The following is a 114,129-nucleotide window of genomic DNA, read 5'->3' as shown; positions in this document are numbered from 1 at the left end:
TTTCACGCCACCACCACCCGGCGTGACAACATGGACGTGCTGCAGCTGGCGCTGACCGATGCCAAGCAGAGCGAGATCCGCAACTATGCGGTGAACCAGAACCTGACCACGGTGCGCAACCGGGTCAACGAGCTTGGCGTGGCCGAGCCGCTGGTGCAGCGCCAGGGTGCCAACCGCATCATCGTCGAGCTGCCTGGCGTTCAGGATACCGCTGAAGCCAAGCGCATTCTCGGCAAGACCGCCAACCTGGAATTCCGACTGGCCGCCGAGCCCAACGCACCACGTGCCACCATCGAAACTTTCGAGTTCCGCAATGGCATGGGTCGCCCGCCGGCGGACGTGGAGCGCAGCATCATTCTCACCGGTGACCAGGTGACCGATGCGCAGTCCAACTTTGACGAGAACGGTCAGCCGCAGGTCAACATCCGCCTGGATGGCCATGGCGGCGAGCTGATGAGTCGTGCCACCCGCAACAACGTCGGGCGCGGCATGGCCGTGCTGTTCATCGAGCAGCGCGAGGTGCCACGCATGGTCAGACAGGAGGTCGACGGGGTGATGCAGGAGGTATCAGTCCCGACCTTCGTTGAAGAGAAGACCATCATCAGCCTGGCCACCATACAGAGCACCCTTGGCAACCAGTTCCGCATCACCGGTCTCGGCTCTCCGGCCGAGGCGTCCGAGCTGGCCCTGCTGCTCCGTGCCGGTGGCCTGGCAGCGCCTATGCACTTTGCGGAAGAGCGTACCATTGGTCCGAGTCTGGGTGCAGAGAACATCGCCAACGGGATCGCTGCGACCCAGGTGGGTTTCGTGTTGGCTCTGTTGTTCCTGATTGTGGTGTACCGTGGTTTCGGTTTTCTTGCCGGCATTGCGCTGAGTTTCAACCTGGTTCTGCTGTTGGCGCTGATGTCGCTGCTCGGCGCTACCCTGACCCTCCCGGGCATCGCTGGTATCGTTCTGACCCTTGGTATGGCTATCGACGCTAACGTACTGATCTTTGCGCGCATCCGCGAAGAGCTCAAGAATGGGGTGTCTGCACAGCGAGCCATTCATGAGGGCTTCGACAAGGCCTTCTCGGCGATTCTGGACAGTAACCTGACCACGTTGCTGGTCGGCGGCATCCTGTTTGCCATGGCTTCCGGCCCGATCAAGGGCTTTGCTGTAACGCTGTCGCTGGGGATCGTAACCTCACTGTTCAGTGCCATTCTGGTTACCCGTGCCCTGATCAACCTGACATTGGGTGGTCGCACCGGGAAGACGCTCAGCAAGATCTGGCTGTGAGGAATAAGAGATGTTGAACAAAACCATAGACTTCATGCGCTGGCGTAAGCCGTTCTACGTCATCGCTGTGGTGTTCTGTCTGGCGTCGATTGCCAGTCTTGCGGTCAAGCAGCTCAACTTCAGTCTCGATTTCACCGGTGGGGCTCAGGTGGAGCTCAGTTACAGTGAGCCGGCTGACCTGGGAGCTATACGTCAGACTCTGCAGGGCGGTGGGTGGGGTGACGCCATTGTCCAGAACTTCGGCTCCACCTCGGACGTTATCATCCGCCTTGCCAGTGAGGATTCGGACGTCGGGAATCAGATCGCCAGGCTGATCCAGGCCGAAAACGCAGAGCAGGAGGTAACCGTCAAGCGTGTCGAGTTCATCGGTCCGCAGGTTGGCGAAGAGCTGCGTGACCAGGGCGGTATCGGCCTGCTGCTGGCGCTGGGCGGGATTCTGCTGTACGTCGCCATGCGTTTCCAGCTCAAGTTCTCCACCGCAGCGGTGGTGGCGTTGCTGCATGATGCCATCTTCACGCTCGGCATCCTGTCGTTCTTCGGCGTGCCTTTTGACCTCACTGTCCTCGCAGCGCTGCTGGCCGGTGTCGGCTATTCATTGAACGACACCATCGTGGTATTCGACCGTGTGCGGGAGAACCTGCGACTGATGCGCAATGCCGACCTGGCTGAGGTCATCAACGTATCGACCACCCAGACCCTCGCGCGGACCCTTGCAACCTCTGTCTCGACCATCCTGGTGCTGATGTCGCTGTTGCTGGTGGGAGGTGAATCGCTGCAGGGCTTTGCGATTACCCTGATTGTCGGCGTGATCATCGGCACCTACTCCTCCATCTATGTCGCCAACGGTCTGCTGATGACCCAGAATCTGACCCGCGAGGATCTGATTCCGAAGCAGTTGGAAGAGGTGGATGACCGTCCCTGAGGCAGGTTGACCTGCTGGAAGAAACCCGGCGGCCGCAAGGCGCCGGGTTTTTTGTTGGCGGTATTGTCTTGGGGTCCGCAAAAAAGACGGCCGACCGCAGTTGATCTGCCGTAATGCCGACTGGCTCACATCGTCCGGCCAGCCGATAGGGAATAATGCGGGGTGCCGTGGTCTGCAGTCACGGCAAGCCCGCTTCCCAGTCTGCAAGGCAAAGGACATTGCACCCGCCAATCAAGCGCACTTCACCCTCGATATCCCCGGCATCCAGCACGACTTCAGGGTACTGGCCTTCCGCGCCCGCGAGGCGATCAGTCAGTGCTACCGCATCGAACTGCAGCTGGTCAGTGATCTGGACCATCAAAGAAGCGGTATCCGAGGAAAAACTGCGACCAGGAGTACGGCGTGACGAAAAAAATAGGTGAGGCACAAAAAGAATTGATGTGGAAACAGGAGCATCTCGCGCCATTGCCTATCCCTACCGGCCAGCCAGCCTCGGACGTGTTAGGCATGATCTGGCGCAAGAGTGATGAATTTCTCGATATTGGTAGTCTCTCGCTATCAGCAGGCTGGGTGACGTTGCATATGATGTCAGTGCTATTTGGAGGGGCGACAGCTTATATGCTGTTTTTGGGGTGGAAGTATGACGTTTATTTTGGTTTTTTTCTTTCGTTGGTAGTTAGCGGCGGTTTGATGGCCTTCCTCTGGCGCGGTTATATCAAAGCCTACCGGCGTCCATTGATGCCGCCCCTTCGATTTCACCGACAGCGCCGCGAAGTACGTATTGTTACCCCAGAAGGTGAAGAGTGGACCGTACCTTGGGAGCGAGTCCACGCCATAGCGCCCAGCGCCACCATGATCGGTCAGTTCGGGGCGGCTAAGATGGGTGGGTTGTTGTTGTGGTTTCCATATGCCCACCAGATCGACGAACCTTTCCATATGAAAAAGGAGGGCTGGGCGATCATGGTGAGCCGGGACCGGGCATTGCTGCCATGCGTCAGTGGGAGTGCATTCGCAGTTTTATGGAAGTGGGACCAGAGGCAGTGCCGGAGCCGATCGACGTGGGTAGCCGGGAATTAAAGGACATCTTCGTTGAAGAATTTCGTAAGGCGCGAGCGCGCCATGGACTTTTATTGACGCTCTTGTGGGATGTGGGTCTCGGACAAATCCTGTTTAATCCCATGGGGTATCACTGGCTGCACAAGAAAAAATTTGCGGTTATTCCTGATCTGACCAGCCCAGAAGCCGTCGCATGGTCACAGCCTTTACCTCCAGAGCAATGGGCTAAACGCTCGCCCGAGCTGGAAGAGGCCATTGCCGAGCGGGAGCGAGACCTGGAAGCTGCCGAAGCCAGGTCGAAGCTGAAAGCTGAGGTGGTCGCGAAGCAGCCTGAGCCCAGGGGATGGACCTGAGCAGCAGGTATCTCGACCACATACACGCAGGCTGTCTCTTCGTACGGCTAACGTGTTTATCGGCGTATTTATGAGACAGGGTTACGCAGAGGGAGACTGGCTCGCCATTATCCCCCGACGCCCTGAGGGGCGTCAGAGCATCAATCAGCGCTTCATCGCCGGTGTCAGGTGCGGCTGGATGGAGGTCAGCACGGCCTTGAAGCACTTGGGGTTGCCGGCGACCACGTGACCTTTTTCCAGATAGTTGTTGTCGCCAGTGAAGTCGCTGATCAGTCCGCCGGCTTCCTGGATGGGGCTTGGGAGGTTCGGATGGACATGATTGGGGCCGTGCTGTCAGCCGACTCGCAGCGGCCTTTGCGGAGTTGAGCGGTGAGCACCTCAAAGGGGCACCTGCACCAGTAACTATCCAGCACTTCCCTCAACCCCTGCTTGCCATGATGGTTGTGCTCAAGGTGTCCGGTGACTTTACCCTGAAATCCACACACGCGGGCTACCGACTTAGCGGCTCCATCGGCGCAGCTGTCTGGGATTGGAGCAGCCAGGCCGGCCAGCGCCTGAGACTTGGGCTGGTCAAGCAGCTCGAGCCTGTAAATGCGTTGAATGCCTACGGTGGCGCGTTGTCGCTGATAGCGTTGCTATTGCACGGAATAAACCTTGTGGCGCTGAGAGAGTGGGATCAATATCGCGAACATGATGCGGTGAGGTGGGCAGAGCATTGGAATGCCATGGCGAGTACCGCTGAGGCATTGGTACAGAATGCGGCTCTTCATAAAGGGTCAGTTGAAGTACATATTCGAGCGTTGAGACTGCCGTTGGTAACTTTATAGGGAGTGACGACGGGCCTGTTTGCAACTCTGGCAGGGTTATTTGATTTAGCAAAACTGGCGTTCGAGCAACGAAAAGAACATGATCTTTGGTCGGCTAGTGAGTGGGCGCGCTTGATGCGAGGCACGGGGCAGGCTGCCTTAGCGGGTACATATGGAGCCGTAGGCGGCTATGCAGCTTATATGCATCTGGCAGGTCGTTGGGACGCGGCTCGCGCCACTTCCTGGTTTGTTCGAGGTGCCAGCTTGGTGGGCTGGGCGATGCTCTTAGTTGAAGGGTTATATCTCGTCTGGCGTCACTTTACTCATCGTAGTGAAATGCAGAGCTTCTTGGAGCAATGCTGCTGGGGAACTAAGCGTCGTTGGGGAGATACAGCTGAAGATCAAGGCAAAGAGTTCCAGGTTCTTGTCAATATGCTATTTACTCCAGGTATCGAGGTGGACACGACCCTGGTCACACGTACACCAGGGAGCACGCGGGTAGGAAAAAGTGGTCTTCTCCTTATGCCTGGTAGGGAGACTAGTGCAATTAGATTTGTTCTGCCGGGAGCAGAGCCGGAAACCACGCGCTTGGGCATCAAGGTTGCTGCCGTTACTTCTAGTGGCGTTGTCCGAGATGTTACTTCTGCATGGGAGGAAAGTGTTAAATCTGAATGGTTACCCATCCAGGAAGGGATGGGGTTGAAGCTAACCGGTAGAGTGGCGGAGTTATCTGAAGGTGAGCACTTGGAAGTGAGGGTGTTGTACTACAGTCCTCTGGCAGCACTCGGGGGAGCTGTCGATGAGGCCACCCCAGTTGTGGGAGGTAAAATGGGCATGCGCTATCTCATCAAGGGCGGTCGCATTACCCGGCACGCCAATCATGAGGGTGCGCTGCCCAGCGATAGTCTCCCAGTTACAAAAGCTATATCTAAGGAGAAGCTAAGGCCGTGGAACAGTGCATGACTCAACAAAAAAATGCTAATGGACTGTTATGGAAACAGGAACAATTGTCACCGCTGCCTATCCCAACCGGCCAACCTCCTTCGGACGTGTTAGGTATGATCTGGCGCAAGAATGAGGTTTATTTGGATATTGGCAGTGTTTCGTTGGCTGGTGGATGGGTTGCCTGTTATCTCGGAACGTTGATCTGGACGGTAGCGTTAGTTCAGGTACTGTTTAACTTGGGATATCTGATGTTCTTCATGTTCTTGTTTAGCGCTGTGACCATGATGGGGTTCCTGTGGTACGGCTATGTCCGGATCTACCTTCGGCCGCTGATGCCGCCCTTGCGCTTCCACCGTCAACGCCGCGAAGTCCGTATCGTCACCCCCGAAAGTGAGGAGTGGACCGTACCCTGGGAACGAGTGCATGCCATCTCTCCCAGCACCACCATGGTTGGTCAGTTCGGTGCGGCCAAAATGGGAGGGTTGCTGTTGTGGTTCCCCTATGCCGATCAGATTGATGAGCCTTTTCATATAAACAAGGAAGGTTGGGCCGTTATGGTCAGCCCGGGGCCGGGCGTTGCCGCCATGCGTCAATGGGAGTGCATCCGCAGCTTTATGGAAGTGGGGCCGGAGGCAGTGCCGGAACCCGCACCGATTCATAATGGCCACCTGAGCATTTGGCAGAGTTTTGTTCACGATATGCGCGAAGGTGTCCGCACCAAAGGCTGGTTGCGTACTGTGGCAGTAGATGGCTTCCTCTCTTTCCTCTTCAATCTGTTCGCGCTCGACTACCTGACCCGAAAAAAATTCGTTGTCATTCCGGATCTCACCAGTTCTGAAGCTATCGCTTGGTCGAAACCCTTACCTCCAGAACAGTGGGCTAAACCCTCACCTGAGCTGGAAGAGGCCATTGCCGAGCGGGAACGAGACCTGGAGGCTGCCGAAGCCAGGTCGAAGCTGAAGACTGGATTGACTGTGAAGCAGCCTGAGACCCAAGGATGGACCTGAAACAGAAGTGCCTCCAGCAGATGCCTGTAGGCCTTCCCTTCGTCTGGGTTTATATCCTCCTCGTCGCATTTAGGAGCGCACTGTACCCCAACTGTGAGTAATGAACGAAGAGCGGCCTGCTACCGAAAGATTCTACTGCAAATCTGTTTGGGACGGTGTCCCACGCGGGCTGGCCGTCAGAAAGACGCCCGGGCTCGCCGTGCGGTCCGACGTCACAATTTGACGCAATGGTTATGGCAGACGCTTACCGATACGGTTAGGGTACAGGGGCATAATAATTGAAAGGTGCGTTTGCCATAACCTGGCGGCGGCCAGACAGCATGGGTAGGAAACCCAGGCCATCATTATCAAACCAATCGGCATACTGCAGCGGAGGCAACCATTAAAACCTTCTTATTTATATTCCCCATTTTCCTGCTCAGCGGTTGTTCCACCATGGGCTCGCTGGCCAGCGCGCTGTCACTGACCGAACGCTTTGGGCGGGAACACTTTACCTTCTCGGGAGGCTTGCCGGAGAACTTTGGGATTGAAGTGATAATTGAATATATCCCCGAGAGACTGGAGAATTGTCATATATACAGTCGCACGAGTGGGAAGAACGAATTAAAATACTGGTACGAAACATTTACCCACGATATCCAGCCTAAGCCCTCCCGCTTCAGCTATGACATCCCGCTGACATATCACATTGGTCGATGTCATATGAAGTTAACGAGTATTACCTATCGCCTAGAGGGACGTTATGGGGAGCGTGACTGGGAGCGAAGCGGCCATCATGGAATTATTGACCTAACCGACACGCGCTCCGAATGGACCCGCCAGTTTGATGCACATGGACAGCTGCGCTTGCGCGGCTATTGTTCTCGGCATTTTCGGCTAAGCGAGGCTCGATCCCGAGTTGGCGAGATCGAGAAAAGCCATTTTTGCTACCAAGCAGATGAGAATTGGGTCAAGGAAACTAAGCCTGCTACGCGCCTCTTCACCGAGCTGATGGTGGGTCTCGATGAGCTGGCAGGCAAGACAGTGTCGCTGGATATTCGGCTGGATCCGGAAGAAAGGCCTTTTTTTAGCAATAGATGGATCCAATTTCCAGAGGGATGGAAGCCATGCTTGCTCACAGAAGATGAGTGGAATAGTTGCCAATCCCCACCGGTGTTTAAGACATTCAAAATGCACGGACGTGAATGCACGGTTTATCCCACTTGTAATTAGTAGTCAACGCCCCGACAGATGCGATTTATATCTGGTCTGTTGGGGTGTTCCAGCCAAGTTGGATTTCAAGAAGTGCCTAAGCACGCCGCTGGGCAGCGATAGGGGCCTACGCAGGAGGAAGTATAGGAGCGGATGTCGATGAGCAGGCTGGGCTGAAAATTTATGAATGGTTTCATGATGAGTGAACCCGCCTCATGGCAGGTGATTATCGCTTGGGGCCTGATATGGATGTTCATACTCTCATTCGTTAATGGATTGTACATATCTTTATATGGAATAAAGTATATGGATAGATATTTCTCATCTTTACGAGATTATCGATACGAATCAGAAAGTCCTTTTGATCAGTTTTCAAGGATGCACAAATATTGCTTCTTGTTCGTTTTTCGTTTTTCCAGGCCGCCGGTAAGCAGGTTGATGAGGGCTTGGTTATATATAACTTTTTATTCTTTGATGTACTACTGGTTGGTGATGCTGGTGTTCGCGGCAGATTACTATTTTGACTTTATAAAAGTGTAAGGTCTGCTCAGCTGGCATAGGGTCAAGCCAGTAGAGCATCACACCTAGGAGGTAGGCCTGCAGGACAGCACCGCCTCGTTGCCGACCTCTTCAATTCGAGGGATTCAATCAGGGGTAGTGCGAAGCAGGAAGTTCATGTAGAGCGTGGGTCGGCTGGGTTGCCATTCCCCCTGACGCCCCGAAGGGCGTCAGAGCGATAAATCAGCGTTTCATCGCCGGTGTCAGGTGCGGCTGGATGGAGGTCAGCACGGCCTTGAAGCACTTGGGGTTGCCGGCGACCACGTGGCCTTTTTCCAGATAGTGGTTGTCGCCAGTGAAGTCGCTGATCAGTCCGCCGGCTTCCTGGATGAGCAGGCTGCCTGCAGCCATGTCCCACTCGGCGAGGCCGAATTCCCAGAAGGCGTCGTAGCGGCCGGCGGCTACATAGGCCAGATCCAGGCTGGCGGCGCCGCAGCGGCGGATGCCGGAGGTCTGGCCGACCAGACTGCGGAACATGCCCAGGTAGTTATCCAGTGAATCAACCTGATCTTCCTTGAACGGGAAGCCGGTGCCCAGCAGCGCGCCGTCCAGGCTCTTGCGAGGGCTGACGCGGATGCGCTTGCCGTTCAGGGCGGCGCCACGGCCGCGGCTGGCGGTGAACTCTTCCTGGCGTACCGGGTCCAGCACCACAGCGTGCTCGATGCGGCCCTTGATGCGGCAGGCAATACTGACCGCAAAGTGCGGTACACCGCGCAGGAAGTTGGTAGTGCCATCCAGCGGGTCGATGATCCAGACGATATCCGCGCCTTCGCCATGACCGGGCTGGAAGCCGGATTCCTCGGCATGGATGCCGTGGTCGGGGTAGGTCTTGCGCAGTTGCTGGATGATCGCCTGTTCTGCAGCCTGGTCGACCTCGCTGACGTAGTCGTTCGCTTCCTTCTCATTGACGGTCAGGATGTCCAGCCTGTCCATGGAGCGGTAGATCAATTCCCCTGCGCTGCGTGCGGCGCGCAGGGCGATGTTCAACATGGGCTGCATACGGGTATCTCTGGTAGGGTACGAAAAGCCGGAAATTATAGCAGAGTTGCCAGTGGACTTGCACAAGTGCATCGTAGTCAGCCATCGGCAGATTTTAGTAAGATAGGCGCCTTTCCCTTACTGCCTGAGCGCAACTCTGGAGTGTCCGTGTACGACAAGATACGCGTGGTCCTGGTGAACACCAGCCATCCCGGTAACATTGGTGGCGCTGCCCGGGCGATGAAGAACATGGGGTTGAGCCAGTTGGTGCTCGTCGATCCCGAGCGCTTCCCCGATCCTGAAGCGGTATCCCGCGCCTCGGGTGCCGACGATGTGCTGGCCGGAGCGCGGGTGGTGGCAACCCTTGAGGAAGCGCTGGCCGATTGTGTGCTGGTACTGGGTACCAGCGCCCGTGACAGGCGCATTCCCTGGCCTGTGGTCGACCCTCGGGAGGCGGCAGACAAGGTGCTCGATCAGCTGGAAGGCCCGAATGCGGGGCCGGTAGCTCTGGTATTCGGTCGCGAGCATTCCGGCCTGACCAGTGAAGAGCTGCAGCGCTGCCGTTACCATGTGCATATCCCTTCGGACCCGGAGTTCAGCTCGCTGAACCTGGCGGCCGCGGTGCAGGTGCTCACTTATGAGGTGCGCATGCAGAGCCTGCGCCGTCAGGGGCAATCAACTACCTTTGCCAGCTCGAGCGTGGCGGCATCGGACGATCAGCAGCCGGTCACCGCCGAGCAGATGGAGCTGTTCTATCAGCATCTGCAGCAGGTGATGATCGAGATCGGCTTCCTCGATCCGGAGCACCCGAAGAAGCTCATGTCCCGTCTGCGCCGCCTGTTCGAGCGCGGCCAGCCCAATCAGGTGGAGATGAACATCCTGCGCGGCATCCTCACCGAAACCCAGAAGGCCATCGGCGTCCAGGCGGCCGGTGCGCGGAGGCAGTAAACATGTTTGAAGGCGTGAGAGAAGATATCGCCAGCGTATTCCATCGTGACCCGGCTGCCCGCAGCAAGTGGGAGGTGCTGCTGTGCTATCCGGGACTGCACGCTATCTGGTTCCACCGTCTCGCACATTGGCTCTGGTTGCGCGACGCCCGCCTGCTGGCGCGCATGCTGTCCAACCTGGGCCGCTGGCTGACCGGTATCGAGATCCACCCCGGAGCAAAGGTGGGGCGGCGTTTCTTCATCGACCACGGCATGGGCGTAGTGATAGGGGAAACCGCCGAGATCGGCGATGACGTGACTCTGTACCAGGGCGTGACCCTGGGCGGCACCAGCTGGAACAAGGGCAAGCGCCATCCGACGCTGGAGGACGGCGTGGTAGTGGGAGCCGGCGCCAAGGTACTGGGGCCTTTCACCGTGGGCAGGAATGCCAAGGTCGGTTCCAATGCGGTGGTAACCAAGGCGGTACCCGAAGGTGCCACCGTGGTGGGCATTCCCGGTCGGATCATTGTTCGCGACGAGAGAGATACCAAGCTTGACGAGGCAGAGTGCAGCAAGCGCCAGGCCATGGCCGAGAAGATGGGTTTTGATGCCTACGGTGAAACCCGCGACATGCCGGACCCGGTCGCCAGGGCCATAAGCCGGATGCTGGACCACATGCACGCGGTGGATAGTCGCATCGAAGGCATGTGCGAGGCGTTGAGCGAACTGGGCAGCGACTACTGTGCCCGCGATCTGCCGAAACTGGACACAGAGGAATTTGAAGCGCTGATAGATGAAGCGGACGCTCGGCCGAATGAAGCCGATGGCAACGCCTCCACCGAGCGCTGAGGTCTGATATGAAATTACCTGTTTATCTGGATTATGCCGCCACCACGCCGGTGGACCCGCGGGTCGCGGAGAAGATGTGCAACTGTCTGACCATGGATGGCATCTTTGCCAACCCGGCCTCCCGCTCGCACCTGTACGGCTGGCAGGCCGAGGAAGCAGTGGAGCAGGCACGCCGGCAGGTAGCGGACCTGGTCAATGCCGATCCGCGGGAGATCGTCTGGACCTCCGGCGCCACCGAGTCCGACAACCTGGCGATCAAGGGCGCTGCCCACGCGTTCGCCGAGCGCGGTCGGCACATCATCACCTCACAGGTCGAGCACAAGGCGGTGATCGATCCCTGTCGCCAGCTCGAGCGGGAAGGCTTCGAGGTGACCTGGCTCAAGCCGGGTGCCGATGGTCGCGTTACCCCTGAACAACTGCAGGCGGCACTGCGCGAGGACACCATTCTGGTGTCGCTGATGCACGTCAATAACGAGATCGGCGTGATCAACGATATTGCGGCGCTGGGCGCGGTGGCGCGTGAGCGCGGCATCCTCTTCCATGTGGACGCCGCCCAGTCCACCGGCAAGCTGCCGATCGATCTCAAGAAGCTGCCGGTCGATCTGATGTCGTTCAGTGCCCACAAGAGCTACGGTCCCAAGGGCGTTGGTGCGCTTTATGTGCGGCGCTCGCCGGATGTGCGTATCGAGGCGCTTATCCACGGCGGCGGCCATGAGCGGGGCATGCGCTCTGGCACGCTGGCGCCCCATCAGCTGGTGGGCATGGGTGAAGCCTTCGCCATCGCGGGTCAGGAAATGGCAGAGGAAACCCGCCGCATCGCCGGGCTGCACGCGCGGTTGCTGGACGGGCTGAAGGGGCTGGAGGGTGTCACCCTGAACGGCTGCGCCGAACATCGCGTGCCGCACAACCTCAACCTCGCGTTCAGCGGAGTGGATGGCGAATTGCTGCTGCTGGGGCTGCGGGACCTGGCGCTGTCCACCGGTTCAGCCTGCACTTCGGCCTCGGTGGAGCCGTCCTATGTGTTGCGCGCCATCGGCCTGCCGGATGAGCTGGCGCACAGTTCCATCCGTCTGTCGCTGGGCCGTTTCACCACCGAGGAGGACGTCGATCATGCCGCTGAAGTGCTTTGCAGAGCCGTTGAGCGGCTGCGCCAGGGCAGGTAATACGGCGTAGCAACTGGCACCTTGCCGCTGTTACGCATTTGCAGTCAACCTGCGTATAATCTGCGGGTTAACAATTCCTGTTATCTGTCCTTATCCATTTCAAACCTCTGGAGAGTTACATGGCCGTAGAACGCACCCTGTCCATCATCAAGCCTGACGCCGTTGCCAAGAATGTCATCGGTCAGATTCTGAGCCGTTTCGAGCAGGCCGGTCTGCGCGTTGTGGCCGCCAAGATGGTTCAACTGTCCCAGGCTGACGCCGAAGGCTTCTACGCCGAGCACAAGGAGCGTCCCTTCTTCAAGGATCTGGTCAGCTTCATGACCTCCGGCCCGGTTGTTGTTCAGGTGCTGGAAGGCGAAGGTGCGGTCCTGAAGAACCGCGAGCTGATGGGTGCAACCAACCCGAAGGAAGCCGACGCCGGTACCATCCGCGCCGATTTTGCCGAGTCCATCGATGCCAATGCTGTACACGGCTCCGACTCCGCCACTTCCGCTGCCCGTGAAATCGGCTACTTCTTCGCCGAAACCGAGCTGTGCCCGCGCACCCGCTGAGCAGCTCCAGACACTGAATGAGTGATGTATCGCAATGACTGACACCGCCAGGGTAAATCTGCTGGGCCTGACACGGGCCGGGCTGGAAGCTTTTTTCGAGGAAATCGGAGAAAAGCGCTTCCGTGCCGGGCAGGTCATGAAGTGGATACATCACTTTGGTGTCGACAATTTCGATGATATGACCAATATCGGCAAGGCCTTGCGCGAGAAGCTCAAGGCCCGCGCCGAGATTCGCGGCCCGGAAGTGGTCAGCGAGGATATTTCCAGGGATGGCACGCGCAAGTGGGTAGTGCGGGTGGCATCCGGCAGCTGTGTCGAGACGGTGTACATCCCGCAGAATGGCCGTGGCACCCTGTGCGTGTCATCCCAGGCCGGCTGTGCACTGGACTGCAGCTTCTGTTCGACCGGCAAGCAGGGTTTCAACAGCGACCTGACCGCCGCCGAGATCATCGGCCAGGTGTGGATCGCCAACAAGTCGTTCGGCACGGTGCCGGCCAAGGTCGATCGGGCCGTCACCAACGTGGTGATGATGGGTATGGGCGAGCCCCTGCTCAACTTCGACAACGTTGTCGACGCCATGACCTTGATGATGGATGACCTGGGTTACGGCATTTCCAAGCGCAAGGTGACGCTGTCCACCTCCGGCGTGGTGCCGATGATCGAGAAGCTTGGCGAGGTTACCGATGTGGCCCTGGCCCTGTCGCTGCACGCGCCCAACGATGAACTGCGCAACCAGCTGGTGCCGCTGAACAGGAAGTACCCGCTGGCGGTACTGCTGCCGGCGTGCAACAGGTATATCGCCGGGTTGGGCGAGAAGCGTTATCTGACCATTGAGTACACCCTGCTGAAGGATGTGAACGACCAGCCGGAACATGCTCAGCAGCTGATTGAGCTGCTGCGTGAGACGCCGTGCAAGATCAACCTCATTCCCTTCAACCCCTTCCCCTATTCGGGATACGAGCGGCCCAGCAACAATGCCATCCGCCGGTTCCAGGATATGCTGCACAACGCCGGTTACAACGTGACCGTGCGCACCACGCGGGGGGATGATATCGATGCAGCCTGCGGACAGCTGGTCGGCCAGGTCATGGACAGGACCCGGCGCAGCGAACGCTATATTGCGGTACGCCAGCTTGCCGACGAGCAGCCCGGTGTAGCGCGGACGACAAATCGCCAATGACATCCAATCGAGGAACGAGAGTGATGAGAAAGCATATTGTCGCAATCGGATTGCTTGGCCTGCTGCTGGGGGGGTGTGTGACCACCACCGATCAGCCCAAGCGTCAGGCCAACCCCAGCGAGGCACGCGATGCCTACATTCAGCTCGGGCTGGGCTATCTGCAGAAGGGCGAGACCGAGCGGGCCAAGTCTCCGCTGCGTGAAGCGCTTAAACTGGATGCCCGTTCAGAGGCGGCGCATGTTGCCCTGGCCCTGGTGTTCCAGCAGGAGGGCGAGGCCAAATCCGCCGAGCAGCACTTTCGCGCCGCGCTGGCCAGCGCCCCGAACAGCGCCCGGATCCTGAACAACTACGGCGCTTTCCTCATGGAGCAGAAGCGGTATGCCGAGGCGCTGGAGTATTTCCGCAAGGCCTCGGAGGATACCTTCTATGCCGAGCGCTCCCGGGTATTCGAGAACCTCGGGCTGGCCTACAGGCAGCTGGACCGTACCGAGGATGCCAAGGCCAGTTTCGAGCGTGCGTTACGGCTGAACAGCCGCCAGCCGCTGGCCCTGCTCGAACTGGCCCGTATCGAATTTGACGAACAGAATTTTGTGCCGGCGTGGAACTACTACCTCGGCTTCACCCAATTATCGGCGCAGAATGCATCCAGCCTCTGGCTCGGCGTGCAACTGGCGCGGCGCTTCAATGACCATAACCGGGCCGCCAGCTACGCCCTGCAGTTGCGGCGGTTGTACCCGGCATCCGATGAAGCGCGGGCCCTGGCCGAATCGGAGTCCTCCTGATGACGGAAGAACTGGAAAACGGCACCCGCTCAGCAGTAGTCAACCCGGGCGAGTTGCTGCGCGCGGAGCGTGAGCGCGTCGGATTCACCACCGACGAGGTGGCCACCCACCTGCACCTGTCGAGAACCACCCTTGGCTATCTTGAGGCCGGCCGCTTCGATCGGCTGCCGGGCGATACCTTCGCCCGCGGCTACGTTCGCTCCTATGCGCGCCTGCTCAAGCTCGACCCCAATACCATGGCCCGGCATTACGACCGCTATGTGGGCGCGGAGGGGCGCGAGACCCGAGTCAGTTCGATCAACCGGATCGAGGGTGTACCGCGCCGCGGTGCGCGCCTGACCATGGTGCTCAGCACCGTGCTGATCGTGGTGGTCATGCTGGGGCTGGGCCTGTGGTGGTGGAACGTCAGCCGCGACCCGGGCCTGCCCCAGGAACGCAGCGACGTCAGCGCCCTGATCGACGATGTGCAGGTGGACTCCATGACCCTGCCGGACGCCTTTACCAGCCCGGCGGAAGAGGCAGATGTCGCAGCCGATGCCGATGCCGAGGCCGAGGTCGATGCCGGTACCGACGCCGACACCGGGGCCGGGTCGATCGATGGTACGCAGGAGCCAGGCGCCGAACAGACGGAAGATCCGGTGTCGCCCGCCGACACGCCGGCAGCATCGCAGGAACCCGTACCCGAGGCGGCCGCGTCGCAGGGTGATCGCGGGCTGGTCATGGCCTTCACCGCCAATTGCTGGGTGCAGGTCAGCGTACCCGGCGGTCGGGTGCTGCACAGCAGGCAGATGAATGCCGGGGACACCCTGACTATTGCCCAGGACGGCCCGCTGGATCTGGTCATCGGCGCAGCCGAAGCCGTATCCAAAATCGAATTCAACGGCCAGCCGGTGGAGCTGACTGCCAACCGCCAGTCCGGCGTGGCACGGCTCCGCGTGGGCCAGTAAGAGGTAACAATGCACCAGCAATCCCCCATCACACGCAGGAAGTCTCGCCAGATTCGCGTCGGTTCGGTGCTGGTTGGCGGCGACGCGCCAATCTCGGTGCAGAGCATGACCAATACCGAAACCTGCGACGTCGCCGCCACCGTAGCCCAGATCCAGAAGCTGGAAGCGGTGGGCGCGGACATTGTCCGGGTCTCGGTGCCGACCATGGAGGCCGCCGAGGCCTTCGGTCAGATCCGTCAGCAGACCAGAATGCCGCTGGTGGCGGATATCCACTTCGACTACAGGGTCGCCCTGCGGGTCGCCGAGCTGGGCGTTGACTGCCTGCGCATCAACCCGGGCAACATCGGCCGCGAAGACCGGGTCAAGGCGGTGGTGGACGCCGCCCGGCACCATGGCATTCCGATCCGCATCGGTGTCAACGCCGGCTCGCTGGAGAAGGACCTGCAGAAGAAATACGGGGAGCCCACGCCCGAGGCACTGGTGGAGTCTGCCATGCGCCACGTGGATTACCTGGACAAGCTGGACTTCCAGGACTACAAGGTCAGCGTCAAGGCATCCGATGTGTTCATGGCCGTGGGCGCCTACCGCCTGCTGGCCCAGCAGATCGAGCAGCCGCTGCATCTGGGCATCACCGAGGCCGGTGGCCTGCGTTCGGGCACGGTGAAATCCGCGGTGGGTCTGGGCATGCTGCTGGCCGAGGGCATCGGCGACACCATCCGCATTTCCCTTGCCGCCGATCCGGTGGAAGAGATCCGCGTCGGCTTCGATATTCTCAAGTCCCTGCGCCTGCGTTCCCGGGGGATCAATTTCATTGCCTGCCCCAGTTGCTCCCGGCAGAACTTCGATGTGGTCAAGACCATGAACGAGCTGGAGCAGCGCCTGGACGACGTACTGGTGCCCATGGATGTTGCGGTCATCGGCTGCGTGGTCAATGGCCCCGGGGAGGCCCGCGAAGCGGATATCGGTCTGGCCGGTGGCACCCCCAACAACCTGGTCTATGTCGACGGCGCACCCAGCGAGAAAGTGACCAATGACAATCTGGTTGACCGCCTGGAGCGCCTCATCCGCGACAAGGTGGCAGCCAGGCAGGCGCTGGACGACAACACCATCGCCCGCGGTTGAGCACCCGATTCTAAGGAATACGCAACTTGAAGAACCTGCAAGCCGTGCGCGGCATGAACGACATCCTGCCCGCCGACAGCGCCCTGTGGCAATACCTCGAAAGTACCGTGGCCAGCCTGCTGGCAGGCTACGGTTACCAGCAGATCCGGCTGCCGATCGTCGAGCCCACCGAGCTGTTCCAGCGCTCGATCGGGGAGGTGACCGATATCGTCGAGAAGGAGATGTATACCTTCGCCGACCGCAATGGCGATTCCCTGACCCTGCGCCCCGAAGGCACTGCCGGCTGCGTGCGGGCGATGCTCGAGCACGGTCTGCTCGGTGGCGGCGTCAGCCAGAAGGTCTGGTACACCGGCCCCATGTTCCGCCATGAGCGGCCGCAGAAAGGGCGTTATCGCCAGTTCCATCAGGTCGGCGTCGAGGCCTTCAATCTGGCGGGGCCGGACATCGATGCGGAGCTGATCATCCTCAGCTGGCGACTGTGGCAGAAGCTGGGCCTTCACGAGGCGGTGACCCTGGAACTGAACAGTCTGGGCTCCAGTGAAGACCGGGCCCGCTATCGCGAAGACCTGGTGACCTATCTGCGCGAGCGCTTCGACAGGCTCGACGAGGACAGTCAGCGCCGGCTCGAGACCAACCCGCTGCGGGTGCTGGACAGCAAGAACCCCGACACCCAGGCGCTGCTGGTCGATGCACCGAAACTGGCCGACTACCTGAATGAAGAGGCCCGGGCGCATTTCGAGGGGCTGCGTGCTCTGCTGGATGCCGCCGGCATTCCCTACGTGATCAACCCCCGTCTGGTCCGCGGCCTGGATTACTATGGCCTGACCGTGTTCGAATGGGTTACCGACCGGCTCGGAGCGCAGGGCACAGTGTGCGCCGGTGGCCGCTACGATGGGCTGGTACAGCAGCTGGGCGGCAAGCCCGCCCCGGCGGTCGGCTTCGCCATGGGCATGGAGCGGTTGTTGCTGCTGATCGAGACCCTGGGCAAGGTGCCCGCCGAACTGTCCCGGCAGGTGGATGTCTATCTGGTCACCCTCGGGGAGGGTACGCAGCAGGCGGCCATCTGCCTGGCTGAACAGTTGCGCGACGCCTTGCCTGAACTGCGCCTGGTAGTGCATTGTGGCGGCGGAAGTTTCAAGAGCCAGTTCAAGAAGGCGGACAAGTCCGGAGCGCTGTATGCGCTGATCCTCGGGGAGGCGGAGGCAGCGGCCGGTCAGGTCGGCCTCAAGCCCTTGCGTGAGGATGGGGAACAGCTGAACATGGCCTGGGCCGATGTGCCGCAGCATTTGCGCAACCTGTCATAACAATCGGAAAAACTGACGCGGTAAAGGAGAGCAGGGTGAGTTACCAGACGGAAGAAGAACAGATTGAACGCATCAGGGATGTCTGGCAACGCCATGGTGTGCCTGTACTGACCGGCGTTGTGCTGGCGCTGGCCGGTGTGCTCGGCTGGAATGCCTGGACCAACCATCAGGAAAACAAGGCCCTCAATGCCTCCGTTGTGTATCAGAACATGCTCGAAAGCGTACTGCAGGACGACACCGAAACGGGTCGCGCGCGGGGAGCGGAACTGGCCGAGCAGCTGCGCAATGAGTATGCCGGCACGGAATACGCTCGGTTTGCCGCACTGATGCAGGCGCGTCTGGCGGTGGAAAGCGGTGATTTCGCCACGGCGGAGAATCTGCTGCGTGAAGTGGCCGAGGAGGCCGACGACCAGGCCCTGAAGGAAATTGCCACCCAGAGGCTGGCACGGGTACTGGCGCAGCTCGACAGGGCCGAGGAAGCGCTCGACCTCTTTTCCGGCTCCGTTTCCGGCGCCTTGCTGGCCGGCCGCGAGGAAGTGCGTGGCGACCTGCTGCTCAGTCTCGGTCGGGTGGCCGACGCCCGCCAGGCCTATCAGGCCGCGCTGCAGGCTACCGAGGACAATCGCGCACGCCCACAACTGCAACTCAAGCTGGATGATCTGGCGGAGGAGGCCTCTTGAAGCGGATCAACCTGACACTGGCAGCGGGGCTGGCTGTACTGATGCTGGCAGGCTGCGGCAGCGCTTCCAAGAAGGAGCTGCCCCCTATGGAGCTGGAGAAATTCACCGCCGAGGTCGAGCTGGAGCGCAGCTGGAAGCGCAACATCGGTGTCGGCCAGGGCGAGCTGTATAACAACCTGCAACCGGCCCTGGACGGTCTGACCCTGTACGCCGCCGATGCCAATGGCCGGGTGGTATCGATGGACCGCGATACCGGCAAGGTCAACTGGCAGGTCAAGCTCAAGGAGCCGCTGTCCGGAGCGGTCGGCGCCGGCGGCGGTCGGGTCATGCTCGGCACGCTGAACGGCGCGGTGATCACCCTGGACGAGAGCGACGGCAGCGAGCTGTGGCGCGTCCAGGTATCCAGCGAGGTGCTGGCCCCGCCGCAGACCAACGGTGACATCGTGGTAGTGCAGACCCAGGACGACAAGCTGGTCGCGCTGGATATCGGCACCGGTGAGCAGCGCTGGATGTACGAGTCCAGCCTGCCGGTGCTCACGGTGCGTGGCCACAGCACGCCGGTAGTCAGCCTGTACCGCGTCTATGCCGGCTTGGCCAGCGGCCGGGTGGTGGCGCTGGATGCGAGCAACGGTATTCCATTGTGGGAACAGCGCGTGGCGCAGCCCCAGGGCCGCTCGGAACTGGAGCGGATGGTCGACATTGACGGTCATCTGCTGCTTGACGATCAAACCCTTTACGCGGCCACCTATCAGGGCAACCTGGTGGCGCTGGACGCAGAGTCCGGCAATATTCGCTGGCAGCGTCCCGCATCCAGCCACGGTGGCCCGGGCGCCGGCTTCGGCAGCGTTTATCTGAGCAAGGCTGACGGTACCGTTGAAGCCTACGACCAGAACCGCGCTACCCCGCTGTGGACCAACGAGCAGCTGCTGCGCCGTCAGCTGACAGCACCGGTGGCGTTCAACAGCTATGTGGCGGTGGCAGATTACGAAGGCTACCTGCATCTGCTGGCGCAGACAGACGGGCGACTGGTCGGCCGGGTCCGCGTCGACAGCAAGGGGGTGCGAGTGCCCCCGATCGCGCGCAGCGGTACCCTGTATGTTTACGGTAACAGCGGCGATCTGGCAGCCTACCAGCTGCGCTGAAGCCGAAACAGGTTATAATTTGTGGCCGTTGTCCGGTTGAGGGCAACGGCCTTTTTGTTTTTGCTTGGCACCAACGGTGCGCGGAGTGTTCATGGTTCCTGTTATTGCCCTGGTGGGCCGGCCCAACGTCGGCAAGTCCACATTGTTCAACCGTCTGACCAAAAGTCGTGACGCCATAGTCGCGGACGTGGCCGGGTTGACCCGTGACCGTCAGTACGGGGAGGCAGTCTGGCAGGGCCGGCCCTACATCGTGGTGGATACCGGCGGCCTGACCGGCGACGAGCATGGCATCGATTCCATCATGGCCGGTCAGTCGCTGCAGGCCATCGAGGAGGCGGACGCCGTGCTGTTTCTGGTGGACGCCCGTGCCGGGCGCACCGCCGGTGACGAGATGATTGCCGAGCATCTGCGCAAGCGCGACAAGCATACCTTCCTGATCGCCAACAAGATCGATGGTGCCGACCAGGACTCCATCATCGGCGAGTTCGCGCCCCTGGGCCTGGGCGAGCCGATCTGCATTGCGGCCGCCCACGGCCGCAACATCAACCCCATGCTCGAAGCGGTGCTGGTGAAAGGGGACATCCAGGCGGCGCCGGAGCTGGACGAGGACGGCAACCCGATCGAGCGCCCGCCGGTGACCCCAATCGGTACCAAGATCGCGGTCATCGGTCGTCCCAACGTCGGCAAGTCGACCCTGGTCAACCGTATGCTCGGGGAGGACCGGGTCGTGGTGTTCGACCAGGCCGGTACCACCCGCGACAGCATCTACATCCCGTACGAGCGTCACGGCAAACCCTACACCCTGATCGACACCGCCGGGGTGCGGCGCCGCGGCAAGGTGTTCGAGGCGATCGAGAAGTTCTCGGTGATCAAGACCCTGCAGGCGATCCAGGATGCCAACGTGGTGATCTTCGTGGTCGATGCCCGCGAGGGCATCGTCGAACAGGACCTGCACCTGCTGGGGTTCGTACTCGACGCCGGTCGTGCGCTGGTGGTGGCGATCAACAAGTGGGACGGCATGGAGCCGGGCGAAAAGGAATACGTGAAGAAGGAGCTGGAGCGTCGGCTGATCTTCACCCAGTTCGCCGATCAGCATTTCATCTCCGCACTGCACGGCAGCGGCGTGGGGCTGCTCTACAAGTCCGTGGATCAGGCCTATGAAAGCGCCATGACCAAGATCCCCACCAAGCGCATGACGGAAATTCTCGAAGCGGCGGTGGAGGAACACCAGCCGCCGCTGGTCAACGGCCGGCGGATCAAGCTGCGCTATGCCCACCTGGGCGGCTCCAACCCGCCGATCATCGTGATTCACGGCAACCAGGTCGACTCGGTGCCGCGCTCCTATACCCGCTACCTGGAGAACGTCTTCCGCAAGGTATTCAAGCTGTCGGGCACGCCGATCCGGGTTGAGTACAAGGGCAGTGACAACCCCTATGCGGAGAACAAGAACAAGCTTTCCGAGCGCCAGGTGAACAAGAAGCGGCGATTGATGAGCCACCACAAGAAGGCCGAAAAGAAGCGCCGGGACAAGAAGCGCTGATCTTCCGCTGCCAAAGAGTGCGCGCCTGCGCTGTGCAAGGCGCGCATCCACGGCTTTACATTCGGTGGCGATGCCCCGGTTTCATGCAGTGTGCATAGAAGGTCGTGGTGGCGGGCCAGTCCGAGAATACGCCAATCACGCCTACCTGCCTGGCCAGCACATCGATGAGCCACCGGCTGTTTCAGCTCCGGAGTGAATTTCGCACCCAGTGCACGGAACAGTTCGATGCTCTCGCGGTGGGTCAGCAGGGTGCCGCGGCTGGCATAGAGATCGGTTCGCCAGTCCGCCGTGCCGCCGACATATTCTTCCGGCGTGGTGGCGTCGGGGACGATATTGGTGGTGGTATGCAGGTCGTTCTAGGCGTGACGGCAGACCAGCTCCTTTCGGATGGGATGGGGACTGCCCAGCCAGTATTCGCATCGTTGATGACCAACAGGTGACGTTTTTCTGAACGCCACCATAACCGACTGCAAGCACCCCTCATACGCTCGGACCATAGCGGTTGCAGGTGCCGGAGCAGGTTGCTAGGTTAACGGCTCGGCGGTGACGCCCGGTCCGATGACTGATCTGTCCGGCCGTTTCAATTTCTGTTTTCCATGGAGTGATCATGTCTCTGCCCAATGTTCTCAAGGGTCGCCTCTCGGTCCCGGTAGTCTGCTCACCGATGTTCATCATTTCCAACCCGGATCTGGTACTTGCTCAGTGCAAGGCCGGGGTAGTGGGCTCGTTCCCGTCACTCAATGCCCGTCCGCTGGAGATGCTTGAGCAGTGGCTGCAGCGTATCACCACAGAGCTGGCCGAATACGATGCCGCCAACCCGGATCGACCCTCGGCCCCCTTTGCTGTGAACCTGATCGTGCACAGGTCCAATGATCGGCTCGAGCAGGATCTGGCGCTGTGCGTGAAGTACAAGGTGCCGATCGTGATCACCTCCCTCGGCGCCCGTGAGGACGTGAACGAGGCCATCCATTCCTACGGCGGTATCGTGTTGCATGACGTCATCAACAACCGCTTTGCCAGAAAGGCCATCGAGAAAGGCGCCGACGGTCTCATTGCTGTGGCCGCCGGTGCGGGTGGTCATGCCGGGACGCTGTCGCCCTTTGCGCTGATCCATGAGATCCGTGAATGGTTCGACGGTCCGTTGCTGCTGTCGGGGGCGATATCCAATGGCAACGCCATACTCGCTGCCCTGGCTGCCGGTGCCGATCTGGCCTACGTCGGGTCTGCCTTCATCGCCACCGAGGAGGCCAATGCCGATCAGGCCTACAAGCAGATGATCGTCGACAGCACCGCGTCGGATATCGTGTATTCCAACCTGTTCACCGGCGTGCACGGCAACTATCTGCGCCAGAGCATTGTCAACAGCGGGCTCGATCCGGACGCACTGCCCGAATCGGACCCGTCGAAGATGAGCTTCGGTTCCGGTGGCAGCAGCAGGGCCAAGGCCTGGCGGGATATCTGGGGCGCCGGGCAGGGCGTGGGCGCGGTGAAGCAGGTGGTGCCGGCGGTGGAGCTGATCAATCGGCTGAAGTCCGAGTACGAGGCGGCGAGGCAGCGGATCGCGGCGCTCTGACATGTGCCGGAGGACGCGGCGGTCATCGCCGCGCCCATCGGAGATGACGCCGCGGCGTCAGTCACGCAGCACATAGGCCAGTGTCTCGACCACCTGCTCGGTAGTGGTGGCCCAGGCCAGCGCGGCGGCATCCACTTCCTTCAGGGGGTGGATGATGTCCTCGTCGTGCAGGGTGATGTAGGGCTTGTCCAGGGCGGCGCAGTAGCCGGCGTCAAAGGCCGCGTTCCACTGCTTGTACTTGTCGCCGAAGCGCACTACGACCAGATCGCTTCGTTCGATCAGCGTTCTGGTGCGGATGGCATTGACCTTGGACGACTTGTGATCCCGCCAGAAACCTTCGCTCTGTGGGCCGAGATGATCCCCCGCGGCGTCGCTGGCATCATGGTCGGTGACCGGGGCGGTAAAGATGATATCCAGGCCCCTGGCCTCGGCTCCGCGCTTGATCTCCTCACGCCATTCGGTATGGATTTCGCCGGACAGGTAGACTTCAAAACTCATAAGACCTCCTTGATTGACCCATCGACCTTATCAAAGCGGCCGGTAAAGGCAACTCGCCGGGAACCAAGGGCGGCGGGCGCACCTCCATAGCTCTGGGGCAGGCAGGGGAGCGGGTGCGCAGATGGGTTTATCCAGATCGCTGTGGATTACAGGTATCAGCCTGCTGGTGCTGAGCCTGGCGCTACCCGTTTCCTGGTATGCCTGGCCGGCCCGCTCGCCGGTGTCGGCAAGTATCGACCGGCAGGCCTGGGAGGCCCTTGGGCAGCTCAGCGACCAGTACGGACGTTCGGCAACCGCCAGCCTGTCCGGCGACAGCTGGGTGCTGGTGTTCTTCGGTTTTACCCATTGTGCCGATATCTGTCCGGCCACCCTCAATCAGGTGGCCCAGGCACTGGAACATATGGGTAGCGAGGCGGAACGACTGCAACCGGTATTTGTCACCCTCGATCCCGAGCGTGACACGCCCGAACATCTGGCCCGTTATCTGGATTTCTTCGATGAGCGTCTGCTCGGCCTGACCGGTACGCCGGAACAGATAGAGCAGGTGGCTGACGCCTGGGGCATCTATTCGCGCAGAGTGCCCACCGGTGACAGCTATATGCTGGATCACAGCACCACCCTGTTTCTGCTCAGCCCTGACGGGGAGCTCAGCCGCCGTCTTGCCGGGCAGGGAACGGGCCAGCGCCTGGCGGAGGATATCGCAGAGGGGCTGTCCGGATGACGACTGCCGGTCTGAGCCAGGGCGATGATGGCCGCCGGTCGGCCACGGTCAACGGCTGGCTGCTGGCCGGCCTGCTGATCCTGGCCGGCCTGTGGCTCGGACCCTTGCCGGCGATGAGCCGTACTGCCTTTTCTGCCCATATGCTGTTGCATCTGGGAGTGGTCGCCCTGGTGGCGCCACTGCTGGCTGTGGGACTGGTGCACTCGGGCCTGACGCTGGGCGGTAATAGGCGCGGCTGGATGATGCTCGCCTTCGCACTGGAGATGGTAGTGGTATGGGGCTGGCACGCCCCTGCCATGCACGAGGCAGCGGCGCGCCATGTCGGTGTGTTTGTCGTTCAGCAGCTGAGCTTCCTGCTGGTGGGACTGTCGGTCTGGCTGGCAGGAATGGCAGCCCGAGAGCGACGCGATCTGTTGGCGGTCATGTTCGGGTTTGCGCTGACGCTGATGCACATGACCATGCTCGGGGTGTTGCTGATGATGGCACCTAAGCTCATCTACCCGGCCGAACTGTGCCTGGGCGCGTTCGGCTTCGAGCAGCTGGAGGATCAGCGTTTCGGCGGTGTGCTGATGGCGGCCTGGGGTGGGCTGGCCTATCTGGCCGGCGGGATCGTACTCGGCGGGCGTCTGTTGCGGCAGCTGGACAGCGATGCCGCTGCCGACCAGCCGGTCAAACCCTAACCCGCTGTCGCACCGGGCCGATAGAGGTGCCGATTCCGGGCGCGCTTCGCGCGCCAATCGCGGCGAGGCGGTCCGGCGCCCCGGCGCCGCTCCACGAAACCCAGCGGTTTCGTGCCACCCGGCATACGCAAACCCACTGTTTCGTGCCACCCGGCATACGCAAACCAACTGTTTCGCGCCACCCGGCGTACGCAAACCAACTGTTTCGCGCCACCCGGCGTTCGCAAACAACCTGCTTCGTGCCATCCGGTGTACGCAAAACCACCTGCTTCGTGCCGCCGTTTGTAGGAGCCCCGACCCCGGGGCGATTGGGCTGCGCAGCAGCCCCGGATGTCGCCTCGATGGGCGAATGCTCCCTCACCGCTCTCCTTTCAAAGGCCCCTCAGGCCGCCCTGGCCTGTTCCTGACGCATGGCCCGGTTCACTGCGCTGAACAACGCGCGGAAGCTGGCGGTAGTGAGGTTTTCGTCGATGCCGATGCCGTGGAGCGAGCGCCCGTTGCCCATGCGGATCTCGATATAGGCCGCCGCCCTGGCATCACTGCCCGCGCCGATGGCATGCTCGCTGTAATCCATGATCTCGATCTCCACCGGCAGTGCCGACACCAGCGCTTCCAGCGGGCCCTTGCCTGTGCCGCGCCAGTGATGGGTCACTCCGGCTTCGGCTACCTCGATATCCACCGCGCTGGTGCCGTCCTCTTCCTGCAGACGATGACGGACCAGGGTATAGGGCGTTTCCGCGTGCAGATACTCCTTTTCCAGCAGCTGATAGATCTGCTGGGCGGTCATCTCCAGTCCGAGGCGGTCGGTTTCGTTCTGCACCACCTGGCTGAACTCGATCTGCATGCGCCGTGGCAGGCTGATGCCGTACTCCTGTTCCAGCAGGAAGGTGATGCCACCCTTGCCGGACTGGCTGTTGACGCGGATCACTGCCTCGTAGCTGCGGCCGATGTCCGCCGGGTCGATCGGCAGATAGGGTACTTCCCAGATGCCATTCGGGTCCTGCCGGGCAAAGCCCTTGCGGATGGCGTCCTGGTGAGAACCGGAGAAGGCGGTGTGAACCAGGTCGCCCACATAGGGGTGGCGCGGGTGTACCGGCAATTCGTTGCACTCCTCCACCACCTTGCGCACCGCATCGATATCGGAGAAGTCCAGCTGCGGATCGACGCCCTGGGTGTACAGGTTCAGGGCCAGGGTAACCAGACAGACGTTGCCGGTACGCTCGCCGTTGCCGAACAGGCAACCCTCGACCCGGTCGGCGCCGGCCATCACCGCCAGCTCCGAGGCGGCCACGCCGGTGCCCCGGTCGTTGTGGGTATGCACGCTGATGATGACGCTGTCACGGCGGTCGATATGCCGCCCGAACCACTCGATCTGGTCGGCATAGTTGTTCGGCGTGGAGCATTCGATGGTCGCCGGCAGGTTGAGGATCAGCCTGTTGTCCGGGGTCGGCTCGAATACCTCGATCACCGCATTGCACACCTCGACGGCGAAATCGGTCTCGGTGGAGCTGAATACCTCGGGGGAATACTCGAACCGCCATTCGGTCTCCGGTGCAGCCTGTGCCAGACGGCGGATGGTCCTGCCGGCGGCAATGGCGATGGCCTTGACCCCGGCCTTGTCCTGATTGAACACGATCTGGCGGAAGGCCGGTGCACAGGCGTTGTAGTAATGCACGATGGCGCGCTTCGCGCCCTTCAGCGATTCGAAGGTGCGCTCGATCAGATCGTCACGGGCCTGGGTCAGCACCTGGATGGTGACATCCTCGGGGATGTGATCACCCTCGATCAGCTCGCGCACGAAGTCGAAGTCGGTCTGCGATGCAGAGGGAAAGCCCACCTCGATCTCCTTCAGGCCCACCGCCACCAGGCACTTGAAGAAACGCATCTTCTTCTGCGCATCCATCGGCTCGATCAGCGACTGGTTGCCATCGCGCAGGTCGGTGGACAGCCAGATGGGTGCGCGGTCAATGACCTTGTCCGGCCAGGTGCGGTCCGGCAGGGCGATGGGGGTGAACGGGCGGTACTTGCTGGATGGGTCGCGGAGCATGGTCATGGTGTCATCCTGTTGCTATCTGAATTCAGGGAGGCCGACGGTGGGTCAGGCCGGAGATCGGGCGGCCAAGCGCGTCAGTGGCGCAGTCGTCGGCTGACCAGGCAGAGGCAGGCATGCTGCCGGAGGGTGATGAGGGTATGTGGCGTTTTCATGCCGTAAATTCTACGGCGAGCGGGTTTTTATGACAATTGCTTGCGTTAAATAGCAATTCTCCAGCGAGAATTGGGTTCGCCGAGATGCATGATTGCTGACGGCCGGTTTTTTTCGCCGCGTTGCAGCAGAAAACGGCGCGCCCGCAGGCGCGCCGCCAGTCTCAGCCGAGGGAGGAAACGCCCCGCTGCTCGTCCGAGGAGCGTGCCTTGCCGATATCGCGCATGTCCTGACCACTGGGAGCCTGATACACCCTCAGACCGAATTCCGGCACGATTGCCAGCAGATGGTCGAACACGTCACCCTGGATGCCCTCGTAAGGGACCCAGGCCACGGTATTGGTGAAGCAGTAGATCTCCAGCGGCAGCCCCTGGGCGGTGGGCTCCAGCAGGCGCACGATGAAGGTCATGTCCTGATGGATGCCGGGATGGGCACGCAGGTAGCGCTCGACATAGGCGCGGAAGGTGCCGATGTTGGTGATGCGCCGGGTATTCAGCGGCTCTTCCCCGGCTTCTTCCAGCTGTTTGTTCCAGTCGGCAATTTCCGCCTCCTTGTCGCGCAGGTAATCGCGCAGCAGGCGGAAGCGGCGCAGGTGATTCTTTTCCTCTTCATCCAGGAAATGCACGCTCTGCTGGTCCAGCACCAGCGCGCGCTTGATGCGTCGACCACCGGACTCCTGCATGCCGCGCCAGTTCTTGAACGGATCGCTGATCAGCCGCTTGGTCGGGATGGTGGTCACCGTCTTGTCCCAGTTCTGCACCTTTACCGTGTGCAAGGAGATATCGATGACGAAGCCATCGGCGCTGAGCGCCGGCATCTCCACCCAGTCGCCGACGCGGACGATGTCGTTGGAATTGATCTGTACGCTGGCCACCAGTGACAGCAGAGTGTCCTGGAAGATCAGCATCAGCACCGCGGCCATGGCCCCCAGACCGGAGAGCAGGATCAGCGGCGAGCGGTCGATCAGCGTGGCGATGATCAGGATGGTGGCGATCGAGTAGATCACGATGTTGATGATCTGGATGTAGCCCTTGATCGGCTTGTTGACGGCCTTCGGCCGCTTCTCGTAGATGGCGTTGACCGCAGTCAGCACATTGGTGATGGCCAGGGCGATGGTCAGGATGATGAAGGCGCCGCAGACGTTGCGCACCACGGTGACCAGCACGTCCGGCAGGCCGGGGATCAGGCCGATGCCGGCGGTCAGGATCAGCGCCGGGACGATGTTGGCCAGTCGCGAGATGAAGCGTGCGTTTTCCAGCGACGGGTCCTGGCCAATAGGGGTGGCCTTGAGCAGGCGGATCAGTCCCCGCACGAGAATGCGCTTGACCACCCAGTTCGCCAGCCAGGCGCCCAGGATCAGCAGTGACAGGCTGATGAGGGTATACAGCTGGGGGTAGTCTTCCAGCCAGTTGATGACATCGTTGTATTGCGCTTCCATGACTTTCCACAGTGGTTGGTGAATGGATGCGCCCCGAGCGAGGCGCGGGACTATCTTAGCAAAACACCTGTGACAAAGCCGTAGCGCCGGCGCGCGACGTGCGAACTAATCCAGCAGCGACAGGGTGTGCGGCTCGTCGGGCTCGACCCGCAGGGTCAGCTCGCCCTCGGCGAGCCGCGCTTGCAGGCGTTCGCCGGGGCGCGCGTCCTGCTGCCGGCGTACAGCCTGGCCCTGCTGGTTCAGCAGGATGCTGTAGCCGCGCCCGAGGGTGGCAAGTGGGCTGATCAGGTGCAGGCCCTGGGCAGTGCTTTCCAGACGCTGACGGCGCTGCTGCAGCTGGTGCTCCATCGCACGCGGAAGACGCTGGCGCAGCAGAGCAAGGCGTTCATGCAACAGCCGCAGCATGCGTTCCGGATGCTGGTGCTGCAGCCGACCCTGGAGGTGGTTCAGCTGCAGCCGGCGCTGCTCCAGGCGCTGCCCCCAGGCCCGTTGCAGTCGCATGTCCAGCTCGTCGAGGCGCTGACTCTGCTGGGCCAGACGCTCGCCCGGGTGGCGCAGGCGTCGCCTCAGTCCTTCAAGGCGAAGGCGGTCCTGACTCAGGCGGGTCTTCATGCATTGCTGCAACTGGCGCTGGAAGCGCTCGAGCTGCCGGAGCATCGCCGGGGTGTCCGGACTGAGCAGCTCCGCCGCCGCCGAAGGGGTGGGTGCGCGCAGGTCGGCGACGAAGTCGCTGATGGACACATCGGTCTCATGACCCACCGCGCTGACGACCGGGGTCCTGCAGGCAGCGACGGCCCGGGCAACGATCTCCTCGTTGAACGGCCACAGGTCCTCCAGCGATCCGCCGCCGCGCGCGAGGATGAGCGCGTCGAAGCCGGCGCGATCGGCTCGCTCCAGCGCCTGGACAATCTGTGGCGCCGCGTTGCGCCCCTGCACTGCGGTGGGACTGATCACCAGCTCGATAAAGGGCGCACGGCGGCCGAACACGCTGATGATGTCGCGTACCGCGGCGCCGCTGGGTGAGGTGATCACGCCGATGCGTACGGGGTGGGAGGGCAGGGGCCGCTTGCGTTCAGCGGCGAACAGGCCTTCATTCTGCAGCCTGAGCTTGAGCGCCTCGAAGGCCTGACGCAGCGCGCCGTCACCGGCCGGCTCCAGCGCGTCGAGGATCATCTGGTAGTCGCCACGCCCTTCATACAGGCTGACCCGGCCACGGGCACGCACCAGCAGGCCATCGCGCAGATCCATGCGTACCCGGGCGGCATTCTGGCGGAACAGCGCGCAGCGTACCTGGGCGCCGCTGTCCTTGAGGGTGAAATACAGGTGGCCTGACGAGGGGCGCGCCAGATTGGACAGCTCCCCTTCGACCCAGACCTGCGGGAAGACTTCCTCCAGCAGCCTGCGCGCCCGCGCGTTCAGCTGGCTGACGGTCAGAACCTCGCGTTCTGTGCCCAAACGTCGGAAGATGTCGTCATCGTTGTTCATGCGCGCATGTTAGCAGTTCAGGACGGCTGATTGTATTTGAGTGCCGGCCGCTCTGTGGGTATAATGGCGCGCTTCCATTTTTCCCGCTCGGGAGCTCCCGCTATGCTGCGTATTCGCCAAGAAGCCCTTACTTTTGATGACATTCTGCTGGTGCCCGGTTATTCCGAAGTGCTGCCCAAGGATGTCAGCCTCAACACGCGTCTTACCCGCGGGATCGAGTTGAGCATGCCGCTGGTGTCGGCAGCCATGGACACGGTTACCGAGGCCCGCCTGGCCATTGCCATGGCGCAGGAAGGGGGCATCGGCATCATCCACAAGAACATGACCATCGAACAGCAGGCCAATGAGGTCCGCAAGGTCAAGAAATTCGAGTCCGGTGTGGTCAAGGACCCGATCACCATCGAGGCGGACGCCAGCGTCGCCCAGCTGTTCGAGCTGACCCACCAGAACAACATCTCCGGCGTGCCGGTGCTGTACAACGGTGACCTGGTCGGCATCGTCACTTCCCGGGACATCCGCTTTGAAACCCGCCTCGATGCCCGCGTCCGCGATGTGATGACGCCTAAGGAGCGTCTGGTTACCGTCAAGGAAGGCTCCTCCACCGATGAAGTGCGCAAGCTGCTGCACAAGCATCGCATCGAGCGCGTGCTGGTGGTGGACGACAACTTCCGCCTCAAGGGCATGATGACGGTCAATGACATCGAAAAGGCCAAGGCCTACCCGCTGGCGAGCAAGGACGAGCATGGCCAGCTGCGCGTCGGCGCGGCAGTCGGCACCGGTGCCGAGACCGAGGAGCGGGTCAACGCACTTGTCCAGGCCGGTGTAGATGTGATCATCGTCGATACCGCCCACGGTCATTCCAAGGGTGTCATCGAACGCGTCCGCTGGGTCAAGCAGACCTATCCCCATATTCAGGTGATCGGTGGCAACATCGCCACCGGCGCCGCCGCGCTGGCGCTGGCAGCTGCAGGTGCCGATGCGGTCAAGGTTGGTATCGGCCCGGGCTCCATCTGCACCACCCGCATCGTTGCCGGAGTCGGTGTTCCGCAGATATCCGCCATTGCCGATGTGGCCGCCGCGCTGAAGGACACTGGCGTCCCGCTGATTGCCGACGGTGGCATCCGCTTCTCCGGTGACCTGGCCAAGGCCATTGCCGCCGGCGCCTCGGTAGTGATGATGGGCTCCATGTTCGCCGGTACCGAAGAGGCGCCCGGCGAGATCGAACTGTTCCAGGGCCGTTCCTACAAGGCCTACCGCGGCATGGGTTCGCTGGGCGCCATGGCCAACGCCGGCGGTGGCTCCGCCGACCGCTATTTCCAGGACCCCACCGCCAGCGCCGAGAAGCTGGTGCCCGAGGGTATTGAAGGTCGCGTACCGTACAAGGGGCCACTGGCAGCCATCATCCATCAGCTGATGGGCGGCCTGCGTTCCGCCATGGGCTACACCGGCTGCGCCAGCATCGAGGAGATGCGCACCAAGCCCGAATTCGTGCGCATTACCGGTGCCGGCATGACCGAATCCCACGTGCATGACGTGCAGATTACCAAGGAAGCGCCGAACTATCGGGTCAGCTGACAGGCAGCAAGTGATGTAACGGTGCCGGAAGCGGCAGGACAGGACAGGTTCTGCCGCTTCCGGCTTTCAGTTTTACAGTTCCGTACGAAGGCTAACCATGGCTCAACATGACATCCACGCCCACCGCATCCTGATCCTGGACTTCGGTTCCCAGTACACCCAGCTGATTGCCCGCCGCATACGCGAGATCGGCGTCTACTGCGAGATCCGCTCCTGGGATCTCGAGGCAGAAGAAATCCGCGCCTTTGCACCGCGCGGCATCATCCTCGCCGGTGGGCCGGAGTCGGTACCGGAGGAGGGCAGCCCGCGCGCGCCGGAGCTGGTGTTCGAACTGGGCGTGCCGGTGCTGGGCATCTGCTACGGCATGCAGACCATGGCCGCCCAGCTCGGCGGTGCCGTACAGGGCTCGGAAGAGCGCGAGTTCGGCTACGCCCGGGTGGATCTGGTCGGCAAGGGTCGCCTGCTGGACGGCATCGAGGACGCGGTGGACGACCACGGCACCCTCAGTCTGGACGTATGGATGAGCCACGGCGACAAGGTCATCGAACTGCCGACCGGCTTCCAGACCCTGGCCAGCACGCCCAGCTGCGCCATTGCCGCCATGGGCGACGATGCCCGCAACTTCTATGGTGTGCAGTTCCACCCGGAAGTGACCCATACCAAGCAGGGCATGCGCATCCTGTCGCGCTTCGTGCTGGAGCTGTGCGGCTGCGAAGCGCTGTGGACCCCGGCCAACATCGTCGAAGACGCCATCGCCAATATCCGCGCCCAGGTGGGCGACGCCAAGGTACTGCTCGGCCTGTCCGGCGGTGTCGACTCCTCGGTGGTGGCGGCCATGCTGCACCGCGCCATCGGCGATCAGCTGACCTGCGTGTTCGTCGACAACGGCCTGCTGCGCCTGCACGAAGGTGATCAGGTCATGGCCATGTTCGCCGAGAACATGGGCGTGAAGGTGATCCGCGCCGACGCCCAGGACAAGTTCCTGTCCCGCCTGGCCGGCGTCACCGACCCTGAAGCCAAACGCAAGATCATCGGCCGCACCTTCATCGAAGTGTTCGATGAGGAAGCCACCAAGCTCAAGGACGTGAAGTTCCTGGCCCAGGGCACCATCTACCCCGATGTGATCGAATCCGCCGCCACCAAGAACGGCAAGGCTCATGTGATCAAGTCCCACCACAACGTGGGCGGCCTGCCGGAAGAAATGGCCTTCGAGCTGGTCGAGCCGCTGCGCGAGCTGTTCAAGGACGAAGTGCGCAAGATCGGTCTGGAGCTGGGTCTGCCCTACGACATGGTCTACCGCCACCCGTTCCCCGGCCCCGGCCTGGGCGTGCGGATTCTTGCCGAAGTGCGCAAGGAATACGCCGACATCCTGCGCCGCGCCGACCATATCTTCATCGAGGAGCTGCGCAAGGCCGATCTGTATCACAAGACCAGCCAGGCCTTTGCGGTGTTCCTGCCGATCAAGTCCGTCGGAGTGGTGGGCGACGCGCGCCGCTACGAATGGGTCATCGCCCTGCGCGCGGTGGAAACCATCGACTTCATGACCGCCCGCTGGGCACACCTGCCCTACGAGTTCCTGGAGAAGGTGTCCAACCGGATCATCAATGAAATCAGCGGCGTGTCGCGGGTCACCTACGACATCTCCAGCAAGCCGCCGGCGACAATCGAGTGGGAGTGAAGCGATGAGCACCAGCGAGAAGATCTATTCCGGCAAGACCAAGGACCTGTACGCCCTGGACAATGGCAATATCCTGCTCGTGTTCAAGGATGACGTGACCGGTGGTGAGGATGGTGTCATCGATCCGGGTGCCAATGCCGTCATTGGTCAGGTCGAAGGCAAGGGTCGCAAGTCCCTGGCCATGACCGAGCATTTCTTCAAATGCCTGCACGACGCGGGCATCCCCACCCATCTGGTGCGCCTCGACCTCGAGCAGGCCAGCATGGAAGTGCGCCGTGCGGAGCCTCTGGGCAAGGACGTCAATGGGGCAGGGGGCATCGAGTTCATCTGCCGGACCCGTCCCTGGGGCAGTTTCCTGCGCCGTTACAAGCAATACATCCGTGATGCCGAGCAGAAACTCGACTACCTCGTCGAGCTCACCCTCAAGGATGACGAGCGTGGTGACCCATTGATCAACGATGACACCGTCGTTGCGCTGGGGCTGCTGTCGCCGGCTCATCTCGGGCAGGCCAAGGAGCTCACCCGTCAGGTGTGCCGCATTGTTGAAGCGGACCTGCGTACCAGGGACCTGGTGCTGATCGACATGAAGATCGAGATCGGCCTGGTTGATGGCCAGGTGGTGGTCATTGACGAGGTATCGGCCGATGCCATGCGCGTGATGGATGCAGAAGGCAATGTGCTGGAGCACGGGGTTTTCTACGAGAAGCTGATGTCCTGATCTGCTGTTGATCCCATGGCCGAGATGGAACTCGGCCTTCCGGCAATCGGGAAGCCGTGAGCCCCACACCCGACACCCTGTATTTTCAACCCGCCTCGCTAACAATCTCCCGCCACGCACTGTATGTTAGGGCGTGAAGTGGCGCTGCCCGCGCCTGCTGAACACCGCTGGGAGTAACTCTTGATGACTGCATTTTCCATTCTCGAACTGGTTCGTGTCACCGAGGCGACTGATGCAGGCGCCGCGCTGAACAATGCCAGGGATCTGGCCATACACGCAGAGCGCCTGGGCTTCAAGCGCATCTGGGTGGCCGAGCACCACAACATGGAAGGCATTGCCAGCGCGGCGACCTCGATCGTGATTGCCCACATCGCTGGAGGCACCAGCACCATCCGCGTGGGTGCAGGGGGCATCATGCTGCCCAACCACGCGCCCTACGTTATTGCCGAGCAGTTCGGCACCCTGGAGCGGCTGTATCCCGGGCGCATTGATCTCGGCCTGGGACGCGCGCCCGGCACCGATCAGATCACCCTGCGTGCCCTGCGCCGCAGCCCCGCCGCAGCAGACAACTTCCCCCAGGATGTGCTGGAGCTGCAGGCATGGCTCGGTCCGGCTTCAGCCGATCAGCGTATCCGCGCGGTGCCTGCCACCGGCACCCAGGTGCCGCTGTGGATTCTCGGCTCAAGCATGTTCGGAGCCAGTCTGGCCGCCGAGTTGGGCTTGCCCTATGCCTTCGCATCGCATTTCGCACCGGACATGCTGCTTCCGGCGCTGCAGCTCTACCGCGAGCGTTTCAAGCCCTCCGAGCAACTGGCCGAGCCCTACGCGGTGGCTGGCATCAACGCGATTGCGGCGGACACTGATGCCGAAGCGCGGCGGCTGTTCACCACCCAGCAGATGTCCTTCGCCGACCTGTTTGCCGGCCGCCGGGGGCTGAGCAAGCCGCCCATCGACGATATCGAGACCTACTGGACAGCCCAGGAGAAGGCCCAGGCGATGCAGATGCTGCATCGCTCGGTCGTTGGCTCGGTGGAGACGGTACGCGCCGGCCTGCAGGCGTTTATTGCCGAGACCGGTGCCGACGAGCTGATGATCGTGTCCGATGTCTATGAGCACCAGGCGCGGGTCCGTTCGCTGGAGCTGATTGCCCAGGCGGTGAAGCAGCAGCACCCTTGATGCCGGGTGTCTGCGCGCCGCCGCAACCCGCATGGCCGAGATGGAACTCGGCCTTCCATGTCCAAACCCTTCGCCTTGGCGGCGCTGGGGACGCAGCAGCCTGCCTCAGCTGCGGTGATACCGCCTGATTCGCCACCCGTCACTGGCTTCCATCGCCGCGGGGAGGTGCTACCCTGAGCCGCTGTAAATATCCGCTGCAAGAGAATCACGATGTCCCGGAGTACGATTCGCCCCAACATGGTATTGACCGTGTTGTGCGGCACGCTGACGTCCCTGGTGGTGATCGCTTTCGGTCGTCTGGCCTACGGCGTCATTCTGCCCGCCATGCGCGCCGATCTCGGCCTGAGTTATCAGCAGGCCGGCATTCTGAGCACCATCACCGCGCTGTGCTATGTCTGCTTCGTGCTGGCCGGCGGGCTGGCGGCGACCCGCTGGGGCGCAAGGGCCTCCGTCCTGTTCGGCATGGTCATCGTGGCGCTGGGCTTCGCCGGGTTGATCGTTGCTGCACAATTCTGGCTGGTTGCCCTGCTGATGGGGCTGCTGGGCTTCGGTACAGCCTTTGCCTTCGCGCCGATGGTGTCGCTGCTGGCAACCTGGTATCCGGACAAGCGCGGTCTGGTGATCGGCTGCATGAGCAGTGGCGTGGGCATCGGTATGCTGATGACCGGGCTGCTGGTGCCCTGGCTGTTCACCGCCTTCGGCGAGCAGGGCTGGCGTGCGAGCTGGGCGCTGTTCGCGCTGGTGGCGTTTCTGGTGACCGGGATGATCGCCCTGTTCGTGCATGACCCGCCGTCGGCAGGCGGGGCTGGTGCACAGCTGCGGTCCGAGGAAAAATGGCGCGTTTACCGCAATCCGCGGGTGCTGATCGTCGCTGCCACCTACGGCATCATCGGCCTGGGCTATATCGTGCAGACGGTGTTCATGGTCAGCTTCATGGTCGAGGCCGGCCATGGCGAGGCGACCGCCGGCCGCTTCGTGGCCATGATGGGCCTGCTGTCGATCGCAGGGGGCCCGCTGTGGGGCTGGCTGTCCGATCATTGGGGACGGGGCAATGCACTCTCGATGTCGATCTTCCTGGTGGTCGTGGCCATGCTGCTGCCGCTTGCCGGGCAGACGCTGATCTGGTTCTTCCTGCACTTTCTGGTGATAGGAGTGGCCATCAACGGGCTGTTTGCGCTGATCCAGACCAGTGCAACGGATCAGGTCGCGCCACGCTACATTCCGGTGGCCTTCAGCTTCGCGACGCTGTTCTTCGCCATCGGCCAGTTTATCGGCCCGGCGATTGCCGGCTGGCTGATCGAAACCAGCGGCAGCTTCCGAAGCGCCTTCGGTTTCACCGTGCTGGTGCTGAGTGTGGGGTTTGTCCTGACCCTGCTGATCCGCCGTTTCCCCGCGGAGTTGGCGGTGGCGGAGCCGCGATCTCCCTCACTGGTGGCTGCTGACAGCGCGCCATGAGTCCGCTGCTGGCAGCGCTGTGGCCGCTGTTCGCGCTGATCCTCGGGGGCTATACCCTCCGCAGGGCGGGCTTTCCCAGCGCTGCCTTCTGGCCCGGCGCAGAGCGGCTCAATTACTTCATCCTGTTTCCGGCGCTGCTGTTCAGCAGTCTGGCTGCGGCGCCGCTCGACAACCCGGCGCTGGGGCGGGTTGCGCTCTGTGTCGGACTGGTGCTCGGGGGCGGATGGCTGACGTTGCTGCTGGCGCGGCGCTTGTTTCGCTGGCCGGCCGCGCGGTTTGGTGTCTTTGTGCAGAGCACCCTGCGGTTCAACACCTATATCGGACTGGCGATGGTGGGGGCGCTGTTCGGCGAGGCCGGTCTGACATTGATGGCACTACTGCTGGCCGTCAGCGTGCCGGCGGTGAATATGCTTTCCGTGCATGCCCTGACCGCAGAAGACGGGATGGCTCGGGGCCGGTTCCTGCTGCCGGTGTTGAAGAACCCGCTGATCATCGCCTGTCTGATGGGCATTCTGGCCAACCTGGCGGGAATGGACATGGCGGGTGGGGTCGACAACCTGCTGAGTCTGCTGGCGGCGTCCAGCCTGCCGCTGGGCCTGCTGTGTGTCGGTGCGGCGCTGCAGCCCCGGGAGCTGTCAGGTCAGACCGGCGCGCTGGTCCTCAGCAGCCTGGGGCGGCTTCTGCTCATGCCGCTGGCCGCCTGGCTGGTTGTGCGGCTACTGGCGATGCCGCCGATGGAGAGTACGATTCTGGTGCTGTTCTTTGCGCTGCCCTGCGCGCCCACCGCCTATGTGCTGGCGCGGGAGCTGCGTGGCGACGCCCAGCTGATGGCCGGCGCCATCACCCTGCAGACGCTGCTGGGCATGCTGACCCTGCCAATCCTGTTATGGCTGCTGGGTTGAAGAGCTGCCTGCAACGGCTTCCAGTTGTGGTGTTGCCCAGTCGATCAGCTGCCCTGCCAGTTGCTGGACGGCCTGGTTGTAGCCCTCCACCACATCCTGGATCCGGGTACTGTCGATCGGCTGGATGATATTGAATCCGTTGCTGACATAGACCCGCCTGCTGTCAGGGCTGACCAGACGGGCATGAAGATCGACGAGAATATGCGGCGGGTTGGCATCCACCACCTGGAACCGGCGCAGCTCGCTGCCCAGGTAGACGTCGGCATGCAGCGAGTTCTCGTCGGTGGTCACGCTACCCAGGCTGCTCTGACGCTGGAACGCCTGCGCAAGATATTCGCGCAGCAGGGTAGGGGTGGGGTCGCTCCAGCGTACGCCCTTGTAGCTCATCAGCTGGTTGTCCGCAGTCTGCACCATCAGCCGCGGCCCGCCATAGGCATAGCCGGCCTGGGGCGTGTCGACCCGCAGGGACAGTGACAGCGGCTGACCGGCATGACTGGCAGCGGTGGGGGCCGGTTGCGGGAACTGATAGACAACCAGGGCCTCGGATTCGGGCAGCAGCGTACAGCCGCTGAGCCCGATGAGGCCGGCCAGCAGGCCGGTGGCCAGGGTCTGTCGAATCATGGTTCGTACTCCTCGAAAGTGTCACGACCGAGCAGGAAGCGGGCCGGGTTGTCTTCCAGACGGCGGGTGATCGAACGCAGGGCGGTCAGGCTGCCGCGCAGTTCCGAGATGGCCGGCTCGAGCTGTCCCAGACCCTGCATGCCACTGGAGAACGCGTCGCTGTTGTCCACCAGCAGCTGCTCCAGGGTTTCGCTGGTGCTGGCGATGGACTCCAGGGTCTGTTCCACGTTGTTCAGGGTGCGCGTGCCCTGCTCATTGACCAGGGCATTCACATTGGTGATCAGTTCGGTCGCCTCGCGGCTGGCGGCGGTCAGTTCGTTGACCAGCGCCTTCACGTCATCGCCCTGGCTCGACAGGCTGCCGGCGGCCACCTCGATCGACTCCAGCGTGCGCGCGATGCGTTCGGCGTTCTCGTCGGACAGCATGTTGCGGGCATTGCTGACCAGCTGATTGATGTTGGTCATCAGGTCCTCGCCGTTGGCCAGCAGGCTGGAAATGGGCGAGGGCGTGGCGGGTATGCGGGCGGCCTGGGTGCCGTCGCCGTCCAGCAGAGGGCTGTTCGGGTCGCCGGGAACCAGCTCGATCACCGTGTTGCCGGTGATGCCGGTGAAAGTCAGGCGGGCCTTGGTGTCCCGGGTGATCGGCGCGGTACCGCTGATGCGGATGCCGGCGAGCACCTGCGACGGATCTTCCGGGTCGAGGCCCAGTTCGGTGATATCGCCGATGGGAATGCCGCGGTACTGCACCGCGCTGCCGCGGGACAGGCCGGTGACAGCCTCGCGGAAAACCACCGTGTAGTAGCGGTAATCCGAACTGGTGTTGGCATTGCTGATCCACACCGCAAACAGCACGGCGCCGGCGCCGGCCAGCAGGGTGAACAAGCCGATGATGACGTGATGGGCACGGGTTTCCATTAGGGGCTCTGCTCCGGCTGAGGTGTATGACTGGCCGCGCTGGCGGCAGCGCGGCCGCGGGGGCCATGGAAGTAATCCTGAATCCAGCTGTTGTCGGTCGCAGCCACACGTTCGAGCGTATCAGCCACCAGCACGCGCTTTTCCGCCAGCACGGCGACCCGGTCGCAGATCGTGTACAGCGTGTCCAGGTCATGGGTGACCAGGAATACGCTGAGGCCGAGGGCGTCGCGCAGGGTGAGAATCAGCTGGTCGAAGGCCGCGGCGCCGATGGGGTCGAGCCCGGCGGTCGGCTCATCGAGAAACAGGATATCCGGATCCAGTGCGAGCGCACGGGCGAGCGCTGCGCGCTTGACCATGCCGCCGGACAGTTCGGAGGGAAACTTGCCGCCCGCATTGGCCGGAAGTCCGGCCAGAGCCAGCTTCATGCAGGCCAGGTGCTCGGCATCATCGCGGCTGAGCCCGGCATGCTCGATCAGCGGCAGCGCAACGTTCTCGGTTACCGTCAGCGAGGAAAACAGTGCGCCGCGCTGGAACAGCACACCGAAGCGGCGTTCCACCTCGGAGCGGCGATGTTCGTCGAGGTTTTCCAGCTCCTGGCCGAAAACCCGCACGCTGCCCTCGTTGGGGCGGCGCAACCCGACGATGGAACGAAGCAGTACCGACTTGCCGGTACCCGAACCGCCCACCACCCCCAGAATCTCACCAGGGTGGATGTCCAGATCCAGATTGTCGTGCACGGTCTGGCTGCCGAAGCGATTGACCAGCCCGCGTATCTCGACCAGTGGTTGCCCGTCAGTCCCGTTCACCATCCCATCTCCATGAAGAACAGCGCCGCCAGGGCATCGAGCAGGATGACCACGAAAATCGACTGCACCACCGCAGAGGTGGTGTGTTCACCGACGGATTCGGCGCTGCCACTGACCTTGAAGCCTTCCATGCAGCCGATGATGGCGATCAGAAAGGCGAACAGCGGCGCCTTGGCCATCCCCAGATAGAAGTGCTGTACCGGCACGTTCTGCTGCAGGATGTTGAGGAACATGGTCGGCGATATATCCAGCGCCAGGGCACAGACCACGGCGCCGCCGAGCAGGCCCGAGAGCATGCCGATGAAGGTGAGTGCCGGCAGGGATATCATCATGGCGACCACCCGCGGGATTACCAGGATCTGCAGTGGGTTGAGGCCGAGGGTGCGGATGGCATCGATTTCCTCGTTGGCCTTCATCGAGCCGATCTGCGCGGTGAAGGCGCTGGCGGTGCGGCCGGCCATGAGGATCGCGGTCAGCAGCACGGCGAATTCGCGCAGAAAGGAAAAGGCAATCAGGTCCACGGTATAGATGGTGGCGCCGAAGTCGGCCAGCACCGTGGCGCCGAGAAAGGCGATCACCGCGCCGACCATGAATGTCAGCAGCGCCACGATCGCCACGGCATTCAGCGCAATCTGCTCGATCTGTGCGACCACCGAGGTAATCCGCCAGGTATGCGGACGGAGCACGACCTGTGCCATGCCCGCCAGGGTCATGCCGATGAAGCCCATCAGTACTGAGACATGCCGGAGCAGGGTCAGAGTGTATCTGCCCACCTGGCCGACCAGCTCGATGAGGGCGTTTTCCCGGGTGCTCGGCGGGTTTTCCCGCTGCAGGCTGTCGGCGATACGGGCCAGCAGTACCCGCCGCTCTTCCGGCATGGCGCTGTCGTCGCCGGCGAGCTGCTGTACAAGGTCGCTGCCGAGCAGCTCGGTGATCAGCTGGCCGCCGGCGGTATCCAGACGGCCGATCTGCTGCAGGTCGGCGTGGTCGTAACGGGTGCCGTTGCGGCGCAGCTGCTGTACCTGCCGGCGCAGATCCGCATAATGTTCCAGCACCCAGTCACCTGTCAGGGACAGGTGGGTCGGGTTGTCCGGGGAGGTGGTGATGAAGCGGTCGTCTACGGCATCCGGCATGTGGTCATCCGTTGATTGCGCCCGCTGGATGGTCAGCCGCGCCTGGCCCCGAACTCTTCGGACAGAGTGCCGGGCTCTTCAACCGGTTTGTCTGCATAATCGCGCGGAGGTTCCAGCGTGTCGAACACGGGCTCGATCCGCTCCCGCGAGCCAGGCTCCGGCTCCTGATCCAGTGCTGCCAGCAGGCGCTGACGGGTCATGTCGTCGGGCGCCAGCTCCACGGCGGCCTGCCCCAGATGTTCCTGGATGTCCTGGTAGTTGCGGTTCAGGCGGCTGACCAGGCTGGCGGTGGTGTTGAAGTGGCTGGCGACTTCCTGCTGATATTCCTCGAAGCGCAGCTGGAGGCTCTCCAGCTGGGCCTGGGTGCTGGCGGAGTTGCCGCCGCTCAACCGGGGCGCCAGTCGCGCTACAATGACGCCTACGATAAAGCCCACGGCCAGGGCAATGACAACTGCAATCCACAGGTTTTCGCTTGTTTCCACCTTGGGTCCCTCGTTGAATCTTGAACGCGGTGCGCTTGCACCGCTCTGGTCTGCTGTTACGGTAGCGGCATTTCACTAACAAGGCTAGGGTCTGTTGGTGTTTCAGACCGGCTCAGGGTATGCGACGCAGACCTGTATATCCCAGTCACGGAGAATCCACATCATGAATCGCAGAACCGAGGAGCAGCTCCTCATCAATGGACCAGCCGGCGAGCTGGAAATTCTCGTCACCCGGGCGGAAAATCCGGCGGCGGTCGCGGTGATCTGTCATCCGCACCCGCTGCATGGCGGCACCATGCACAACAAGGTGGTGTCCACGCTGATGCGGGCGGCCCGCGATCGGGGTGCCAGTACCGTACGCTTCAACTTCCGCGGCGTCGGCAAGAGTGCCGGCGAGCACGCCGGTGGGGTGGGGGAGATTGATGACTGCAGGGCGGTGATCGACTGGGCCAGCACCGAGTTTCCCGGTCTGGCGCTGTGGTTGATGGGGTTCTCCTTCGGCGGCTACGTTGCTGCGGCCGCAGCCGCTGCACAGCCCGACTGGCCCCAGGCGGTGGTGCTGGTGGCTCCCTCGGTGGAACGCCAGCCCTTCGCCGACCTGATGCCACTGCCCGGCCCGGCCACGGTGATGATGGGCGAGGCAGACGAAGTGGTCGCTCCGCAGGCGGTATTCGAACTGCTGGACGGCCAGCCCGGGGTCAATATGGTGCGTTTCCCCGAGACCAGCCACTTCTTCCACGGCAAGCTGGTGGAGCTCAAGGAGGCGACGGAGCAGGTCCTGGGCTGATTGCCAAGAGGGGCGACGGCGGGTAGAGTAGCGACCCCTGTTTTACCCTGGACTCGCCAGTATGACGCCCCTCGAACGCTATCAGGCGGACCTCAAGCGTCCGGATTTCTTCCATGATCCCGCGCAGGAAAACGCCGTCAGGCATCTGCAGCGCCTCTACGACGACATCATCGCCGCCGGGCCGCCGCGCAGGGTGGGATTGCTGGGGCTGTTTGGCGGCAAGCGCAGCACCCCGATCAAGGGGCTCTATTTCTGGGGCGGTGTGGGGCGTGGCAAGACCTATCTGGTCGACACCTTCTTCGATGCGCTGCCGATCAAGCGCAAGATGCGCACCCACTTCCACCGCTTCATGCAGCGGGTGCACCAGGAGCTGCGCGAGCTCAAGGGTGAGAAGAATCCGCTGAAGGTGATTGCCCGCAAGTTCGCCGACGAGGCGCGGGTGATCTGCTTCGACGAGTTCTTCGTCTCCGACATCACCGACGCCATGATCCTCGGTACGCTGATGGAGGAGCTGTTCAATAATGGGGTCATCCTGGTAGCCACCTCGAACATCGTGCCCGACGGACTGTACAAGGACGGGTTGCAGCGCGCACGCTTTCTGCCGGCGATCGCCCTGCTCAACGAGCACACCGAGGTGGTCAATGTCGACAATGGCGTCGATTACCGGCTGCGGGCGCTGGAGCAGGCCGACCTCTACCACTATCCGCTGGGCGCCGAGGCCGAGGCCAGCCTGGAAAAGAGCTTTCGCAGCCTGGTTCTGGAGCCGGAGCACATCAGGCAGAATGCCGAGCTGACCATCGAGAACCGTGCCGTGCGCGCCGTGCGCCTGTACGAGAACGTGGCCTGGTTCGAGTTCCGTGAACTCTGCGACGGGCCGCGTAGCCAGAACGACTACATTGCCCTGGCCAAGATCTTTCAGGCCGTGCTGCTTTCCAACGTCGAGCAGATGACGGTGCACAAGGACGACATGGCCCGGCGCTTCATCAACCTGGTCGACGAGTTCTACGACCGCAACGTCAAGCTGATCATCTCGGCGGAAGTGCCGTTGAAGGATCTGTATGCCGGCGGGCGGCTGGACTTCGAATTCCAGCGTACCCTCAGCCGCCTGCTGGAAATGCAATCCCACGAGTTCCTGGCCCGGCCGCACAAGCCCTGACGCGCCGGCACGACTTTGCGCTCCTCGACGTAGGAGCCCCGACCTCGGGGCGATGGCCCAACCCCCGGGCGCGCTTTGCGCGCCGATCGCGCCGAGGTCGACGCTCCTACGTATAGAGAGGGGCGGCGCGGCAGGTTTCAGGGCTTCTGGGATGGCGCGGTCTGGCCGCTGGCGAGTCATACCAGCCCCAGCGTTGAGCCGCTTCTCCGATTGTAGGAGCCCCGACCCCGGGGCGAGGGGTCGGGGCTCGGTGCTGGCGCTCAGGGCGCCGGATTGGGCTGGCTGCGGTGAATCTCCTCAATGCTTTCCAGAATTTTGTCAGTCAATCCCATGTTGATGCTGCTCAGGTTGCGATTGAGCTGGTCCATGTTGGTCGCGCCGATAATGTTGCTGGTGACGAAGGGCTGGCGGGTGACGAAGGCCAGCGCCATCTGTGCCGGGTCCATGCCATGGTCGCGGGCCAGCTGCACGTAGCGGGCGCAGGCCTTCTGGGCCTGGGGGTTGGTGTAGCGGCTGAAGCGGCTGAACAGTGTCAGTCGTGCCTTGTCCGGACGCAACCCGTTCAGGTACTTGCCGGTCAGCGTGCCGAAGGCCAGCGGTGAATAGGCCAGCAGTCCCACCTGCTCGCGGATGGATATCTCGGCCATGCCCACTTCATAACTGCGGTTCAGCAGATTGTAGGGATTCTGCACGCTGACAATGCGCGGCCAGCCACGCGACTCGGCCAGCTGAAGAAAGCGGCTGGTGCCCCAGGGTGTTTCATTGGAAAGGCCGATATAGCGGATCTTGCCGGATCGAACCAGGTCGTCCAGCACCTCGAGGGTGTCCTCGATGGGAGTCAGCTGTTCGTCTGCTTCATGCTGATAGCCGAGCTGACCGAAGAAGTTGGTCTGCCGGTCCGGCCAGTGCAGCTGGTAGAGATCGATGTAATCGGTCTGCAGGCGGCGCAGACTGGCCTCCAGTGCCGCGGTGATGTGCTCCCTGTTGAAGCGGGTGTCGCCGTCGCGGATATGCAGCATGTTGCGGCTGGGGCCTGCCACCTTGCTCGCCAGGATCCAGTCCTCCCGTCCGCCGCGCTGCGCGAAGTAGTTGCCGATATAGGTTTCGGTGGAGCCATACGTCTCGCCGCGCGGCGGCACGGGGTACATCTCGGCGGTGTCGATGAAGTTGACCCCGGCGTCCCGGGCCCGGTCGATCTGGGCGAAGGCGTCGCTCTGGGAGTTCTGTTCTCCCCAGGTCATGGTGCCGAGGCACAGGGCGCTGACTTTGAGGGGGCTGGTACCCAGCGGGCGGTATAGCATGTCGGACTCCGTATCAGGTTGTCGGTGCACAGTATTGGTCATCATGAAATAAAGGTTGTAATTTTTCACCCCGTTGGCATAATGCCCGCCACTCTCGACAGGAAGCCTAGCCTGTCGTTGTTGTTACAGCCCGGAATGCCACCCAGACCCCACAGCCCCCACTGAGTGTCTGCCCAGGCTCACTGGTTGTAAAAACACATATCATTCTGTAAGATTCGCCCTCTTTGAAATCATAGAGCGGCCTCTGAGGCTAGGATTTAATGAAAACCTTCAGCGCCAAACCGGAAACAGTAAAACGCGACTGGTACGTAGTAGATGCCACAGGTCTGACCCTGGGTCGTCTGGCTACCGAAGTTGCTACCCGCCTGCGTGGCAAGCACAAGCCTGAATACACCCCCCACGTGGACACCGGCGATTACATCGTGATCGTGAATGCCGAGAAGATCCATGTGACCGGCAACAAGGTTCAGGACAAGATGTACTACAGCCACACTGGTTTTCCGGGTGGTCTCAAGTCGATGAACTTCGAGAAACTCAATCAGCGTGCTCCCGAGCGTATCATTGAGCTTGCTGTCAAGGGGATGCTGCCGCGCAACCCTCTGGGTCGTGCGATGTATCGCAAGATGAAAGTGTATGCCGGTGCCAACCACCCGCATGCAGCCCAGCAACCCCAAGAACTCAAGATCTAACAGGAGCTCACTATGTCGGTGACACAAAACTACGGTACTGGCCGTCGTAAAACCGCCACCGCTCGGGTGTTCCTGCGTCCGGGTACTGGCAACATTTCCATCAACAACCGCAGCCTCGATGTGTTCTTCGGTCGCGAAACTGCTCGCATGATCGTGCGTCAGCCGCTGGAACTGACCGAGACCACCGAGAAGTTCGACGTCTACGTGACTGTCGAAGGTGGTGGTATTTCCGGTCAGGCCGGTGCCATCCGCCACGGCATCACCCGCGCCCTGATGGAATACGACGAGACTCTGCGCGGCGAGCTGCGCAAGGCCGGCTTCGTTACTCGCGATGCCCGTGAAGTCGAGCGTAAGAAAGTGGGTCTGCGCAAAGCGCGTAAGCGTCCGCAATACTCCAAGCGCTGAGCCTTCGGCTTACGCTTTTCAAGAGCGCCCGGTTCCTTCTGGATACCGGGCGTTTTTGTATCTGCGACAAGGTGTCGCGTAGTCGGGAAGGGCTCCCGAGCCCCTGAAATAGCCGGTTTCAGGTAAACTCCCCGGGTTCCCGGATAATGGAGATCGCCTTGTCATGATAGGGGTTTTTCATTACCATCTGTTTCATTTTGTGCAGGCAGTTCAAAACTTGAAAAGGCCTTTTGCAAAGGTCTGATTAGCTGATGGGAGACGACTGGATGAGTAATGACGGCGTAAATAACGGCCGGCGTCGCTTCCTGGTGGCAGCCACGAGTGTGGTGGGTGCCGCTGGAGTAGTGGGGGTGGCTGTGCCCTTTGTGGGGTCATGGTTCCCAAGCGCAAGAGCCAAGGCGGCAGGTGCGCCGGTTAAGGTGAATGTCAGCAAGATCGAGCCGGGTCAGCAGATTGTTGCTGAGTGGCGTGGTCAGCCGGTATTCATCTCACGCCGGACGCCGGAGGCACTGGCCCTGCTGGAGGAAATGGATAGCATACTCGCCGATCCTGATTCCAAGTCCGCGGACCAGCCCGACTATATTACTGGCAGAAACCGCTCCATCAGGCCCGAACTGCTGGTCGTGCTGGGGATCTGCACCCACCTCGGCTGCTCGCCGCTGTTCAAGCCCCAGGTGGGTGCGGTGGACATGGGCGCAGACTGGAAAGGCGGCTACTTCTGCCCCTGTCACGGTTCGCACTATGACATGTCCGGTCGCGTATTCCGCAACAACCCGGCGCCCCTGAACCTGCCGGTTCCCCCGCACAGCTACGAGTCCGACGACGTGATTGTCATCGGGGTCGATCAGGAGGAGACTGCCTGATGAGCAAGTTACTCAACTGGGTCAACGAGCGTATGGCCGTCACTCAGGTATGGGAAGACCACCTGAGCAAGTACTACGCTCCGAAGAACTTCAACTTCTTCTATTTCTTCGGTTCCCTTGCCCTGCTGGTGCTGGTCAACCAGATCGTCACCGGTATCTGGCTGACCATGAGCTACGAGCCGTCCGGCGCCGGCGCCTTCGCTTCCGTCGAATACATCATGCGTGATGTGGAGTACGGCTGGCTGCTGCGCTACATGCACTCCACCGGCGCCTCCGCGTTCTTCGTGGTGGTCTACCTGCACATGCTGCGTGGCATCATGTACGGCTCCTACCGCAAGCCGCGCGAGCTGGTGTGGACCTTCGGCATGCTGATCTACCTGGCGCTGATGGCCGAAGCCTTCATGGGCTACGTACTGCCCTGGGGGCAGATGTCCTACTGGGGTGCCCAGGTGATCATCTCCCTGTTCGGTGCCATTCCGGTCATCGGTGATGACCTGGTGCAGTGGGTGCGTGGTGACTACCTGATCTCCGGTATCACCCTGAACCGCTTCTTCGCCCTGCACGTGGTGGCAGTGCCGATCGTTCTGCTGGGCCTGGTTGTGCTGCACATCATTGCCCTGCACGAAGTGGGTTCCAACAACCCCGACGGTATCGAGATCAAGAACCTGAAGGATGAAAACGGCGTTCCGCTGGACGGCATCCCGTTCCATCCGTACTACACCGTCAAGGATATCCTCGGCGTGGTGGTGTTCCTGTTCGTGTTCTGCACCGTGGTGTTCTTCTTCCCCGAGATGGGCGGCTACTTCCTCGAAAAGCCGAACTTCGAGATCTCCAACCCGCTGAAGACACCTGACCACATTGCTCCGGTATGGTACTTCACACCGTTCTACGCGATCCTGCGTGCGGTCCCGTCCATTGCCGGCTCGGCTCTGCCGGGTGTACTGGCCATGGGTGCCGCCATCGCTGTGCTGTTCGTGCTGCCATGGCTCGACCGTAGCCCGGTCAAGTCCATCCGCTACAAGGGCTGGATGAGCAAGCTGTGGCTGGTGCTGTTCTGCGTGAGCTTCGTGATTCTCGGCGTGCTGGGTGCAATCCCTGCCACCCCCGGGCGTACACTGCTGGCTCAGATCTGTACCGTTCTGTATTTTGCCTTCTTCATCCTGATGCCTTTCTACACCCGTATGGAGAAGACCAAACCGGTTCCGGAGAGGGTTACTGGCTGATGAAAAAACAACTGATTGCATTGATGTTCGCGCTGCTGCCCGGGTTTGCCATGGCTGCCGGGCCCAGCGTGGAGCTGGACAAGGCCAACGTCGATACCTCCGACAAGGCTGCGCTGCAGGACGGCGCCCGTACCTTCGTCAACTACTGCATGGGCTGCCACTCGGCCCAGTACCAGCGTTACGAGCGGGTCGCCACTGACCTGGGCATTCCTGAAGAGCTGATGATGGAAAACATGGTGTTCACCGGTGCGCTCTACGGCGAGCACATGAAGATCGGCATGCGTCCCGAGGACTCCAAGGTATGGTTCGGCGCTGCGCCGCCGGACCTGACCATGGTTGCCCGCGTTCGCGGAGAGGACTGGCTGTACAGCTACATGCGCTCCTTCTATGAAGATCCTTCCCGCCCCTTCGGCTGGAACAACACGGTCTTCGAGAATGTCGGCATGCCGCATGTGCTGGCAGAGCTCCAGGGTCGCCAGGTCAAGGGCCGCGCCCCGGCTCCGGTGTACGAGAATGGCAAGGTGGTTCGCGACCCGCTGACAGGCGAAGCGATGCTGGAAGAGCAGGATGATGTGCTCTACGTGGTGGAGGGTACCGGTACCCAGACTGCGGAAGAGTACGACACTACCGTGCGCAACCTGGTCGCCTTCCTCAGCTACTCGGCAGATCCGATCAAGGAAACCCGTCACCGCATCGGTGTCTACGTGCTGATCTACCTGGCGTTCCTGTTCGTGTTCGCCTACCTGCTCAAGCGCGAGTACTGGCGGGATGTGAAGTGATCGACAGCGGTACCCGTTGATCAAAAGAACGCGCCCTTTCGGGCGCGTTCTTGTTTCTGGGGTATAATGGGCGCTTTCGATCAAGCCGCAGGGATAACGGTTAGCGCCCGAGTCCGCTGCAGATGAGGGTTGATATATATGAGTATTGCCGCCAACAAGCGTTCTTCGATGGCCTTTTTTTCTGATCCGACCGACCAGTACTGTCACCGAGTGCGCATTGTCCTGGCTGAAAAAGGTGTGACAGTCGATATCATTGATGTCGAGCCGGATAATCATCCGCAGGAGCTTGCCGAGGTAAACCCCTACAATACGGTCCCCACCCTGCTTGACCGTGACCTGGTGCTCTACGAGCCCAACATCATGATGGAATACCTGGACGAACGCTTCCCGCACCCGCCGCTGCTGCCGGTGTACCCGGTGGCCCGCGCCAACAGCCGTCTGCTGATGTACCGTATCCAGCGCGACTGGAGCGTTCTGGTCGACGTACTGACCAATCCGGCCAGCACCGCCGCCGCCATCACCCAGGCGCGCAAGGAGCTGCGCGAGAGCCTGACCGGCGTGGCGCCGGTATTTGCCGAAATGCCTTTCTTCATGAGCGAGGAATACAGCCTGGTGGATTGCTGTCTTGCCCCTATCCTGTGGCGTCTGCCGCATCTGGGCATCGAGCTGCCCAAGCAGGCCAAGCCGCTGCAGGACTACATGGATCGCATCTTTGCCCGGGAAGGTTTCATCGGCAGCCTGTCGGCCGCCGAGCGCAACATGCAATGACCGGTACCCGGAGGAGAAGAGCACCATGCAGATGAGCTCAAGCCGCCCCTATCTGATCAGGGCGCTCTATGAATGGATTCTGGACAACGATTGCACGCCCTACCTGCTGGTCAGCGCTGCCCACCCGGGCACCGCGGTGCCGGAAGGTTTTGTTGAAGGTGGCCAGATCGTCCTGAACCTGTCACCGACTGCGATCCGCGACCTCGACATGGACAATGAGCGTATCTGCTTCAATGGGCGCTTCGGTGGCGTTGCCCAGCAGGTATGGATCCCGGTCGGCGCGGTCATGGCGATCTACGCGCGGGAGAACGGGCAGGGCATGGTCTTCGAGATCGATACCGAAACCCCGCCGCCGGAGGATCAGGGGCCCGGTGACGAACCGCCGAAGCCCACTGGAAGACCCTCACTCAAGGTAGTGAAATAGCACAGAGGGCAGGGGAGGAGCGCCGCCCCTCCTCAGTCGATGTACTCGAACAGCTTCACGATCCGCTGAACCCCGCCTACCCGCTGTACTGCCGCCACCGCGGCGTCCGCCTCGGCTCGCGTCACCAGCCCCATCAGATAGACGGCACCGGCTTCGGTGGTCACCTTGATCCGCCGACCCGGGATATTGCTGTCAGCCAGCATGCGGGTCTTGGCGCTGGAGGTGATCAGCGCGTCGTTGTTGCGTGCCAGCAGCGACAGTTTCGGTCCGACGGTCAGCTCGTTATGCACCACCTTGACCCGCTGAACCCGCTTCGCCGTGTCTCCGGCCAGCTGGATCAACTCTGCGCGCGGTACCTGGCCTGCCAGCAATACCACGCCGTTGTAGCTGACGACAGTGAAACGGGCCTCGGATTCCAGGTCAGGGTGCGCCTTGGCGATATTGACCGAGGCGCGGGTTTCGATCAGCTGGTCGTCAATGCTGCTGCCCAGGGTGCGGGTGCCATAGTTGCTCTGCATCGGCGTGTCCCGCGTCGCGGTCAGCACGCTGCTGCAGCCGGCCAGAGTGAGTGCGAGCAGGACGACAGCGATACGGGTCATTCCTCGCTCCCGAACAGCTGACGGTCAATCAGGTCGCACAGGCAATGGATGGCCAGCAGGTGGACTTCCTGGATGCGTGCGGTGGAGCGGGCCGGTACGCGGATCTCCACGTCCTCGGGCAGCAGCAGCGAGGTCATGGCGCCGCCATCGCGGCCGGTCAGGGCAACAACATGCATTTCCCGGTCATGGGCGGCCTGTATCGCCTGCAGCACGTTGGCCGAGTTGCCGCTGGTGGAGATCGCCAGCAGCACATCGCCGGGCTGCCCCAGCGCGCGGATCTGCTTGGAAAACACTTCCTCGTAGCTGTAGTCGTTGGCGATCGAGGTGATGGTGGAGCTGTCGGTGGTCAGCGCGATCGCCGGCAGGCTCGGGCGCTCGCGCTCGAAGCGGTTGAGCAGCTCGGACGAGAAGTGCTGGGCGTCGCCGGCGGAACCACCGTTGCCGCAACTGAGGATCTTGCGCTCGCTGAGCAGCGCATTGACCATCAACTGGCTGCCCTGCTCGATGCTTGGACCAAGCACATCCATGGCGCGGGTCTTGGTTTCTATGCTGTCGGTGAACAGCTGTCTGATGCGGTGTTGCATATCCATAAAAGAAGGCTCGCTAGCAAGTAAAAGCTTCCCGGATCCAGCGGTAGGAGGCGGGATCCGCAGGGTCGCCGACGGCGGCGACTACATCAAAGCGACAGGGCTGGTCGGCGAGGTGGGGGTGTGTCAGCAGGTAGAAGTGCGCGGCGGCGATCAAGCGTTTCTGCTTGCGCCAGTCGACTGTCTCCGACGCGTCGCCCCACAGGTCTCGTCGCCTGTAGCGTACTTCGACGAATACTACTGTATCGGCATCCCGCATGACCAGATCAAGCTCGCCCTGTTTGCACCGGTAATTGCGCGCCATCAGGCGCATCCCGGCGTTGAGCAGCAACTGCTCAGCCTGGCGCTCGGCGATGCCGCCGGTAACCTGGCGGCTGGTCTGGCGACCGCTCACCACTCGGATGAACCGGTTGCCGGATGCAGTTGTCCGTCGATCATCTCGCCCCAGGACAGGACCCGACGTACCCGGCCGTCCTGATCCAGCGACAGCAGGCCGGTGGCACCCTGGATGCGCGTCTCGGGCTGCTCCTGCATCTGCAGCAGACGGTTGAAGATGCGCTGGGCGTCCACCCCCATTGCATACAGGCGGCCCATGGGGCCAGCCGCTGCGGGCCACGAGCTGACCACGGTGTCATAGAGCGGGTCGGAGTTGTGCAGCAGCCAGGGTATTTCGCCGATCTTCAGCCCGTCGACATCCTGGTTCGGTTCGCCGTGAACCGACAGTCGATAGGCGTGGGAGGTGGCGTACACCGGCAGGTCGCCCGCATACTGGAAAACCAGCGTCGGCTTGATCTGCCTGGCCTGCAGCGGGTTGGCAGCCAGGAACAGGGCCTCCAGCTCCGGCCGTGGTGTGGGCTGCACGGTCACGCTGCTGCCGAGCACCTCCTGGATGCGCTGATTGCGCCGCTCGCTGTCCTGCACCCGCAGCAGATCGGCAATCTGCCCGGCGATGGCTGCCGGCTCATCAATGATCTCATGGCCGACCAGCGTGCCCCCGAGTTCCTGCCATTGCTGGGCAAAAGCCTGCGCGGCGCGTGCACCCCAGTCCTCGCGGTTGGCGAGAATCGCCATCTGCCGGTGCCCATCTTCCCAGGCGCGCAGGGCAGCGGAACGGGCTTCGTCTTCGGGGGCCAGGCCGAACTGGAACAGGCCTGCCGGGGCGTCGGCATTGCTGTCGGCATAATTCAGCGCCAGGGTGGGCAGGGGCAGCTCGGGCAGGGCGGCCAGGCGGGCCACCTGCTGGCGGTCCAGCGGGCCGATCACCCACTGGACGCCGTCTGCCTGGGCCTGCTGGTAGAACTGCAGCAGGTCGGCGTAATTGCCGCTGTCGTACATGCTGACCTGAGGCTGCGCCAGCCCCTGGCTCAGGGCGTTGTACTGGGCTGCGAGAAAGCCGTCGCGCAGTGCGTCGGCAGCGCCGGCCAGACTGCCCTCGAAGGGCAGCAGCAGGGCGATATGCTCGGGGCGCTCGGCATGCAGCTCCATCAACCGGCTGATCGCCTCCGGTGGCGAGCTCGCGGCGGGATGGTCCGGATAGCGATTGCGCCACTGCTGCAGCGCGTGGACCTGCAGATCCAGGTTGCCGGTCTCCCGGGGAATGATCGCCAGTGCCAGCCAGCCGGCGGTCTCGCCGCTGGCCGAGGCGGCGGCCTGGCGCAGCTGATCTGTCGGGGTCTGGTTCAGTGACTCCCAGATGGCGTTGAGGTTCTGTTCCCGCTGGGCCTCCGGCAGCATGGCATGGATGAACATCCGCTCCTGGGCGGCGTTCAGGTGCTCGCCGGTGGCGGCCATGGTTTCAGCGCGCAGCAGCTGGATGTCCAGCTCGCGCTGCGGGGACAGGCCGTCCAGCTGCTGCAGGGAGGGATGGCGCAGGGCGCGCAGCGCAGAGCCGGGCTGCCCCAAGGCAAGCTCACTGCGGGCCTGCAGCTCGCTGAAGCGCTGTTGCTGGTCCAGCGGCAGGTCGCTCTGCGGGATCATGGCGAGAATGCTGCGCACCTGCTCGGGCTGGTTGCGGTCCCACGCGGTCTGGGCGGCATGCAGTCGCAACAGGTTGGCTTCCGCCCCGTCACGCCGTTCGGCGCGGCGCAGGATGTCCTCGATCGGGGCATCGGTGGCAGTGGGCAGTTCTGAAAGCTGGCGGGGCGTCGACGAGCAACCGGCGATCAGCGAAGCGAGGATCAGGCCGGCAAGCGGCAGGCGAATCATGCGGAACATCGGGCAGGGTACCTTGAGCTGGGGCGTGCTTTGCGCCTAGTGTAACCAAGCTCACCCGGGCTCGCCATGTGCTTGGCCGGAAACCAGTCACGTCCTGTACAATCAGCAGCCGGTTCAAACAGGAATCATCATGACCACCACTGCCGGTACCCTTTATGTCGTCGCCACCCCGATCGGCAATCTGCAGGATATGAGTGCCCGGGCGCTGGACGTGCTCCGGTCAGCCGCCTTGATCGCTGCCGAAGATACCCGACACAGCGCCCGTCTGCTTCAGCACTTCGGTATCACCACGCCGACCACGGCCTGCCATGATCACAACGAGCGGGACAAGAGTCAGCGTCTGGTCGAACGGCTGCTTGCCGGGGATGACCTGGCGCTGATCTCCGACGCCGGTACCCCGCTGATATCCGACCCGGGCTTTCATCTGGTGCGCCAGGCCCGTGATGCCGGCGTGCGCGTCGTGCCGGTGCCCGGCGCCTGCGCCCTCATCGCCGCGCTCAGTGCAGCGGGTCTGCCGTCGGACCGCTTCAGCTTCGAAGGCTTTCTGCCGGCCAAGGGGCATGGTCGGCGCCAGCGCATCGAGGCGCTGGCTGCGGAACAGCGGACCTGGATGGTCTACGAGGCGCCCCATCGTCTGCTCGAATGCCTGGAAGACATGCGTGAGCTGCTGGGCGCAGGGCGTCAGGTGGTGCTGGCCCGGGAGTTGACCAAGACCTTCGAGACCATTCGAGGTGCGCCGCTGGGCGAGCTGGTGGAATGGGTGCGCAGCGATCCGGATCAGCAGCGGGGCGAGTGTGTGCTGGTGGTGGAAGGTGCGCCCGCGCCTGATGATGAGTCGCTGGACCCGGCGGCCGAGCGGGTGCTGGATGTATTGCTCGAAGAGCTGCCGGTGAAACAGGCCGCCGCACTGGCCGCACGGATCACCGGCCTGAAGAAGAACCGGCTGTACCAGCTGGCGCTGGAAAAAGCCCGTCCTTGAGCGATCAATGCTTGCCGTTGGGCTTGAACAGGGCTAACCTTGCCTCAGGAGTTGGCCGGACAGTCGCTGTATCGCTTCGGTGATATGGAGGAAAGTCCGGGCTCCACAGGGCAGAGTGCCAGGTAACGCCTGGGAGGCGCGAGCCTACGGAAAGTGCAGCAGAGAGCAGACCGCCTAAGCGCGCAAGCGCCGGTAAGGGTGAAAGGGTGCGGTAAGAGCGCACCGCGCGACTGGTAACAGTTCGTGGCACGGTAAACCCCACTCGGAGCAAGACCAAATAGGAACCCTTCGGTGCGGCCCGCACTGGGTTCGGGTAGGTTGCTACAGGCAGTCAGTGATGGCTGTCGCAGAGGAATGGCTGTCCTCGACAGAACCCGGCTTACAGGCCAACTCCTTTTTCTTTTCCCGCCTCGCCCATTCGTGTGAAAAAAATATTTCCACCTCATGTTTGACTTTAAGTTGCATGAGTATCCCCTTGTAATTCCTTTTTATTTCTCTCCGCGCTCCGTCTAGGTGCAGCGCTTCGCTACCCGCCATACGCCCTAAACCCGCGCCATATAAGGCTTTTCTGTGAATTGGTCACTTGACGCTGTATGGGCGCCTTTCTATAGTGTGCCGAAGTGGTGTGAAGTGGGGCAAAGTGGACTTTTTTGGGATTTGCGTGGTCACAGTATCGGTCTCATCAGGGGAATAACAAAAAGTGTTTCGTGGAACGAGCGCCGTCAATCTGGACGCCAAGGGCCGACTCGCTATGCCAGCAAGGTATCGCGAACGTCTGCTCGAGTCCTGTGGCGGGCAGCTGGTGGCCACTACCGCACTGGGAGATCGTTGCCTGTGGATCTATACGCTCGCGGCCTGGGAAGAGGTTGAAGCCCAGTTGCGCGACGCGCCCAACATGCATCCGATGGTCAAGCGCCTGAACCGGCTGCTCATTGGTAACGCCAACGAGATCGAGCTGGACGGCAACGGGCGTTTTGTCGTTCCGCCCCTGCTGCGTGAGTACGCGGGGCTGGACAAGAAGGTGATGCTGGTAGGTCAGCTGAACAAATTCGAGCTGTGGAGTGAGGATGCATGGCATGCCACTACCGCAGCCTATCTGGAACAGGAGCAGGGCGTTGGCGAGCTGCCGGCGGAACTGCAGATGTTGAGCCTATGAATCAGCAGACCGAATTGAAACATGTCAGTGTACTGCTGAGCGAAGCGCTGGAAGGGCTCGCGGTACGACCTGACGGCATATATATAGACGGTACCTTTGGCCGCGGCGGGCATAGCCGCGCCATTCTGGCCCAGCTGTCGGCGGAGGGGCGACTGCTCGGCTTCGACAAGGACCCGGAGGCGATCCGGGTCGGGAATCAGCTGGCGGCCGAAGACGGCCGCTTTGTCGTTGTACAGCGCTCGTTCGCCGACATGGCGGAGGAGCTGCGCGCGCGCGGCCTGCACGGCCGGGTGGACGGCGTGCTGCTGGACCTTGGCGTCTCCTCGCCGCAGCTGGACGACCCCCAGCGCGGCTTCAGCTTTCTCAACGATGGTCCGCTGGACATGCGCATGAACCCCGCCGTGGGTCAGAGCGCTGCCGACTGGATCAACAGCGCCGACGAGGCGGACATCGCCACCGTGCTCTGGGAGTATGGCGAAGAGCGCTTCTCCCGCCGCATGGCCCGCGCCATCGTGCTGCGCCGTGAGCAACAGCCGTTCGCCACCACCGCCGATCTGGCCGAAGTGATCAAGCAGGCCAACCCCTCCTGGGAGAAACACAAGCATCCGGCCACCCGGGCGTTCCAGGGGATCCGCATCTTCATCAACCGTGAGCTGGAAGACCTGGCCGAGGGCCTGCAGGCGGCGCTGGAAGTGCTTGCGCCGGGTGGCCGACTGGCGGTCATCAGCTTCCATTCCCTCGAAGACCGTCAGGTCAAGCAGTTCATGCGTCGCGAGGCCAGGGGCGCGCCGCTGCCGCGCAATCTGCCGGTACGCGACGCCGACATCAAGGTGAGCCTGAATCTGATCGGCAAGGCGATCAAGCCGTCCGCCGAGGAAGTGGCGGCCAATCCCCGTGCCCGCAGCGCCGTACTGCGCGTGGCGGAGAAACGCTGATGACAGCCCCAGCCGAAAAATCGACTGCCCCGCGCTCCGGTCTGCCGGCGAGCAGCGGTTGGCTGCTGGCGGTCTGGGGCCTGACCCTGGCAACTGCGCTGGCGGTGCCCTACAGCGCGCACTGGAGCCGTGAGCTGCTGAATCAGCTGGCAGCGGAGATGGATCAGCGGGAGAAGGCTCAGGCCGAATGGGGCCGTCTGGTCCTGGAGCAGAGCACCTGGACAGCGCACCACCGTGTGGAACGCATCGCCACCCAGAAGCTGGGCATGCGGGTCCCCGAGCCCAATGAAGTGATACTGGTGCGGCCATGAAGAAATTCGACTTCAAGGCCCTGGTGCCCCGCTCCAATGGCAGTCTTCATCCCTGGCGTTTCAGGCTGGTCATCGGCGCACTCGCCGTATGCAGCGTCGCCGTGTGCTGGCGAATCGTCGAGCTGCATGTGCTGGACGAAGGCTTCCTGAAGAATCAGGGCGACAAGCGCAGCGTGCGCCATGTGCCGATTCCCGCCCACCGCGGGCAGATCACCGATCGCAACGGCGAGCCGCTGGCGGTGAGCACCCCGGTGCTGACCATCTGGGCCAATCCGTCGCAGCTGATCCATCAGCAGTCGCGCTGGTCCGAACTGGCCGCCCTGCTGGGCACCGACCTGAAAACCTTCAGCGAAAGGCTCAAGGCAAACGCCGACAAGGAGTTCATCTACCTGCGTCGGCGCATGGTTCCCGCTGCGGGCGAAGCGATCATGGATCTGAAGGTGCCGGGCGTCTACAGCATCGAGGAATACCGGCGCTTCTATCCTGCTGGCGAGGTGGCCGCCCATCTGGTCGGGTTCACCAACGTCGACGAGCAGGGCCAGGAAGGCATTGAGCTGTCCTACAACCACTGGCTTGAGGGCGTGCCCGGCAAGCGGCAGGTGCTGCAGGACCGCCGCGGGCGGCTGATCAAGGATGTGCAGGTGGTCAGCAACGCTCGTCCCGGCAACGATCTGGCGCTGTCCATCGACCTGCGTCTGCAGTATCTGGCCCATCGGGAACTGCGCGAAGCACTGCAGGAATTCGAGGCCCGTGCCGGCTCCATCGTCATGCTCGACGTGCATACCGGCGAGGTGCTGGCGATGGCCAACCACCCCAGCTACAACCCCAACAACCGTGCCAACCTGCAGCCTGATGCGATGCGCAACCGGGCGCTGATCGACGTGTTCGAGCCCGGCTCGACGGTCAAGCCGATCTCCATGAGCGCCGCCCTGGCGACCGGCCGCTGGAAGCCCGATGACGAAGTCAACGTCTACCCCGGCACGCTGAAGATCGGCCGCTACACCATCCGTGACGTGTCCCGCGCCCCCGGTGGTGTACTGGACCTGACCGGCATCCTGCTCAAGTCGAGCAACGTCGGCATGAGCAAGATCGCCTTCGACGTGGGCGGCCCGGCCATGCATGGCACCATGCAGGCGGTGGGTTTCGGTCAGTACACCGGGCTGGGCTTCCCCGGCGAGCGGGTCGGCAATCTGCCGAGTTTCCGGGAATGGCGTCAGGCCGAAACCGCGGCATTGTCCTATGGCTACGGCCTGTCGGTGACCACGGTGCAGCTGGCCCAGGCCTACGCGGTGCTGGCCAACGATGGCCGCAAGGCGCCCATGTCGCTGTTGCGCCTGTCCGAACGGCCATCGGCGCAGCAGGTCATCCCCGAGGACGTGGCCCGGACCATGCAGTCCATGCTTCAGGAAGTGATCGAGGGCACTGGCGGCACCTTCCGCGCCAAGGTGCCGGGCTACCACGTCGCCGGCAAGAGTGGAACGGCACGCAAGACCGCTGCCGGCAGCAAGGGTTATCAGCAGGACTCCTACCGTTCGTTGTTTGCCGGCTTTGCACCCAGCAGCAACCCGCGCCTGGCCATTGCCGTGGTCATCGACGAACCCACCAAGGGCGGCTATTACGGCGGTCTGGTGGCGGCGCCGGTGTTCAGCGGGCTGATGTCCAACGCGCTGCGGCTGCTCAATATTGCCCCGGACAACCTCGCCGAGCTGCAACAGGCCGAGCTGCCCGGTCCGGACAGCATGGAGGACCGCGGATGATCCAGCTTGACGCGCTGTTCCCCCAGTGGCAGGGCGAGCCAGTGACCATCACCGGCCTGACTACCGACAGCCGCAAGGTGCAGCCGGGCGACCTGTTTCTGGCCGTGCCCGGTCTGCGCCATGATGGTCGTCAGCATATCGACCAGGCGGTGGCCGCAGGCGCCGCCGCCGTTGCCTATGAAGCGGCGGACGGCTACGTCTGTTCCGCAGCACTGCCACTGGTACCAGTGGGCCATCTGGCCGGGCAGCTGTCGGCCATCGCGGCGCGCTTTCACGGGGAGCCGGCCCGCCAGCTGAAGCTGGTCGGCGTGACCGGTACCAATGGCAAGACCAGCGTCAGCCAGATGGTCGCCCAGGCGCTCAGCAACCTTGGCCAGCCCTGCGGTGTCATCGGCACTCTGGGCACCGGCATGCCGGGAGCGCTGCAGGACCATGGCATGACCACACCGGACGCCATCAGCCTGCAGCAGCAGCTCGCACAGCTGTGCCGGCAGGGCGCCCGCCGGGTAAGCATGGAAGTGTCTTCCCATGCGCTGGACCAGGGCCGGGTGGCTGCGCTGGACTTCGAGGTGGCGGTATTCACCAACCTCAGTCGCGATCACCTGGACTACCACGGCGACATGGCCACCTACGGCCAGACCAAGGCGCGGCTGCTGGAGCAGGCCGAGCGCGCGGTGATCAACGTGGATGACGCCTTTGGCCGCCAATTGGCAGCAGACTGCACGCCGCCCCTGGTGCGCTACAGCATCAGCGACAGCAGTGCCGACCTGTATTGCAGCGACGTCCGTTACGACGCACAGGGCATCAGCGCGCGTCTGCACTACGCTGATGCCAGTGCCGAGCTGCGCAGCCCGCTGCTGGGCACCTTCAACCTGTCCAACCTGCTGGCAGTAGCCGGTGTACTGCTGTCACTGGAACTGCCGCTGGCCCAGATTGCCGCCCAGCTCGGGCTGCTTCAGCCGCCCGCCGGTCGCATGCAGCGGCTCGGTGGTGAAGGGCAGCCGCTGGTCGTGATCGACTACGCACACACCCCCGATGCATTGGAAAATGCCCTTGCCGCGCTGCGCGCGCATGTCGCCGGACGGCTGGTGTGCGTGTTCGGCTGCGGCGGTGACCGGGACCGTGGCAAGCGGCCGCTGATGGGCCGCGCGGCCGAGCAGGGCGCCGACCTGCTGGTCATTACCGACGACAACCCGCGCACCGAGGCGTCAAGCGCCATCATCGAACAGATTCGTGCCGGCATCGAACGCCAGGAAGCGGTCAGCATCATTGCCAACCGCGCCGACGCCATCGCCCGGACCATCGCTCGTGCCGCCGCGGATGACATCATCCTGCTGGCGGGCAAGGGCCACGAGACCTATCAGGAGATCAACGGGGTGCGTCACCCTTTCAGTGATTTGGAGCAGGCCGAACGCGCGCTGCGTCAGCGGGGGGGCCAGCATGCTTGAAGCCATGTTCCTGTCCACCCTTGTCGGGCCACTCAGCGCCACCCTGCACGGCAGCGACGTTGCCTTCGACAGTGTCAGTATCGACGCCCGCCGCGTGCTGGCCGGAGGGCTGTTCGTCGCCCTGGCCGGCAGCCGTGTCGACGGTCACGATTTCATTGCCCAGGCCCGCGCCAATGGCGCCGCCGCGGCGATGGTGGAGCGGCTGGTCGAAGACCCGCTGCCGCAACTGCTGGTAGCCGACTGCCAGGCGGCGCTGGGCCAGCTGGGCGCGTTGAACCGCGCCGGTTTCCGCCAGCCGCTGGTGGCCATAACCGGTTCCAGCGGCAAGACCACCGTCAAGGAAATGCTTGCCGCCATCCTGCGCCAGTGCGGTGCGGTACTGGCCACCCGTGGCAACCTCAACAACGAGCTGGGCGTACCGTTGACCCTGCTGGAGCTGAGCCACAAGCACCAGTACGCCGTGGTGGAGATGGGCGCCGGTGCGATCGGCGACATCAGTTACAGCATGGGCCTGGCCAGGCCTGATGTGAGCGTGCTGACCAATGCCGGGGTGGCTCACATCGGCCGTTTCGGCAGTGAGCAGGCGATTGCCCAGGCCAAGGGCGAGATCTTTGCCGGGCTGGGTGAGGCCGGTCAGGCGGTGGTCAATCTGGACAGCCCCTGGCTGGAGGACTGGCGCGCCCTCATCGGTTCCCGCCGCACCTGGAGCTTCAGTCTCACCAATCCGGCCGCCAGTCTGCGGGCTGCACATATCCGCCTCGACGAGCGGGGCTGCCCCGCTTTCCTTCTGCATAGCCCGATCGGCGAGATCGAGATCCAGCTCAACCTGCTCGGCGAGCACAACGTCGCCAACGCCCTGGCCGCGGCGGCCGCGGCGCTGGCCCTGGGCGTTTCACTGAAAGCGATACAGGCCGGTCTGGCTGCGCTGCAGCCGGTGGCCGGCCGCGGCAAGACCCTGGCCGGACGCCATGGCGCGCACATCATCGATGACTGCTACAACGCCAATCCGGCCTCGGTTCGCGCGGCCATCGATGTGCTCGCTGCCCTGACCGGGCGCCGGGTGCTGGTGCTGGGTGATATGGGCGAACTGGGCGACAGCGAACAGCAGGCGCACCGGGAGATCGGTGAATATGCTCGCGATCGCGGCCTCGATGCCCTGTATGCCACCGGCCCCCTGTCGGCGCTGGCTGCCGAGGCATTCGGTGCCGAAGGCCGCAGCTTCGACAGTCGCAGCGCACTGGCTGCGGCACTGAAAACGGAACTGGACCCGAGCGTACGGGTACTGGTGAAAGGCTCGCGCAGCGCGGGCATGGAAGAGGTCGTCGCCGCACTGGTTGAAGGCTCGCAAAACAAGGATGAGGGCAAGCCGACATGCTGCTGATACTTGCGCAATACCTGCAACAATTCCACACCGGTTTCGGTGTGTTCCAGTACCTGACCCTGCGGGGCATCCTCGGGGTGCTGACCGCCCTGGGCATGGCACTGTTTCTCGGGCCCTGGATGATCCGCACCCTGCAGCTGCGCCAGATCGGCCAGGCGGTGCGCAATGACGGCCCCCAGTCGCATCTGTCGAAGAAGGGCACCCCCACCATGGGCGGCGCGCTGATCCTCACCGCCATCACCATCAGCACCCTGCTGTGGGCCGACCTCAGCAATCTGTATGTGTGGGTGGTGCTCGGGGTGACGGTCAGCTTCGGTGCGATCGGCTGGGTCGACGACTATCGCAAGGTGATCGAGAAGAACTCCCGGGGCCTGCCATCACGCTGGAAGTACTTCTGGCAGTCGGTGTTCGGCCTGGTGGCCGCCGTCGTCCTTTATATGGCCGCCGACACCCCGGCCGATACCACGCTGATCGTGCCCTTCTTCAAGAGCCTGGAGTTCCAGCTGGGTGCCGGCTTCATCGTGCTGACCTATTTCGTCATCGTCGGCTCGAGCAACGCGGTCAACCTCACCGACGGCCTGGACGGACTGGCGATCATGCCCACGGTCATGGTTGGCGGCGCGCTGGGCATCTTTGCCTATCTCTCGGGCAACGTGCAGTTCTCCCAGTACCTGCTGATCCCTTATGTGCAGGGCTCCGGCGAGCTGCTGATCTTCTGTGGCGCGCTGATCGGCGCCGGGCTGGGCTTTCTCTGGTTCAACACCTATCCGGCCCAGGTCTTCATGGGCGACGTGGGCGCGCTGTCACTCGGTGCTGCGCTGGGTGTGATGGCCGTGATCGTCCGCCAGGAGATCGTGCTGTTCATCATGGGCGGCATCTTCGTGGTCGAGACCCTGTCGGTCATCGTCCAGGTCGCCTCGTTCAAGATGACCGGTCGCCGCGTGTTCCGCATGGCGCCGATTCATCACCATTTCGAACTGAAGGGCTGGCCCGAACCGCGGGTCATCGTGCGGTTCTGGATCATCACCGTGATTCTGGTGCTGATCGGCCTGTCCACCCTGAAACTGCGTTGAGGATATAGAAGGTGTCACTGATCTCCACGGACAAGCAACGGATCATAGTCGGACTGGGGGTAACCGGTTTGTCGGTCGCCCGGTACCTGGCTGGCCGTGATCTGCCGTTCGCGGTCTGCGACACCCGCGCCAATCCGCCCGGGCTGGACAAGCTCAAGCGTTTCGCACCGATGGCGGACCTGTATCTCGGCGAGCTGGATGCGCAGCTGCTGAGCTCGGCTGACGAACTCATCATCAACCCCGGCATTGCCCTGTCCACCCCGGCCATTCAGGCGGCCATCCAGGCGGGTGTGAAGGTCATCGGCGATATCGAGCTGTTTGCCCGTGCTGCCGACGCCCCGGTCGTTGCCATCACCGGTTCCAACGCCAAGAGCACGGTCACCACCCTGGTCGGGATGATGGCCGAGAAGGCCGGCCGGCGGGTCGCGGTCGGTGGCAACATCGGCACTCCGGCGCTGGATCTGCTCGACATGAAGGCGGACCTCTACGTGCTGGAGCTTTCCAGCTTCCAGCTGGAGACCACCGATGCGTTGAATGCCGAAGTGGCCACCGTGCTGAACGTCAGCGAAGACCACATGGACCGCTACGCCGATCTGGCCGCCTACCATCTGGCCAAGCACCGCATCTTCCGCGGCGCCCGCCAGATCGTGGTCAACCGCGATGATGCGCTGACCCGCCCGCTGGTTGCCGACCAGCTGCCGTGCTGGAGCTTCGGTCTGGACAAGCCCGACTTCAAGGGCTTCGGTCTGATCGAGCAGGGCGGCGAGAGACACCTGGCCTTTGAATTCAAGACGTTGATGCCCGTCAGCGAGTTGAAGATGCGCGGTGCCCATAACCAGGCCAATGCCCTGGCGGCGCTGGCGCTGGGGCAGGCGGCCGGGCTGCCGATGGCGGCGATGCTTGAGGCCCTGCGGGAGTTTGCCGGCCTGCCGCACCGCTGTCAGTGGGTCGGTCAGCATGCCGGCGTGGACTACTACGACGACTCCAAGGCCACCAACGTCGGCGCCGCGCTGGCGGCCATCGAAGGTTTCGGCGGCGACCTGCAGGGCCAGCAGGTGCTGATCGCCGGGGGCGACGGCAAGGGTGCCGATTTCGCTCCGCTGGTGGAGCCGATCAGCCGTCACTGCCGCGCCGTGGTACTGCTGGGTCGTGATGCCGATCGGCTGGAGCAGGCTTTGGGTGGCCGCGTGCCGGTGCGCCGCGTGGCCGGTATTGATGAGGCGGTGATGGCTGCGGCGGAGCTGGCCAGGCCGGGTGATGCGGTGCTGCTGTCGCCGGCCTGCGCCAGCCTGGACATGTTCGCCAACTTCGAAGAGCGCGGCCGCCTGTTTGCCGCTGCGGTCAGGAGGTTGTCATGATCCTTGCCGACGCTCTGCAACGCTCCTTCGCCCCACTGGTAGGCGAGCGCCGCTTCGACATGGACCTGCCGCTGCTGGTCGCCAGTCTGGCGCTGCTGTCGCTGGGTCTGGTGATGGTCAGCTCCGCATCCATGGAAGTGGCCGCCGGTCAGCTGGGCAGCCCGCTGTATTACATGAAGCGCCAGCTGGTGTATGTGGTGATCGGCATCCTCGCGCTGCTCGGCACCCTGGCTATCCCGCTGCGGCTGTGGGAGCAGTTCCGTTTCCCGCTGCTGTTCCTCGGTTTTGCCCTGCTGATCCTGGTGCTGATTCCGGGCATCGGCCGGGAGGTCAACGGCAGCTGGCGCTGGATCGCGGTCGGCCCGGTGAACGTGCAGCCGTCCGAACTCGCCAAGCTGTTTGCCGTGGTGTTTCTGGCCGGCTATCTGGTGCACCGCCGGGACGAGGTCAAGCAGGAGTGGTTCGGCTTCATCAAGCCCTTCCTGGTGCTCGGTCCCATGGCCTGGTTGCTGATCATCGAGCCGGACTTCGGCGCCACCGTGGTGCTCATGGGCGCCGCCACCGGCATGCTGTTCCTCGGGGGTGTCGGGCTGTTCCGCTTCATTCTGCTGTTCGGTTCGCTGGGGGGCATGGCGGCACTGCTGGTGCTGTTCGAGCCCTACCGCTTCCAGCGCCTGACCGGCTTCCTCAATCCCTGGAATGACCCCTACGGCACCGGCTACCAGCTTACCCAGGCGCTGATCGCCTTCGGTCGTGGCGAATGGTTCGGTGTCGGGCTGGGCAACAGCATCCAGAAGCAGTTCTACCTGCCCGAAGCCCATACCGACTTCGTGTTCGCGGTACTGGCCGAGGAGCTGGGCATGATCGGTGCGCTGGCGGCCTTCGCCCTGTTGATCTTCGTCGCCGGTCGGGCACTCTACATCGGTCTGTGGGCCGAGCGCGCCGGTCGCTATTTCTCGGCCTATCTGGCCTACGGTCTGGCAATCATGTGGTGCGGTCAGGTGCTGATCAACGTCGGTGTGAATATCGGCCTGCTGCCGACCAAGGGGCTGACCCTGCCATTTCTCAGTTACGGGGGCAGTTCGCTGGTGGTGTGCTGCATAAGTCTGGGCCTGCTGCTGCGCATCGACTGGGAGCGCCGCCAGGCGCTGCGGGAGGCTGCCGATGGCCAGTAACAGGAAGGTACTGATCATGGCCGGCGGCACCGGCGGGCATGTATTCCCGGCGCTGGCCTGCGCCCGGCTGCTGCAGGAAAAGGGTTACGAAGTCCATTGGCTGGGCACCCGTCGCGGCATCGAGGCGGAGCTGATTCCGGAAGCGGGCATCCCGCTGCATTACATCGACATTCAGGGCCTGCGCGGCAAGGGCAAGCTCGATCTGCTGCTGGCGCCGGTGCGCCTGGTTCGCGCCCTGTGGCAGTCGCTGAAGGTGATCGGCGAGCTGGACCCCGTGCTGGTGCTGGGCGCCGGCGGCTATGTGACCGGCCCCGGCGGTGTGGCGGCCTGGCTGCGGCGCATTCCGCTGGTCATCCATGAACAGAACGCCGTGGTCGGCACCACCAACCGACTGCTGGCCAGGATTGCCGACCGCCGCTGCGAAGGCTTCGACAACAGCTTTGCGCCCGGCGCTGCCCGCCGCACGACCGGCAACCCGGTGCGCGAGCAGATTTTTGCCGTACCGCCGCTGGTCTGGGATGGCCTGCGTCAGCCGCGGCTGCTGGTACTGGGTGGCAGCCTGGGCGCGCTGCCGCTGAACAAGCTGCTGCCGCTGGCGCTGGCTCTGCTGCCCGCCGGCCAGCGTCCGCAGGTCCGCCACCAGTGTGGGCAACAACACGTGGATGCGGCACGTCAGGCGTATGCCGCAGTGGGGGTGAAGGCCGAGGTCGAGCCCTTCATCGAGGACATGGCCGAGGCCTATGCCTGGGCTGATCTGGTGGTGTGCCGCGCCGGCGCCCTGACCGTCGCCGAGCTGGCGGCAGCCGGGCGGCCATCGCTGCTGATTCCGCTGCCCCACGCCATTGATGATCACCAGACCGCCAACGGGCGCTTCCTGGCCGATCGCGGCGCAGCCGAGCTGCTGCCGCAACAGACCCTTACCGCCGAGCTGCTGTCCCAGCGCCTCGGCACACTACTTGGTAAACCGGAGACCGTACGACTGATGGCAGAACAAGCCCGGAAACAGGCCAGACCCGATGCAACAGCAGACGTGGTTCGCGCCTGCCTGGAGGTTGCCCGTGAGCACTGATAAACGCACCGAGGCCACCTACAGCCTGCCGGCGATGCGCCGTATCCGCCAGATCCACTTCGTCGGCATCGGCGGTGCGGGCATGTGCGGCATTGCCGAGGTGCTGCTGAATATGGGCTATGAGGTATCCGGTTCGGACCTGCAACGCTCGGCGGTCACCGCACGGCTGGAGTCCTTCGGCGCTCGGATCGATATCGGCCACCGCGCGGAGAACCTGCAGGGCGCGGACGTGCTGGTGGTGTCCAGTGCCATCAACCCGAGTAACCCGGAAGTCGCCGCGGCGATGGAAAAGCGCATTCCGGTGGTGCCGCGCGCGCAGATGCTCGCCGAGCTGATGCGCTACCGCCACGGCATCGCCGTGGCCGGCACCCATGGCAAGACCACCACCACCAGCCTGATCGCCTCGGTACTGGCCGCTGAGGGCCTGAGCCCGACCTTCGTCATCGGCGGCAAGCTGACCAGTGCCGGTGCCAATGCACAGCTGGGCGAAAGCCGCTATCTGGTCGCTGAAGCCGACGAGAGCGATGCGTCCTTCCTGCATCTGCAGCCGATGGCCGCCATCGTCACCAATATCGATTTCGACCACATGGCCACTTATGAGGGCGACTTCAACCGCCTCAAGCGGACCTTCATCGACTTCCTGCACAACCTGCCGTTCTACGGGCTGGCGGTGCTGTGCATCGACGATCCGGTCGTGCGCGAGATCCTGCCGCAGGTCACCCGCCAGGTCATCACCTACGGGCAGTCCGAGGATGCCGATATCCGCGCCGTTGATATCGAGCAGAAGGGCATGCAGACCCACTTCACCGTGCTGCGCGACGGCCATGAGCCGCTGCGTGTGTACGTCAACATGCCCGGCGTGCACAACGTGCTCAACGCCCTGGCGACGATCGCCGTCACGGCCGATGAGGGCGTCAGCGATGAAGCCATCGTTCAGGGCCTGACCAGCTTCCAGGGTGTCGGCCGGCGCTTCCAGGTCCATGGGCACTTCCCGCTGGGCGATGAAGGCGACGTGATGCTGGTGGACGATTACGGGCACCACCCGCGGGAAGTGGACGCGGTGATCAAGGCCGTGCGTGGCGGATGGCCGGACCGCCGACTGGTGATGATCTACCAGCCGCACCGCTACAGCCGTACCCGCGACCTCTACGAGGACTTCGTGCAGGTGCTCGGCGAGACCAACGTGCTGCTGCTCATGGAAGTCTACCCCGCCGGTGAAGAGCCGGTGCCGGGCGCAGACAGCAAGCACCTGTGCCGCAGCATCCGCCTGCGCGGCCAGATCGACCCGCTGTACGTGGCGCGTGATGCGGACCTGATGCCGCTGCTGCGCGCGGTACTGCAGCCGGGCGACATCCTGTTGACCCAGGGCGCCGGGGATATCGGCGGCCTGGCACCCCAGCTGGCCGAATCGCTGACCCGGCTGGGCAATGAACTGAAGGGAGGTCAGGCCTGATGAAAGACGTCAAAGCCTTCGGGCGAGTGGCTGTGCTGTACGGCGGTACCTCCGCCGAGCGCGAGGTATCGCTGAAATCCGGCGCGGCCGTGCTTGCTGCGCTGCAGGGTGCCGGTGTCGACGCCTTCGGCATCGATGCCGGTGATGATCTGGTCGAGCGCCTGATCGCCGAGCGGCCCGACCGTGTGTTCATTGCACTGCATGGCCGTGGCGGTGAGGACGGCAGCCTGCAGGGCGTGCTGGAAAGCCTGAAGATTCCCTATACCGGCAGCGGCGTGATGGCCTCGGCGCTGGGCATGGACAAGCTGCGTACCAAGCAGGTCTGGCAGAGCCTCGGCCTGCCGACCCCGGCCTACGCCGTGCTGCGTGACGAGTCCGAGTGCGCCGCGGTGGTCGAGCAGCTGGGCACGCCGCTGATCATCAAACCGATCCATGAAGGCTCCAGCATCGGCATGGCCAAGGTGCATTCGCTGGAAGAGCTGCAGGCCGCCTGGAAAGAGGCACGGAACTACGACGACATCGCGCTGGTCGAGCAGTGGATTACCGGTGCCGAGTTCACCGTCGGCATTCTTGACCGCCAGGTGCTGCCGGCCATACGCCTGAGCACGCCCAATACCTTCTACGACTACCAGGCCAAGTATCTGGCGTCGGATACCCAGTACCAGTGCCCCTGTGGCCTGAGCGAGGAGCGTGAGGCGGAGCTGGCGGAGATCTGCCTGCGCGCCTTCGATGCGGTGGGCTGTCGCGGCTGGGGCCGGGTGGACGTGATGCAGGACGGCAACGGCACCTTCTATCTGCTGGAAGTGAATACCGCACCGGGCATGACCGACCACAGCCTGGTACCGATGGCGGCCGCAGCGAACGGCTTGAGTTTCACCGATCTGGTGCTGGCGATCCTCGCCGGTGCCCGCTACTGAGGCATGACCATGGGGCTGATGATCAGGGACCCACGCAGCGGCAGGACCGGCGGCCGGCGCAGCGCGCCGGCTCGCGGCGCTGTGCGCGTGACCCCGCCGGCCCCGCGCAGCTGGCCGCGTCTGAGCATGCCTTCCTGGCAGGGCGCCGGGCAACGGCTGCAGCAATGGCTGTGGCCGTTGCTGCTGGTCATCCTCGGCATGGGGCTGTACGAGCTGTATCACCGCCTGCAGCCGCTGGCCCAGCACCCGATCAGCACCATCAATGTCGAGGGCGACCTGCAGTACATCGACCGCGACTCGGTGCAGCAGATCATCGCGCCCTATATGGACGAGAGCCTGGTCACCATCGATCTCGAACAGTTGCGCGCAGACCTGCTGGGCATGCCCTGGGTTGCCGGCGCAACGGTGACCCGCATCTGGCCGGACCGGCTGGTGATCAATCTCGACGAGCACCTGCCGATCGCCCGCTGGGGCGACAGCGCCCTGCTGAACAATGCCGGGCGGGCGTTCAGCCCGGAGCGGATCGACCGCTTCCAGGGGCTGCCGCTGCTCAACGGCCCCGAACGTGCCAAACGGCGGGTGATGCAGACCTACCAGCAGTTCAATCGGCTGCTGCGGCCCTACGGGCACGAAGTGGCGCGGCTGGAAATGCGCGACCGCGGTAGCTGGTTCCTGACGACCCGCAGCGGTATCGAGATGCTGCTGGGTCGTGATGATGTGGTGGAAAAGATGCAGCGCTTCCTGGCCATCGACAAGCTGATGCTGGCCGACCGCCGGGAACTCATAGCACGGGTGGACCTGCGTTACAGCAATGGGATGGCGGTGGCGTGGCGCGAACCTGCAACGGTTGAAATGGGGAGTAACGAGTAATCATGGCAAGCAAGCAGGGTAGCAGGATGATCGTCGGCCTGGACATCGGCACCTCCAAGGTTGTCGCGCTGGTGGGCGAAATTGGCGCAGACGGCGAGCTGGAGATCGTCGGAATCGGCTCGCATCCGTCCCGCGGGATGAAGAAGGGCGTGGTGGTGAACATCGAGTCCACCGTGCAGTCGATCCAGCGCGCCATCGAGGAGGCCGAGCTGATGGCCGGCTGCCAGATCCATTCGGTCTATGCCGGCATTGCCGGCAACCACATCCGCAGCATGAACTCCCATGGCATCGTTGCCATCCGTGAGGGGGAGGTGGTGCAGGCGGATATCGAGCGGGTGCTGGACGCCGCCCAGGCCGTGGCCATCCCCGCCGACCAGAAGGTGCTGCACATCCTGCCCCAGGAATACGTGATCGACAATCAGGAAGGCGTGCGCGAGCCCCGCGGCATGTCCGGCGTGCGGCTGGAGGCCAAGGTGCATCTGGTTACCTGCGCCATGAATGCGGTGCAGAACATAGAGAAGTGCATTCGCCGCTGCGGGCTGGAAGTCGAGGACGTGATCCTCGAGCAGCTTGCCTCCAGCTACTCGGTGCTCACCGATGACGAGAAGGAGCTGGGCGTGTGCATGGTGGATATCGGCGGGGGCACCACCGATATCGCCATTTTCACCGAGGGGGCCATCCGTCATACCGCTGTCATCCCGATTGCCGGCGACCAGGTGACCAACGACATCGCGATGGCGCTGCGTACCCCGACCCAGCACGCCGAAGAGATCAAGATCCGCTACGCCTGCGCACTGGCCAAACTGGCCGGGCCGGAGGAAACCATCAAGGTGCCCAGCGTCGGTGACCGGCCACCACGGGATCTGTCCCGCCAGGCGCTGGCCGAGGTGGTCGAGCCGCGCTACGACGAGCTGTTCACCCTCATTCAGGCCGAGCTGCGCCGCTCCGGCTTCGAGGACATGATCCCGGCGGGCATCGTACTCACCGGCGGCACCGCGAAGATGGAAGGCGCCGTTGAGCTGGCCGAGGAAATCTTCCACATGCCGGTGCGCCTGGGTGTGCCGCAGGAGTTCAAAGGCTTGGCGGACGTGGTACGCAACCCGATCTACTCCACCGGCGTCGGCCTGCTGCACTATGGCAGCCGGCATCACGCCGAGGGCGGTGGCGGGCATTCGGAACAGGGCAGGGAATCGCCGCTGATCAAGGTCAAGCGGTGGTTCAAAGGGAATTTTTAACAGACCCGCAGGGAAGTATGGAGCGGGCAAAACCGGGAAACCGGAGCAGCAGTACGAAACGAAACCGACAAATGAAACAAGACGAGTATCAACTCGAGGAGATGGGACCATGTTTGAATTGATTGACAACCTCCCGCAGAACGCGGTCATCAAGGTCATCGGCGTGGGCGGCGGCGGTGGCAACGCCCTCGAGCACATGGTGATCAACAACGTCGAAGGCGTGGACTTCATCTGCGCCAACACCGACGCCCAGGCACTGAAGAACATGACCGCGCGCACCGTGCTGCAGCTGGGCACCGCAGTGACCAAGGGCCTGGGCGCCGGTGCCAACCCGCTGATCGGCCGCGAGGCGGCACTGGAAGACCGCGAGCGCATCGCCGAGGTACTGCAGGGCTCGGACATGGTGTTCATCACCGCCGGCATGGGTGGCGGTACCGGCACCGGTGCGGCGCCGATCGTTGCCGAAGTCGCCCGTGACATGGGCATTCTCACCGTGGCCGTGGTCACCAAGCCGTTCCCCTTCGAAGGCCGCAAGCGCATGCAGATCGCCGAAGAGGGCATCCGCGAGCTGAGCCAGCATGTCGACTCGCTGATCACCATTCCCAACGAGAAGCTGCTGACCGTACTGGGCAAGGACGCGAGCCTGCTGTCCGCCTTCAGCAAGGCCAACGACGTACTGCTGGGTGCGGTACAGGGCATTGCCGACCTGATCATCCGTCCCGGCATGATCAACGTCGACTTCGCCGACGTGAAGACCGTCATGAGCGAGATGGGCATGGCGATGATGGGTACCGGCCATGCCAGTGGCCCGAACCGCGCCCGTGAAGCAGCCGAAGCGGCGATCCGCAGCCCGCTGCTGGAAGATGTGAACCTGATGGGCGCCCGCGGCATTTTGGTCAACATCACCGCCGGTCCGGATCTGTCACTCGGCGAGTTCTCCGAAGTGGGCAACACCGTCGAGGAGTTCGCTTCCGAGACCGCGACCGTCGTAGTCGGCACCGTGATCGATCCGGAACTGCGTGACGAGCTGCGGGTGACCGTCGTTGCTACAGGTCTAGGCGCGCGCATCGAGAAGCCGGTCAAGGTAGTGGACAACACCGCCGCCCCGGCCCAGGCTGCACGCCCGACCGAAGGCAGTGTGCCCAACTACCGCGACCTGGACCGCCCGACCGTGATGCGCAGCCATGGCGGTGCCCAGGCAGCGGCAGCAAGCCTCAGCCGGCCGGCCGAAGATCTGGATTATCTGGATATTCCGGCGTTCCTGCGCAGGCAGGCTGATTGAGGGCGTCAATCGGTTGAATAGGGCTGATTAGTGTTCAACAGAGGCGGATTTTGCTATCCTACGCGCCATCTAGTTGAAAATTATTCGCAATTACAGCGGAAGCCAGTTCAAGTATGATCAGACAACGCACACTGAAAAATGTCATCCGGGCCACTGGTGTAGGCCTGCATTCCGGCGAGAAGGTATATCTCACGCTGAAACCGGCACCGGTGGACAGTGGCATCGTTTTCCGTCGCACGGATCTCGACCCAGTGGTCGAGATTCCGGCGCGGGCCGATTACGTCGGCGAGACGACCATGTCCACAACACTGGTCAAGGATGGCACCAAGGTGGATACCGTCGAGCACCTGCTGTCAGCCATGGCTGGCCTGGGTATCGACAACGCCGTGGTGGAACTCAGTGCGCCGGAAGTACCGATCATGGATGGCAGCGCCGGCCCGTTCGTTTTCCTCATCCAGTCAGCGGGGATCGAGGAACAGGATGCGCCCAAGCAGTTCATTCGCATCAAGCGTGAAGTCACCGTGGAAGAAGACGGCAAGACGGCTACCTTTGTACCCTTCGAGGGGTTCAAGGTGACCTTCGGCATCGACTTCGACCACCCCGTGTTCCGTGGCCGCAGTCAGTCCGCCAGTGTGGACTTCTCGAGCACCTCCTTCGTCAAGGAAGTGAGCCGCGCCCGGACCTTCGGTTTCATGCGCGATATCGAACATCTGCGTTCACAGAACCTGGCGCTGGGTGGCAGCGTGGATAACGCCATCGTGGTGGACGAGTATCGGGTACTCAACGAAGACGGCCTTCGGTACGAGGACGAGTTCGTCAAGCACAAGATTCTCGATGCCATCGGCGATCTCTACCTGCTGGGCAAGAGCCTGGTCGGCGAGTTCCGCGGCTACAAGTCCGGTCACGCCCTGAACAACAAGCTTCTGCGCGCATTGCTGGCCAATGCCGATGCCTGGGACATAGTAACCTTCGAAGACGCCGGGACCGCACCCATCTCCTTCATGCGTCCCGCCGCTGCAGTCTGACAGTCACACGTTTCGTTTCACGGCCACCACCTCGGTGGCCGTTTTTTTTACATCAGAATGTCACGTCTCTCCGCGATGATGCCTGGCCAGTCTTTCCAGGGCGCCGCGCAGGTTCGGGTCGTCGATCTGCTGCGAAGTTTCGAACAGCGTCTCAGCTGCGACAATTGACCGCCTCATTTTGCGAACTGGTGGTGAGTTTTTGACCAGCGGCGGTTGTACCTTGCAGTGTATTTTCGTTAAGGTTGCGAACGTTTCGTAGGCCTGCAGTTGGCGAACGAGTCTTTTCTGCTGATAACGGATCCGCGTGGCCCACTGGCTGTCCGCAACCAGCAGTTTCAACAGACCGTTATTGTAGGAAGCAACATGGCAATGCTGACGGGCCGCAGGCTCCAGCACAGAGTCAACCAGTGCCTGCATGCGTTCTACAGCCCGAGCCTGGCGGAACAGACCCTTCAGGGTGGAGTGGGTTCTTAGCAGGTCACCCGGGCGACGTGCGTCCATGGGGTAGTAAGACATGGCAAACCTCGGAGTGACTGTATAGCGGTCATCGTATCAGAACCGCAGGGAAACATTGGGGATCCATCATTGAACATCATCATCGTTACCGAGCGTGGCGGCACCAGCAGGGCATTGCAGCTTTCCTCGCCCTGGGTCATCACCGGCCTCGCAGGCATCCTGTTGATGCCGATCATCACCGCGTTGCTGGTATGGCAACTGGGCGGGTCGCAGGAGCCGGCCGACGACAGCGTCGCGGCGCTGGATTACGAGCAGGTCTGGCAACAGTCCGCTCAGGATTATGAGCTGGGTTCGGACTATATAAAGGAAGAATCCCGCGTGCAATTGGAACACATGACCCAGCAGCTGGCGCGCCTGCAGACCAGGCTGTCCCGCCTTGACGCGCTGGGCGAGCGGATTACCGAGCTGGCCGAGCTGTCCGATGGCGAGTTTGATTTCAACACCGAGGATCCCGGCATGGGCGGCCCGGAGCTGCCCAGCGCCAGCGGTGCCAGCGAGGGCGAGGATGTGCAGGCGGTGCTTGATCGTCTCAGCGCCCGGGTCGAAGACCGTGCCCAGCAACTCCAGTTGCTGGAGGAGCTGATGCTCAACCGCAAGACGGACGCCGATGCCGCCCTGGACTTCACCCCGGTGAAAACCGGCTACATCTCCTCCGGCTTCGGCCGGCGCGCCGACCCCATTACCCGGCGTATCGCCATGCACTCGGGCCTGGACTTCGCCGCCCCGCAGGGCACGCCGATCCACGCAGTGGGCGCCGGTGTGGTCACCTTTGCCGGTCGCCGTGGCGCCTACGGCAACATGATCGAGATCAGCCACTCCGGTGGTTACAAGACCCGTTACGCCCATGCCCACACGTTCAACGTGAAGAAGGGCGATCTGGTCAGGAAGGGTGAGCAGATTGCCACCGTTGGCTCCACCGGTCGCTCGACCGGTCCGCACCTGCACCTGGAAGTCTACCGTAACGGCAAGGCCATCGACCCGGCCCGCTTCCTCGCACTGAAGTGACATGGGCGCTGCAGATCCGTGCAGCGCTTCGCGTATTCCCCCCGTTGTTTCCACCATGCCCCGTCCAACGGGGCAGGTTTGCCGCTGCTCGGTTTATTGTCGCGAGAGTTTCAGAGTAGAATGGTTTTTTTCGGTGAACCGCCTTAGTACGGAACAGCGCCACTCCTCATCAAACGGATACTGAAGTCGACTATGTTTGCGCCCCTATTGAAGAAAATGTTTGGAAGCAAGAACGAGCGCGAGTTGAAGCGCATGCAGAAGATGGTGCATGCGGTCAACGCCCTCGAGGAAGGCTTGAATGGACTCAGCGATGAGCAGTTGAAGGCCAAGACCGTCGAATACAAGGAACGTGTGAGCAAGGGCGAGAGTCTCGATTCCATCCTCCCTGAAGCCTTTGCGCTGGTTCGCGAGGCCAGCAAGCGGGTCATGGGCATGCGTCACTTCGACGTACAGCTCATCGGTGGACTGGTGCTGCACGAAGGCAAGATCGCCGAGATGAAGACCGGTGAGGGCAAGACGCTGGTGTCGACGCTGCCGGCTTACCTGAACGCTCTGACCGGCAAGGGTGTGCACGTGGTCACCGTGAACGACTACCTGGCCCGCCGTGACGCGAACCTGATGCGTCCGCTGCACGAGTTCCTGGGTCTCACGGTTGGGGTGGTGGTGCCCTTCCAGGACCCCGAGGAGAAGCGTGCCGCATACCGCTGCGATATCACCTACGGCACCAACAACGAATTCGGCTTCGATTACCTGCGCGACAACATGGCCTTCCGGCTGGAGGACAAGTTCCAGCGTGAGCTGAACTTCGCCATCGTTGACGAGGTGGATTCCATCCTCATCGACGAGGCGCGCACCCCGCTGATCATCTCCGGTCCGGCCCAGGACAGCTCCCAGCTGTACACCACGGTGAACAGTCTGATCCCGCTGCTCAAGCGCGGCGTACGCCCGGAAGAGGGTGAGGAAGGCATCGACGGCCATTACTACATCGACGAGAAGACCCGTCAGGTCGAGCTCAACGAGGACGGTCATCAGTTCGTCGAAGAGCTGCTGACCAGAGAGGGCCTGCTGGCCGAGGGCGACAGCCTGTACCAGGCGCAGAACCTCAACCTGCTGCATCACGTGCATTCCGCCCTGCGCGCCCATACGCTGTTCCACCGTGATGTGGAGTACATCGTGCAGGACGGTCAGGTGCTGCTGGTGGACGAACACACCGGTCGGACCATGCCCGGCCGGCGGCTGTCCGAGGGCCTGCACCAGGCTATCGAGGCGAAGGAAGGGCTGAAGATCCAGGCCGAGAGCCAGACCCTGGCATCCACCACCTTCCAGAACTATTTCCGCCTGTATAACAAGCTGGCAGGCATGACCGGTACCGCCGATACCGAGGCCTTCGAGTTCCGCCAGATCTATGGCCTGGACGTGGTGGTGATCCCCACCAACAAGCCGATGATCCGCAAGGATTACAATGACCTGGTGTACCTGACGATCGACGAGAAGTTCGCTGCCATTGCCGCCGACATCAAGGGCTGCATGGAAAGCGGTCGCCCCGTGCTGGTCGGTACGGCCTCGATCGAATCCTCGGAAGTGGTATCGCAGCTGCTGAAGAAGGAAGGCATCGCCCACCAGGTGCTGAACGCCAAGTACCACGAGAAGGAAGCGGAAATCATCGCCCAGGCCGGTCGCCCGGGTGCCGTGACCATCGCCACCAACATGGCCGGCCGTGGTACCGACATCATCCTCGGCGGCAGCTGGGAGGCGGAGATCGCCAGCCTGGAAGACCCGACCCCCGAGCAGATCGACCAGATCAAGGCCGAGTGGCAGGAGCGCCACCAGCAGGTGCTGGACGCCGGCGGCCTGCACATCATTGCCTGCGAACGCCATGAGTCCCGTCGTATCGACAACCAGCTGCGTGGTCGCGCCGGCCGTCAGGGCGACCCGGGTTCCAGCCGGTTCTATCTGTCGCTGGAAGACAACCTCATGCGCATCTTCGCCTCCGATCGGGTGAAGAACTTCATGAAGGCGCTGGGCATGGAGAAGGGCGAGGCGATCGAGCACCGCATGGTCACCAATGCCATCGAGAAGGCCCAGCGCAAGGTCGAAGGCCGCAACTTCGACATCCGCAAGCAGCTGCTGGAATACGACGACGTCGCCAACGAGCAGCGCAAGGTGATCTACACCCAGCGCAACGAGATTCTTGCCGCCGAATCCGTGGAAGAGACCATCAAGGCGATCCGCGATGACGTGGTGCAGAGCGCGGTTGCCCAGTACATGCCGCCCAACAGCCTGCCCGAGCAGTGGGATATCCCCGGTCTGGAGCAGCACCTGCGCACCGAGCTGGCGCTGGACCTGCCGGTGCAGCGGTGGCTGGAGGAAGACGATTCCCTGCAGGAAGATGGCGTACAGGAGCGGGTGCGCGAGGCGCTGGTGGCGGCCTACGCCGAGAAGGAAGCGCTGGCCGGAGCTGAGACCCTGCGGACCTTCGAGAAGCAGATGCTGCTGCGGGTGCTGGATGACCTGTGGAAGGAACATCTGGCGACCATGGACCACCTGCGCCAGGGCATCCATCTGCGCGGCTACGCTCAGAAGAACCCGAAACAGGAATACAAGCGCGAGGCCTTCGAGCTGTTCGAGCAGATGCTGGAGTCGATCAAGCATGACACCATCCGCGTGCTGAGCCATGTGCAGGTGCGCCAGGAAGACCCGGCGGAGGAGGAGGCCCGTTTGCGCCGTCAGGCCGAAGAGCTGGCCCAGCGCATGCAGTTCAAGCATGACGCGGCGCCGGGTGTCGAGGCAGATCCGGAGGAGATGGGTGAGGAGCGCGCCGAACCGGCACCGGCCACACCGATCACCCGGGACGGCCCCAAGGTCGGTCGCAACGATCCCTGCCCCTGTGGATCGGGCAAGAAGTACAAGCAATGCCACGGGAAGATAAGCTGATCCGGCCGGCGGGTAGATAGCCTGCGGGCCCGTGGGCGCGCAGGCTACCGCCCAATCGCCCCGAGGTCGGGGCTCCTACAAACGGGGGATAACTTCCCAGGTTTAGAGGAGCCCCGACCCCGGGGCGATTGGCGTGCATAGCACGCCATCCGAACCGCGGAGGGCCAGCCCAACCCGTAGGAGCTCCGACCCCGGGGCGATTGGCGTGCACAGCACGCCATCCGAACCGCGGAGGGCCAGCCCTACCCGTAGGAGCCCCGACCCCGGGGCGATTGGCGTGCACAGCACGCCCAACCAAACCCCGGCCGCCCACCCGGCGACGGGTAAAACAACGCAACTCACCGGAGATTACACACATGCCCGTCGGTCTCGGCCCGCTCCCGACCCTTTACCCCGTTCCCGGCTTCCGCCTGGGTATTGCCTCTGCCGGCATCAAGCGGGCAGGGCGCAAGGATGTTGTTGTCATGGAGGCTGCCCCGGGCAGTCAGATGGCGGGCGTGTTCACCACCAACGCGTTCTGCGCCGCCCCCGTGACCCTGTGCAAACAGCACCTCGCCCACGCCCCGCGCTACCTGCTGACCAACACCGGCAACGCCAACGCCGGCACCGGACAGCCGGGTATGCAGGCCGCGCTGCGCACCTGTGAGGCCCTGGCCGGCCTGGTGCAGGTCGAGCCACAACAGGTCCTGCCCTTCAGCACCGGCGTGATCGGCGAGCTGCTTCCGGCGGACAAGATCATCGCCGTGCTGCCCCAGGCGCTGGACGATCTGGCCGAGGACAACTGGGCCACCGCCGCCGAAGGCATCATGACCACCGACACCCTGCCCAAGGGCGCCAGCCGCCGGATCACCCTCGCCGGGCAGACCGTCACCATCACCGGTATCTCCAAGGGTGCCGGCATGATCCGACCGAACATGGCGACCATGCTCGGTTACGTCGCCACCGATGCCCGAGTCGCCCAGCCGGTGCTGCAGCATATGCTGCGCCAGGCGGCTGACCTGTCCTTCAACCGCATCACCATCGACGGCGACACCAGCACCAACGACTCCTGCCTGCTGATTGCCACCGGGCAGGCGGCAATGGATGAGATCACCGACCTGACCAGCGACGAATACGCCACGCTGGCTGCGGCAGTGAACGAGGTCATGCTCGAGCTGGCCCAGGCCATCGTCCGTGACGGCGAAGGGGCAACCAAGTTCGTGACGGTGCAGGTCAACGGCGGGGCCGACCGCGACGAATGTCTGGATGTGGCCTATGCCGTGGCCCATTCGCCCCTGATCAAGACCGCGCTGTTCGCCTCCGACCCGAACTGGGGGCGTATCCTCGCCGCGGTGGGCTATGCCGGCGTGCCGGATCTGGACGTGGAGCGCATCGACGTCTATCTGGATGACGTGTGCATCACCCGCAACGGTGGTCGCGCAGCGGAATACACAGAGGAGCAGGGCGCCCGGGTCATGGCCCAGGCCGAACTGACCATCCGCATCGAGCTGGGCCGTGGTGACATCAGCGAAACGATCTGGACCACCGACCTCTCCCACGAATACGTGCGCATCAACGCCGAATACCGCACCTGACAGGCTGATGGCGCCCGGCTCACGGGCGCCGCTCCCCCCGTCCGATTTCAGGGGCAGCCGGTCACCTCGGCCTGCTGTACCCGCGCCCGTCCCACCCGATTGATGATCAGCTGCCTGCCCTTCGCTCCTGCCCGGTTGGGACAGAAACTGAAGGTGCCCGACTGGAATCCCCCATTGAGCAGCTCCGACTCGCCCTGGCGGTTGTAGCGAACGTAGGTCGCGATATTGGTGTTGGCCTGGATCGGTATGATGCCGCCCAGCCGCTCCTCGCGAAGCAGAGGCTCGCCGGGGTCGTGAACGCCGTCATCATTCTCATCGACGAAGATTACCCAGCCGGCGTCCCATCGCCCGTCGTCCGGCGCCATGGTTACATGGCGGTTCCGGCGGATCGCCTCGCTGCGGGTGAAATGAATGCTGCGCAGCAGGGTGTCGACGCTGCTGTCCATGCGCTGATTGTCGATCAGCCCGCCGAAGGCGGGCATGCCTATGGCAAGCATGATCGCCAGTACCGCAACGGCCACCATCATCTCGACCAGGGTGAAGCCACGGCTGGGCATGGCGCAGACCTCCTCAGTGAAAGGGGCTACTGCCAACGCTGCCCGTGAACATGGCCGCTCAGGCTACAACCCCGGGCCGGGCAGGCAAAGTGGTCTGGGCGATATATGGGAAGGGCGTCACAACGGCCCGGCAAAAACAGAGCGGCCGGAGATTCAGTGGCTTCGCGTCAGCGGCGCTCCAGCAGTACTCCAGCTTCCATATGGTGGGTATAGGGGAACTGGTCGAACAGGGCGCAGCGCGTGATCCGGTGGCTGTCCTGCAGTTCGGCTATGTTTGCCGCCAGGGTTTCCGGGTTGCAGGAGATGTACAGGATCCGTGGGTAGCCCTTCACCAGCTGCAGCGTGGCAGGGTCGAGACCGGCGCGGGGCGGGTCGACGAACACGGTGCCGAACTCATAGCCGCTCAGATCAATGCCCTGCAGGCGACGGAACTCGCGCACCCCGGTCAGGGCCTGGGTAACTTCCTCGCTGGCAAGCCGCACCAGGGTGACGTTGTCCACCTGATTATCGGCAATGTTCTCCAGCGCCGAACGGACCGAGCTCTTCGACAGCTCGGTGGCCAGTACCCGCCGGAAGCGGGTCGACAGGGGCAGGGTGAAGTTGCCATTGCCGCAGTACAGTTCCAGCAGATCGTCGTCGTTGCGACCGGCAGCCGCCAGCGCCCAGCTCAGCATATGCTGGTTGACGCAGCCATTGGGCTGGGTGAAACCCCCTTCCACCTGCTGATAGCGCCAGGTGCGGCCGTCCACCTGCAATTGTTCGACAACGTAATCACGCTCCAGCACCCGCCGCCGACCGCGACTGCGGCCGATCAGCAGGATACCCAGCTCATCCGCCAGCCTGCGGGCAGCGGTGTCCCACTGCTCGTCGATGGGGCGGTGGTAGCACAGGGTTACCAGCGCCTCGCCGGACAGGGTGGTCAGGAACTCCACCTGGAACAACCGGTGGCCCAGTTCCGGGTCGGCCTTGCAGGCTTCCAGCAGCGGCATCATCAGGTCGTTGATCCGGCGGCTGGCGATGGGCAGCTGATTGATCAGGATCGGCTGGCGGTTGCCGCCGGGTTCGAACATGGCGTAGTGCGGCTGACCGTCCTCGTACCACAGGCGAAACTCAGCCCGCAGGCGGAAGTGCTCAACCGGCGAGGCAAACACCTCGGGCGCGGGGGCGTCGAAGGGTTGCAGCAGCTCGACCAGGCGCTCGCGCTTGGCCTGCAACTGCTGATCGTAACCCGCCGGATCAAACGCCACTGCCATCAGCTGAAGAACCCGAGCTTGACGATGAACAGCGCAGACAGCACATACAGGCTGGCATTGAGGTCACGCCAGCGCCCGGACAGCAGCTTGATCGCAGTCCAGGTGATAAAGCCCAGAGCAATGCCGTTGGCGATGGAGAAGGTCAGCGGCATGACCAGCGCGGTCACCACCACAGGGGCAGCCTCGGTCAGATCTTCCCAGTTCACCTGCACCAGACCACTGGTCATCAGCACCGCAACAAAGAACAGCGCGGGCGCGGTAGCAAAGGCCGGAACCGCGCCGGCCAACGGTGACAGAAACAGACTCAGCAGAAACAGCGCTGCCACCACACAGGCGGTCAGGCCGGTACGGCCGCCCACCGCAGTACCTGCAGCGGATTCCACATAACTGGTAGTGGTGGATGTACCCATCAGCGAACCGGCCATGGTCGCGGTGCTGTCGGCCATCAGGGCGCGACCCAGGCGCGGCAGCTTACCGTTCTCATCCACCAGGCCGGCCTTCTGCGCGACGCCGATCAGGGTGCCGGAGGTATCGAAGAGGTCGACGAAGAGGAACGCGAAGATCACGCTGACCAGGCCCACATCCAGTGCGCCGCGCAGATCGAGCTCCATGAAGGTGGGCGCCAGGCTCGGCGGAGCCGAGACGATACCGTCGGCCTGGGTAAATCCGAACAGCAGGCTGAGGCCGGTAATCAGCAGAATGCCGATCATCACCGCACCGGTTACCTGACGATAGGCCAGTGCCACAATCACCACGAAGCCCAGCGCGGCGAGCAGGGGGGCCGGCTGGGTCATGTCGCCAGCGCCAACCAGAGTCGCCGGATGATCCACCACGATGCCAGCGCTTTTCAGTGCAATCAGCGCCAGGAACAGGCCGATGCCGGCGGCAATGGCCGAACGCAGCGGCATCGGAATACTGTTGATCACCCACTCACGGATCCTGAAGATGCTCAACAGGAAGAACAGGAAGCCGGAAATGAACACCGCCCCCAGCGCCACCTGCCAGCTGTAGCCCATGGAGCCGACCACGGTGTAGCTGAAGAAGGCGTTGAGCCCCATGCCAGGCGCCAGCGCAATCGGGTAGTTGGCCCAGGCGCCCATGATCAGCGAACCCAGCGCCGCGGCCAGACAGGTCGCCACAAAGGCTGCGCCGGGGTCGATGCCGGCATCGGCCATCATCATCGGGTTGACGAAGATGATGTATGCCATGGTCAGAAAGGTCGTGACACCGGCAAGGATCTCGGTGCGCACAGTGGTGCCATGGGCTTTGAGTTGAAACAGCTTTTCCAGCATGGTGGGAGTCCCGTCGAAGGAGGCCGAGAAAAGCCGGGCATTCTAGCCTAAATGCGGTGGGCAAGCAGCAACTTCCGGCGACGGGTCGTCGCGCCGCAGTCGGGAAACGGATGAATTTTTGCGCCCGGTATGTCAGGCTTGGCGGTCATTTTTCAGGAGAGCAGTCATGAGCCAGAACATTCAAACCGACGAACAGCGCGTCAGCTACGGCATTGGCCGTCAGATGGGCGACCAGCTGCTGTCGAGCAACATCCCCGACCTGACCGTCGAACTGGTGCTGGCCGGTCTGCGTGATGCCTATACCCAGCAGCCGAGCCAGGTGGACGAGAACGACATGCAGGCTGCCTTCCAGACCCTGCAGGCCAAGATGCAGGCGCTGGCCGAAGAATCCGCCCGTGCCGCAGGCAAGGCCGGGATCGAGTTCCTCGAGCGCAATGGTGCCCGTGACGGCGTCGTCACCCTGGCGTCCGGTCTGCAGTACGAAGTGATCAGCGAGGGCGACGGTGCCACGCCAACCGCCAGCTCCACTGTGCGTACCCATTACGAAGGCACCCTGATCAGCGGTGAGGTGTTCGACAGCTCCTACAAGCGCGGCCAGCCGGCCGAGTTCCCGGTGGGCGGCGTGATCGCCGGCTGGACCGAGGCGCTGCAGCTGATGAAGGAAGGTGCCAAGTGGCGGCTGTACATCCCGTCCAACCTGGCCTACGGCGAACGCGCCGCCGGCAGCATCCCGCCGCACAGCACACTGATCTTCGATATCGAGTTGATCAAGGTTCTGTAAGTCGGAGCAGGCGGCAGGGCGCCCTCCGGGCGCCAATCGCCCCGGGGTCGGGGCTCCTACGGGAGCGCGGTTATGCTGAGGGGGGAGGGGCTGCTCCGCAGCCCAATCGCCCCGGGGTCGGGGCTCCTACGGGGGCGCGGTTATGCTGGTGATGGAGGGACTGCTCCGCAGCCCAATCGCCCCGGGGTCGGGGCTCCTACCGACGGGCAGGAAGTATGCGTGCAGATATGAACGAACAGGTTTTGTAGGAGCGGCGCCGGAACGCCGGACCGCCCCGCCGCGATAGGCGTGCAAAGCACGCCCGAAACCGGCACCCACTACGCTCGTTGTAGGAGCCCCGACTTCGGGGCGATTGGCGTGCAAAGCACGCCCGGGTCAGGGCGCAGACCCTGCCTCAATACTCCCGATCCACCGCAAAGCGCGCCAGTTGCTCCAGCGCGTCCCGATATACCGAAGCCGGCAGCTTCGCCAGCTGGCTGATCGCCTCATCCGAATGCCTGCGGGCCAGCGCTGCAGTGTAATCAAGCGCACCGCTGACTCTCACTGCCTCGCTGATCAGGCTGATGTCTTCCACGCCGCCCTTCTGAATCGCCTTGCGCACCAGCTCCGCCTGCTCGGCGGTGCCCTCGCGCATGGTATAGATCAGCGGCAGGGTTGCCTTGCCCTCGGCCAGGTCGTCGCCCACGTTCTTGCCCATGGCCTCGGCGTCCCCGGTGTAGTCCAGCAGGTCGTCCACCAGCTGGAAGGCAATGCCCAGCGAGTCGCCGTAGCAGCGCAGCGCTTCAACCTGCTCCGCCGGGGCGTCAGCCAGAATGGCGGCAGTGTGGGTGGATGCCTCGAACAGCATGGCAGTCTTGCTGCGGATGACTTCCATATAGGTGGCTTCATCGGTGCTGGCGTCGCGCACCTTGGACAGCTGCAGCACTTCGCCCTCGGCAATCACGTTGGTGGCGCTGGCCAGCACGCGCATGATGCGCATGTCGTTCAGCTCCACCATCATTTCGAAGGAGCGCGAGTAGAGGAAGTCGCCGACCAGCACGCTGGCGGCATTGCCCCACAGCGCATTGGCGGTGGAGCGGCCGCGGCGCATGTCGGAGGTGTCGACCACGTCGTCATGCAGCAGGGTGGAGGTGTGCATGAATTCGATGATGGCGGCGAGCATGTGCGGGCGCTCATCGGCCAGACCACAGGTGCGCGCACCGAGCAGCACGACCAGGGGCCGCAGTCGCTTGCCGCCGGCGCTGATAATGTAGTTGCCAATCTTCTCGACAAGGGGGACGCGAGAATGCAACTGACGCATGATCAACTGATTGACGGCTTCAAAATCATCAGTGACTGCAGTATAAAAAGGCAGGGTCGTCATCTACAGCACGCTTTCAGAAAGGATGCGCGGCATGCTAGGCGGCGACTGGCCTGCTGTCAAGGAAGCCGCGTGTTTGAGGGCTGTGGCAGGGTGCTCACGAGGACACGATTGCCGTTGCTTTCTGCTTTGCTTGTCGGTAGAATCCCCGCCCCTGAAAACCGATTTACAGCATCCCTGTTTTGACAATGGCAAGGTCGGGCCCGATAGGCGGGTTCACTTGCAGCCATGCCGGCCACTAACCATTATTCCCAAGCGCCGGGTGAGCAGGATTACGGAGAAAGCAACATGTACGCAGTTATTGTTACCGGTGGCAAGCAGTACAAGGTCGCCGAAGGCGAGTTTCTGAGAGTAGAAAAGCTGGAAGCCGAAACCGGCGCCACCATTGAATTCGATCGCGTACTGCTGGTCGGTAACGGTGACGATGTCACCATCGGTGCACCCGTCGTCGAAGGTGCCAAGGTGACTGCTGAAGTCAGCGCCCACGGTCGTGGCGACAAGATTCGCATCATCAAGTTCAAGCGCCGCAAGCACCACATGAAGCGCATGGGCCACCGTCAGTGGTACACCGAAATCAAGATCACCGGCATCTCTGCCTAAGTATTGAGGAGTAAGAACTCATGGCACACAAAAAAGCAGGCGGTTCCACACGCAACGGTCGCGATTCAGAAGCCAAACGACTTGGTGTGAAGCTGTACGGTGGCCAGCAGGCTACTGCCGGTAACATCATCGTTCGCCAGCGCGGCACCGAGTTCCACGCCGGCAAGGGCGTTGGTATGGGCAAGGATCACACTCTGTTCGCCAAGGTCGACGGCGTGATCAAGTTCGAAGTCAAAGGTGAATTCAAGCGTCGCTACGTGAGTGTCGTAGCAGGCTGAAAGCCCCTCTGATCCAGAAAGCCCTGTCTTGCGACGGGGCTTTTTTGTTTGTAGCGTTGGTACAATAGTTCTTCCATTTACCCCTTGTCAGGGGGAGCAAAATGAAATTCGTAGATGAAGTGTCCATCACCGTGAAGGCGGGCGATGGTGGCAATGGCTGCATGAGCTTCCGCCGGGAAAAGTTCATTCCCAAGGGCGGTCCGGACGGCGGTGACGGTGGTGATGGTGGCTCCATTTTCCTGGAGGCCGATCCCAACCTGAACACCCTGGTCGATTACCGCTATACCCGCCGTTTCAACGCCCAGCGGGGCGAGAACGGCCGCGGCTCCGACTGCACCGGCGCCAAGGGCGAGGATATGGTGCTGCGGGTACCGGTAGGCACCACCGTGGTCGACGCCGGCACCCAGGAGATCATCGGCGACCTGACCGAGCCGGGCCAGCGTCTGTTGGTGGCCCAGGGCGGTTTCCATGGTCTGGGCAATACCCGTTTCAAGTCCAGCGTCAACCGCGCGCCCCGGCAGACCACGCAGGGCAGCCTTGGCGAGCTGCGTGATCTGAAGCTCGAGCTCAAGGTGCTGGCGGACGTGGGCCTGCTGGGTCTGCCGAATGCCGGCAAGAGCACCTTCATCCGCGCCGTATCTGCCGCCAAGCCCAAGGTCGCGGACTACCCCTTCACCACCATGGTGCCCAATCTGGGCGTGGTGGACGTGGGGCAGCTGCGCAGTTTCGTGATTGCGGACATCCCCGGTGTGATCGCCGGTGCGGCCGAAGGGGCGGGGCTGGGGACGCGTTTTCTCAAGCATCTGTCGCGCACCCGGCTGTTGCTGCACCTGGTCGACATGGCGCCGCTGGATCAGAGCGACCCGGTGGAGGCGGTGGAAACCATCATCCACGAACTGGGCAAGTTCAGTCCGGCGCTGACCCTGCGCGAGCGCTGGCTGGTGCTCAACAAGTGCGACCAGTTGCTGGAAGACGAGCAGCAGGCCATCCTTGATGACGTGGTCGAGCGTCTGGAGTGGGAAGGGCCTGTATTCGTCATTTCCGCCTCCGAGCGTCAGGGTACCGATGCGCTGGCCAAGGAAGTCATGAACTGGCTGGACGAGCGCGAGCTGCGTCTGCAGGAAGACGAAGAGTACGCGGCCGAAATGGCCGAGCTGGATCAGCGCATCGAGGAAGAAGCGCGGGCGCATATCCAGGAACTGGATGATCGTCGTGCACGCAGGAAGGCCGGCCTCGATGATGAGGACGACTTCGATGACGATGATGAAGATGACGAAGACGGACCGGAAATTATCTACGTTCGCTGAGCGGAGCTGAGATTGCATGCGTGACAAGGTGACTACCGCGCGGCGGTGGGTGATCAAGATTGGCAGTGCGTTGTTGACCGCAGATGGGCGCGGCCTGGATCGTGAATCCATGACCGTATGGGTAAGGCAGATGGTCGCCCTGCGCAACAGTGGCGTGGATGTGGTGCTGGTGTCGTCCGGCTCCATCGCCGCGGGCATGACCCGGTTGGGCTGGAAGGAGCGCCCGACCAGCATCCATCAGCTGCAGGCAGCGGCCGCGGTCGGCCAGATGGATCTGGTGCATGCCTGGGAAGGCAGCTTCGAGGAGCATGGGTTCACCACTGCCCAGGTGCTGCTGACCCATGACGACCTGTCCGACCGCAAGCGTTACCTCAACGCCCGCAGTACCCTGCGCAGCCTGCTGGATCTGGGGGTGATCCCGGTGATCAACGAGAACGACACCGTGGTTACCGACGAGATTCGCTTCGGCGATAACGACACCCTCGGCGCGCTGGTTACCAATCTGGTCGAGGCCGACCTGTTGGTGATCCTGACCGACAAGGACGGTCTGTACACCGCCGACCCCGGTCGCGACCCGAACGCCGAACTGATCGCCGATGCCATGGCCGACGACCCGCGGCTCGACGCCATGGCCGGCGGCAGCGCCGGCGCACTGGGCCGCGGCGGCATGCAGACCAAGCTGCGCGCAGCCCGTCTGGCTGCCCGCTCGGGGGCCAGTACGGTGATTGTCGGCGGTCGCATCGAACAGGTGATCAACCGCCTCAAGGCGGGAGAGCAGGTAGGTACGCTGCTGCTGCCGGAGAAGGGCATGCTGGCCGCACGCAAGCAGTGGCTGGCAGGCCATCTGCAGACCCGCGGCCGGCTGCTGATCGACGACGGCGCCGTGCGCGCCCTGCGCAGTTGCTCCAGCCTGTTGCCGGTCGGCGTGAAGGCGGTGGAAGGCAACTTCCGGCGCGGCGAAATGGTCGTCTGTGCCGCCCTTGACGGCACCGAAATCGCCCGCGGCCTGGTCAACTACGGCTCCCAGGAAGCCAGCAAGATCCTCGGCCAGCCCAGCGAATCCATCGCCAGTATCCTCGGCTATGTGGACGAGCGGGAGCTGGTGCACAGGGACAATATGGTGCTGGTCTGAGGACCAGCGCCGCGCGCCAATCTCTATCGGGGCTCCGGCCCCGAACTGCTCCTCTCTTCCTTCTCTGTACTGCTCTCTCCGGCGGTTCCTCCTGCCCCGTATGGTCCCTGCTGTGCCGCGCCGCTCCTGCTCCGCGCGGTTCGTGCTGCGCTGTGCCGCTCCTGCTCCGCGCGGTTCCTGCGGCGCTGTGCCGCCCACTTCGCGCGGCCCCTGCTGCGCTGCGCGATGTAGGAGCGGCGACCCCGCCGCGATTGGCGCGCAAAGCGCGCCCCGGGGGCTTGCTCTGAACCCTCTGAGCCCGCCAACAACCCTCCCATCGCCCCGAGGTCGGGGCTCCTACCGGTCCGGTGGCGCAGTGTAGGAGCGGCGCCGGAGCGCCGGACCGCCCGCCGCGATTGGCGCGCAAAGCGCGCCCCGGGGGCTTGCTCTGAACCCTCTGAGCCCGCCAACAACCTTCCCATCGCCCCGAGGTCGGGGCTCCTACCGGTCCGGTGGCAAGCGCGTGCAGGGTGGCTGGCGCATATAGGTGGCGGCGGACGCGCACAGGTCCGGTGGTCGGCACACCTCGGAACACAGGCACAAAAAAACCGGCTCATTGAGCCGGTTTTTCGTATCAGCGCAGAACGCGATCAGGCAGCGGTAGCCAGTGCCTTGATGTGCGCGTTCAGGCGGCTCTTGTGGCGAGCGGCCTTGTTCTTGGCGATGATGCCCTTGTCGGCCATGCGGTCGATGACCGGAACAGCAGCAGTGTAGGCGGCTTGAGCTTTCTCAAGATCCTTGGCGTCGATCGCTTTTACAACGTTCTTGATGTAGGTACGAACCATGGAGCGCAGGCTTGCATTGTGATTGCGGCGCTTCTCGGCCTGCTTGGCGCGTTTCTTGGCTTGAGGTGAGTTGGCCACCGTCTTGCTCCTCAGAAAATCGGTTGATTAGGGTATAAATAAGGTCGCGTACTTTGCCGCACAGCCCGGCCGATGTCAAGGGGAGAAGCCGGGCGAGCGCGAGGTGTTGGCGGGGCGATTGCTGCCGACCCACCAGCAGCGCACATGGTAACAGACAGAACCCGGATCCCGCAGCACCATGGAGGGCCGAGTTCCATCTCGGCCAAGTGGGTTGCGCAGAGCTCGCCGTGTCGAGATGGAACTCGACATTCCCAAAGTGAGCAGCGCTGCGGCTTATCACACGACCGCCGGCGAAACGCAAAAAGTGCCGGTTCCTTGGAGGGCCGAGTTCCATCTCGGCCATTGGGGTTGGCAGAGAGCTCGCCGTGTCGAGATGGAACTCGACATTCCCAGGACTGAGCAGCGCTGCGGCTTATCACGCGACCACCAGCGAAACGCAGAAGGTGCCGGTTCCTTGGAGGGCCGAGTTCCATCTCGGCCATGTGGGTTGCAGAGAGCTCGCTGTGTCGAGATGGAACTCGACATTCCCAGAGTGAGCAGCGTTGCGGCTTATCACACGACCGCCGGCGAAACGCAGAAAGTGCTGGTTCCTTGGAGGGCCGAGTTCCATCTCGGCCATGTGGGTTGCGGAGAGTTCGCCGTGTCGAGATGGAACTCGCCGCTCCATCCCCGCTTCGCACAAAGTGTCCAAACAGAACCGGTTAGCGCTATGATCCCCATCCGTATTGACCGGCTCCGCGGGACAGGTCGTCACCGTGCGCACCAGCGGGCCGCTAAACCAACCGCCTGGATCGATCCTATTAAATGACCGAAACCACACCGCCGCCCAAGCCCGACGACAAAGCCCACAGTCTCCTGCGTTCCGGCATGGTCGTCAGCATCATGACCATGCTTTCCAGGGTGCTGGGTATGGTGCGGGACGTGGTGGTAGCCGCCTATTTCGGCTCCAAATCCGAGGCCGACGCCTTTTTCATCGCCTTCAAGATCCCCAACTTCCTGCGCCGGCTGTTCGCGGAGGGCGCCTTCGCCCAGGCCTTTGTGCCGGTGCTTTCGGAATACCGCACAAAATACACGCTCGCCGAGGTGCAGAATCTGGTCAACCGGGTCGCGGGCACGCTGGGCCTGACGCTGGCTGGCATCACCATGATCGGGGTGGCAGGTGCGCCGGTGCTGATCACCCTGTTTGCCCCCGGCTTCTACGGCCAGACCGAGAAGCTGGAGCTGGCCACCCAGATGCTGCGCATCACCTTTCCCTACCTGTTCCTGATCTCGCTGACCGCCCTGTGCGGCTCGATCCTGAACAGTTACGGACGCTTCGCGGTACCTGCCTTTACGCCGGTGCTGCTCAATGTGTGCATGATCGGCGCGACCGTCCTCATGACTCCCTACTTCGATCAGCCGATTCTCGCGCTGGCCTGGGGTGTATTCATCGCTGGGGTGGTGCAGCTGCTGTTTCAGCTGCCGTTCCTCGCGCAGATCAGACTGCTGCCGATCCCGCGACCCGACCGTCGCCATGAAGGTGTAAAACGCATCATGACGCTTATGGTGCCGGCGCTGTTCGGCGTGTCGGTCAGTCAGATCAACCTGCTGCTGGATACCGTGCTGGCGTCGTTCCTGCAGACGGGCAGCATTTCGTGGCTGTATTACGCTGACCGCCTGTCTGAGCTGCCGCTGGGGGCTTTCGGGATTGCCATCGGCACGGTGATTCTGCCGGCGCTGTCGCGTCAGCATGCCGGTGAAGACCCGAAGGCCTTCGCCGCGACGCTGGACTGGGCAGTGCGCATGGTGCTGCTGGTAGGCGTGCCGGCGGCGCTGGCGTTATTGCTGCTGGCCGAGCCGCTGATTGCCACGCTGTTCCATTACGGTGCCATGACCGAGCGCGACGTGGTGCAGTCGGCCAACGCCCTGCGTGCGTACGCCGTGGGGGTGATGACGTTCATGCTGATCAAGGTGCTGGCGCCCGGCTATTTCGCTCGTCAGGACATGAAGACGCCGGTACGTATCGCGGTGATCTGCATGGTCGCCAACATGGGCCTGAACCTGATTCTGGTGTGGCCGCTGGCGCATGTCGGCCTGGCCCTGGCAACCTCGCTGTCTGCGCTGCTCAACGCTGGGATGTTGTGGTGGGGGCTGCGCAAGATCGGTGTGTATCAGGCCCAGCCTGGCTGGCCGATGTTCACTCTCAGGCTGATTATTGCCTGCGCTGCGCTGGCTGCGGTGGTGATGTGGCTGGGGCAGGATGTGCAGCAATGGTTTGATTGGGGTTGGCAGCAGAAGGTATGGGAGATGACCGTGCTGGTGCTGGCCGGTATCGCCGTGTTTGTGGTTGCGCTGGCGGCGACGGGCATGCGGATGCGGCATTTGCGGCGGTAGGTTTTATGTGGCCACCGAGGGCACCGGAACCCATCGCCCCGAGGTCGGGGCTCCCACCACATCGCCCCATGACGCCACCCCCCGTAACCCTGTATACTTGGCCGCTTTGACTTCTCTGCCAATATCGAGCTTTATGGAACTGGTCCGCGGCCTGCACAATCTGCGCCCCCGTCATCGGGGATGCGTGGCGACAATCGGGAATTTCGACGGCGTGCATGCCGGTCATCGGGCGATTCTCAAGCGCCTGAAGACCCATGGCGAGCGCCTCGGGCTGCCCGTTTGCGTGGTGATCTTCGAGCCCCAGCCGCGGGAGTTCTTTGCGCCCCAGAGCGCGCCGCCACGCCTGACCCGTCTGCGCGACAAGCTGGCGCTGCTGGAAGAGCAGGGCGTTGACCGGGTATTGTGCCTGGCCTTCAACCGCCGTCTGCGCGAGCTGGCGGCGGACGAGTTCATCCAGCAGGTGCTGATCGACGGTCTCGGTGTGAAGCATCTGGAGGTCGGTGACGACTTCCGCTTCGGCTGTGACCGCGCCGGTGACTTCGATCTGCTGCAGCAGCGCGGTCAGGTCGACGGCTTCACCGTGCAGTCCGCCGATACCATTGCCGACAACGGCGAGCGCGTCAGCAGCACCCGGGTGCGCCAGGTGCTGGCCGAAGCCGATTTCGATATGGCCGAGCGCCTGCTGGGACGCCCGTTCAGCATCACAGGTCGCGTACTGCACGGCCAGAAGCTTGGCCGTAAACTGGGCGCGCCCACTGCCAACGTCCAGCTCAAGCGCCTCAGCGCACCGCTCAACGGTGTGTTCCGGGTCAGCGTCGAGCTGGACGGCACGCGCCAGCTGGGGGTAGCCAACATAGGCAGCCGGCCGACGGTGGAAGGAGACGGCCGCCCCCATCTGGAAGTACACCTGCTGGACTTCAGCGGCGACCTCTACGGCCGCCGCATTACCGTGGTATTCCATGAAAAACTGCGTGACGAACAGCGTTTCGACTCGCTGCAAGCCTTGCAGGACGCCATCAAGGCTGATTTCGACACCGCACGGGCCCAATGGGCCGCCGAACTGAACAAGTGAGCCAGGACGATGACTGATTACAAAGCGACGCTGAACCTGCCCGCAACGGACTTCCCGATGAAGGCCGGCCTGCCCACCCGCGAGCCGGAAACCCTGAAACGTCTGGACAGCATCGGCCTCTACCAGAAGATTCGCGAGGCCAGCAAGGGTCGCCCGCAGTTCATCCTGCACGACGGCCCGCCCTACGCCAACGGCAGCATCCACATCGGCCACGCGGTCAACAAGATCATCAAGGACATGATCGTGCGCTCGCGCACCCTGTCCGGCTTCGACGCCCCCTATGTGCCCGGCTGGGACTGCCACGGCCTGCCGATCGAGCACAAGGTCGAGACCACCCACGGCAAGAACCAGCCCGCGGACAAGACCCGCGAGCGCTGCCGTGACTACGCCGCCGAGCAGATCGAAGGGCAGAAGGCCGACTTCATTCGCCTTGGCGTGCTGGGCGACTGGGACAATCCCTACAAGACCATGGAATTCCCCAACGAGGCCGGTGAGATCCGCGCGCTGGCGAAGATGGTCGAGGGCGGCTTCGTATTCAAGGGCCTGAAGCCGGTCAACTGGTGCTTCGACTGCGGCTCCGCTCTGGCTGAGGCCGAGGTGGAATACCAGGACAAGAAGTCCGACGCCATCGACGTCGCCTTCGTTGTGGAAGATGCCGACAAGCTCGCCACCGCCTTCCATCACGACACGCTGGCCAAGCCCGCCAGCATCGTCATCTGGACCACCACCCCCTGGACCATCCCGGCCAACCAGGCGCTGAACGTCCACCCCGAATTCATCTACGCGCTGGTTGATACCGGCGACAGGCTGCTGGTGCTGGCCGAGGAGCTGGTCGAGTCCTGCCTGCAGCGCTACGGCCTGGAAGGCGAGATCATCGCCCGCTGCGAAGGCAGCGCGCTGGAGGGCATCCGCTTCCGCCATCCGTTCTATGAGCGCTTCTCGCCCGTCAATCTGGCCGAATACGTCGAAACCGGCGCCGGTACCGGCATCGTCCACTCCTCCCCGGCCTATGGTGAGGACGACTTCCGTACCTGCAAGGCGTACGGCATGGAGAACGATGACATCCTCAACCCGGTGCAGAGCAACGGCGTCTACGTCAGCGACCTGCCGTTCTTCGGCGGCCAGTTCATCTGGAAGGCCAACCCGAACATCGTCGCCAAGCTGGAAGAGGTCGGCGCGCTGCTCAAGCACGAGGTGATCCAGCACAGCTACATGCACTGCTGGCGCCACAAGACCCCGCTGATCTATCGCGCCACTGCCCAGTGGTTCGTCGGCATGGACAAGGTCGCCCATGACGGCAGCTCCCTGCGTGCCCGCGCCCTGGATGCCATCGAGCAGACCCAGTTCGTCCCGGCCTGGGGTCAGGCCCGTCTGCACGGCATGATCGCCGGCCGTCCCGACTGGTGTATCTCCCGTCAGCGCAACTGGGGCGTGCCGATTCCCTTCTTCCTGCACAAGGAAAGCGGTGAACTGCACCCGCGCACCGTCGAGCTGATGGAAGAAGTCGCCAAGCGCGTCGAGCAGGAAGGTATCGAAGCCTGGTTCAAGCTGGACCCGGCCGAGCTGCTGGGCGACGAGGCCGACCAGTACGAGAAGATCAGCGACACCCTGGATGTGTGGTTCGACTCCGGCACCACCCACTGGCACGTGATGCGCGGCTCGCACCCCATGGGCCACGAGGAAGGCCCGCGTGCCGATCTGTACCTGGAAGGCTCCGACCAGCATCGCGGCTGGTTCCACTCGTCCCTGCTGACCGCCTGCGCCATCGACGGCCACGCGCCGTACCGCGGCCTGCTGACCCACGGCTTCGTGGTCGACGAGAACGGCCGCAAGATGTCCAAATCCCTGGGCAACGTGGTCGCCCCGCAGGAAGTGAACGACAGCCTGGGTGCAGACATCCTGCGCCTGTGGGTCTCGTCCACGGATTACTCCGGCGAAATGGCGGTGTCCAAGCAGATCCTCCAGCGCAGCGCCGACGCCTACCGCCGCATCCGCAATACCACGCGCTTTCTGCTGTCGAACCTCAACGGCTTCGACCCCAAACAGCACGCCCTGGCCCCCGAGCAGATGCTCGACCTGGACCGCTGGGCTGTCGACCGCGCCCTGCTGCTGCAACAGGAAATCAGCGAAGCCTACGACACCTACAAGTTCTGGAACGTCTACCAGAAGGTACACAACTTCTGCGTGCAGGAGCTGGGCGGCTTCTATCTGGACATCATCAAGGACCGCCAGTACACCACCGGTGCCGACAGCACCGCACGGCGCTCCTGCCAGACCGCCATGTACCACATCGCCGAAGCGCTGGTGCGCTGGATCGCGCCGATCCTGGCCTTTACTGCCGAGGAAATCTGGCAGTACCTGCCGGGCGAGCGTAACGAATCAGTCATGCTCAACACCTGGTACGACGGCCTGACCGCACTGCCGGCCGACGCCGAACTGGACCGCGCCTTCTGGGACAAGGTCCAGAACGTGAAGATCGCCGTGAACAAGGAACTGGAAAACCTGCGTAACGCCAAGGTGCTCGGCGGCAACCTGCAGGCCGAAGTGACCCTGTACGCCGACGAACAGCTCAGCGCCATCCTGAACAAACTGGGCGATGAACTGCGCTTCGTGCTGATCACCTCCGCCGCCCGCATCGCGCCGCTGGCCGAGGCAGGGGAGAGCGCTGTTGCCACAGAGGTCCCCGGCCTCAAGCTCAGCATCGTCAAATCCGGCCACGGCAAGTGCGTGCGCTGCTGGCACTTCCTCCCGGACGTCGGCACCCACGCCGCGCATCCCGAAATCTGCGGCCGCTGCGTCACCAACATCGAAGGCCCGGGCGAGGTGCGTCAGCATGCCTGATGTGCGCCGCAGTGGGCTGGTGTGGTTGTGGCTGAGTGGGGTGGTGATTGTGCTGGACCTGGCGAGCAAATGGCTCGCCGAATCCAGCCTGAGCCTGTACCAGCAGGTGCCGCTGATCGACGGCCTGTTCAGTTTTACGCTGGCCTATAACACCGGCGCGGCCTTCAGCTTCCTGTCCGACGCCGGTGGCTGGCAGCGCTGGTTCTTCATCGCCGTCGCGGTGGGTGTCAGCGTCATGCTGCTGGTATGGCTTGCGCGCCTCAACCGCGACAAGTGGCTGGAACCGGTCGCCCTGGCATTGATACTCGGCGGCGCCCTTGGCAACCTGTACGACAGGATCGTGCATGGCCACGTGGTGGACTTCATTCTGGTGCACTGGCAACAGGAGTGGTTCTTTCCGGCATTCAATATTGCGGACAGTGCGATAACGGTGGGGGCGGCGATGTTGATAGTGGATATGTTCTGGCCGAAGAAGGAGAGGGTGCGGGACTGACTTCCCTCTCCCCCGGCCCCATTACTCGCCCTGCGGGGCTCACCCTTCGGACCAGCCTGCGGCTGTTCTGCGCTACGCCTGTCCCGCAAGGGGAGAGCGGGATAAAGCTTCAACCTCCATGTGGTTCTGTCTCTTTTTCAGGAGTCAGAACTACAAAAGAACAACCAGCCTGCACGGCCAGCCCCCTCTCCCCTCGCGGGAGAGGGTTGGGGAGAGGGGGAGCCCCAAGGCAAAGCCCCCAAGCAAAAACGAGACCCAACACATGACCGACATCCAACGCATAGCCCAGAACACCCAGGTAACCCTCCACTTCACCCTCAAGCTCCCCAACGGCGAAGTGGTCGACACCACCACCAGCAAGGCCCCGGCAACCTTTACAGTAGGCGACGGCAGCCTGCTCCCCGGCTTCGAGCAGGTGCTTTTCGGCCTCAAGGCTGGCGACCAGCGCACCTTCGAGATCGAGCCCGAGCGCGGCTTCGGCCCTGGCAACGAGCAGAACATCCAGACCATGCCGCTGGACAACTTCACCGATATGGAGCTGGAGCCGGGCCTGCTGATCATCTTCAGGGATGCCGCCGGCGGGGAGATGCCCGGCGTGGTCAAGACCATCCACGACACCGTGGTGGATATCGACTTCAACCACCCCCTGGCAGGCAAGACCATCACCTTCGAGGTAGAAATTATCGCCGTGAAGGCTGTCTGAGGTAGAGTACGACAGTCTTCCCGTTCACGACCCAGCATTCGAGGCTTTCCATGCAAATCAAACTGGCCAATCCGCGCGGCTTCTGTGCCGGCGTCGACCGGGCTATCGAAATCGTCAACCGCGCCCTGGAAGTGTTCGGTCCACCGATCTACGTGCGTCATGAAGTGGTGCACAACAAGTTCGTGGTAGAGGACCTGCGCAACCGCGGGGCGGTGTTCGTTGACGAGCTGCATGAAATCCCCGATGACGTTGTCGTCATCTTCAGCGCCCACGGCGTGTCCAAAGCCGTGCAGGAAGAAGCCAGGGTCCGAAAGCTGAAGGTGTTTGACGCCACTTGCCCGCTGGTCACCAAGGTACATATGGAAGTGATGCGCTACAGCCGCGACGGCCGCGAGTGTGTACTGATCGGCCACGCCGGCCACCCTGAGGTGGAAGGCACCATGGGCCAGTACGACACCAGCACCGGCGGCACCATCTACCTGGTAGAAAACGAGGAAGATGTCGCCAGACTGCAGGTAAAAGACCCCAGCCGCCTGGCCTTCGTCACCCAGACCACCCTGTCGATGGACGACACCGCCAAGGTCATCGACGCGCTGCGCGAGCACTTCCCGCTGATCGAAGGCCCGCGCAAGGACGACATCTGCTACGCCACCCAGAACCGCCAGGACGCCGTCAAACAGCTGGCCAGCGAATGTGATCTGGTACTGGTGGTCGGCAGCCCCAACAGTTCCAACTCCAACCGCCTGCGCGAACTGTCCGACCGCATGGGCACGCCGGCCTACCTGATCGATGGAGCCGAAGAGATCCGCCCCGAATGGCTGGAAGGCGTCACCAACATCGGCGTCACCGCTGGCGCCTCAGCCCCCGACGTACTGGTGCAGCAGGTCATCAGGCACCTGCGCGACAGCGGAGCGGACAGCGTTCAGGAGCTGGACGGCCGGGAAGAAAACATCGTATTCAGCATGCCGAAAGAGCTGCGAGTAAAAGAGATCAGCTGAATCCACCAAGCGCCGGGCACCCACCCGCCCCGGGATTCAAGGCGGGTCGGCGCCGCCAGAGCGCCACGCCGCCTATGGAAGGCCGAGTTCCATCTCGGCCATCCGGTGCCTCATCAAACCGCCGACTCCGAGCCAAAGGCCTACCTACCCCCACAACCCCCGAATCGCCGCAATCCCCTGAGCCCCAACCTCAAACGCCTCAGGCAACTCCTCAGCTGTCATCCCGCCCAACAGATACACAGGCATATTCACCGAGTCGATCAGCTCCCTGGCGCGCTCCCAGCCCAGCGGCTGGGCATCGGGATGGGTGGCGGTAGGCAATACCGGCGACAAGGTAACAAAATCCACCCCAAGCTCCGCAGCCATGGCCAGCTCCTCGGCATTGTGGCAGGACGCGGCCAGCAGCGTTCCACCCGCACCTCCCAATCGCCCTGGGGTCGGGGCTCCTACAACGGAAGAGGCCGCCACACCTCCCCCCGTAGGAGCGGCGACCCCGCCGCGATAGGCGTCCGAAGGACGCCCCTGCTGCCGTTGCCACAACTCCCGCAACTGCCTACTGGTCAAATGCCACCCAACCCCCGCCCACCCCGGCGCCTCATCCCCCTTCACCATCAACCGAAACGCATCCCCAAACTCCGCGATCACCCGCTCAACCAGCGCCGCATAAGCCTCAGCACTCATCCCCGTCTGCCGCAACTGCACCAGCCGAATCCCCGCCTCACGCGCCCGCTGCAACCCGGCAAACAACTCCGCCTCGTCCGACACATCCGGGGTAATCAAATACCGCTCCGGCAACTGCGCCGCCCGCACAATAGGACCATTGGCTGCAGGAAATTCATACTCATCCAGCTCACAAGACGACACCCAGCGCACCGGCTGACCCTCCGCCCCATGCGCTTCACCCTCAAAACCGGTCACCAACCACACATCCAACCGCACCGATTTATCAGGATAATCATGCCGAATGTCCAGCAAGGGCCGGGCCTCGGTCACACCGATCCCCAGCTCCTCCCGCAACTCCCGCACAAGCCCATCAAAGCGCGCTTCATCCCGCTCCAGCTTGCCCCCGGGAAATTCCCACAACCCACCCATATGCACATGGTCGGGGCGCCTGGCAATGAGAATCCGACCCTGCCCATCGCGAATGACGGCAGCAATCACATGAATACGGCGCGGGTCACTCACTGCTTGGGCACATCTTCAGAAAACACATCCTGCTCATGCTCATCACCGGGAATCACATGCTCCTCCGCCGCCCAGGCGCCAAGGTCGATCAGCCGGCAGCGGGGCGAGCAGAAGGGGCGGTCGGGGAAGGACTCGTCCCAGGTTACCGGGGCCTTGCAGGTAGGGCATTCAACAGTCTTGGTCATGTTCGGGCTCCTGATGCCAGTTTCAGATAGCGTTGGTGCAGGGCATCGACCTGCGCATGTAGCGCAGCCAGATCCTGATCATTGGAAATCACATCATCGGCATGGCGCAGACGCTCCTCGCGCCGGGCCTGGGCCTGCAGAATGGCGCGCACCTGTTCCTCAGGAACATCATCGCGGGCAACGGTACGGGCGATCTGCACCGCCTCGGGAACGTCCACAACGACAACCCGCTGGGTCATCTGGTACTGACCAGACTCGACCAGCAGTGGTGATACCAGCAGAGCATAGGGAGAATGTGCAGCAGCCAGGTCGGCCATGATCTCATCGCGAATCAGCGGATGCAGCAACTGCTCGAGCCAGCGACGCTCATCGGGATACTGAAACACCCGCTCCCGCAGCGCCGCCCGGTTCAGCGAGCCATCCCCCAGCAGGACCACATCACCAAAACGGTCGACGATGGCATGCAACGCCGGCCGCCCGGGCTCGACCACCACCCGCGATTTAACGTCCGCGTCCACCACATGAATGCCATGCGCCTGCTCAAAGCGTGCCGCAGCAGCACTCTTGCCACTGCCAATGCCGCCAGTCAGACCCACGATGAATTTGAAAGAAGGGCTCATCAAAAACGACGCCTTGCCAATGAATCAAGGCCGCCAGTATACGGAGAATGCCACCCAAGGCGTAGGGGCCGCCCGGCGTCCCCTTATTACTGCATTCCTGTGGTTTTTTGTGGGAGCCCCGACCCCGGGGCGATAGGCGCGCAACGCGCGCCCAAAAGGCTCATCTGCAGCCCCTAAAACCCCGCAAACCGCAAATACGTCCCCGTAATCCACTCCCCCCAGATAATCGCAATCCACCCAGCAATCGCCAGATACGGCCCAAAGGGCAGGGGAGTAGCATTAGAGTCACCACGGCTTTTCAGAATGATGATGCCCAGCACCGCACCCACCAACGAAGACAGCAGAATGGTCAACGGCAACACCTGCCAGCCACCCCAGGCCCCCAGCATCGCCAGCAACTTGAAGTCGCCATAACCCATGCCTTCCTTACCGGTAACCAGCTTGAACAGCCAGTACACCGACCATAGGCTCAGGTAGCCAAACACCGCACCCCACAGTGCAGAATGGATATCGGTAAACAGCCCAACACTGTTGACCATCAACCCCAGCCACAACATCGGCAGCACAATGGAGTCGGGCAGCAACTGGGTATCAGCATCAATCAGGCTCAGCGAGATCAGCGCCCAGGTCAGCAGCAACATGGCCCCCGCCGCCCAGCCAAAACCGAACTGCCAGGCCACCACACCGCTCAGTACTGCTGTGAGAAGCTCAACCGACGGATAACGCGCACTGATCCGCTCGCGGCAGCTGCCACAGCGGCCACGCAGCAGCGCGTAACTGATCAACGGCAGATTCTGCCAGGGCTTGATCTCGGTCTGGCAGTGAGGGCAGTGGGAGTGGGGCAGCACCAGATTGTATACAGGCTGCTCAGCCGCCGGCTCGTCAGGATGCAGAATCTCCCGAGCCTGCTTCTGCCAGTCCCGCTCCATCATCTTCGGCAGGCGATGAATTACCACATTCAGAAAGCTGCCAACCACAAGGCCCAGCAGCACGGCGACTACAACAAAGGCCAGCACGTGGCTGGCCATATAATCGAGGAGGGTCATATGTCAGACAACGTTACCCAGCTGGAAGATAGGCAGGTACATGGCGATGATCAGACCGCCAACAAGGATACCCAGGATCGACATGATCATTGGCTCGAGCAGGGTAGTGAGGTTATCTACCTTGTTGTCTACTTCGGCTTCATAGTAATCAGCCACCTTCTCCAGCATGCCGTCCAGGTTACCCGACTCCTCACCGATTCCGGCCATCTGAACCGCCAGGGTGGGAAAGATATTGGTCGTGCGCATGGCGAAGTTGAGCTGGGTACCGGCGGATACGTCCTGCTTGATCTTATTAACCGCGTTATAGAACACGACGTTGCCAGCTGCGCCTGCCACCGAGTCCAAGGCCTGCACCAGTGGCACACCGGCGGCAAAGGTGGTGGACAGGGTGCGTGCATAACGGGCGACCGCGGCTTCGTAGATGATCTCGCCTACCACCGGAGCCTTGAGCAGGGCACGGTCCTGCGCATCCCTGAAAGCCTTGGAGCGTCGATTGAGGTTCTGATACGACCAGCCGACAACAATGATGGCTATCAGCAGTACAAACCACCAGGACTGCAACCACTTTGAAAGACCTATCACCATCAGCGTAAAGGCAGGCAGGTCCGCACCGAAGCTGGAGAACACCGTCTCAAACTGGGGAACAACCTTCAACAACAGGATGGCAGTAACAATGATGGCCACCACGATTACAGCGATGGGGTAGGTCATCGCCTTCTTGATCTTTGCCTTCAGCGCTTCGGTCTTTTCCTTGTAAGTGGCGATTCGGTCCAGCAGGGACTCGAGGCGACCGGATTGCTCGCCCGACTCCACCAGGTTGCAGAAAAGGTCATCGAAGTGCTCGGGATGCTTGGCCAGCGAAGCCGCCAGGGTATTACCTGCCGCCACGTCATTCTTGATGGTGGTGATCAGTTTGGCAAAGTTGGGGTTGCCAGTACCTTCAGCAATGATATCGAGTGCCTGCACGATGGGCACACCTGACGCCATCATGGTCGCCAGCTGTCGGGTAAAAAACGCGATGTCCAGCGGCTTGACCTTCTTGGCGCGGGCGCTGAACAGCGTGGATTTCTTGTTAATCTTGGTGACCAGCACGCCCTGCTTGCGCAGCTGGGCCTTGATCAGTGCGGAGTTCGCCCCCTGGATTTCACCACCGACCTTGTTGCCCGCGCGGTCCTTGCCTTCCCACTTGAATGGATAAACCTTCTCAACCTTCGCCTTCTTCATCGGCTTGGCTACAGAGGAAGTCCTTTTTTTAACAGCTGCTTGCTGGGCCATGACTTAATCCTTGGTCACTCGGTTCACTTCCGCCAGGCTGGTGACACCCTGTTCCGCCTTCATCAACGCGGACTGGCGCAAGTTCCTGAATCCTTCTTTTTGGGCAACTTCGTCGATCTGCATGGAATTACCATCTTCCATGATGATTCGCTGAATGGCCGGCGTAATCTTGACCACTTCATAAATCCCGACTCGTCCTTTATAACCGTCCTGACAATTTTCGCAACCCACCGGCCCGTAAATCGTTAACCCGCTAGCAATTTTCTCCTCGGTAAAGCCCTCTGCCAGAAGGGTTTCCCTGGGTACATCCATAGGTTTTTTGCAGTGGGAACACAGCCGGCGAGCCAGACGCTGAGCAATAATCAGGTTCACCGAGGTCGCGATATTGAACGAGGCTACGCCCATATTCCGCAAGCGGGTCAGAGTTTCGGCCGCGCTGTTGGTGTGCAGGGTGGACATCACCATGTGGCCCGTCTGGGCTGCCTTGATGGCAATCTCGGCAGTTTCCAGGTCCCGGATCTCACCCACCATGATGATATCCGGGTCCTGACGCAGGAAGGCGCGCAGCGCCTGCGCAAAATCCAGGCCCTGCTTGGGATTGACGTTAACCTGGTTGATTCCCTCCAGGTTGATCTCCACCGGATCTTCTGCGGTGGAGATATTACGCTCCATGGTATTGAGGATGTTCAGACCGGTGTACAGGGAGACCGTCTTACCCGAGCCGGTCGGGCCGGTAACGAGGATCATGCCCTGGGGCTTTTCCAGCGCTTCCATATACATCGCTTTCTGATCGTCTTCATAGCCTAGGGCATCGATACCCATCTTGGCGCTGTCGGAGTCCAGAATACGCAGTACTACCTTCTCTCCCCACAGCGTTGGCAGGGTGTTGACCCGGAAGTCGATGGCCTTGTTCTTGGAGATCTTCAGCTTGATGCGGCCGTCCTGCGGTTTGCGACGCTCGGCAAGGTCCATGGAAGACATGACCTTCAGGCGCGCCGCCAACTTCACCCCCAGTTGGACCGGCGGTTTGGCAACCTCATGCAAGACGCCATCGGTACGAAAGCGCACGCGGTAGGTTTTTTCATAGGGCTCGAAGTGAAGGTCTGACGAGCCCTTCTTTACCGCATCCAGCAGCATCTTGTTGACGAAGCGAACGACCGGCGCGTCTTCCGCGTCATTGGCGTTATCACCCTTGCGCTTGTCATCATCCGTTATCGTCTCGACTTCCAGCCCGTCGAGGTCGGCATCACCCATGTCGTCGAAGCCGCCGGTGGCGCTGTCCAGATACTTGTCAATCGTACTGCGCAGCTTGTCGTCCTCGACGATCACCGCATCGGTCATCAGCCCGGTGTTGAACTGGATATCGCTCAGGGCCTGTTGATTGGTGGGATCGGACAGGGCGAGGAACAAACGGTTGCCTCGCTTATACAGCGGCAGCACACAATGCTGACGAATCAGCTTCTCGCTGACGAGCGCGACCTCCGGTTGGCTGTCACGATCCAGCGCAGCGAGATCCAGAAAGGGGTAACCAAACTCTTCCGCGCAGACAATCGCCAGATCGCGCGCCTTGGCTAGCTTGTTCTGCACCAGATAGGTGATAAAAGGGATCTTCTCCTGACTGGCCTGCTGACTGGCTTTGCCAGCGGCCTGGGCATCCAACAGTTCTTCCTGAACGATCCGCCGGGCCAGGCCGGAGAGAGCGGGGGTATCCATAAGGTCAATCTCGGTACGGTTTGACGGGCATCAAGCCCAAGGCATTTGACGTCGACTATAGTACAGCAAGAAGGCGATACACAAAGAGGCGCGGAGTCTCCATCGGCGTCAATCTGTAGGAGCCCCGACCTCGGGGCGATTGCGTTACAAAAATGCGATCCTTCCCCAGCCTAACAACGCCTGACAAAAAATGTCACATCCTGCCGCCCAGCGCGTGTAAGCGCAGCCATTCCCTCCCCATGAAGACCTCCCCAACGCCAAGGCACAACGCAATGAGCCCCAGCGATCCATCGCGGCTGGCGATTGTTTGAATGTGTTTGTCCGACTTGGCACAACATCTGCATTATTATATTCAGCCCATCGGCTACCTCAAATACAAATGGAGTTGAGAAATGAAAGCTCAAATGCAAAAAGGTTTTACCCTTATTGAACTGATGATCGTGGTTGCGATCATTGGTATTCTGGCTGCTATCGCTATCCCGCAATATCAGAATTACGTAGCGAAGTCGCAGGTTAGCAGGGTTATGTCTGAGACCGGCTCCCTTCGTACGGTCATTGAAACCTGCATGATGGAAGGCAAGGATTTAACAACCACGCCAGCATGTGATCTAGGCTGGACTGAAAGTAATCTCATTGGTGAAGAAGGTGAAGGTGGTCCGCAAGATGGGCTGACTGTTAATATCGGCTTGGAAGCGAATACTGCTTCTATCGCGGCCAAATTCGGCCAGAGCGCTGCAGCTCCAATCAGAACCAAAACTCTTACTTGGAGCCGGAACAATGACGGCGTATGGTCGTGCACCACTACCGTGGATGAGACCTACGCACCAACCGGTTGTAAGGTAGGGTCGTAAGTAACGTTTTGGCCACAAGAACCCCGCCATCCGGCGGGGTTCTTCATTTAAGTATCCAGGGAATCAGGATGCGTCATATTATCCGTCTGTTTGCAGCCATCGTGGTAGGCAGTTCATTACTAGGCGTTCCCTCCTATTTCTGGATAGGAGATCGCCCCAAGGTTTTGCGAGCGCTTTATCCGCTATCTGCGGCTCTTTCGGCTCCGACTCTGAGCTGCTCGCCGAGTGCACCTGATTGGATGGGCAGTGTCTCCAAGTTTTCTCTTTGGAATAACGCATCCCCAGCGGGTCAGCTAGCTCATATATCCGCAGACGGGGATGGTCATGAGTGTTATTACGGCTGGTCTGGCGTGCCGTTGATGTCCTTACCCGTAAATTCCCGTACCCGCTTTCGCTACGCAAGCATGACCAAGCTGTTGACAGCGGATCTGGTACTCCGGGACGTTCAAGCTGGTCGCTTGGCGCTTGATGATGTGGTATTTGATCAGCTGGACGTGGCAGCCGAGCCTTTAGATGAGCGCCTCAGTCAATTAACAGTAGGGCATCTCTTACGCCACAGCGCTGGCTTTGACCGATTGAAAACAGCCGACTCCATGGTCGTGCGTGACAGAAAGCCCTGGTGCCCATACACAGCGGACCCATTGAGTACAGTGCGGCTGGACTTCACCCCGGGCAGCCGTTACGCCTATTCCAACCTCAATTACTGTTTGCTAGGCATGTTGCTGGAGCAAAGCACTCCCGAGTTCCGAGATTTTCGTGCGCTGATGGAGCAGGAGTACGACCTGGCGGCGCGGGGTATCCGCTTCATTGACGGTCCTTATCTGGACGATGAAGTGATCTACGACTTCCGCCATTCAGGATTCTATGGCGAAGATTACTGGCGTTACTTCGATTTCAAGGCGCTTTCCTCTTCGGCGGGCCTATCAGGCAGCGCCATGGCCTTGGCAGAACTATTGTCATCTTTGCGAACAAATGGCCGGTTTGCAGTGACGCAGGCCCCAGCAGAGGACATATGCAGAGAAAACGTATTCCGAGGTTGCTACGGTTATAGTGTCTTCTCCTATCAGCCGTCAGCAGAACGGCTGCGTATACATGTCCAGCCCGGTCTGCTTTATGGAGCCCCCTCGTTGGCCATCCTTGATGATGAGGGTGGCGTAACAGTATGGGTAGGGAATGGAACGAGAGCATCAGGCAGTTCCACTGACGCCATGCTTGAGCAGCTGTATGCGGCATTGGACGCGCATTACTCTGGTGCTGCCTCACATTGATGCTTCCCACCCGCATCACCTATAGCCCACCGCTTGACGGGATTCGTGCGCTGGCTGCGCTGATCGTGGTGGTGCATCATGCTCGCGTGCCCGGATCGCCTGGTGGGTTCTTTGGTGTCGATGTCTTTTTCGTCTTATCCGGTTATTTGATTACCCGGTTGCTGCTCGTGGAGCAAGAGCGGGAAGGGTGTCTGCGGCTGGGGCGTTTTTTCGTCCGACGTCTGCGTCGATTGGTACCCGCACTGCTGCTGATGCTAGCGGTCTATCTTCTCCTGGCACCCTGGGTGTTTCCGGATGTCATGTTCAGCAAGCATTTCCGTGATGCCGTACTGACCGCATTTTATGTGGTCAATTACGCCGCTTACCTCGGCGGCTTTGTTTCCGAGCTGGCTCACGTCTGGAGCCTCGCGGTGGAAATGCACTTTTATCTTCTCTGGCCAGTCCGTTACGGCTTTACTATCGCAGAACTAGGGGCCGCGCTGCTACTGTTGGCCCAGCCGTCCTGGTTGGGCTGGGGCTTGCTGGCTTGGCTGGGTCGGATGTCCTACGGATTGTATCTCTGGCACTACCCAGTCATGCGAGCTTTACGTGACTGGGTAGGGAGTGAGCACTGGTTGTTTATTTTGATGGTAGGCGGCGGGCTCGGTTTGCTGGGCGCCGTGCTGAGTTATTATTTCGTCGAGCGGCGCTTTTATACGCCAGGTTTTGCCCGAGTTCGAAATAGCACTCCGTTATCGTAATGCGCAGGGCGGGTCCCTGCGCTTCGGCGTCCGGCTCGATTATCTATTCAGCTATCTCCAGCAGTGTGCCAGGCCTTTACTGCCAGTCACGTTTCTCTCGCCTTTGGTATCCAAGGTAAAGTTACCGCAGTCGCTGTCACTGAAAGTTGGCGTGGCGGTCAGAGTGTAATCCGTGCCGTCCCCAGCTACACCTAGACTGTATTTACCGGTTTCTGATGTTTTGGCTCCGCCGTAGAGCTCTGCCGTTGTCTTGGCATAACTGTTGTTCTGTACCCGATACCTCTCCTGCCTCGCTGCGGCTGTCGTCAATAACGCCTGGCCTTCTGCCCTGTTACCGCGGAGCACGTGCTCGCGGTAGCTGGGCACGGCGATCGAGGCGAGGATGCCTACGATCAATACCACAATCATTACTTCAATCAGGGTAAAACCCCTGTTGTTGTGCATCATTGGCTTGCTCATTCCTCTTCTACCTCCAGCGGCATGGTTTGCCAGCTATCGCGACCGGCAGGCTCTTCGGCAAAGTTGATGCCTACGCCGCCACTGATATCAATACCGATGCCGTCGTTTGTGACCGTAATGGGGGACTCGGTGGAGAAACCGCTGGGGGCGGTGCCGTCATCGGTATCTCTGCGATCGTGCACCCCGTCCCGGTTGAAGTCGAACATCGGGTGTTTGGTTCTGGCACCAGTGTGGGCGTTGATGCCGTAGGCCCAATAGCCGGCACCATCTGCGCAGGGATCTTCGTTAGGCGTGAGGGTGCTGAACAGCAGGGTGTCGCCGCGGGCGGACATCCTCTGGATCATCATTTCACCCTTCTTGCTCGTGCCGACCTCCAGGTCGACGTACCAACCCCAGGTTTCGACGCTGCTGCGCAGTTCTTCGTCGGCCGGGCTTGTCCCTTCTCTGTACCATTGGAAGGGCTCGTCTGTCAGGTAACGCAGTGTCCAGTTGGTCGACCCTGCATCACCGGAGAAGCTGGTGACCTTCTCTTCCACGATGCGCTGCTGTTGCAGGTTGGCCCTGGTCACATTTCCGGGGTTGACCGCTGCAGTAGACTGACCGCGGGTGAGCCTGTCCCAGATGGCATAAACGCTGTGTGCCTTGGTGGTGTCCGGGGCGGCGTCATCCGTCTCGAAGTATTTGCCGGTGCCCACGATGACCAGATATCCCCGTCTTGTCGGATGTCTGACCAGAGAGGGTGGGGCGGTAATCGGCTGGATATTGCCGTTCGAGTAGGTCGCCTGATACAGCGGCTTGCCGCCGTAGGACACCTTGTAATCGCTGGCGCTGACGCCGGTTTGTCTTGAGCGGGCGAAGGGGTCACCGTTTGCCACACTGACTGACTTGGAAAGATCGAACCGCCACAGATTGCCCTGGAGGTCGCCAGCGTAAGCGTAATCCACGATCCCGTCGCCGTTGTTGTCGGCGCCGCGGATGCCGGACAGCCCATTTGCGCCGCTCGCACCGTGCTCCGCGATGACCTCCTTGATCAGGGTGCCATCGGCGATATCTATGATGAAAAGTGAGGCAACGCCATCGGCACTCTCATAACCGTTGGCCTGGAGCACAGCCCACTCGCCGCTGTGCAGTCTCACGATTTCCGGCTCGGGGAAGCTGTACCCGAGATTTTCATATCCCGCAGTGGCGTCCGTGATTTCCCACAGCAACTTGACGCCGCTGCCGTCGGCACCCGGCTCGGTGATGTCCAGCGCGAAGACAGACTTGCCGCCCGCACGGAGGGTGCCCACGAGCACGGTGCGCCATTCGTCGTTGATATAAACATCGCGGACGATGGGTGAGCCGTCCACGAAGAACCGGTGACCGCCGCCGGCATAGGTCTGGCCGGTCAGCTTCGGCATATGTTGCAATACCGCAGACGGAACGAAGGCGAATACTTCCTCGCCCGTAGCGGCGGACAGGGCGTGCAGCATGCCGTCGTTTGCGCCTACATAAATGAGTTCCTGCCTGTTGGGGCTCTCTGCATTTGTAGAATATTTCTTCTGGAACTGCAGATAGTCGCCGGGGTTACCGTCGATCTTGTCTGCCAGATAGGGCAGGTAGGCGGGGGTGCCTACAACCGCCGGCTGGGAGTTGATAATGTCACCCAGTACCGAGCTTCTGCGCCTGAACTGGTTGTTCGCTGTGCCCTCGGCTGCGCGGCTGCCTTTGAGGTACGCCACCCGGTCAGCTCCCCGATTATCCGTAGAGCTGCCCAAGCTATCGGGGTTCCTGTTGAAGATGGTCTTGAGCGAGTTACTCAGATTGTTATAGGTGAACTCTCTCAGGCCGGTTGCGCCCGCGCCGCCTGCCATATAAATGTTTCGCGTCCCCTGGCTGTTCATGACGTCACGGGCGGACCAGCCCATGGTGCGCGAGTGGGTGCCGTCCGGCAGGCGTGTAATGACCGCCTGCTTCACGTCGCCCGACCAGTCTTCGCTGTTGTATTCGGGAAAGTAGGCTCTGGTCTTGGTGGTGAAGCTGAGCGGTTGATCCGGTTCATTATCGATAGTCGACGGCGCCGCCCCTGCCGCTGCGGCAGTCGCAGTACGCTCTGCGATACGATTGATGATGTCGTTGAAGGCCTGGATCATGTCCTCCGGGCGGTCGACGCTGAAGAACTCGCCCCGCGAGTTAATGGCGGCGTGCCAGAGGTCATACACGTTGTTGCCGCTATCTGCCGCTGCGGCGGGCCAAGAGCGGCTGCCGTTTACGATGTTCTGGTAGCCGCCGCTGAAAGTATCGCCTTCCCAGGTCAATCCGTTCTGGGTAAGGCTCTGACTGAGGCCCAGGCCCATGGTGTAGTTCACCATATGTTGCCAGGTAGCCGGGTTGTTGCGCGGGTCCCAGTTCTCGTTGGGGCCTTTGAAGGGCATATAGGGTTTGACGTCATTATCCAGATTGGGGCGGAGGTCCGTAGCCCAGTAGTGCATGGCAAGGTCAGCCAGTGTGTTCGTGGTGCTGTCGCCGAAAGGACGTATGGATGACGTGTAGTTGCCTATGCCAGGCAGCGAGAAGCTGCTGTCGTCTGACCGCAGAGTGCCAGTCGGATTGCCGTTTGCGCCGTTCCACATGCCATCTGACATCATGACGTGGAAAGAGGGGCGGCAGGAGTACTCGGGCGATTGCACCGATGAGCCCCTGCCGCCTCCTGCGGTCATGGGGTTGGGGTTATATGCCCACGCATCGTTCGTGCGGAGGAACTTGCCCGCGTCGTCCAGGGCTTTTCTCAAGGGCGTGCCGGTGCTGAAATCCACGTTGGCGAGCCATTTGAAGAAGTTGCCTTTATGGCGATCGGTAAAGGTGCGGAAGTAGTTGTTCTGGCAGTTACTGTGGTTAAGCTGACACCTGTCGAGATCCTGCCAGGTAAAACGGATGGATGACGGAAGATCGTTGAATGCGAGGTTGGCGGCTGTCAGGGTTGCGAGCGCACGATTACGGTAGAATGAATACCAGATTGCGAAGTTCTGACGCTCGCTCGTGCCTACATCTACCTTTCGATAGCAGTTGTCGTTATTGATATTGTTATTGCAGCCGCTGAGTGACTCGTCGTAAACGTAGTAATAGGCGGGAACCCCGCTTCGCGTACGGTTGTTATTCCAAGAGTTGAAGTCACTCGAAGGGTTTTCCGCGAGGTTATAAACTCGGTTTGTCGGTGCGCCGTAGTTCGTATAGCTGTTGTAGTTATAGCTTTGCGTTCCGTTAATATCCCAGTTCCAGCTAACACGATAGTTGTTGCTGAGGTTGGCGGATCCATAGGAAGTCTGGTAGCCGTTATGGTAGGCATTAGTGAAACTCGTTGTATAGCCAGAGGCGGCCGGGGTTCCGTCATCGTTCAGCTTTACTGGTAAGCGATAGGTAACCTCTGGGTTGTAATAAAGAGGATTGAACGTAGACGACTTGGCCCTGCGGCTATTACGTAACGCGTTCTGGATATCATTGTTATTGTTTACGCCAATGCTGTCAGGAGCAAACGCCCAGCGCATACTTCCTGAACTATCCAAGGTAAAGATCAGGTTTGGGGCCACGGACTCAACCAGCATAAGGGGTTGTTGGCTGACGGCAGCCTGGGTCAGTCCTGCATGGCAGATCAGAGAGAAGGCACTCGCACTGATCAGCGCCTTCAAAATATGAGAGGCCGGCTTCATGTCATCATCCTGGATTCGAATTAGTTGTAGATACGGTAAATGGTTGAGCGCAGGCGAACCTCGCCGTCTCCGTGCGTGGCCTGGCTGTTGATCTCATATCGGAAGGTGCCGACCCCCATCATCATGTTGCCGTATTCGGGGTTTTCGCTTTCCCCGGCATCCGCTCCGCCGGGTGCGGGTATGGCATACCAGTTGATACTCTCGTCGAACTCGGTAGCGTCATCTGGTGCGTACTGCTTTCGTTTGGTGGCGTCAGCGAAGTCCTGCTGGAACCTGGGCGTCTCCAGAAGCAGGCAGGGGTCCTTGAAGTCGCTGTTTGCGCAGGTCGCGGTGGCGTTCAGTGGCCGCAGCGCCGTGGCCAGGCTGTACTCACCCGGAATCTTGACCTTGGTGCCGATGGTTCGGTATTGGCCGTCCGTCAAGCCTGCCTCTGCTGCGTTGAACAGTCTTTTATGATCGATCAGATTACTGGTGATGCGTGAATCAAGAGCCACCTCTCGCATGCTTGTTACAGCGAGCGTGGTGATGATCAAAAGGAAAACCAGAGCCACAAGAAGGACGGCCCCGTTCTGCCTGCCGCGGTAGAAAGAACCCTTATTCTGAATGTTCATTTGGCCAGGTTCCTCAGTGCAATTGTATTTTCAGTCGAGAAATAGAGGGCGCGGTCAGGGGCAACAGCTCCGCTTTCGGAATACCATTTTTCGCGCCAGGCGCTATATACGCGGCTGTTGTTGTCGTCGGTGAGGTTTTCCGAGCGGCTTTTCAGCAGGGCTGCGTAACGGACAGAACGTATACGCTCATTGGCGGCTGGCACGTCGGTGAACTTCTGGGTTTCTCTGGTGAGTTCATCGCTGACGCCGAACATAAGCTTTATGTCCACCATGTTGTTGATCAGCGGCACGCCGTTGCAGTGCAGGGAGTTGTTCGAGATATCCAACTCCACCGTGACCGGGGCTGCGTCAGCTTGATACGGGTCCGTCAAGCCGGGTACCGCTTCGCCAGAGCAGACAGTCAGCTGAGGGAGAGATGGTTGATATCGAATGCATATGCGTTGGTCTGTCACATCAAAGTTGATGACCTCGCCGGCCGAGAACGCGCAATTTTCGGATGCGTTGGGGTCAGCGCGAAACGCGTTTTCGAAGCCGTAATCCGCACTGGCCTGGTAGCCTGTGCGATACAGCTCTTCTTCGAAAAGCATGAGTGCGTAGCGGGCGTTTTCCAGATTGTCTGACTGGCCCTGCTGAAAGGCGTAGTTTCTCTTGTTGTCGATATACACCTGGGTAATGCCGAGGATAAGCAGTGTGCTCAGCAGCAGGGCGACCATCAGCTCGATGAGAGACAGTCCGCGTTGCCGGTCCATGGCTGGGAAGTCCGGTTTCATATCTGACTCCTGAACGTGAATGTGCAGAGGCTGTTTTCAACATCACCTGCTGTGAGGCAGCCTTCGCCAGTGGCATTCCAAGCCAGACGAATTTCCACCGCTGCACCATTGTCGTCACACACGCCCGGCTCAGTGGAGATGCACGAGACAAAGTTTTCCCCGAGCGAATCGGCTCCCGGCAGCAGTGCGCGGGCCTTGGTTGCCCAACAGGCGACCTGGGTTTCTATCAGTTTGGTATCTATATTGAGGCAGACGTCACTTGTGCTGGCCGGCAGCGAGTCGAACAGCGGCGAGCCATCGGCGCTGAGCAGACTGCTGGGCGTGGCACGGATGATTTCCAGCAGCTCGTTTGCCAGCATGGCTGCGTGGGTGCGCTCCACAGAATCCTGGGTGTATTGGATCGCCTTGCCTTGCATCGCGACCATGCCCAGGATGCCTACCGCCGTCAGCAGGATAGTTACCAGCACTTCAAGGAGGCTGAATCCGCCGGATTTTGCATGCGTCATAATGTACAGCTCCCCAGATTGGTGCCGTTGGCTTTCTTGCCTTTGTTATGCAGGATGGTGGTGCCGCTGCCGGCGATGGTTACGAGCCTCGCGTTGTCGACATTACCGCCGCTGCAGAGCACTGCTTCGAAGCCGGGGACAGTGGTGGTGCCGTTGGGCCGGTAGCCAACTGTGGTGGCGCTGGCGTCGAGGCTGATGATGGCAGGATCAAATGATGATGTCCGCAGCACTTCGCCATTCACGCTGGAAGCCAAGACTTCAATCTCGCCTGCGCTGGGGTCGAGGACAACGAAGGTATCGATCTTGCGGATCACTGCCTCGCTTCGGGCGAACTGAAACAGTGAGTTGAGGGTTTCCGCCTGGGCTTCAGCGCGGTTGTCTCTTATGAGGCTGGTAAAGTTTGGCACTGCGATAAAAGCGACGACGGCAAGGATAGCCAACACCACCATCAGCTCTATCAGCGTAAATCCCTTATAACGATTCATCCAGAATCCTCCTTCTAGTGCGTGCACTATAAGGATGCCGCTTCGCAAGGTCTCGTTGATGACGATGACCGGTAGGTTTCCGGCGACGAACCGTTCGTCGGCTCTTTTTCAACACTCTTCTGAGCGCCAGTTGCCCTGGCGGCGCTTTTTCAGGTGGTGCGGAGAACCGGCATTTGCGGAGGCAGGCGCCACAGGGCCATGAGGCAGATAAGCAGCCCGCCGAGGCCGAACATCCCGCCCACGAGACCGACATTGGCAAGGCCCAGCTGGCTGGTAATCTGGCTGCCGAGCAGGGCGCCGGCGCCAATGCCGAGGTTATACAACCCGGAAAACAGCGCCATGGCTACGTCGGTGGCGTCCGAGGCTATACGCAAAACGCGTGACTGCAGAGCCAGCGTCAGCCCGAGAATAGCTGCACCCCAGATGAAACAGAGTATTCCGAGTGACCAGATATTACTGGCGGAAGCCAGCAGCAACAGCAGACAAAAGGCCAGCGCGATCAGGTTGCCGGCAAGCACGCTGCGCGGGTAACTGGGGCTATAACGACTGAAAATCAGGGCGCCAAACAGGCCAGCGCCGCCGAATATCAGCAGCAGTCCGGTGATCTGGTTACCGACCAGCCCGGCGATATCCCGTACGAAGGGTTCGATATAGCTGTAGGCGGTGAACTGGGCGGTGACACAGATGACCACCAGGGCATAGACCACCATCAGTGCAGGGCGCCGGATCAATATGGGGAGGCTGCTCAGGGAGCCGCTGTTGTGGCTTGGCAACAGAGGCAGAAGACGTGCCAGGACAAGCATGCACAGCAGCGCGACACCGGCGATGCCGGCGAAGGTGATTCGCCAGCCGAACAGTTCTCCGACCAGCCGCCCGAGTGGGATGCCCAGCACCATGGCCAGGGTGGTTCCGGCTGCCAGCAGGCCCAGCGCCTGGGCTTCGCGCCCCGGTGGCGCGACGCGCACGGCCAGCGAGGCGGTGATCGACCAGAACACCGCATGGGCCAGTGCGATACCGGTGCGACTGACGACCAGGATGCTGTAGTTCCAGGCGACGAAGGACAGCAGGTGACTGGCTATGAACAGAACGAATACGCTCATCAACAGCCGGCGGCGTTCGATATGACGTGTCAGCAACATCAGCGGCAGGGAGGCCAGGGCAACCAGCCAGGCATAGATGGTTAATATCAGGCCGACCTGTTCCGGCGGCATGTCGAAGCTGGCGCCGATGTCGGTCAGCAGCGCCACCGGGGCAAACTCGGTGGTGTTGAAAATGAACGCAGCCAGGGCCAGCGCGATAACGCCAAACCAGCTGCCCTGGCGGGCGGTGTCGATGGATGTCATGAAATGAAAACCGGAAAGGGCAATACAGCCGGCGGACGCGGCATGTTGAGAAGGGGCATTCTAAGGCAACTAATGAATATTGAACATTCCCCTCCCGCAATTCCCTGAGACCCTTCCCCTTCATTTTTGGTCGCTAATATGCCGACTCGCTCACAGCGAGCAGTGGCGCGATAGGGAATAATGCAGGGGCCGTAAACCGCTGTAACGGCAGGACCGTTATCAGACAAGGACCTCTGGATGTTTGCTCCCGCCGACCAACCACACTTCACCCTGACCCTGCCGGGCATCGACCACGACTTCAAGGTCCTGGCCTTCCGCGCCCGCGAGGCGATCAGTCAGTGCTACCGCATCGAACTGCAGCTGGTCAGCGACCAGCCCGATCTGGACCTGGAAGCCCTGCTGCAACACAACGCCTGGCTCGATCTGGGCAACGGCACCGGCCTGCACGGGCTGATCCACCACGCCGCCATCGGCGAGTCCGGCAAACGTATGACCCGCTACCGGCTGGAGCTGGTACCGCACCTGCACTACCTGTCGCTGCGCCACAACCAGCGGATCTTCCAGCATCTGACCGTACCCCAGATCATCAGCCGGGTACTCGAAGACCACGGCATCCAGAGCGACGCCTTCCAGTTCCAGCTGGGCAGCGAGTATCCCGAACGGGATTACTGCACCCAGTACGATGAAAGCGACCTGCATTTCATCCAGCGCCTGTGCGAGGAAGAGGGCATCCATTACCACTTCCGTCACAGCCCGGACGGCCACCTGCTGGTGTTCGGCGACGACCAGACCGTATTCCCGAGATTGAGCCCGGTCAGCTTTGACCAGGGCAACGGCATGGTCGCTGACGAGCCGGTA

The 114,129-nt window shown here is 62.2% G+C and carries 108 protein-coding genes, 1 other RNA gene and 2 pseudogenes (1 of these 111 cut by a window edge); 74 read left to right on the top strand and 37 right to left on the bottom strand.

The genetic code is table 11. The features are described from left to right. Nucleotides 1-1,278, top strand: the 3' portion of a protein-coding gene (gene secD, locus IEW63_RS08815; RefSeq protein WP_188636247.1) for a protein translocase subunit SecD. The gene continues 603 nt to the left of window position 1, outside the view; 1,278 of the gene's 1,881 nt are visible here — the last part of the coding sequence; its start codon lies beyond the left edge, outside the window; the stop codon is at nt 1,276-1,278. A 13-nt stretch (nt 1,279-1,291) separates the two neighbouring features. Next, on the top strand, nt 1,292-2,200 hold the full coding sequence (gene secF, locus IEW63_RS08810; protein ID WP_229710434.1) for a protein translocase subunit SecF: 909 nt from the start codon (nt 1,292-1,294) through the stop codon (nt 2,198-2,200). 178 nt (nt 2,201-2,378) lie between these two features. Here the strand turns inward: secF and IEW63_RS08805 are convergent, their stop codons facing one another. Continuing rightward, on the bottom strand, nt 2,379-2,558 hold the full coding sequence (locus tag IEW63_RS08805) for a hypothetical protein (protein ID WP_188636245.1): 180 nt from the start codon (nt 2,556-2,558) through the stop codon (nt 2,379-2,381). Between the two features lie 44 nt (nt 2,559-2,602). On the opposite strand from IEW63_RS08805, the gene IEW63_RS08800 reads away from it, so the two are divergent. Next, complete coding sequence (locus IEW63_RS08800) at nt 2,603-3,277, top strand: hypothetical protein (RefSeq protein ID WP_188636244.1); 675 nt, start codon at nt 2,603-2,605, stop codon at nt 3,275-3,277. Continuing rightward, a complete protein-coding gene (locus IEW63_RS08795) occupies nt 3,259-3,609 on the top strand; it encodes a hypothetical protein (protein WP_188636243.1) in 351 nt (116 codons plus the stop codon). The genes IEW63_RS08800 and IEW63_RS08795 overlap by 19 nt, the downstream gene beginning before the upstream one ends. A gap of 144 nt (nt 3,610-3,753) precedes the next feature. Here the strand turns inward: IEW63_RS08795 and IEW63_RS08790 are convergent. After that, nucleotides 3,754-3,900: pseudogene (locus IEW63_RS08790) on the bottom strand (inositol monophosphatase); the annotation flags it as partial. A gap of 5 nt (nt 3,901-3,905) precedes the next feature. On the opposite strand from IEW63_RS08790, the gene IEW63_RS08785 reads away from it, so the two are divergent. The 4 genes from IEW63_RS08785 to IEW63_RS08770 all read left to right on the top strand — a co-directional run bounded on the left by IEW63_RS08785 (nt 3,906) and on the right by IEW63_RS08770 (nt 7,579). Further along, nucleotides 3,906-4,436 carry a hypothetical protein gene (locus IEW63_RS08785; protein WP_188636242.1) on the top strand — a complete coding sequence of 177 codons (531 nt, stop codon included), beginning with the start codon at nt 3,906-3,908 and terminating at the stop codon, nt 4,434-4,436. 180 nt (nt 4,437-4,616) lie between these two features. After that, entirely contained in the window at nt 4,617-5,378 is a 762-nt protein-coding gene (locus IEW63_RS08780) for a hypothetical protein (protein WP_229710418.1), read from the top strand. Continuing rightward, entirely contained in the window at nt 5,375-6,367 is a 993-nt protein-coding gene (locus tag IEW63_RS08775; RefSeq protein WP_188636240.1) for a hypothetical protein, read from the top strand. The genes IEW63_RS08780 and IEW63_RS08775 overlap by 4 nt, the downstream gene beginning before the upstream one ends. Nucleotides 6,368-6,802: 435 nt before the next feature. After that, nucleotides 6,803-7,579, top strand: a complete 777-nt coding sequence (locus tag IEW63_RS08770; RefSeq protein WP_188636239.1) for a hypothetical protein — start codon at nt 6,803-6,805, stop codon at nt 7,577-7,579. Nucleotides 7,580-8,299: 720 nt separating this feature from the next. On the opposite strand, the gene IEW63_RS08765 is transcribed toward IEW63_RS08770, so the two are convergent. Then, nucleotides 8,300-9,115, bottom strand: coding sequence for an inositol monophosphatase family protein (locus IEW63_RS08765; RefSeq protein WP_188636238.1), 816 nt, complete (start codon nt 9,113-9,115; stop codon nt 8,300-8,302). Nucleotides 9,116-9,262: 147 nt separating this feature from the next. Between IEW63_RS08765 and trmJ the strand changes: the two genes are divergently transcribed. The 12 genes from trmJ to der all read left to right on the top strand — a co-directional run bounded on the left by trmJ (nt 9,263) and on the right by der (nt 21,280). Beyond that, nucleotides 9,263-10,042: a tRNA (cytosine(32)/uridine(32)-2'-O)-methyltransferase TrmJ gene (gene trmJ, locus IEW63_RS08760; protein ID WP_188636237.1), complete on the top strand. Its 780-nt coding sequence runs from the start codon at nt 9,263-9,265 to the stop codon at nt 10,040-10,042. A gap of 2 nt (nt 10,043-10,044) precedes the next feature. After that, complete coding sequence (gene cysE / locus IEW63_RS08755) at nt 10,045-10,869, top strand: serine O-acetyltransferase (protein WP_188636236.1); 825 nt, start codon at nt 10,045-10,047, stop codon at nt 10,867-10,869. Nucleotides 10,870-10,877: 8 nt separating this feature from the next. Next, nucleotides 10,878-12,032, top strand: coding sequence for an IscS subfamily cysteine desulfurase (locus IEW63_RS08750; RefSeq protein WP_188636235.1), 1,155 nt, complete (start codon nt 10,878-10,880; stop codon nt 12,030-12,032). A 119-nt stretch (nt 12,033-12,151) separates the two neighbouring features. Continuing rightward, nucleotides 12,152-12,583 carry a nucleoside-diphosphate kinase gene (ndk, locus tag IEW63_RS08745; RefSeq protein ID WP_188636234.1) on the top strand — a complete coding sequence of 144 codons (432 nt, stop codon included), beginning with the start codon at nt 12,152-12,154 and terminating at the stop codon, nt 12,581-12,583. Between the two features lie 34 nt (nt 12,584-12,617). Next, nucleotides 12,618-13,763: a dual-specificity RNA methyltransferase RlmN gene (gene rlmN / locus IEW63_RS08740; RefSeq protein WP_188636233.1), complete on the top strand. Its 1,146-nt coding sequence runs from the start codon at nt 12,618-12,620 to the stop codon at nt 13,761-13,763. A 23-nt stretch (nt 13,764-13,786) separates the two neighbouring features. Then, complete coding sequence (gene pilW / locus IEW63_RS08735) at nt 13,787-14,545, top strand: type IV pilus biogenesis/stability protein PilW (protein WP_188636232.1); 759 nt, start codon at nt 13,787-13,789, stop codon at nt 14,543-14,545. Further along, nucleotides 14,545-15,492, top strand: a complete 948-nt coding sequence (locus IEW63_RS08730; RefSeq protein WP_188636231.1) for a RodZ domain-containing protein — start codon at nt 14,545-14,547, stop codon at nt 15,490-15,492. Before pilW ends, IEW63_RS08730 begins: the two co-directional genes overlap by 1 nt. Before the next feature lie 9 nt (nt 15,493-15,501). After that, nucleotides 15,502-16,614: a flavodoxin-dependent (E)-4-hydroxy-3-methylbut-2-enyl-diphosphate synthase gene (gene ispG, locus IEW63_RS08725; protein ID WP_188636230.1), complete on the top strand. Its 1,113-nt coding sequence runs from the start codon at nt 15,502-15,504 to the stop codon at nt 16,612-16,614. Between the two features lie 26 nt (nt 16,615-16,640). After that, the gene (gene hisS, locus IEW63_RS08720) at nt 16,641-17,918 is read left to right on the top strand and encodes a histidine--tRNA ligase (RefSeq protein WP_272872586.1); all 1,278 of its coding nucleotides are present in this window, start codon (nt 16,641-16,643) and stop codon (nt 17,916-17,918) included. Nucleotides 17,919-17,953: 35 nt separating this feature from the next. Then, a complete protein-coding gene (locus IEW63_RS08715; protein WP_188636229.1) occupies nt 17,954-18,598 on the top strand; it encodes a YfgM family protein in 645 nt (214 codons plus the stop codon). Next, nucleotides 18,595-19,740, top strand: coding sequence for an outer membrane protein assembly factor BamB (gene bamB / locus IEW63_RS08710; RefSeq protein WP_272872585.1), 1,146 nt, complete (start codon nt 18,595-18,597; stop codon nt 19,738-19,740). The genes IEW63_RS08715 and bamB overlap by 4 nt, the downstream gene beginning before the upstream one ends. 91 nt (nt 19,741-19,831) lie before the next feature. Continuing rightward, nucleotides 19,832-21,280: a ribosome biogenesis GTPase Der gene (gene der / locus IEW63_RS08705; protein ID WP_188636228.1), complete on the top strand. Its 1,449-nt coding sequence runs from the start codon at nt 19,832-19,834 to the stop codon at nt 21,278-21,280. A gap of 170 nt (nt 21,281-21,450) precedes the next feature. Here der and IEW63_RS14655 read toward each other — a convergent pair. Then, nucleotides 21,451-21,663: pseudogene (locus tag IEW63_RS14655) on the bottom strand (glycerophosphodiester phosphodiesterase family protein); the annotation flags it as partial. Between the two features lie 224 nt (nt 21,664-21,887). On the opposite strand from IEW63_RS14655, the gene IEW63_RS08700 reads away from it, so the two are divergent. Then, nucleotides 21,888-22,853, top strand: a complete 966-nt coding sequence (locus IEW63_RS08700; RefSeq protein ID WP_188636227.1) for an NAD(P)H-dependent flavin oxidoreductase — start codon at nt 21,888-21,890, stop codon at nt 22,851-22,853. 57 nt (nt 22,854-22,910) lie between these two features. Here IEW63_RS08700 and IEW63_RS08695 read toward each other — a convergent pair whose 3' ends face one another. After that, the gene (locus tag IEW63_RS08695) at nt 22,911-23,351 is read right to left on the bottom strand and encodes a YtoQ family protein (RefSeq protein ID WP_188636226.1); all 441 of its coding nucleotides are present in this window, start codon (nt 23,349-23,351) and stop codon (nt 22,911-22,913) included. Nucleotides 23,352-23,472: 121 nt separating this feature from the next. On the opposite strand from IEW63_RS08695, the gene IEW63_RS08690 reads away from it, so the two are divergent. Together IEW63_RS08690 and IEW63_RS08685 are read left to right on the top strand one after the other, a co-directional pair. Beyond that, nucleotides 23,473-24,072, top strand: coding sequence for an SCO family protein (locus IEW63_RS08690; protein WP_188636225.1), 600 nt, complete (start codon nt 23,473-23,475; stop codon nt 24,070-24,072). Beyond that, nucleotides 24,069-24,752: a cytochrome c oxidase assembly protein gene (locus IEW63_RS08685; protein ID WP_188636224.1), complete on the top strand. Its 684-nt coding sequence runs from the start codon at nt 24,069-24,071 to the stop codon at nt 24,750-24,752. Before IEW63_RS08690 ends, IEW63_RS08685 begins: the two co-directional genes overlap by 4 nt. A 382-nt stretch (nt 24,753-25,134) precedes the next feature. On the opposite strand, the gene leuA is transcribed toward IEW63_RS08685, so the two are convergent. The 3 genes from leuA to xseA all read right to left on the bottom strand — a co-directional run bounded on the left by leuA (nt 25,135) and on the right by xseA (nt 29,878). Beyond that, nucleotides 25,135-26,805 (bottom strand): 2-isopropylmalate synthase, encoded by a 1,671-nt coding sequence (gene leuA / locus IEW63_RS08680; protein WP_188636223.1) that lies wholly within the window; start codon nt 26,803-26,805, stop codon nt 25,135-25,137. A gap of 313 nt (nt 26,806-27,118) precedes the next feature. Beyond that, the gene (locus IEW63_RS08675; protein ID WP_188636222.1) at nt 27,119-28,393 is read right to left on the bottom strand and encodes a mechanosensitive ion channel family protein; all 1,275 of its coding nucleotides are present in this window, start codon (nt 28,391-28,393) and stop codon (nt 27,119-27,121) included. 105 nt (nt 28,394-28,498) lie between these two features. Beyond that, nucleotides 28,499-29,878 carry an exodeoxyribonuclease VII large subunit gene (gene xseA / locus IEW63_RS08670; protein ID WP_188636221.1) on the bottom strand — a complete coding sequence of 460 codons (1,380 nt, stop codon included), beginning with the start codon at nt 29,876-29,878 and terminating at the stop codon, nt 28,499-28,501. A 102-nt stretch (nt 29,879-29,980) separates the two neighbouring features. Between xseA and guaB the strand changes: the two genes are divergently transcribed. The 6 genes from guaB (at nt 29,981) to IEW63_RS08640 (ending at nt 37,382) form a co-directional block, all read left to right on the top strand. Then, nucleotides 29,981-31,453 (top strand): IMP dehydrogenase, encoded by a 1,473-nt coding sequence (gene guaB, locus IEW63_RS08665; protein ID WP_188636220.1) that lies wholly within the window; start codon nt 29,981-29,983, stop codon nt 31,451-31,453. A gap of 97 nt (nt 31,454-31,550) precedes the next feature. Then, entirely contained in the window at nt 31,551-33,131 is a 1,581-nt protein-coding gene (gene guaA, locus IEW63_RS08660; RefSeq protein WP_188636219.1) for a glutamine-hydrolyzing GMP synthase, read from the top strand. Between the two features lie 4 nt (nt 33,132-33,135). Further along, the gene (locus IEW63_RS08655) at nt 33,136-33,849 is read left to right on the top strand and encodes a phosphoribosylaminoimidazolesuccinocarboxamide synthase (RefSeq protein ID WP_188636218.1); all 714 of its coding nucleotides are present in this window, start codon (nt 33,136-33,138) and stop codon (nt 33,847-33,849) included. A gap of 183 nt (nt 33,850-34,032) precedes the next feature. Then, nucleotides 34,033-35,025 (top strand): LLM class flavin-dependent oxidoreductase, encoded by a 993-nt coding sequence (locus tag IEW63_RS08650; RefSeq protein ID WP_188636217.1) that lies wholly within the window; start codon nt 34,033-34,035, stop codon nt 35,023-35,025. A gap of 210 nt (nt 35,026-35,235) precedes the next feature. Continuing rightward, the gene (locus tag IEW63_RS08645) at nt 35,236-36,480 is read left to right on the top strand and encodes an MFS transporter (RefSeq protein ID WP_188636216.1); all 1,245 of its coding nucleotides are present in this window, start codon (nt 35,236-35,238) and stop codon (nt 36,478-36,480) included. After that, complete coding sequence (locus tag IEW63_RS08640) at nt 36,477-37,382, top strand: AEC family transporter (protein ID WP_188636215.1); 906 nt, start codon at nt 36,477-36,479, stop codon at nt 37,380-37,382. Before IEW63_RS08645 ends, IEW63_RS08640 begins: the two co-directional genes overlap by 4 nt. Here IEW63_RS08640 and IEW63_RS08635 read toward each other — a convergent pair. Genes IEW63_RS08635 through IEW63_RS08615 form a run of 5 tightly spaced genes read right to left on the bottom strand, consistent with a single transcriptional unit; the run spans nt 37,365 to nt 41,338 of the window. Next, nucleotides 37,365-38,003, bottom strand: coding sequence for an ABC-type transport auxiliary lipoprotein family protein (locus IEW63_RS08635; protein WP_188636214.1), 639 nt, complete (start codon nt 38,001-38,003; stop codon nt 37,365-37,367). The genes IEW63_RS08640 and IEW63_RS08635 overlap by 18 nt on opposite strands. Continuing rightward, a complete protein-coding gene (locus tag IEW63_RS08630) occupies nt 38,000-38,917 on the bottom strand; it encodes an MlaD family protein (protein WP_090540583.1) in 918 nt (305 codons plus the stop codon). Before IEW63_RS08630 ends, IEW63_RS08635 begins: the two co-directional genes overlap by 4 nt. Beyond that, nucleotides 38,917-39,726, bottom strand: coding sequence for an ABC transporter ATP-binding protein (locus tag IEW63_RS08625; protein ID WP_236995771.1), 810 nt, complete (start codon nt 39,724-39,726; stop codon nt 38,917-38,919). The genes IEW63_RS08630 and IEW63_RS08625 overlap by 1 nt, the downstream gene beginning before the upstream one ends. Further along, nucleotides 39,720-40,856 carry an MlaE family ABC transporter permease gene (locus IEW63_RS08620; protein WP_188636213.1) on the bottom strand — a complete coding sequence of 379 codons (1,137 nt, stop codon included), beginning with the start codon at nt 40,854-40,856 and terminating at the stop codon, nt 39,720-39,722. Before IEW63_RS08620 ends, IEW63_RS08625 begins: the two co-directional genes overlap by 7 nt. A gap of 32 nt (nt 40,857-40,888) precedes the next feature. After that, on the bottom strand, nt 40,889-41,338 hold the full coding sequence (locus tag IEW63_RS08615; protein ID WP_188636212.1) for a Z-ring associated ZapG family protein: 450 nt from the start codon (nt 41,336-41,338) through the stop codon (nt 40,889-40,891). A gap of 163 nt (nt 41,339-41,501) precedes the next feature. On the opposite strand from IEW63_RS08615, the gene IEW63_RS08610 reads away from it, so the two are divergent. Then, nucleotides 41,502-42,125 (top strand): alpha/beta hydrolase, encoded by a 624-nt coding sequence (locus IEW63_RS08610; RefSeq protein WP_188636211.1) that lies wholly within the window; start codon nt 41,502-41,504, stop codon nt 42,123-42,125. Between the two features lie 61 nt (nt 42,126-42,186). Continuing rightward, nucleotides 42,187-43,281, top strand: coding sequence for a cell division protein ZapE (zapE, locus tag IEW63_RS08605; protein ID WP_188636210.1), 1,095 nt, complete (start codon nt 42,187-42,189; stop codon nt 43,279-43,281). A gap of 260 nt (nt 43,282-43,541) precedes the next feature. On the opposite strand, the gene IEW63_RS08600 is transcribed toward zapE, so the two are convergent. Beyond that, the gene (locus IEW63_RS08600; RefSeq protein ID WP_188636209.1) at nt 43,542-44,582 is read right to left on the bottom strand and encodes an NADP(H)-dependent aldo-keto reductase; all 1,041 of its coding nucleotides are present in this window, start codon (nt 44,580-44,582) and stop codon (nt 43,542-43,544) included. 260 nt (nt 44,583-44,842) lie between these two features. Here IEW63_RS08600 and rplM point away from each other — a divergent pair, with 260 nt between their 5' ends. The 7 genes from rplM (at nt 44,843) to IEW63_RS08565 (ending at nt 49,733) form a co-directional block, all read left to right on the top strand. Beyond that, a complete protein-coding gene (gene rplM, locus IEW63_RS08595) occupies nt 44,843-45,271 on the top strand; it encodes a 50S ribosomal protein L13 (RefSeq protein ID WP_188636208.1) in 429 nt (142 codons plus the stop codon). Between the two features lie 12 nt (nt 45,272-45,283). Then, nucleotides 45,284-45,676, top strand: a complete 393-nt coding sequence (gene rpsI / locus IEW63_RS08590) for a 30S ribosomal protein S9 (RefSeq protein ID WP_188636207.1) — start codon at nt 45,284-45,286, stop codon at nt 45,674-45,676. 266 nt (nt 45,677-45,942) lie between these two features. Further along, nucleotides 45,943-46,539 carry a ubiquinol-cytochrome c reductase iron-sulfur subunit gene (gene petA, locus IEW63_RS08585; RefSeq protein ID WP_188636206.1) on the top strand — a complete coding sequence of 199 codons (597 nt, stop codon included), beginning with the start codon at nt 45,943-45,945 and terminating at the stop codon, nt 46,537-46,539. Beyond that, the gene (locus IEW63_RS08580; RefSeq protein WP_188636205.1) at nt 46,539-47,762 is read left to right on the top strand and encodes a cytochrome b; all 1,224 of its coding nucleotides are present in this window, start codon (nt 46,539-46,541) and stop codon (nt 47,760-47,762) included. Before petA ends, IEW63_RS08580 begins: the two co-directional genes overlap by 1 nt. Further along, a complete protein-coding gene (locus IEW63_RS08575; RefSeq protein WP_188636204.1) occupies nt 47,762-48,541 on the top strand; it encodes a cytochrome c1 in 780 nt (259 codons plus the stop codon). The genes IEW63_RS08580 and IEW63_RS08575 overlap by 1 nt, the downstream gene beginning before the upstream one ends. A 138-nt stretch (nt 48,542-48,679) precedes the next feature. Continuing rightward, nucleotides 48,680-49,309: a glutathione S-transferase N-terminal domain-containing protein gene (locus IEW63_RS08570; RefSeq protein ID WP_188636203.1), complete on the top strand. Its 630-nt coding sequence runs from the start codon at nt 48,680-48,682 to the stop codon at nt 49,307-49,309. Between the two features lie 31 nt (nt 49,310-49,340). Beyond that, nucleotides 49,341-49,733, top strand: a complete 393-nt coding sequence (locus IEW63_RS08565; RefSeq protein ID WP_188636370.1) for a ClpXP protease specificity-enhancing factor — start codon at nt 49,341-49,343, stop codon at nt 49,731-49,733. Nucleotides 49,734-49,765: 32 nt separating this feature from the next. Here the strand turns inward: IEW63_RS08565 and IEW63_RS08560 are convergent, their stop codons facing one another. The 4 genes from IEW63_RS08560 to IEW63_RS08545 are packed head-to-tail and all read right to left on the bottom strand — an operon-like array spanning nt 49,766 to nt 53,133. Then, complete coding sequence (locus IEW63_RS08560; RefSeq protein ID WP_188636202.1) at nt 49,766-50,332, bottom strand: BON domain-containing protein; 567 nt, start codon at nt 50,330-50,332, stop codon at nt 49,766-49,768. Next, complete coding sequence (locus IEW63_RS08555; RefSeq protein WP_188636201.1) at nt 50,329-50,922, bottom strand: phosphoheptose isomerase; 594 nt, start codon at nt 50,920-50,922, stop codon at nt 50,329-50,331. Before IEW63_RS08555 ends, IEW63_RS08560 begins: the two co-directional genes overlap by 4 nt. 13 nt (nt 50,923-50,935) lie before the next feature. Then, nucleotides 50,936-51,316, bottom strand: coding sequence for a YraN family protein (locus IEW63_RS08550; RefSeq protein WP_373288219.1), 381 nt, complete (start codon nt 51,314-51,316; stop codon nt 50,936-50,938). Continuing rightward, nucleotides 51,310-53,133, bottom strand: coding sequence for a penicillin-binding protein activator (locus IEW63_RS08545; RefSeq protein ID WP_188636199.1), 1,824 nt, complete (start codon nt 53,131-53,133; stop codon nt 51,310-51,312). The genes IEW63_RS08550 and IEW63_RS08545 overlap by 7 nt, the downstream gene beginning before the upstream one ends. A 130-nt stretch (nt 53,134-53,263) precedes the next feature. Here IEW63_RS08545 and rsmI point away from each other — a divergent pair, with 130 nt between their 5' ends. The 18 genes from rsmI (at nt 53,264) to lpxC (ending at nt 72,557) form a co-directional block, all read left to right on the top strand. Beyond that, on the top strand, nt 53,264-54,112 hold the full coding sequence (rsmI, locus tag IEW63_RS08540; protein WP_188636198.1) for a 16S rRNA (cytidine(1402)-2'-O)-methyltransferase: 849 nt from the start codon (nt 53,264-53,266) through the stop codon (nt 54,110-54,112). A gap of 47 nt (nt 54,113-54,159) precedes the next feature. Beyond that, nucleotides 54,160-54,510: RNase P RNA component class A (gene rnpB / locus IEW63_RS08535), an RNA gene on the top strand. 302 nt (nt 54,511-54,812) lie between these two features. Continuing rightward, nucleotides 54,813-55,268 (top strand): division/cell wall cluster transcriptional repressor MraZ, encoded by a 456-nt coding sequence (gene mraZ / locus IEW63_RS08530; protein WP_188636197.1) that lies wholly within the window; start codon nt 54,813-54,815, stop codon nt 55,266-55,268. Further along, on the top strand, nt 55,265-56,203 hold the full coding sequence (rsmH, locus tag IEW63_RS08525) for a 16S rRNA (cytosine(1402)-N(4))-methyltransferase RsmH (protein ID WP_188636196.1): 939 nt from the start codon (nt 55,265-55,267) through the stop codon (nt 56,201-56,203). The genes mraZ and rsmH overlap by 4 nt, the downstream gene beginning before the upstream one ends. Next, complete coding sequence (gene ftsL, locus IEW63_RS08520; RefSeq protein ID WP_188636195.1) at nt 56,203-56,514, top strand: cell division protein FtsL; 312 nt, start codon at nt 56,203-56,205, stop codon at nt 56,512-56,514. The genes rsmH and ftsL overlap by 1 nt, the downstream gene beginning before the upstream one ends. A gap of 23 nt (nt 56,515-56,537) precedes the next feature. Then, nucleotides 56,538-58,271, top strand: a complete 1,734-nt coding sequence (locus tag IEW63_RS08515) for a peptidoglycan D,D-transpeptidase FtsI family protein (RefSeq protein ID WP_188636369.1) — start codon at nt 56,538-56,540, stop codon at nt 58,269-58,271. Continuing rightward, complete coding sequence (locus IEW63_RS08510) at nt 58,268-59,719, top strand: UDP-N-acetylmuramoyl-L-alanyl-D-glutamate--2,6-diaminopimelate ligase (protein ID WP_188636194.1); 1,452 nt, start codon at nt 58,268-58,270, stop codon at nt 59,717-59,719. Before IEW63_RS08515 ends, IEW63_RS08510 begins: the two co-directional genes overlap by 4 nt. Then, on the top strand, nt 59,712-61,100 hold the full coding sequence (locus IEW63_RS08505; RefSeq protein WP_188636193.1) for a UDP-N-acetylmuramoyl-tripeptide--D-alanyl-D-alanine ligase: 1,389 nt from the start codon (nt 59,712-59,714) through the stop codon (nt 61,098-61,100). The genes IEW63_RS08510 and IEW63_RS08505 overlap by 8 nt, the downstream gene beginning before the upstream one ends. Continuing rightward, nucleotides 61,091-62,173 (top strand): phospho-N-acetylmuramoyl-pentapeptide-transferase, encoded by a 1,083-nt coding sequence (gene mraY, locus IEW63_RS08500; protein ID WP_188636192.1) that lies wholly within the window; start codon nt 61,091-61,093, stop codon nt 62,171-62,173. The genes IEW63_RS08505 and mraY overlap by 10 nt, the downstream gene beginning before the upstream one ends. An 11-nt stretch (nt 62,174-62,184) precedes the next feature. Beyond that, on the top strand, nt 62,185-63,531 hold the full coding sequence (gene murD, locus IEW63_RS08495) for a UDP-N-acetylmuramoyl-L-alanine--D-glutamate ligase (RefSeq protein ID WP_188636191.1): 1,347 nt from the start codon (nt 62,185-62,187) through the stop codon (nt 63,529-63,531). Beyond that, nucleotides 63,528-64,706 carry a putative lipid II flippase FtsW gene (gene ftsW, locus IEW63_RS08490; protein WP_188636190.1) on the top strand — a complete coding sequence of 393 codons (1,179 nt, stop codon included), beginning with the start codon at nt 63,528-63,530 and terminating at the stop codon, nt 64,704-64,706. The genes murD and ftsW overlap by 4 nt, the downstream gene beginning before the upstream one ends. A 16-nt stretch (nt 64,707-64,722) precedes the next feature. Continuing rightward, complete coding sequence (murG, locus tag IEW63_RS08485) at nt 64,723-65,775, top strand: undecaprenyldiphospho-muramoylpentapeptide beta-N-acetylglucosaminyltransferase (protein WP_373288220.1); 1,053 nt, start codon at nt 64,723-64,725, stop codon at nt 65,773-65,775. 34 nt (nt 65,776-65,809) lie between these two features. Continuing rightward, complete coding sequence (murC, locus tag IEW63_RS08480; RefSeq protein ID WP_229710432.1) at nt 65,810-67,228, top strand: UDP-N-acetylmuramate--L-alanine ligase; 1,419 nt, start codon at nt 65,810-65,812, stop codon at nt 67,226-67,228. Then, on the top strand, nt 67,228-68,145 hold the full coding sequence (locus IEW63_RS08475) for a D-alanine--D-alanine ligase (protein WP_188636187.1): 918 nt from the start codon (nt 67,228-67,230) through the stop codon (nt 68,143-68,145). Before murC ends, IEW63_RS08475 begins: the two co-directional genes overlap by 1 nt. A 9-nt stretch (nt 68,146-68,154) precedes the next feature. Beyond that, the gene (locus IEW63_RS08470) at nt 68,155-69,015 is read left to right on the top strand and encodes a cell division protein FtsQ/DivIB (RefSeq protein WP_229710416.1); all 861 of its coding nucleotides are present in this window, start codon (nt 68,155-68,157) and stop codon (nt 69,013-69,015) included. Between the two features lie 2 nt (nt 69,016-69,017). Beyond that, the gene (gene ftsA / locus IEW63_RS08465; protein ID WP_188636185.1) at nt 69,018-70,250 is read left to right on the top strand and encodes a cell division protein FtsA; all 1,233 of its coding nucleotides are present in this window, start codon (nt 69,018-69,020) and stop codon (nt 70,248-70,250) included. A 109-nt stretch (nt 70,251-70,359) separates the two neighbouring features. Next, nucleotides 70,360-71,532: a cell division protein FtsZ gene (ftsZ, locus tag IEW63_RS08460; protein WP_188636184.1), complete on the top strand. Its 1,173-nt coding sequence runs from the start codon at nt 70,360-70,362 to the stop codon at nt 71,530-71,532. A 113-nt stretch (nt 71,533-71,645) separates the two neighbouring features. Continuing rightward, on the top strand, nt 71,646-72,557 hold the full coding sequence (lpxC, locus tag IEW63_RS08455; RefSeq protein ID WP_188636183.1) for a UDP-3-O-acyl-N-acetylglucosamine deacetylase: 912 nt from the start codon (nt 71,646-71,648) through the stop codon (nt 72,555-72,557). Between the two features lie 60 nt (nt 72,558-72,617). Here lpxC and IEW63_RS08450 read toward each other — a convergent pair whose 3' ends face one another. After that, nucleotides 72,618-73,073, bottom strand: a complete 456-nt coding sequence (locus IEW63_RS08450) for a DUF721 domain-containing protein (protein WP_188636182.1) — start codon at nt 73,071-73,073, stop codon at nt 72,618-72,620. A 69-nt stretch (nt 73,074-73,142) separates the two neighbouring features. Between IEW63_RS08450 and IEW63_RS08445 the strand changes: the two genes are divergently transcribed. The 3 genes from IEW63_RS08445 (at nt 73,143) to argJ (ending at nt 78,586) form a co-directional block, all read left to right on the top strand. Further along, the gene (locus IEW63_RS08445; RefSeq protein WP_188636181.1) at nt 73,143-74,078 is read left to right on the top strand and encodes a M23 family metallopeptidase; all 936 of its coding nucleotides are present in this window, start codon (nt 73,143-73,145) and stop codon (nt 74,076-74,078) included. Between the two features lie 192 nt (nt 74,079-74,270). Next, nucleotides 74,271-77,012, top strand: coding sequence for a preprotein translocase subunit SecA (gene secA, locus IEW63_RS08440; protein ID WP_188636180.1), 2,742 nt, complete (start codon nt 74,271-74,273; stop codon nt 77,010-77,012). Nucleotides 77,013-77,368: 356 nt separating this feature from the next. Then, on the top strand, nt 77,369-78,586 hold the full coding sequence (argJ, locus tag IEW63_RS08435) for a bifunctional glutamate N-acetyltransferase/amino-acid acetyltransferase ArgJ (protein ID WP_188636179.1): 1,218 nt from the start codon (nt 77,369-77,371) through the stop codon (nt 78,584-78,586). Nucleotides 78,587-78,633: 47 nt separating this feature from the next. On the opposite strand, the gene IEW63_RS08430 is transcribed toward argJ, so the two are convergent. The 3 genes from IEW63_RS08430 to IEW63_RS08420 all read right to left on the bottom strand — a co-directional run bounded on the left by IEW63_RS08430 (nt 78,634) and on the right by IEW63_RS08420 (nt 81,688). After that, nucleotides 78,634-79,143 carry a GspH/FimT family pseudopilin gene (locus IEW63_RS08430; protein WP_188636178.1) on the bottom strand — a complete coding sequence of 170 codons (510 nt, stop codon included), beginning with the start codon at nt 79,141-79,143 and terminating at the stop codon, nt 78,634-78,636. A gap of 167 nt (nt 79,144-79,310) precedes the next feature. Then, nucleotides 79,311-80,396 carry a tRNA (uridine(54)-C5)-methyltransferase TrmA gene (gene trmA, locus IEW63_RS08425; RefSeq protein ID WP_188636177.1) on the bottom strand — a complete coding sequence of 362 codons (1,086 nt, stop codon included), beginning with the start codon at nt 80,394-80,396 and terminating at the stop codon, nt 79,311-79,313. Further along, entirely contained in the window at nt 80,396-81,688 is a 1,293-nt protein-coding gene (locus IEW63_RS08420; protein ID WP_188636176.1) for an NCS2 family permease, read from the bottom strand. Before IEW63_RS08420 ends, trmA begins: the two co-directional genes overlap by 1 nt. A 166-nt stretch (nt 81,689-81,854) precedes the next feature. Between IEW63_RS08420 and bamJ the strand changes: the two genes are divergently transcribed. Then, nucleotides 81,855-82,469, top strand: coding sequence for a BamJ family beta-barrel-assembly machinery protein (gene bamJ, locus IEW63_RS08415; RefSeq protein WP_188636175.1), 615 nt, complete (start codon nt 81,855-81,857; stop codon nt 82,467-82,469). A 394-nt stretch (nt 82,470-82,863) separates the two neighbouring features. Here bamJ and IEW63_RS08410 read toward each other — a convergent pair whose 3' ends face one another. Then, on the bottom strand, nt 82,864-83,832 hold the full coding sequence (locus IEW63_RS08410) for a polyprenyl synthetase family protein (RefSeq protein WP_188636174.1): 969 nt from the start codon (nt 83,830-83,832) through the stop codon (nt 82,864-82,866). 285 nt (nt 83,833-84,117) lie between these two features. Between IEW63_RS08410 and rplU the strand changes: the two genes are divergently transcribed. The 4 genes from rplU to proB all read left to right on the top strand — a co-directional run bounded on the left by rplU (nt 84,118) and on the right by proB (nt 87,146). Beyond that, nucleotides 84,118-84,429 carry a 50S ribosomal protein L21 gene (rplU, locus tag IEW63_RS08405; protein ID WP_188636173.1) on the top strand — a complete coding sequence of 104 codons (312 nt, stop codon included), beginning with the start codon at nt 84,118-84,120 and terminating at the stop codon, nt 84,427-84,429. A 20-nt stretch (nt 84,430-84,449) separates the two neighbouring features. Then, a complete protein-coding gene (rpmA, locus tag IEW63_RS08400) occupies nt 84,450-84,707 on the top strand; it encodes a 50S ribosomal protein L27 (RefSeq protein WP_188636172.1) in 258 nt (85 codons plus the stop codon). Between the two features lie 101 nt (nt 84,708-84,808). Continuing rightward, nucleotides 84,809-86,014, top strand: a complete 1,206-nt coding sequence (gene cgtA, locus IEW63_RS08395) for an Obg family GTPase CgtA (protein ID WP_188636171.1) — start codon at nt 84,809-84,811, stop codon at nt 86,012-86,014. A 16-nt stretch (nt 86,015-86,030) separates the two neighbouring features. Further along, nucleotides 86,031-87,146: a glutamate 5-kinase gene (proB, locus tag IEW63_RS08390; RefSeq protein ID WP_188636170.1), complete on the top strand. Its 1,116-nt coding sequence runs from the start codon at nt 86,031-86,033 to the stop codon at nt 87,144-87,146. A 629-nt stretch (nt 87,147-87,775) separates the two neighbouring features. On the opposite strand, the gene rpsT is transcribed toward proB, so the two are convergent. Continuing rightward, nucleotides 87,776-88,048 carry a 30S ribosomal protein S20 gene (rpsT, locus tag IEW63_RS08385; RefSeq protein WP_090540491.1) on the bottom strand — a complete coding sequence of 91 codons (273 nt, stop codon included), beginning with the start codon at nt 88,046-88,048 and terminating at the stop codon, nt 87,776-87,778. 804 nt (nt 88,049-88,852) lie between these two features. Here rpsT and murJ point away from each other — a divergent pair. The 6 genes from murJ (at nt 88,853) to ispH (ending at nt 96,528) form a co-directional block, all read left to right on the top strand. After that, nucleotides 88,853-90,421, top strand: coding sequence for a murein biosynthesis integral membrane protein MurJ (gene murJ / locus IEW63_RS08380; protein WP_188636169.1), 1,569 nt, complete (start codon nt 88,853-88,855; stop codon nt 90,419-90,421). Between the two features lie 133 nt (nt 90,422-90,554). Continuing rightward, a complete protein-coding gene (gene ribF / locus IEW63_RS08375) occupies nt 90,555-91,493 on the top strand; it encodes a bifunctional riboflavin kinase/FAD synthetase (RefSeq protein ID WP_188636168.1) in 939 nt (312 codons plus the stop codon). Nucleotides 91,494-91,502: 9 nt separating this feature from the next. After that, complete coding sequence (ileS, locus tag IEW63_RS08370; RefSeq protein WP_188636167.1) at nt 91,503-94,334, top strand: isoleucine--tRNA ligase; 2,832 nt, start codon at nt 91,503-91,505, stop codon at nt 94,332-94,334. Beyond that, on the top strand, nt 94,327-94,827 hold the full coding sequence (gene lspA, locus IEW63_RS08365; RefSeq protein WP_188636166.1) for a signal peptidase II: 501 nt from the start codon (nt 94,327-94,329) through the stop codon (nt 94,825-94,827). The genes ileS and lspA overlap by 8 nt, the downstream gene beginning before the upstream one ends. Before the next feature lie 262 nt (nt 94,828-95,089). Continuing rightward, nucleotides 95,090-95,530, top strand: coding sequence for an FKBP-type peptidyl-prolyl cis-trans isomerase (gene fkpB, locus IEW63_RS08360; protein ID WP_188636165.1), 441 nt, complete (start codon nt 95,090-95,092; stop codon nt 95,528-95,530). Between the two features lie 50 nt (nt 95,531-95,580). Next, nucleotides 95,581-96,528 carry a 4-hydroxy-3-methylbut-2-enyl diphosphate reductase gene (gene ispH / locus IEW63_RS08355; protein ID WP_188636164.1) on the top strand — a complete coding sequence of 316 codons (948 nt, stop codon included), beginning with the start codon at nt 95,581-95,583 and terminating at the stop codon, nt 96,526-96,528. 144 nt (nt 96,529-96,672) lie between these two features. Here ispH and IEW63_RS08350 read toward each other — a convergent pair whose 3' ends face one another. The 6 genes from IEW63_RS08350 to pilB form a co-directional block, all read right to left on the bottom strand. Continuing rightward, a complete protein-coding gene (locus tag IEW63_RS08350; protein ID WP_229710414.1) occupies nt 96,673-97,713 on the bottom strand; it encodes a Nudix family hydrolase in 1,041 nt (346 codons plus the stop codon). Then, nucleotides 97,710-97,898, bottom strand: coding sequence for a DNA gyrase inhibitor YacG (gene yacG / locus IEW63_RS08345; RefSeq protein ID WP_188636163.1), 189 nt, complete (start codon nt 97,896-97,898; stop codon nt 97,710-97,712). Before yacG ends, IEW63_RS08350 begins: the two co-directional genes overlap by 4 nt. Continuing rightward, entirely contained in the window at nt 97,895-98,518 is a 624-nt protein-coding gene (gene coaE / locus IEW63_RS08340; RefSeq protein ID WP_188636162.1) for a dephospho-CoA kinase, read from the bottom strand. The genes yacG and coaE overlap by 4 nt, the downstream gene beginning before the upstream one ends. A 173-nt stretch (nt 98,519-98,691) precedes the next feature. Beyond that, a complete protein-coding gene (locus IEW63_RS08335) occupies nt 98,692-99,564 on the bottom strand; it encodes a prepilin peptidase (protein WP_188636161.1) in 873 nt (290 codons plus the stop codon). Between the two features lie 3 nt (nt 99,565-99,567). Then, complete coding sequence (locus IEW63_RS08330) at nt 99,568-100,788, bottom strand: type II secretion system F family protein (RefSeq protein ID WP_229710431.1); 1,221 nt, start codon at nt 100,786-100,788, stop codon at nt 99,568-99,570. 54 nt (nt 100,789-100,842) lie between these two features. Continuing rightward, nucleotides 100,843-102,552 (bottom strand): type IV-A pilus assembly ATPase PilB, encoded by a 1,710-nt coding sequence (pilB, locus tag IEW63_RS08325; RefSeq protein WP_188636159.1) that lies wholly within the window; start codon nt 102,550-102,552, stop codon nt 100,843-100,845. 392 nt (nt 102,553-102,944) lie between these two features. Between pilB and IEW63_RS08320 the strand changes: the two genes are divergently transcribed. The 3 genes from IEW63_RS08320 to IEW63_RS08310 all read left to right on the top strand — a co-directional run bounded on the left by IEW63_RS08320 (nt 102,945) and on the right by IEW63_RS08310 (nt 105,411). Beyond that, a complete protein-coding gene (locus IEW63_RS08320; RefSeq protein ID WP_188636158.1) occupies nt 102,945-103,403 on the top strand; it encodes a pilin in 459 nt (152 codons plus the stop codon). Between the two features lie 68 nt (nt 103,404-103,471). Then, nucleotides 103,472-104,671: a serine hydrolase domain-containing protein gene (locus IEW63_RS08315; RefSeq protein WP_188636157.1), complete on the top strand. Its 1,200-nt coding sequence runs from the start codon at nt 103,472-103,474 to the stop codon at nt 104,669-104,671. After that, complete coding sequence (locus IEW63_RS08310; RefSeq protein ID WP_188636368.1) at nt 104,671-105,411, top strand: acyltransferase family protein; 741 nt, start codon at nt 104,671-104,673, stop codon at nt 105,409-105,411. Before IEW63_RS08315 ends, IEW63_RS08310 begins: the two co-directional genes overlap by 1 nt. Before the next feature lie 51 nt (nt 105,412-105,462). On the opposite strand, the gene IEW63_RS08305 is transcribed toward IEW63_RS08310, so the two are convergent. From IEW63_RS08305 to IEW63_RS08275, 7 genes are all read right to left on the bottom strand, one after another. After that, complete coding sequence (locus tag IEW63_RS08305) at nt 105,463-105,870, bottom strand: type IV pilin protein (RefSeq protein ID WP_272872584.1); 408 nt, start codon at nt 105,868-105,870, stop codon at nt 105,463-105,465. Further along, complete coding sequence (locus tag IEW63_RS08300; protein ID WP_188636156.1) at nt 105,867-109,556, bottom strand: pilus assembly protein; 3,690 nt, start codon at nt 109,554-109,556, stop codon at nt 105,867-105,869. The genes IEW63_RS08305 and IEW63_RS08300 overlap by 4 nt, the downstream gene beginning before the upstream one ends. A gap of 20 nt (nt 109,557-109,576) precedes the next feature. Beyond that, nucleotides 109,577-110,167, bottom strand: a complete 591-nt coding sequence (locus tag IEW63_RS08295; RefSeq protein ID WP_188636155.1) for a pilus assembly PilX family protein — start codon at nt 110,165-110,167, stop codon at nt 109,577-109,579. After that, entirely contained in the window at nt 110,164-110,937 is a 774-nt protein-coding gene (locus IEW63_RS08290) for a PilW family protein (protein ID WP_188636154.1), read from the bottom strand. Before IEW63_RS08290 ends, IEW63_RS08295 begins: the two co-directional genes overlap by 4 nt. Continuing rightward, nucleotides 110,934-111,443 (bottom strand): type IV pilus modification protein PilV, encoded by a 510-nt coding sequence (gene pilV, locus IEW63_RS08285; protein ID WP_188636153.1) that lies wholly within the window; start codon nt 111,441-111,443, stop codon nt 110,934-110,936. The genes IEW63_RS08290 and pilV overlap by 4 nt, the downstream gene beginning before the upstream one ends. Further along, nucleotides 111,440-111,928 carry a GspH/FimT family pseudopilin gene (locus IEW63_RS08280; RefSeq protein ID WP_188636152.1) on the bottom strand — a complete coding sequence of 163 codons (489 nt, stop codon included), beginning with the start codon at nt 111,926-111,928 and terminating at the stop codon, nt 111,440-111,442. Before IEW63_RS08280 ends, pilV begins: the two co-directional genes overlap by 4 nt. A gap of 149 nt (nt 111,929-112,077) precedes the next feature. Then, nucleotides 112,078-113,271, bottom strand: coding sequence for a sugar transporter (locus IEW63_RS08275; protein ID WP_188636151.1), 1,194 nt, complete (start codon nt 113,269-113,271; stop codon nt 112,078-112,080). 237 nt (nt 113,272-113,508) lie between these two features. On the opposite strand from IEW63_RS08275, the gene tssI reads away from it, so the two are divergent. Then, a partial coding sequence (gene tssI, locus IEW63_RS08270; protein ID WP_188636150.1) for a type VI secretion system tip protein TssI/VgrG occupies nt 113,509-114,129 on the top strand: 621 nt, incomplete at its 3' end.

It is taken from the genome of Halopseudomonas pertucinogena (assembly GCF_014646575.1).
GTDB lineage: Bacteria > Pseudomonadota > Gammaproteobacteria > Pseudomonadales > Pseudomonadaceae > Halopseudomonas > Halopseudomonas pertucinogena.
This window is presented reverse-complemented; position numbering and strand designations above follow the sequence as displayed.

Coding starts and splice junctions, on each gene's coding strand:
- IEW63_RS08805 (WP_188636245.1), bottom strand. CDS start 2,558: ATGGTCCAGATCACTGACCAGCTGCAGTTCGATGCGGTAGCACTGACT.
- IEW63_RS08780 (WP_229710418.1), top strand. CDS start 4,617: ATGCATCTGGCAGGTCGTTGGGACGCGGCTCGCGCCACTTCCTGGTTT.
- IEW63_RS08775 (WP_188636240.1), top strand. CDS start 5,375: ATGACTCAACAAAAAAATGCTAATGGACTGTTATGGAAACAGGAACAA.
- IEW63_RS08770 (WP_188636239.1), top strand. CDS start 6,803: ATGGGCTCGCTGGCCAGCGCGCTGTCACTGACCGAACGCTTTGGGCGG.
- IEW63_RS08765 (WP_188636238.1), bottom strand. CDS start 9,115: ATGCAGCCCATGTTGAACATCGCCCTGCGCGCCGCACGCAGCGCAGGG.
- cysE (WP_188636236.1), top strand. CDS start 10,045: ATGTTTGAAGGCGTGAGAGAAGATATCGCCAGCGTATTCCATCGTGAC.
- IEW63_RS08750 (WP_188636235.1), top strand. CDS start 10,878: ATGAAATTACCTGTTTATCTGGATTATGCCGCCACCACGCCGGTGGAC.
- ndk (WP_188636234.1), top strand. CDS start 12,152: ATGGCCGTAGAACGCACCCTGTCCATCATCAAGCCTGACGCCGTTGCC.
- rlmN (WP_188636233.1), top strand. CDS start 12,618: ATGACTGACACCGCCAGGGTAAATCTGCTGGGCCTGACACGGGCCGGG.
- pilW (WP_188636232.1), top strand. CDS start 13,787: ATGAGAAAGCATATTGTCGCAATCGGATTGCTTGGCCTGCTGCTGGGG.
- IEW63_RS08730 (WP_188636231.1), top strand. CDS start 14,545: ATGACGGAAGAACTGGAAAACGGCACCCGCTCAGCAGTAGTCAACCCG.
- ispG (WP_188636230.1), top strand. CDS start 15,502: ATGCACCAGCAATCCCCCATCACACGCAGGAAGTCTCGCCAGATTCGC.
- der (WP_188636228.1), top strand. CDS start 19,832: ATGGTTCCTGTTATTGCCCTGGTGGGCCGGCCCAACGTCGGCAAGTCC.
- IEW63_RS08700 (WP_188636227.1), top strand. CDS start 21,888: ATGTCTCTGCCCAATGTTCTCAAGGGTCGCCTCTCGGTCCCGGTAGTC.
- IEW63_RS08695 (WP_188636226.1), bottom strand. CDS start 23,351: ATGAGTTTTGAAGTCTACCTGTCCGGCGAAATCCATACCGAATGGCGT.
- IEW63_RS08690 (WP_188636225.1), top strand. CDS start 23,473: ATGGGTTTATCCAGATCGCTGTGGATTACAGGTATCAGCCTGCTGGTG.
- IEW63_RS08685 (WP_188636224.1), top strand. CDS start 24,069: ATGACGACTGCCGGTCTGAGCCAGGGCGATGATGGCCGCCGGTCGGCC.
- leuA (WP_188636223.1), bottom strand. CDS start 26,805: ATGACCATGCTCCGCGACCCATCCAGCAAGTACCGCCCGTTCACCCCC.
- IEW63_RS08675 (WP_188636222.1), bottom strand. CDS start 28,393: ATGGAAGCGCAATACAACGATGTCATCAACTGGCTGGAAGACTACCCC.
- xseA (WP_188636221.1), bottom strand. CDS start 29,878: ATGAACAACGATGACGACATCTTCCGACGTTTGGGCACAGAACGCGAG.
- guaB (WP_188636220.1), top strand. CDS start 29,981: ATGCTGCGTATTCGCCAAGAAGCCCTTACTTTTGATGACATTCTGCTG.
- guaA (WP_188636219.1), top strand. CDS start 31,551: ATGGCTCAACATGACATCCACGCCCACCGCATCCTGATCCTGGACTTC.
- IEW63_RS08655 (WP_188636218.1), top strand. CDS start 33,136: ATGAGCACCAGCGAGAAGATCTATTCCGGCAAGACCAAGGACCTGTAC.
- IEW63_RS08650 (WP_188636217.1), top strand. CDS start 34,033: ATGACTGCATTTTCCATTCTCGAACTGGTTCGTGTCACCGAGGCGACT.
- IEW63_RS08645 (WP_188636216.1), top strand. CDS start 35,236: ATGTCCCGGAGTACGATTCGCCCCAACATGGTATTGACCGTGTTGTGC.
- IEW63_RS08640 (WP_188636215.1), top strand. CDS start 36,477: ATGAGTCCGCTGCTGGCAGCGCTGTGGCCGCTGTTCGCGCTGATCCTC.
- IEW63_RS08635 (WP_188636214.1), bottom strand. CDS start 38,003: ATGATTCGACAGACCCTGGCCACCGGCCTGCTGGCCGGCCTCATCGGG.
- IEW63_RS08630 (WP_090540583.1), bottom strand. CDS start 38,917: ATGGAAACCCGTGCCCATCACGTCATCATCGGCTTGTTCACCCTGCTG.
- IEW63_RS08625 (WP_236995771.1), bottom strand. CDS start 39,726: ATGGTGAACGGGACTGACGGGCAACCACTGGTCGAGATACGCGGGCTG.
- IEW63_RS08620 (WP_188636213.1), bottom strand. CDS start 40,856: ATGCCGGATGCCGTAGACGACCGCTTCATCACCACCTCCCCGGACAAC.
- IEW63_RS08610 (WP_188636211.1), top strand. CDS start 41,502: ATGAATCGCAGAACCGAGGAGCAGCTCCTCATCAATGGACCAGCCGGC.
- zapE (WP_188636210.1), top strand. CDS start 42,187: ATGACGCCCCTCGAACGCTATCAGGCGGACCTCAAGCGTCCGGATTTC.
- IEW63_RS08600 (WP_188636209.1), bottom strand. CDS start 44,582: ATGCTATACCGCCCGCTGGGTACCAGCCCCCTCAAAGTCAGCGCCCTG.
- rplM (WP_188636208.1), top strand. CDS start 44,843: ATGAAAACCTTCAGCGCCAAACCGGAAACAGTAAAACGCGACTGGTAC.
- rpsI (WP_188636207.1), top strand. CDS start 45,284: ATGTCGGTGACACAAAACTACGGTACTGGCCGTCGTAAAACCGCCACC.
- petA (WP_188636206.1), top strand. CDS start 45,943: ATGAGTAATGACGGCGTAAATAACGGCCGGCGTCGCTTCCTGGTGGCA.
- IEW63_RS08580 (WP_188636205.1), top strand. CDS start 46,539: ATGAGCAAGTTACTCAACTGGGTCAACGAGCGTATGGCCGTCACTCAG.
- IEW63_RS08575 (WP_188636204.1), top strand. CDS start 47,762: ATGAAAAAACAACTGATTGCATTGATGTTCGCGCTGCTGCCCGGGTTT.
- IEW63_RS08570 (WP_188636203.1), top strand. CDS start 48,680: ATGAGTATTGCCGCCAACAAGCGTTCTTCGATGGCCTTTTTTTCTGAT.
- IEW63_RS08565 (WP_188636370.1), top strand. CDS start 49,341: ATGAGCTCAAGCCGCCCCTATCTGATCAGGGCGCTCTATGAATGGATT.
- IEW63_RS08560 (WP_188636202.1), bottom strand. CDS start 50,332: ATGACCCGTATCGCTGTCGTCCTGCTCGCACTCACTCTGGCCGGCTGC.
- IEW63_RS08555 (WP_188636201.1), bottom strand. CDS start 50,922: ATGGATATGCAACACCGCATCAGACAGCTGTTCACCGACAGCATAGAA.
- IEW63_RS08545 (WP_188636199.1), bottom strand. CDS start 53,133: ATGTTCCGCATGATTCGCCTGCCGCTTGCCGGCCTGATCCTCGCTTCG.
- rsmI (WP_188636198.1), top strand. CDS start 53,264: ATGACCACCACTGCCGGTACCCTTTATGTCGTCGCCACCCCGATCGGC.
- rsmH (WP_188636196.1), top strand. CDS start 55,265: ATGAATCAGCAGACCGAATTGAAACATGTCAGTGTACTGCTGAGCGAA.
- ftsL (WP_188636195.1), top strand. CDS start 56,203: ATGACAGCCCCAGCCGAAAAATCGACTGCCCCGCGCTCCGGTCTGCCG.
- IEW63_RS08510 (WP_188636194.1), top strand. CDS start 58,268: ATGATCCAGCTTGACGCGCTGTTCCCCCAGTGGCAGGGCGAGCCAGTG.
- IEW63_RS08505 (WP_188636193.1), top strand. CDS start 59,712: ATGCTTGAAGCCATGTTCCTGTCCACCCTTGTCGGGCCACTCAGCGCC.
- mraY (WP_188636192.1), top strand. CDS start 61,091: ATGCTGCTGATACTTGCGCAATACCTGCAACAATTCCACACCGGTTTC.
- ftsW (WP_188636190.1), top strand. CDS start 63,528: ATGATCCTTGCCGACGCTCTGCAACGCTCCTTCGCCCCACTGGTAGGC.
- murG (WP_373288220.1), top strand. CDS start 64,723: ATGGCCGGCGGCACCGGCGGGCATGTATTCCCGGCGCTGGCCTGCGCC.
- murC (WP_229710432.1), top strand. CDS start 65,810: ATGCGCCGTATCCGCCAGATCCACTTCGTCGGCATCGGCGGTGCGGGC.
- IEW63_RS08475 (WP_188636187.1), top strand. CDS start 67,228: ATGAAAGACGTCAAAGCCTTCGGGCGAGTGGCTGTGCTGTACGGCGGT.
- IEW63_RS08470 (WP_229710416.1), top strand. CDS start 68,155: ATGGGGCTGATGATCAGGGACCCACGCAGCGGCAGGACCGGCGGCCGG.
- ftsA (WP_188636185.1), top strand. CDS start 69,018: ATGGCAAGCAAGCAGGGTAGCAGGATGATCGTCGGCCTGGACATCGGC.
- ftsZ (WP_188636184.1), top strand. CDS start 70,360: ATGTTTGAATTGATTGACAACCTCCCGCAGAACGCGGTCATCAAGGTC.
- lpxC (WP_188636183.1), top strand. CDS start 71,646: ATGATCAGACAACGCACACTGAAAAATGTCATCCGGGCCACTGGTGTA.
- IEW63_RS08450 (WP_188636182.1), bottom strand. CDS start 73,073: ATGTCTTACTACCCCATGGACGCACGTCGCCCGGGTGACCTGCTAAGA.
- secA (WP_188636180.1), top strand. CDS start 74,271: ATGTTTGCGCCCCTATTGAAGAAAATGTTTGGAAGCAAGAACGAGCGC.
- argJ (WP_188636179.1), top strand. CDS start 77,369: ATGCCCGTCGGTCTCGGCCCGCTCCCGACCCTTTACCCCGTTCCCGGC.
- IEW63_RS08430 (WP_188636178.1), bottom strand. CDS start 79,143: ATGCCCAGCCGTGGCTTCACCCTGGTCGAGATGATGGTGGCCGTTGCG.
- trmA (WP_188636177.1), bottom strand. CDS start 80,396: ATGGCAGTGGCGTTTGATCCGGCGGGTTACGATCAGCAGTTGCAGGCC.
- IEW63_RS08420 (WP_188636176.1), bottom strand. CDS start 81,688: ATGCTGGAAAAGCTGTTTCAACTCAAAGCCCATGGCACCACTGTGCGC.
- bamJ (WP_188636175.1), top strand. CDS start 81,855: ATGAGCCAGAACATTCAAACCGACGAACAGCGCGTCAGCTACGGCATT.
- IEW63_RS08410 (WP_188636174.1), bottom strand. CDS start 83,832: ATGACGACCCTGCCTTTTTATACTGCAGTCACTGATGATTTTGAAGCC.
- rplU (WP_188636173.1), top strand. CDS start 84,118: ATGTACGCAGTTATTGTTACCGGTGGCAAGCAGTACAAGGTCGCCGAA.
- rpmA (WP_188636172.1), top strand. CDS start 84,450: ATGGCACACAAAAAAGCAGGCGGTTCCACACGCAACGGTCGCGATTCA.
- cgtA (WP_188636171.1), top strand. CDS start 84,809: ATGAAATTCGTAGATGAAGTGTCCATCACCGTGAAGGCGGGCGATGGT.
- proB (WP_188636170.1), top strand. CDS start 86,031: ATGCGTGACAAGGTGACTACCGCGCGGCGGTGGGTGATCAAGATTGGC.
- murJ (WP_188636169.1), top strand. CDS start 88,853: ATGACCGAAACCACACCGCCGCCCAAGCCCGACGACAAAGCCCACAGT.
- ribF (WP_188636168.1), top strand. CDS start 90,555: ATGGAACTGGTCCGCGGCCTGCACAATCTGCGCCCCCGTCATCGGGGA.
- ileS (WP_188636167.1), top strand. CDS start 91,503: ATGACTGATTACAAAGCGACGCTGAACCTGCCCGCAACGGACTTCCCG.
- lspA (WP_188636166.1), top strand. CDS start 94,327: ATGCCTGATGTGCGCCGCAGTGGGCTGGTGTGGTTGTGGCTGAGTGGG.
- fkpB (WP_188636165.1), top strand. CDS start 95,090: ATGACCGACATCCAACGCATAGCCCAGAACACCCAGGTAACCCTCCAC.
- ispH (WP_188636164.1), top strand. CDS start 95,581: ATGCAAATCAAACTGGCCAATCCGCGCGGCTTCTGTGCCGGCGTCGAC.
- yacG (WP_188636163.1), bottom strand. CDS start 97,898: ATGACCAAGACTGTTGAATGCCCTACCTGCAAGGCCCCGGTAACCTGG.
- coaE (WP_188636162.1), bottom strand. CDS start 98,518: ATGAGCCCTTCTTTCAAATTCATCGTGGGTCTGACTGGCGGCATTGGC.
- IEW63_RS08335 (WP_188636161.1), bottom strand. CDS start 99,564: ATGACCCTCCTCGATTATATGGCCAGCCACGTGCTGGCCTTTGTTGTA.
- IEW63_RS08330 (WP_229710431.1), bottom strand. CDS start 100,788: ATGAAGAAGGCGAAGGTTGAGAAGGTTTATCCATTCAAGTGGGAAGGC.
- pilB (WP_188636159.1), bottom strand. CDS start 102,552: ATGGATACCCCCGCTCTCTCCGGCCTGGCCCGGCGGATCGTTCAGGAA.
- IEW63_RS08320 (WP_188636158.1), top strand. CDS start 102,945: ATGAAAGCTCAAATGCAAAAAGGTTTTACCCTTATTGAACTGATGATC.
- IEW63_RS08315 (WP_188636157.1), top strand. CDS start 103,472: ATGCGTCATATTATCCGTCTGTTTGCAGCCATCGTGGTAGGCAGTTCA.
- IEW63_RS08310 (WP_188636368.1), top strand. CDS start 104,671: ATGCTTCCCACCCGCATCACCTATAGCCCACCGCTTGACGGGATTCGT.
- IEW63_RS08305 (WP_272872584.1), bottom strand. CDS start 105,870: ATGAGCAAGCCAATGATGCACAACAACAGGGGTTTTACCCTGATTGAA.
- IEW63_RS08300 (WP_188636156.1), bottom strand. CDS start 109,556: ATGAAGCCGGCCTCTCATATTTTGAAGGCGCTGATCAGTGCGAGTGCC.
- IEW63_RS08295 (WP_188636155.1), bottom strand. CDS start 110,167: ATGAACATTCAGAATAAGGGTTCTTTCTACCGCGGCAGGCAGAACGGG.
- IEW63_RS08290 (WP_188636154.1), bottom strand. CDS start 110,937: ATGAAACCGGACTTCCCAGCCATGGACCGGCAACGCGGACTGTCTCTC.
- pilV (WP_188636153.1), bottom strand. CDS start 111,443: ATGACGCATGCAAAATCCGGCGGATTCAGCCTCCTTGAAGTGCTGGTA.
- IEW63_RS08280 (WP_188636152.1), bottom strand. CDS start 111,928: ATGAATCGTTATAAGGGATTTACGCTGATAGAGCTGATGGTGGTGTTG.
- IEW63_RS08275 (WP_188636151.1), bottom strand. CDS start 113,271: ATGACATCCATCGACACCGCCCGCCAGGGCAGCTGGTTTGGCGTTATC.